Source organism: Hallerella succinigenes (genome assembly GCF_002797675.1).
Taxonomy (GTDB): domain Bacteria; phylum Fibrobacterota; class Fibrobacteria; order Fibrobacterales; family Fibrobacteraceae; genus Hallerella; species Hallerella succinigenes.
The window spans coordinates 2645863-2761205 of sequence record NZ_PGEX01000001.1; the positions used below are offsets into that span (position 1 = coordinate 2645863).

General features: G+C 50.0%; 97 protein-coding genes, 3 tRNA genes and 1 pseudogene (1 of these 101 running past the window's edge). 58 read left to right on the forward strand and 43 right to left on the reverse strand.

Going from position 1 to position 115343, the window contains the following annotated elements; translation table 11 throughout:
• On the forward strand, positions 1-1012 hold the 3' portion of the coding sequence (locus tag BGX16_RS12290) for an IS4 family transposase (RefSeq protein ID WP_100426307.1). The gene continues 200 nt to the left of window position 1, outside the view; only the last 1012 of its 1212 coding nucleotides appear in the window; its start codon lies beyond the left edge, outside the window; the stop codon is at positions 1010-1012.
• 567 nt (positions 1013-1579) lie between these two features.
• Here the strand turns inward: BGX16_RS12290 and BGX16_RS12305 are convergent.
• The 6 genes from BGX16_RS12305 to BGX16_RS12330 form a co-directional block, all read right to left on the reverse strand.
• A complete protein-coding gene (locus BGX16_RS12305; RefSeq protein WP_157798041.1) occupies positions 1580-2359 on the reverse strand; it encodes a class I SAM-dependent methyltransferase in 780 nt (259 codons plus the stop codon).
• Entirely contained in the window at positions 2356-3489 is a 1134-nt protein-coding gene (locus tag BGX16_RS12310) for an IS4 family transposase (RefSeq protein ID WP_100426311.1), read from the reverse strand. Before BGX16_RS12310 ends, BGX16_RS12305 begins: the two co-directional genes overlap by 4 nt.
• A 693-nt stretch (positions 3490-4182) precedes the next feature.
• Positions 4183-4662 carry a GNAT family N-acetyltransferase gene (locus BGX16_RS12315; protein WP_100426312.1) on the reverse strand — a complete coding sequence of 160 codons (480 nt, stop codon included), beginning with the start codon at positions 4660-4662 and terminating at the stop codon, positions 4183-4185.
• 36 nt (positions 4663-4698) lie between these two features.
• On the reverse strand, positions 4699-7041 hold the full coding sequence (locus tag BGX16_RS12320; protein WP_100426313.1) for an excinuclease ABC subunit UvrA: 2343 nt from the start codon (positions 7039-7041) through the stop codon (positions 4699-4701).
• 8 nt (positions 7042-7049) lie between these two features.
• Positions 7050-7643 carry a hypothetical protein gene (locus tag BGX16_RS12325; RefSeq protein ID WP_100426314.1) on the reverse strand — a complete coding sequence of 198 codons (594 nt, stop codon included), beginning with the start codon at positions 7641-7643 and terminating at the stop codon, positions 7050-7052.
• Positions 7640-8575 (reverse strand): YhjD/YihY/BrkB family envelope integrity protein, encoded by a 936-nt coding sequence (locus BGX16_RS12330; protein WP_100426315.1) that lies wholly within the window; start codon positions 8573-8575, stop codon positions 7640-7642. Before BGX16_RS12330 ends, BGX16_RS12325 begins: the two co-directional genes overlap by 4 nt.
• Before the next feature lie 62 nt (positions 8576-8637).
• Here BGX16_RS12330 and BGX16_RS12335 point away from each other — a divergent pair, with 62 nt between their 5' ends.
• The 10 genes from BGX16_RS12335 (at position 8638) to BGX16_RS12380 (ending at position 22585) form a co-directional block, all read left to right on the forward strand.
• Positions 8638-9534: a hypothetical protein gene (locus tag BGX16_RS12335; protein ID WP_157798042.1), complete on the forward strand. Its 897-nt coding sequence runs from the start codon at positions 8638-8640 to the stop codon at positions 9532-9534.
• 17 nt (positions 9535-9551) lie between these two features.
• The gene (locus BGX16_RS12340) at positions 9552-10538 is read left to right on the forward strand and encodes a diacylglycerol/lipid kinase family protein (protein ID WP_100426317.1); all 987 of its coding nucleotides are present in this window, start codon (positions 9552-9554) and stop codon (positions 10536-10538) included.
• A 2-nt stretch (positions 10539-10540) separates the two neighbouring features.
• Positions 10541-11497: a UDP-3-O-(3-hydroxymyristoyl)glucosamine N-acyltransferase gene (locus BGX16_RS12345; RefSeq protein ID WP_100426318.1), complete on the forward strand. Its 957-nt coding sequence runs from the start codon at positions 10541-10543 to the stop codon at positions 11495-11497.
• A gap of 223 nt (positions 11498-11720) precedes the next feature.
• Positions 11721-11793, forward strand: a tRNA-Arg gene (locus tag BGX16_RS12350).
• An 18-nt stretch (positions 11794-11811) separates the two neighbouring features.
• Positions 11812-13293 (forward strand): alginate O-acetyltransferase AlgX-related protein, encoded by a 1482-nt coding sequence (locus BGX16_RS12355; RefSeq protein ID WP_100426319.1) that lies wholly within the window; start codon positions 11812-11814, stop codon positions 13291-13293.
• Entirely contained in the window at positions 13293-14570 is a 1278-nt protein-coding gene (gene hemL / locus BGX16_RS12360) for a glutamate-1-semialdehyde 2,1-aminomutase (RefSeq protein ID WP_100426320.1), read from the forward strand. Before BGX16_RS12355 ends, hemL begins: the two co-directional genes overlap by 1 nt.
• Positions 14570-15898, forward strand: coding sequence for a TldD/PmbA family protein (locus BGX16_RS12365; protein ID WP_100426321.1), 1329 nt, complete (start codon positions 14570-14572; stop codon positions 15896-15898). The genes hemL and BGX16_RS12365 overlap by 1 nt, the downstream gene beginning before the upstream one ends.
• 100 nt (positions 15899-15998) lie before the next feature.
• Positions 15999-17090, forward strand: coding sequence for an efflux RND transporter periplasmic adaptor subunit (locus tag BGX16_RS12370; RefSeq protein ID WP_100426322.1), 1092 nt, complete (start codon positions 15999-16001; stop codon positions 17088-17090).
• Complete coding sequence (locus BGX16_RS12375) at positions 17087-21493, forward strand: efflux RND transporter permease subunit (RefSeq protein ID WP_100426323.1); 4407 nt, start codon at positions 17087-17089, stop codon at positions 21491-21493. The genes BGX16_RS12370 and BGX16_RS12375 overlap by 4 nt, the downstream gene beginning before the upstream one ends.
• A gap of 96 nt (positions 21494-21589) precedes the next feature.
• Positions 21590-22585 (forward strand): hypothetical protein, encoded by a 996-nt coding sequence (locus BGX16_RS12380; protein WP_241899588.1) that lies wholly within the window; start codon positions 21590-21592, stop codon positions 22583-22585.
• Positions 22586-22640: 55 nt separating this feature from the next.
• Here BGX16_RS12380 and typA read toward each other — a convergent pair whose 3' ends face one another.
• Complete coding sequence (typA, locus tag BGX16_RS12385; protein WP_100426325.1) at positions 22641-24497, reverse strand: translational GTPase TypA; 1857 nt, start codon at positions 24495-24497, stop codon at positions 22641-22643.
• 92 nt (positions 24498-24589) lie between these two features.
• Between typA and ruvX the strand changes: the two genes are divergently transcribed.
• Complete coding sequence (gene ruvX, locus BGX16_RS12390; RefSeq protein WP_157798043.1) at positions 24590-25000, forward strand: Holliday junction resolvase RuvX; 411 nt, start codon at positions 24590-24592, stop codon at positions 24998-25000.
• Between the two features lies 1 nt (position 25001).
• Here the strand turns inward: ruvX and BGX16_RS12395 are convergent, their stop codons facing one another.
• The 4 genes from BGX16_RS12395 to BGX16_RS12410 form a co-directional block, all read right to left on the reverse strand.
• Positions 25002-26021, reverse strand: a complete 1020-nt coding sequence (locus BGX16_RS12395) for a fibrobacter succinogenes major paralogous domain-containing protein (protein WP_100426327.1) — start codon at positions 26019-26021, stop codon at positions 25002-25004.
• Between the two features lie 154 nt (positions 26022-26175).
• Positions 26176-26259: transfer RNA gene (locus BGX16_RS12400), tRNA-Leu, on the reverse strand.
• A 122-nt stretch (positions 26260-26381) separates the two neighbouring features.
• The gene (locus tag BGX16_RS12405; RefSeq protein ID WP_100426328.1) at positions 26382-27659 is read right to left on the reverse strand and encodes an ammonium transporter; all 1278 of its coding nucleotides are present in this window, start codon (positions 27657-27659) and stop codon (positions 26382-26384) included.
• A 12-nt stretch (positions 27660-27671) separates the two neighbouring features.
• Positions 27672-28013 carry a P-II family nitrogen regulator gene (locus tag BGX16_RS12410; protein ID WP_100426329.1) on the reverse strand — a complete coding sequence of 114 codons (342 nt, stop codon included), beginning with the start codon at positions 28011-28013 and terminating at the stop codon, positions 27672-27674.
• Positions 28014-28263: 250 nt separating this feature from the next.
• Between BGX16_RS12410 and BGX16_RS12415 the strand changes: the two genes are divergently transcribed.
• Complete coding sequence (locus tag BGX16_RS12415) at positions 28264-28851, forward strand: hypothetical protein (RefSeq protein WP_100426330.1); 588 nt, start codon at positions 28264-28266, stop codon at positions 28849-28851.
• 111 nt (positions 28852-28962) lie between these two features.
• Here BGX16_RS12415 and BGX16_RS12420 read toward each other — a convergent pair whose 3' ends face one another.
• The 9 genes from BGX16_RS12420 to BGX16_RS12460 all read right to left on the reverse strand — a co-directional run bounded on the left by BGX16_RS12420 (position 28963) and on the right by BGX16_RS12460 (position 37839).
• Positions 28963-30648 carry a glycoside hydrolase family 9 protein gene (locus tag BGX16_RS12420; protein ID WP_100426331.1) on the reverse strand — a complete coding sequence of 562 codons (1686 nt, stop codon included), beginning with the start codon at positions 30646-30648 and terminating at the stop codon, positions 28963-28965.
• Between the two features lie 109 nt (positions 30649-30757).
• The gene (locus tag BGX16_RS12425) at positions 30758-31159 is read right to left on the reverse strand and encodes a hypothetical protein (protein ID WP_100426332.1); all 402 of its coding nucleotides are present in this window, start codon (positions 31157-31159) and stop codon (positions 30758-30760) included.
• 565 nt (positions 31160-31724) lie between these two features.
• Positions 31725-31798, reverse strand: a tRNA-Pro gene (locus tag BGX16_RS12430).
• 63 nt (positions 31799-31861) lie between these two features.
• The gene (locus BGX16_RS12435; protein ID WP_100426333.1) at positions 31862-32332 is read right to left on the reverse strand and encodes a Smr/MutS family protein; all 471 of its coding nucleotides are present in this window, start codon (positions 32330-32332) and stop codon (positions 31862-31864) included.
• Positions 32329-33117, reverse strand: coding sequence for a lysophospholipid acyltransferase family protein (locus BGX16_RS12440; RefSeq protein WP_157798044.1), 789 nt, complete (start codon positions 33115-33117; stop codon positions 32329-32331). Before BGX16_RS12440 ends, BGX16_RS12435 begins: the two co-directional genes overlap by 4 nt.
• Before the next feature lie 54 nt (positions 33118-33171).
• Complete coding sequence (locus BGX16_RS12445) at positions 33172-34413, reverse strand: UTP--glucose-1-phosphate uridylyltransferase (protein ID WP_100426335.1); 1242 nt, start codon at positions 34411-34413, stop codon at positions 33172-33174.
• Complete coding sequence (locus BGX16_RS12450; RefSeq protein WP_100426336.1) at positions 34413-35561, reverse strand: MraY family glycosyltransferase; 1149 nt, start codon at positions 35559-35561, stop codon at positions 34413-34415. Before BGX16_RS12450 ends, BGX16_RS12445 begins: the two co-directional genes overlap by 1 nt.
• An 18-nt stretch (positions 35562-35579) precedes the next feature.
• Positions 35580-37016, reverse strand: coding sequence for a Fe-S cluster assembly protein SufB (gene sufB / locus BGX16_RS12455; protein WP_100426337.1), 1437 nt, complete (start codon positions 37014-37016; stop codon positions 35580-35582).
• Position 37017: 1 nt separating this feature from the next.
• Positions 37018-37839, reverse strand: coding sequence for a NifU family protein (locus BGX16_RS12460; protein ID WP_100426338.1), 822 nt, complete (start codon positions 37837-37839; stop codon positions 37018-37020).
• A 54-nt stretch (positions 37840-37893) separates the two neighbouring features.
• Between BGX16_RS12460 and BGX16_RS12465 the strand changes: the two genes are divergently transcribed.
• Positions 37894-38763: a patatin-like phospholipase family protein gene (locus BGX16_RS12465; RefSeq protein ID WP_100426339.1), complete on the forward strand. Its 870-nt coding sequence runs from the start codon at positions 37894-37896 to the stop codon at positions 38761-38763.
• A gap of 48 nt (positions 38764-38811) precedes the next feature.
• On the opposite strand, the gene BGX16_RS12470 is transcribed toward BGX16_RS12465, so the two are convergent.
• The 3 genes from BGX16_RS12470 to ruvA form a co-directional block, all read right to left on the reverse strand.
• A complete protein-coding gene (locus BGX16_RS12470; RefSeq protein WP_100426340.1) occupies positions 38812-41070 on the reverse strand; it encodes an aconitate hydratase in 2259 nt (752 codons plus the stop codon).
• An 85-nt stretch (positions 41071-41155) separates the two neighbouring features.
• Positions 41156-42181: a Holliday junction branch migration DNA helicase RuvB gene (gene ruvB, locus BGX16_RS12475; protein ID WP_100426341.1), complete on the reverse strand. Its 1026-nt coding sequence runs from the start codon at positions 42179-42181 to the stop codon at positions 41156-41158.
• Between the two features lie 17 nt (positions 42182-42198).
• On the reverse strand, positions 42199-42789 hold the full coding sequence (gene ruvA / locus BGX16_RS12480; protein WP_157798045.1) for a Holliday junction branch migration protein RuvA: 591 nt from the start codon (positions 42787-42789) through the stop codon (positions 42199-42201).
• A 67-nt stretch (positions 42790-42856) separates the two neighbouring features.
• Here ruvA and BGX16_RS12485 point away from each other — a divergent pair, with 67 nt between their 5' ends.
• A complete protein-coding gene (locus tag BGX16_RS12485; RefSeq protein ID WP_100426343.1) occupies positions 42857-43567 on the forward strand; it encodes an SDR family oxidoreductase in 711 nt (236 codons plus the stop codon).
• A gap of 3 nt (positions 43568-43570) precedes the next feature.
• Here the strand turns inward: BGX16_RS12485 and BGX16_RS12490 are convergent, their stop codons facing one another.
• Positions 43571-44857, reverse strand: a complete 1287-nt coding sequence (locus BGX16_RS12490; protein WP_241899558.1) for a sigma-54-dependent transcriptional regulator — start codon at positions 44855-44857, stop codon at positions 43571-43573.
• A gap of 304 nt (positions 44858-45161) precedes the next feature.
• Here BGX16_RS12490 and BGX16_RS12495 point away from each other — a divergent pair, with 304 nt between their 5' ends.
• The gene (locus tag BGX16_RS12495) at positions 45162-45434 is read left to right on the forward strand and encodes a cytoplasmic protein (protein ID WP_100426344.1); all 273 of its coding nucleotides are present in this window, start codon (positions 45162-45164) and stop codon (positions 45432-45434) included.
• A gap of 41 nt (positions 45435-45475) precedes the next feature.
• On the forward strand, positions 45476-45757 hold the full coding sequence (locus BGX16_RS12500) for a hypothetical protein (RefSeq protein ID WP_100426345.1): 282 nt from the start codon (positions 45476-45478) through the stop codon (positions 45755-45757).
• A 63-nt stretch (positions 45758-45820) separates the two neighbouring features.
• Here BGX16_RS12500 and BGX16_RS12505 read toward each other — a convergent pair whose 3' ends face one another.
• Positions 45821-46537: an NYN domain-containing protein gene (locus BGX16_RS12505; protein WP_100426346.1), complete on the reverse strand. Its 717-nt coding sequence runs from the start codon at positions 46535-46537 to the stop codon at positions 45821-45823.
• A gap of 343 nt (positions 46538-46880) precedes the next feature.
• Between BGX16_RS12505 and BGX16_RS12510 the strand changes: the two genes are divergently transcribed.
• The 9 genes from BGX16_RS12510 to BGX16_RS12550 all read left to right on the forward strand — a co-directional run bounded on the left by BGX16_RS12510 (position 46881) and on the right by BGX16_RS12550 (position 57250).
• The gene (locus tag BGX16_RS12510; RefSeq protein WP_100426347.1) at positions 46881-49097 is read left to right on the forward strand and encodes a glycosyltransferase; all 2217 of its coding nucleotides are present in this window, start codon (positions 46881-46883) and stop codon (positions 49095-49097) included.
• 2 nt (positions 49098-49099) lie between these two features.
• On the forward strand, positions 49100-49495 hold the full coding sequence (locus BGX16_RS12515; RefSeq protein ID WP_100426348.1) for an AAA family ATPase: 396 nt from the start codon (positions 49100-49102) through the stop codon (positions 49493-49495).
• Between the two features lie 124 nt (positions 49496-49619).
• Complete coding sequence (locus BGX16_RS12520; RefSeq protein WP_100426349.1) at positions 49620-51059, forward strand: tyrosine-protein phosphatase; 1440 nt, start codon at positions 49620-49622, stop codon at positions 51057-51059.
• Between the two features lie 11 nt (positions 51060-51070).
• Entirely contained in the window at positions 51071-51664 is a 594-nt protein-coding gene (locus tag BGX16_RS12525; protein WP_157798046.1) for a histidine phosphatase family protein, read from the forward strand.
• Positions 51665-51689: 25 nt separating this feature from the next.
• Positions 51690-53363 carry a carbamoyltransferase C-terminal domain-containing protein gene (locus BGX16_RS12530; protein ID WP_100426351.1) on the forward strand — a complete coding sequence of 558 codons (1674 nt, stop codon included), beginning with the start codon at positions 51690-51692 and terminating at the stop codon, positions 53361-53363.
• A 1-nt stretch (position 53364) separates the two neighbouring features.
• On the forward strand, positions 53365-54063 hold the full coding sequence (locus tag BGX16_RS12535; RefSeq protein ID WP_100426352.1) for a WG repeat-containing protein: 699 nt from the start codon (positions 53365-53367) through the stop codon (positions 54061-54063).
• Positions 54054-54989 carry an NAD-dependent epimerase/dehydratase family protein gene (locus BGX16_RS12540; protein WP_100426353.1) on the forward strand — a complete coding sequence of 312 codons (936 nt, stop codon included), beginning with the start codon at positions 54054-54056 and terminating at the stop codon, positions 54987-54989. Before BGX16_RS12535 ends, BGX16_RS12540 begins: the two co-directional genes overlap by 10 nt.
• Complete coding sequence (locus tag BGX16_RS12545) at positions 54958-55506, forward strand: hypothetical protein (protein ID WP_198514922.1); 549 nt, start codon at positions 54958-54960, stop codon at positions 55504-55506. The genes BGX16_RS12540 and BGX16_RS12545 overlap by 32 nt, the downstream gene beginning before the upstream one ends.
• A gap of 160 nt (positions 55507-55666) precedes the next feature.
• Positions 55667-57250, forward strand: a complete 1584-nt coding sequence (locus tag BGX16_RS12550; RefSeq protein WP_100426355.1) for an ATP-binding protein — start codon at positions 55667-55669, stop codon at positions 57248-57250.
• 236 nt (positions 57251-57486) lie between these two features.
• Here BGX16_RS12550 and BGX16_RS12560 read toward each other — a convergent pair whose 3' ends face one another.
• Positions 57487-58737, reverse strand: a complete 1251-nt coding sequence (locus BGX16_RS12560; RefSeq protein ID WP_100426356.1) for an outer membrane protein transport protein — start codon at positions 58735-58737, stop codon at positions 57487-57489.
• A gap of 11 nt (positions 58738-58748) precedes the next feature.
• Entirely contained in the window at positions 58749-59969 is a 1221-nt protein-coding gene (locus BGX16_RS12565) for a hypothetical protein (RefSeq protein WP_157798047.1), read from the reverse strand.
• A gap of 108 nt (positions 59970-60077) precedes the next feature.
• On the opposite strand from BGX16_RS12565, the gene BGX16_RS12570 reads away from it, so the two are divergent.
• From BGX16_RS12570 to BGX16_RS12585, 4 genes are read left to right on the forward strand one after another with little or no spacing between them, the layout of a single operon-like run.
• Positions 60078-60857, forward strand: coding sequence for a YkgJ family cysteine cluster protein (locus tag BGX16_RS12570; RefSeq protein ID WP_100426358.1), 780 nt, complete (start codon positions 60078-60080; stop codon positions 60855-60857).
• The gene (locus tag BGX16_RS12575; RefSeq protein ID WP_100426359.1) at positions 60850-61659 is read left to right on the forward strand and encodes a hypothetical protein; all 810 of its coding nucleotides are present in this window, start codon (positions 60850-60852) and stop codon (positions 61657-61659) included. The genes BGX16_RS12570 and BGX16_RS12575 overlap by 8 nt, the downstream gene beginning before the upstream one ends.
• Positions 61660-61666: 7 nt before the next feature.
• A complete protein-coding gene (fliB, locus tag BGX16_RS12580; RefSeq protein WP_100426360.1) occupies positions 61667-62692 on the forward strand; it encodes a flagellin lysine-N-methylase in 1026 nt (341 codons plus the stop codon).
• Positions 62689-63570: a DUF4421 family protein gene (locus BGX16_RS12585; RefSeq protein ID WP_100426361.1), complete on the forward strand. Its 882-nt coding sequence runs from the start codon at positions 62689-62691 to the stop codon at positions 63568-63570. The genes fliB and BGX16_RS12585 overlap by 4 nt, the downstream gene beginning before the upstream one ends.
• Here the strand turns inward: BGX16_RS12585 and BGX16_RS12590 are convergent.
• Positions 63548-64648, reverse strand: coding sequence for a DegT/DnrJ/EryC1/StrS family aminotransferase (locus tag BGX16_RS12590; protein ID WP_100426362.1), 1101 nt, complete (start codon positions 64646-64648; stop codon positions 63548-63550). The genes BGX16_RS12585 and BGX16_RS12590 overlap by 23 nt on opposite strands.
• Positions 64649-64680: 32 nt before the next feature.
• Between BGX16_RS12590 and BGX16_RS12595 the strand changes: the two genes are divergently transcribed.
• The 7 genes and pseudogenes from BGX16_RS12595 (at position 64681) to BGX16_RS12625 (ending at position 72116) form a co-directional block, all read left to right on the forward strand.
• Entirely contained in the window at positions 64681-65454 is a 774-nt protein-coding gene (locus BGX16_RS12595; RefSeq protein WP_100426363.1) for a 3'(2'),5'-bisphosphate nucleotidase CysQ family protein, read from the forward strand.
• Positions 65455-65554: 100 nt separating this feature from the next.
• Positions 65555-65824 carry a 30S ribosomal protein S20 gene (gene rpsT / locus BGX16_RS12600; RefSeq protein ID WP_100426364.1) on the forward strand — a complete coding sequence of 90 codons (270 nt, stop codon included), beginning with the start codon at positions 65555-65557 and terminating at the stop codon, positions 65822-65824.
• 121 nt (positions 65825-65945) lie between these two features.
• Positions 65946-66533, forward strand: a pseudogene (locus tag BGX16_RS15300) (GTP-binding protein); the annotation flags it as partial.
• Between the two features lie 414 nt (positions 66534-66947).
• Positions 66948-67367: a roadblock/LC7 domain-containing protein gene (locus tag BGX16_RS12610; RefSeq protein WP_100426366.1), complete on the forward strand. Its 420-nt coding sequence runs from the start codon at positions 66948-66950 to the stop codon at positions 67365-67367.
• 9 nt (positions 67368-67376) lie between these two features.
• The gene (locus BGX16_RS12615) at positions 67377-67847 is read left to right on the forward strand and encodes a hypothetical protein (protein WP_100426367.1); all 471 of its coding nucleotides are present in this window, start codon (positions 67377-67379) and stop codon (positions 67845-67847) included.
• 123 nt (positions 67848-67970) lie between these two features.
• Positions 67971-70748, forward strand: a complete 2778-nt coding sequence (locus BGX16_RS12620) for a hypothetical protein (RefSeq protein ID WP_157798048.1) — start codon at positions 67971-67973, stop codon at positions 70746-70748.
• 6 nt (positions 70749-70754) lie between these two features.
• Complete coding sequence (locus BGX16_RS12625; RefSeq protein ID WP_100426369.1) at positions 70755-72116, forward strand: BamA/TamA family outer membrane protein; 1362 nt, start codon at positions 70755-70757, stop codon at positions 72114-72116.
• A gap of 42 nt (positions 72117-72158) precedes the next feature.
• Here BGX16_RS12625 and BGX16_RS12630 read toward each other — a convergent pair whose 3' ends face one another.
• The gene (locus BGX16_RS12630) at positions 72159-73130 is read right to left on the reverse strand and encodes a KamA family radical SAM protein (protein ID WP_100426370.1); all 972 of its coding nucleotides are present in this window, start codon (positions 73128-73130) and stop codon (positions 72159-72161) included.
• A gap of 46 nt (positions 73131-73176) precedes the next feature.
• Between BGX16_RS12630 and efp the strand changes: the two genes are divergently transcribed.
• Positions 73177-73743, forward strand: a complete 567-nt coding sequence (efp, locus tag BGX16_RS12635) for an elongation factor P (RefSeq protein ID WP_100426371.1) — start codon at positions 73177-73179, stop codon at positions 73741-73743.
• A gap of 73 nt (positions 73744-73816) precedes the next feature.
• Here efp and BGX16_RS12640 read toward each other — a convergent pair whose 3' ends face one another.
• Positions 73817-74425, reverse strand: a complete 609-nt coding sequence (locus BGX16_RS12640) for a hypothetical protein (protein ID WP_100426372.1) — start codon at positions 74423-74425, stop codon at positions 73817-73819.
• Between the two features lie 190 nt (positions 74426-74615).
• Here BGX16_RS12640 and BGX16_RS12645 point away from each other — a divergent pair, with 190 nt between their 5' ends.
• The 5 genes from BGX16_RS12645 (at position 74616) to trmFO (ending at position 81435) form a co-directional block, all read left to right on the forward strand.
• Complete coding sequence (locus tag BGX16_RS12645; RefSeq protein WP_100426373.1) at positions 74616-77117, forward strand: fibro-slime domain-containing protein; 2502 nt, start codon at positions 74616-74618, stop codon at positions 77115-77117.
• A gap of 83 nt (positions 77118-77200) precedes the next feature.
• Positions 77201-78538, forward strand: coding sequence for a sodium:solute symporter family protein (locus tag BGX16_RS12650; protein WP_100426374.1), 1338 nt, complete (start codon positions 77201-77203; stop codon positions 78536-78538).
• 38 nt (positions 78539-78576) lie between these two features.
• Positions 78577-79629 carry an IMP cyclohydrolase gene (locus tag BGX16_RS12655; protein ID WP_100426375.1) on the forward strand — a complete coding sequence of 351 codons (1053 nt, stop codon included), beginning with the start codon at positions 78577-78579 and terminating at the stop codon, positions 79627-79629.
• A gap of 34 nt (positions 79630-79663) precedes the next feature.
• Positions 79664-80092 (forward strand): hypothetical protein, encoded by a 429-nt coding sequence (locus BGX16_RS12660; RefSeq protein ID WP_100426376.1) that lies wholly within the window; start codon positions 79664-79666, stop codon positions 80090-80092.
• On the forward strand, positions 80092-81435 hold the full coding sequence (trmFO, locus tag BGX16_RS12665; protein ID WP_100426377.1) for a methylenetetrahydrofolate--tRNA-(uracil(54)-C(5))-methyltransferase (FADH(2)-oxidizing) TrmFO: 1344 nt from the start codon (positions 80092-80094) through the stop codon (positions 81433-81435). Before BGX16_RS12660 ends, trmFO begins: the two co-directional genes overlap by 1 nt.
• A gap of 51 nt (positions 81436-81486) precedes the next feature.
• Here the strand turns inward: trmFO and tgt are convergent, their stop codons facing one another.
• From tgt to alr, 7 genes are all read right to left on the reverse strand, one after another.
• Positions 81487-82629, reverse strand: a complete 1143-nt coding sequence (gene tgt / locus BGX16_RS12670) for a tRNA guanosine(34) transglycosylase Tgt (protein WP_100426378.1) — start codon at positions 82627-82629, stop codon at positions 81487-81489.
• An 18-nt stretch (positions 82630-82647) separates the two neighbouring features.
• Positions 82648-83712, reverse strand: coding sequence for a polyamine ABC transporter substrate-binding protein (locus tag BGX16_RS12675; RefSeq protein WP_100426379.1), 1065 nt, complete (start codon positions 83710-83712; stop codon positions 82648-82650).
• 46 nt (positions 83713-83758) lie between these two features.
• Positions 83759-84580: an ABC transporter permease gene (locus tag BGX16_RS12680; RefSeq protein ID WP_198514924.1), complete on the reverse strand. Its 822-nt coding sequence runs from the start codon at positions 84578-84580 to the stop codon at positions 83759-83761.
• Positions 84573-85487: an ABC transporter permease gene (locus tag BGX16_RS12685; RefSeq protein ID WP_198514925.1), complete on the reverse strand. Its 915-nt coding sequence runs from the start codon at positions 85485-85487 to the stop codon at positions 84573-84575. The genes BGX16_RS12680 and BGX16_RS12685 overlap by 8 nt, the downstream gene beginning before the upstream one ends.
• Positions 85480-86565: an ABC transporter ATP-binding protein gene (locus BGX16_RS12690; protein WP_100426381.1), complete on the reverse strand. Its 1086-nt coding sequence runs from the start codon at positions 86563-86565 to the stop codon at positions 85480-85482. The genes BGX16_RS12685 and BGX16_RS12690 overlap by 8 nt, the downstream gene beginning before the upstream one ends.
• Positions 86566-86652: 87 nt before the next feature.
• Positions 86653-87075, reverse strand: a complete 423-nt coding sequence (locus BGX16_RS12695) for a type I restriction enzyme HsdR N-terminal domain-containing protein (protein ID WP_100426382.1) — start codon at positions 87073-87075, stop codon at positions 86653-86655.
• A gap of 5 nt (positions 87076-87080) precedes the next feature.
• Entirely contained in the window at positions 87081-88334 is a 1254-nt protein-coding gene (gene alr, locus BGX16_RS12700) for an alanine racemase (RefSeq protein WP_100426857.1), read from the reverse strand.
• Positions 88335-88527: 193 nt separating this feature from the next.
• Between alr and BGX16_RS12705 the strand changes: the two genes are divergently transcribed.
• Positions 88528-89643: an aminopeptidase gene (locus tag BGX16_RS12705; protein ID WP_100426858.1), complete on the forward strand. Its 1116-nt coding sequence runs from the start codon at positions 88528-88530 to the stop codon at positions 89641-89643.
• Between the two features lie 151 nt (positions 89644-89794).
• On the forward strand, positions 89795-91861 hold the full coding sequence (locus BGX16_RS12710; RefSeq protein WP_198514926.1) for a glutamine synthetase III family protein: 2067 nt from the start codon (positions 89795-89797) through the stop codon (positions 91859-91861).
• A gap of 123 nt (positions 91862-91984) precedes the next feature.
• Here the strand turns inward: BGX16_RS12710 and BGX16_RS12715 are convergent, their stop codons facing one another.
• The gene (locus BGX16_RS12715; RefSeq protein ID WP_100426383.1) at positions 91985-92323 is read right to left on the reverse strand and encodes a hypothetical protein; all 339 of its coding nucleotides are present in this window, start codon (positions 92321-92323) and stop codon (positions 91985-91987) included.
• 51 nt (positions 92324-92374) lie between these two features.
• Between BGX16_RS12715 and BGX16_RS12720 the strand changes: the two genes are divergently transcribed.
• The 9 genes from BGX16_RS12720 to hisD all read left to right on the forward strand — a co-directional run bounded on the left by BGX16_RS12720 (position 92375) and on the right by hisD (position 103431).
• Positions 92375-93283, forward strand: coding sequence for an AAA family ATPase (locus tag BGX16_RS12720; RefSeq protein ID WP_100426860.1), 909 nt, complete (start codon positions 92375-92377; stop codon positions 93281-93283).
• Positions 93284-93286: 3 nt separating this feature from the next.
• On the forward strand, positions 93287-94429 hold the full coding sequence (locus tag BGX16_RS12725) for a DUF58 domain-containing protein (RefSeq protein ID WP_100426384.1): 1143 nt from the start codon (positions 93287-93289) through the stop codon (positions 94427-94429).
• Positions 94426-96291 (forward strand): transglutaminase domain-containing protein, encoded by a 1866-nt coding sequence (locus BGX16_RS12730; protein ID WP_100426385.1) that lies wholly within the window; start codon positions 94426-94428, stop codon positions 96289-96291. The genes BGX16_RS12725 and BGX16_RS12730 overlap by 4 nt, the downstream gene beginning before the upstream one ends.
• 46 nt (positions 96292-96337) lie before the next feature.
• Positions 96338-97492, forward strand: coding sequence for a polysaccharide biosynthesis/export family protein (locus BGX16_RS12735; protein WP_100426386.1), 1155 nt, complete (start codon positions 96338-96340; stop codon positions 97490-97492).
• Between the two features lie 243 nt (positions 97493-97735).
• Positions 97736-97969 (forward strand): hypothetical protein, encoded by a 234-nt coding sequence (locus BGX16_RS12740; RefSeq protein WP_100426387.1) that lies wholly within the window; start codon positions 97736-97738, stop codon positions 97967-97969.
• A gap of 140 nt (positions 97970-98109) precedes the next feature.
• The gene (locus tag BGX16_RS12745; protein WP_198514927.1) at positions 98110-99900 is read left to right on the forward strand and encodes a lytic transglycosylase; all 1791 of its coding nucleotides are present in this window, start codon (positions 98110-98112) and stop codon (positions 99898-99900) included.
• 69 nt (positions 99901-99969) lie between these two features.
• Positions 99970-100527, forward strand: a complete 558-nt coding sequence (locus tag BGX16_RS12750) for a DJ-1 family glyoxalase III (RefSeq protein ID WP_100426389.1) — start codon at positions 99970-99972, stop codon at positions 100525-100527.
• A 42-nt stretch (positions 100528-100569) separates the two neighbouring features.
• A complete protein-coding gene (gene cimA, locus BGX16_RS12755) occupies positions 100570-102150 on the forward strand; it encodes a citramalate synthase (RefSeq protein ID WP_100426390.1) in 1581 nt (526 codons plus the stop codon).
• Positions 102151-102153: 3 nt separating this feature from the next.
• Complete coding sequence (gene hisD / locus BGX16_RS12760; protein WP_100426391.1) at positions 102154-103431, forward strand: histidinol dehydrogenase; 1278 nt, start codon at positions 102154-102156, stop codon at positions 103429-103431.
• A 79-nt stretch (positions 103432-103510) separates the two neighbouring features.
• On the opposite strand, the gene BGX16_RS12765 is transcribed toward hisD, so the two are convergent.
• The 3 genes from BGX16_RS12765 to BGX16_RS12775 all read right to left on the reverse strand — a co-directional run bounded on the left by BGX16_RS12765 (position 103511) and on the right by BGX16_RS12775 (position 107907).
• Positions 103511-104266, reverse strand: coding sequence for a TrmH family RNA methyltransferase (locus BGX16_RS12765; protein ID WP_100426392.1), 756 nt, complete (start codon positions 104264-104266; stop codon positions 103511-103513).
• Positions 104267-104271: 5 nt separating this feature from the next.
• The gene (gene metG, locus BGX16_RS12770; protein WP_100426393.1) at positions 104272-106347 is read right to left on the reverse strand and encodes a methionine--tRNA ligase; all 2076 of its coding nucleotides are present in this window, start codon (positions 106345-106347) and stop codon (positions 104272-104274) included.
• A 66-nt stretch (positions 106348-106413) separates the two neighbouring features.
• The gene (locus BGX16_RS12775; protein ID WP_157798049.1) at positions 106414-107907 is read right to left on the reverse strand and encodes a hypothetical protein; all 1494 of its coding nucleotides are present in this window, start codon (positions 107905-107907) and stop codon (positions 106414-106416) included.
• Between the two features lie 71 nt (positions 107908-107978).
• Here BGX16_RS12775 and BGX16_RS12780 point away from each other — a divergent pair, with 71 nt between their 5' ends.
• The 3 genes from BGX16_RS12780 (at position 107979) to BGX16_RS12790 (ending at position 110316) form a co-directional block, all read left to right on the forward strand.
• A complete protein-coding gene (locus tag BGX16_RS12780) occupies positions 107979-108413 on the forward strand; it encodes a type II toxin-antitoxin system VapC family toxin (RefSeq protein ID WP_100426395.1) in 435 nt (144 codons plus the stop codon).
• Positions 108414-108503: 90 nt separating this feature from the next.
• Positions 108504-109958: an Asp-tRNA(Asn)/Glu-tRNA(Gln) amidotransferase subunit GatB gene (gene gatB / locus BGX16_RS12785; protein WP_100426396.1), complete on the forward strand. Its 1455-nt coding sequence runs from the start codon at positions 108504-108506 to the stop codon at positions 109956-109958.
• A gap of 76 nt (positions 109959-110034) precedes the next feature.
• The gene (locus BGX16_RS12790; RefSeq protein ID WP_100426397.1) at positions 110035-110316 is read left to right on the forward strand and encodes a hypothetical protein; all 282 of its coding nucleotides are present in this window, start codon (positions 110035-110037) and stop codon (positions 110314-110316) included.
• A gap of 123 nt (positions 110317-110439) precedes the next feature.
• Here the strand turns inward: BGX16_RS12790 and BGX16_RS12795 are convergent, their stop codons facing one another.
• Positions 110440-112044 (reverse strand): ATP-binding protein, encoded by a 1605-nt coding sequence (locus BGX16_RS12795; RefSeq protein WP_100426398.1) that lies wholly within the window; start codon positions 112042-112044, stop codon positions 110440-110442.
• 220 nt (positions 112045-112264) lie between these two features.
• Between BGX16_RS12795 and BGX16_RS12805 the strand changes: the two genes are divergently transcribed.
• A complete protein-coding gene (locus BGX16_RS12805) occupies positions 112265-113398 on the forward strand; it encodes an FISUMP domain-containing protein (RefSeq protein WP_100426400.1) in 1134 nt (377 codons plus the stop codon).
• Positions 113399-113772: 374 nt separating this feature from the next.
• Here BGX16_RS12805 and BGX16_RS12810 read toward each other — a convergent pair whose 3' ends face one another.
• Positions 113773-115125, reverse strand: coding sequence for an IS5 family transposase (locus BGX16_RS12810; protein ID WP_198514878.1), 1353 nt, complete (start codon positions 115123-115125; stop codon positions 113773-113775).
• Between the last annotated feature and the right edge of the window lie 218 nt (positions 115126-115343).

Sequence of the window (115343 nt, forward strand, 5' to 3'; positions counted from 1 at the left end):
TGCGCTGACATTCGTGAGCAGAATGCCGCACCTGCAGATGGGCTGCGTGCCCAAGCGGAGTACGCTGGGGGACGCCAACGCGAAGAGAAGCGAGTCCATCTTCGGGGACACCTATTTCAGCCTGCTAAGGGCGCACAGAAGCCGACTTTTACCGGACAGCCGCCTCAACGGGCTGCCCGGATGGCTGGGACGGCTCAAAATCATCGATTCCACAACGGTGACGCTGTTCTCCAACCTGGTTTTCAGGGGTGTCGGCAGGGACCCGAAAATTGGAAAGAAGAAAGGCGGCATAAAGGTCCATACAGTCATCAGCGCGAACGAGGGGGTTCCCGGCGACATCAAGTTTACTTCCGCGGCCACCCACGACAGCTTCATGCTCAAGCCATGCGACTTTGACGACGGCGACGTGCTCGCCATGGACCGCGCCTACATCGACTATGAAAAGCTGGAGGATCTGACGCAGCATGGCGTTACCTACGTGACCAAGATGAAAAGAAACCTGACCTACGAGACGGTCTCGGAGAGCGTCCTGCTCGACGATGGCAGGTACCGGAACAGGTCGGTCAGGGACGTCGTGTTCCACAAGGGCGCTACAACGCATAGGGCCCGGATTATCTCGTACACCGAGACCAAGACTTCGAGGAGAGGGAGCAAGGAGCAGGAGGTCCAGCTGCTGACAAACAGCCACGATCTCGGCGTGGATGAAGTTATCGCCATCTATCAAAGGCGCTGGCAGATCGAATCGCTTTTCAAGCAACTTAAGCAGAACTTTCCCCTGCGCTACTTCTCTGGGGTGAGCGAGAACGCCATCAAGACCCAGATCTGGGTAACCCTCATCGCGAACCTTCTCCTGACCCTTGTGCAGCGCAGCCTTGAACGGCGCTGGAGCTTTTCCGGACTTGCGACAATGATGCGAATAATCCTGATGCTCTACATTGACATGTTTGACTTTTTTGAACATCCCACAAGGGACTGGGAACGCATGCTGCAGCATCCACCTTGCCCATCGTAGCGTCCAAATTTCTAGGGAGGGGGCTTGCAACGGCAAAGTCAAAGTCTAGACCGCGTAAATTCTGGGGTTTAGACGTTTTGAAAATTTTCTCCGGACACTAATAATTAGATATATATTCGATATTTCAGATAGAAAATCTGAAGTAATCGTCATATCGTAACCAAAAGCTATCTTATCCTCCCCTTGTATATCAATCCCCATGCTTTTTACTACTAATGTTATATTTCCCAATCCATCCACGGGAATTTCGTGTTTTCCAGCAAAATATGACATAATAATATTATTTATCGCAACTTCGCCAACACGAGTCTGAATTTTAATAGATGCAGATGTCAGCTACCCGTTTTTACATCCATTTTGTTCTGCTTCATATCAGCGACCCAACTTTTCGCACTAGTGTACCAAGTGCCAACCAAAGCTCCTAATAAAAGCCATAAAGTAATGGGCCAGTCCAAAGCCCTTCTTGTATAAATCGCGAGAACCAGCAGGGCAATAGATACAACTGCAATCATTATCGGGAAATTTTTACAAAGGGATCGAAAACATTTTCCATCGTCGGGCTCCGGATTACGCGCTTTCTTTTTCCGCACGGATGACGCCGAATTTCCCTTGGGAATAAACGCAGTCCACGATTTTAAAACCGCTCTCTTTCATCCAGTCGATTTCCTGACGAATGGAGCATTCCCTGTCCGCCTTTTTGCGTTCCATCCAACGGCAAAATTCCTTGTCGGACAATCCGGAGGACTTGACTTGCGTCACCCAGTATTCTTCCGTCTTTCTATTGATTTCGGCGTTTTCCGAAGAGAACTGGTCGTAATTGACAAAAACGCCTCCCCGGGAAAGGGATTCAAAAATCATTTTGAAAAGTGCCTTTTTTTGAGCGTGTTCCAAATGGTGAATGGATAGCGCCGAAACGACCAAGTTGGGCGAACCCGCCGGCAGTTTTTCCGAGTAATCCGCAATTTCGTATTTCACATTCGGCATTCCGGCAAAACGTCTTTTCGCTACATCCAGCATCTCTTCGGCAAAATCAACAAGGACAAACTCCGATGCAGGAAAATGCGGAAGCCAAAAAGAAGACAAAATTCCCGTTCCACTTCCCAAGTCAAAAATCAAGGCGGGCGCCCTGTCCAAGGATTTCGCCACGAAATCGGTCGACGCGATATAATAATCATCAAAACACGGGATGAATTTTCGGCGGTTCTCGTCGTATTCCTTGGCAACCAAGTTAAACTGTTCCCGGACGCCCATTCCAAATCCTCTCTCAAGAAAAACGTTTTTCCCAAACACTAGTGTCACTAAAAATTTAACATAAAAAGAGATTGTCAAAAAGGTCGAGGGATTCATCCTCGACTTTTTCTTTTTTCAGGATTTTTTACAGTCAGAAGTTCCTGAAGTGGGGCCTTGTCGGTCAGCGAAATTCCTAAAATCTGAAGAATTTCGTAAAGAGAACGATTCAATTTCATGTCGTGGTGAACAATCGCGACGAGGCAATAGGTGATGATGGCTACATGGATCTGAATCTTCACGACATTCTCCGACGTGCCCCAGATCTTCTTGATTGTCAGGTGCTGCTTCAGCCACTTGAAGAACAATTCCACCAGCCAACGATTCTTGTAGAGTTCGGCAACCCGGCTTGCAGATATCTTGTTCGAATTTGTAAGGTACGTGAACATCCTCTTGTCCTCCGCATCATAGCATTCCACTATGCGGAGCGGCTTGTCATAGAGTTTCTTCGTCTTGGGTCCCGTCAGGGTTATCTTGCAATCCTTCAGAATGTTGTCAGCAAGATTTTCCTTCGATTCCGCAAATTCGAATAGCATGTTTGTCTTGGCTCTGACAACAAAGAAACAGCCCATGGAATCAATCCGTGGAAGACGTTCGAAATCATTGTAGGCCCTGTCAAATACGTAATAGGAGCTTGTTTCGTAGGGGATGAAGTCCATGGCCTTCACGTCGTTCATCTTGGCTTCCGTAATCAACAGGAACGAGGGAACTTGAGTTTCGACATCAAGAAGCGTATGAATTTTGACGCCGCCCTTTGTCGAGCGAAACTTCGCCCATTCGAAAAACTCCAGACAGAGATCTATCGTCGTCGAGTCGAATGCATAGACATATCCCCTGAACCCGAAAATTTTCTTTGCCCGTTTTTTGCGGGCGAGTTCAATCATGTAATAGGCGAAATCCTCGAAGATGCGGAAACCCCTGTTTTCGTTAGCCTTTGCGAGATTGCTCCTGGTTACATGACGACCAGCACTGAGATGGTAACATTTTGAACGGTGCGCATCAAAAGCGACAATCAGGGCGCGCAGCTCATCGCAATTGGACAGTTGCCCGAACATCAGTGCCAACAGCTGGTTCCAGCAGGTAAAATGCTTGACATAGCGGTCACCGCTGTACTTTTGCACGATTCGGTTAAACTTACTTCTGTCTAGGAAGGAAACCAGCCGGGAGAAGACGAATAGATCATTAAACATGCCCTCATAGGTATGTTTTCTGCTAGAAAATTTCAAGTCCGTTCGGTTTCAAAAATCGTCTCTAGCCCTTTATTTATGCGGGTCCTAGGCGATTTGCTTCATTTTTTAGTGGACAGCAGTGAGAAGTTATATTTCCGTTGACATATTGAATTAGAGTAGTACTCTTGTTCCTATACCAGAAAATCTGGTAAATTTACCTGAGCTTCCAATATATAAGCCGAGCCACATCATGCCTTTTCTTTTTTTCTGAAAAAGTAGGGCCTGCTAAAAATGTCATTCTGGAGCCATAGGCGATAGAATCCATTTTTAAATAACTTGAAAGACTTGCAATAGCTGTTGGAGAAATCAAAAGTTGTACATGAAATTTACTCGCCTTTAAAAGTTCCTCAGAAACCTGGGGCGGAAGAATGTAATTACGAATATCAACCAGAAAACATTATTTTGGATGGTTTAACGAAACGTTTAATTTTCGGCGTGTTTCGTGGATGCTGTGTCGTTCCCGAGTAATTCAATTGTTGCTGCGATGCAGACAAATTCATCCTTTTCGCAGAATGACATTGCCGCAATTCAGTCGAACTTAATCACTTATCCTCATTGCGTTTGGAAACGGGTTTCAGACGAGTGGGGTAAGTAGACAACATTCAAAGGAGATTTTTTATGGGGCGAATTTAAGTCGCCAATGTTTTCCTAGCCTTACAATTCGTGGTAGTATGGGCAGATGTTTTCGTAATGGCCGTCTTTCATTCGAAACCCTTTAGGGATGGTGCCGAGCTGGACAAATCCGAGACGTTCGTACAGGTGGCGCGCATGAGTGTTGCTTTCGACAACGGCATTGAACTGCAAGACTCCAAATCCGTGCTTTTTAGCCTGTTCAAGGCAGTCCTTCACGAGCATTTCGCCGATATGCTTGCCTCTGGATTCTGAAGAAACCGCATAGCTTGCATTAGAAATGTGACCGCAACGGCCCACGTTGTTCGGGTGCAGAATGTACAGGCCGAAAACTTTGCCTTTTTCTTCGGCAACAGCGCAGTAGGTCTGTGCCGCAAAGAATTGCTTGCCTGTTTCGGGCGTGAGCGGCTCCTCTTGCGGAAAGGCGATGCCTTCTTCGACGATTTCGTTCCAGATGCGGATCATTGCCGCAAGGTCGGCTTCATTGTATTGTCTAATATGCATGACAGAAATTTAAAATATAATGCTTTCGGTTTTCGACTATTTCGATTTCCGCTCGAGTAGGCATGTGTATTCCGCAGCGCGAATGAAATCTTCTTGATGCTCGATTGCAATGACGGTATGACCGTTTTTGCAAAGCTCTTGGATGAGAGCGATCATGCGGTCGATGTCGTTCTTGTGCAGGCCGCGGGCCGGTTCGTCGAACAAAAAGAGCGTGTTCGGGAACTTCGCACGGGAAAGCGCGAGCGAAAGCTTCAACCGGGCCGCTTCACCGCCGGAAAGATGCGTTGTCGGCTGACCGAGCCGCAGGTAACCGAGGCCCGTGCGCACAAGAGGCTGTAAACGGTCCGAGAACTTGTGCGCAAATCCGAAAATCGCAGACGCCCGTTCCACGGTCAAGTCTAGCACGTCCGCATACGAGAGCGTTTTAAAACGGATTTCTAGAATTTCATCGCGAAAACGTTTGCCTTGGCAGACCGGGCATTCGGATTCTTCATATCCCGAAGGATCGCGCAGAATTCCTTCGCCCTTGCAGGTTTCGCAACGTCCGCCCGGAATTGTTGTGCTGAATTTGGATGCGGTAAAGCCTTTGACTTTGCTTTCGGGGAGTCCCGCAAACAGCTCGCGCAAGAGCGGTGCAATGCCTATGGCGCTCGCGATGGAACTGCGCCGGTTGCGGAAAAATCCACGGGTGCTGAGCAATGAAATATTTTGAATGCCGAGCTTTTTAAAATCGCCCTTAGCAAATCGCGGTTGGATATTTTCAAAGAGGACAGTGCTTTTTCCGCTGCCGCTTTCGCCCGAGATCACGCTAAAATGCCCGACGGGAAATTTGGCGCTCACCGGTTGCATATCGTACTTGGCGAATTTTTGCACGGTGATGTGTTCCGCATCGGGAATCGCGGGCTTCTTTTCGGCTTTCTTGGCTTTTAAGATGTCGCGGAGCCAAGCGCCTGTCGGCGAATCCTTTTTCGCCATCAGTTCTTGTGGGGTACCCTGGAAAAGAATTTCTCCGCCGAGTTCTCCTGCGCCAGGGCCCATTTCAATTACTTTGTCCGCTTTTTCAATCAGAATCGGATTGTGTTCAATCAAAACGAGCGTGTTTCCGCGGTCTCGGATTTCTTCAAAAATCTCCCAGAGCTTTTCGACATCGGTCTTGTAAAGGCCGCTCGCCGGTTCGTCGAGGCAAACGCACATTCCATCCAGATGTCCGGTCGCGAGGGGCGAAAGACGCAAACGTCCGAGTTCACCGCCCGAAAGGGTGCTGCCGATACGGCCCGCGCCGAGGTAGCCGAGCCCGACTTTGTTCACGGCGTGGATGCGGGCGTAAAGCATGTCGGCGGTGCTCTTTAAATGTTCGGGCAAGCGTCCGTTAAAGAGCTTGGGAAGGAGCGTGTCGAGAGTCGCAAAGGAGGATTCGAGAATGTCTTGCCAGGAAGTTTCGCCGACAGTCGAAGCAAGGATTTCTTTTTTGAGGCGCAGGCCGTGGCATTCGGGGCAAACGTCCGGGTCGCGATCTTCCGTTTCGCTGTAGATTTCTCCGTCGCCGTTGCAGCTCGGGCAGCGGAACTTGGGAGAATGTGGTGTAAAGTTGCCTGGTTCGAGCGGTGCGGCGGTCGTGTTGTGTTCTTCGCAGAACGGGATTGTGCTAAAGGTGGTGCGCGTTCCGCCGTTGTCTAATATGACTTTTGTATGCGAAAAACGGAGCGTCGCATCGACCGCTTCGGCGATGCGGGTACGGACGCCTTCGCGGATGATGACGCGGTCCAAAATGACGAACAGTTCCTTGGGCTTTGACTTGCGTTCTGCGGGGGTCAAGTCGCCGAGGGAAAGACTCTTGCCGTCCGCAAGGACGCGTGCATAGCCTTGGGAAAGGAGCGTTGCCGACAGCGCATCGAGCGTCAAATCTAGAACGTCGATCGGGGCGAGGAACTGCAGACGGCTTCCCTGGGGGAGGTTACAGATTTTGACGATGATGCTTTCACGGGAATCGCACTGCATCGGCTTTCCGCAGACAGGGCATGCGGGGCGGGCGAGAGCCGCCCATAAAATGCGCAGGGGAAATTCACATTCCGAAAGGGAAAGCGGACTCGATTTGGAAGGAGCGTCCCCACGGGAAGCGGCAATGGCGATGCTCGGGCGCAAGCCTTCTGCATTGTCCAAGGGAATGCTCGTTCTGCCGCCTAAAATTTTTAATGCGAAGGGGCTGAGCGTTTCCAGGTAACGCCTGCGGCTTTCTCCATGCAGAACGTCCATGACGAGCGTGGACTTTCCGCAGCCCGAAGGACCGCAGACGACAGTAATTTTCCCGAGTGGAAAATCCGCGTTCAGGTTGCGGAGGTTTCGAAGGTGTGCGCCGCGAAGGGAAATGTTCTGGTCCATTTCAGACCTCAGTTTTCGCCCCAGTTGATGAAGATAGCGCCGAACGGAGTGTTGAAATCACCGTTGTCAAAGCCGTCTTCGGAAATGCCGAGGAAGAGCCTGTAACCGCCGCCGATACCGAATTCGAGTGCCGGGGTGATCTGGTAATTAAAATGCAAAGCGGCGTCGGCGACAAAGAAGCCGTCTTTCGCCTTGGAATTTTCGGTTCCTTGAGTCTGGATGCTGCTAAAGCCTGCGCCAGCGGTCACCGGAATCGAAATGGAGAAATTGCCAAACGAAACGGGTTTGAGTTCAGCGAGAACGCCGAGCGAATTATAGTCCACTGCGATGTTTTTGCCGTTTTCCTTGGTGTTCACATCGTTTGCGACGGTCGCCGCATAAAGACCCAAACGAAAGTTCGGGTTTAAGACAACGCCCCCGTGGATTGAAAAGTACAGGGATCCGTCTTCGACGAGCAAAATGTTGTTCGCTTCAAAACCGACAAAAGCTTTGAGGGAATGGTCGGAAGCGACCGCGTCCGTATCGGTCAGAGTGCTGATTTCGGCAAGAGCCGGGGACGCAAAGCAGGCGAGTGTGATAAAAATCCAAAAAAGTTTTTTCATAATTTACCTTCTTGCCGTACCCAGTTCCATTTTTTGGCTCCGGATTTAGGCCAGCCATAAATAGTCCACACGATGCAGTTCCCGTAGAGCATGATCGCCCAGAATCCAAAGGCGAATAAAAGAACGAGCGGAATAAAGGCGAGGGAACCGTAAAAAAGCGACATGCGGCCGACGATGCCCTGCTGCAACATAATTAGAATGATCAGGTAAATGCAGGTGCAGACCCAGATGCCGATGCTCACGAGAAGCGATGGCAAAAAGAGCTTCTTATAAGAATAATGTCCCTTACGGTAGGGAAGGAGGAAAATGGCAAAAAAGATTAGCGCGATGAAAATCACATCGATCGCCACAATCCAGAATGCGCTCATGATTTGCGGAACGGTTTCGATGGTCAAAAAGCTCACATTGCTTGCGATTTCAAAAAGTCCGCCCTTGATATGGTTCACAAACATCGCAAAAAAGGCAAGACCGAGAGCCGCGAGAAGCAAAAGAGGCGTATAGGCGACAAACTGTTTTAAAAAAGGTCGGGAAGTTTGGTTTTCCCAGACCACGTTCATGTTGATTTCCAGGTTCCCAATCGCAAAAATGTAGGTGATGAAGAGGGAAATCGAACCGACAAGTCCTAAGGTTCTCAAATGGATATGTTCCGTATTCTCGAGGAGCGGCATAATGTCGTCGAGCGGAAGTCCGAGTGAGAAGAATTGGTCAAGGATCGGCAGGTACGTGTTGAAGAACGAGCCTAAACCGAGGGAAAGCGAAATCGCCGTTAAAAGGATAAAGAAGGGGATTACCGCAAGAAAGGACGTGTACGTCATGGCTGCCGCGCGGATCGTCCCGTGGTGGAACAGGAATGCTTTTGTCGAAATGATCAGCACACGAAGTGGGATAGGCCAGTTTCGGGTGAGGCGATCAATAAATTGTTCAAAATCCATTTCGACAAGTCCTGAATGCGTGTGTAAAAACTAAAAATAGTAAAGATTATTATACTTGTTATGTGAAAATTGGCGTTCTCGGCAGCGTTTTACTTTGTTTGTGCTTCATTTCCTGCGGCGGGGAATGGATTGCAGGGGATTCTTCGAAGGTTTCCTGCAATCTTTCTGAAGTGCCGTTCCGTTCTGCACAAAAAATTTCCCTTTCGTCGGACGGGGAAACCCTTTACATTTTGGACCGTTACAACGACGTGTATGCGTATACGCGGAACGATGCGCGGACATGCGCCTTTGAACTCTCGCGGACTTCGGAAAATCCCGATGGCGAAATTCCGGTGAATATGGCGCAGGACATTGCGAAGGTCGGTTCCTGGCTGTATTATTACGACGGGATTTCTGTTTTGCGCTATGACGATGAAGATTGGATGTGCGATGTTTCGCTGAATGCGATGGCGCTGACCGCTTCGTATATTTATTACGCGCCTTCTGCGGGACTTGCGCAGTTGAAAATGAATTCGACGGGTTGCGTCAAGACTGGAATTTCTTATTCGGCTACGCGTGTGATGGCGCTTGATGTGATGTCGGATTGGATTGTGGCAGTGGAAACTTCGGGAGCGCTTACAGACTCGCCAGAGCGTGTCTCGATTTATGATGCGGATGGCGGCGTCAGGACGCGTGCGGCTTTGTCGGCGAGCGATACAAATAATTCTTTACATTTCTGTTCGGCGACCCGTGTGCGCTTTGGGGCAACCTTTTTTGCCCTGTTGGATGCGGAATGTGGTTATCTCGGCGTGTTCAATTTGTCGGGAGGGTTGCAATATCGAATGGATTTGACGGAAATCGGGGTGCGGAATGCGGTCGATATCGACATAATCCAGGATGATCTTTACATTTTGACGTCTAGTACAGTCAATCCTTTGATTTATTTAGATCTGGCTTCTTACGCTTTTGGCGAAGAATAATTATAAATTGAGAGAGTATGTACAAGTTCAGCTTTTTAGTGAATCCGATAAGTGGAGGTGGCCAAGGTAAGGTCATCCTCAACTTTGTACCGGAAATCATGCAGTCCATGGGATTTGAAGATTCCGAATGGACGGCTGAACTGACCAGTGGAAAGCGTTTGCGGGAGCAGATCCGTGAAACGGCGGAAAAGACGGAAACCCTGATCGCGGTAGGCGGTGACGGGACGATGTCGACGATGCTCTCGGTGATGCTCGAATCGGGCTTTGCACAAAAAGTGCGCATAGGTCTGATTCCGCTTGGAACGGGTAACGATCTTGCCCGCGTATTGAACCTTTACGAAACCTTCGTGAACAAGGGCCTTCTCTTTTTGGTGCGCAGGCTTGTGCAGGCAAGGCATCGCCCGTTCGACATTTGGAAGGTAAACGGTCAATATGTGCTCGCGAATTATTTTTCGAGCGGCATCGACGCACGAATCGCACATGATTTTAATGCGGACCGAGCCTCGGGTAAAATTTCGAGTCATTCGGTTGTCGCAAACAAGATGCACTATGTGGATCGCTTTTTTGCGGACCGCAAGCATTGCCTTGGAAAGGCGCATCTCAAAGTTTTGGATCAGAAAGGAAGGTGGATTGAAGAAGATGTTTCCGGCTACCGCACCGTGATAGTCGGAAACATTCCGAGCTTTGCTTCGGGCGCAAATCCCTTTGACGGTAGCGATATGGCGGACGGCCTTTTGGAAGTCGTTCCCGTGCCGAATATGATGTCTTTCTTTGGCGCGCTTGCGCTTGGAAGCGTTCCTTTGGTGGGGAAGATTTACAAACGTTCATTCCTCAAAACGATCCATGCAAAAGAAGTCGTTCTCCAGACTTCGGAAGAGGAATTCCACCAGCTGGACGGTGACGATTTAACGCGTCGTGCTGGCTCGGAAATCCATATTGAATACGGCTGTCGAGTTCAAATGCTCACGCTTGAACAGGGCCTTTCTTTTCCAGAGACGAATTGAAAATGAAACAGACTTGTGTTGAAGATTTGGCCGTATTTTTGAACGGCTCCGTGGAATATATCCAGTCTAAAGATAATTTTAAAATTACGGGATTTGCCCCGGTGCTGCATGCGGCAAAATATCAGGTTTCTTTCTTTACAGGCAAGGCTTTGATGGGTGAACTTCGTGATTCGCATGCGGGCCTCGTTTTGGTGCCGCAGGAGTTTGCTGGTTCCCCAACGGTCGGCGCGCTTTTACGCGTCAAAAATCCGTATGCGGCGATGGTGAAGATTATCGAAAAATTCCATCATCCGGAATTTTCGGAAGGCTTTGTGGCGAGCTCTGCAAAGGTGCACCCTTCTGCGGTCGTGGAAGGCTCGCTCGGCGAAGATGCGGTCGTTGGCCCGAACTGTGTGGTGATGCGTGGCGCAGAAATCGGCGACGGTTGTGTACTGCAGGCAAATGTGACCGTTTATTCGAATGTGAAAGTGGGCAAGGATTGCCAGTTTCAGGCGGGCTCCGTGGTGGGTTCGCGCGGTTTTGGCTTTTATTTTGATGATGCCGGTGTACGCAAGATGGTGCCTCATGTGAGCGGCGTGCGTATCGGAAATCGTTGTGAATTTGGGGCGAATAGCGTGGTGGCGGCGGGATTTTTGGCCCCGACGACCATCGGAGATGATTGCCATTTTGATTCTTTTGTACAGATAGGTCATAATTGCACGGTCGGAAATCGCGTCTATATGGCTTCGCAGTCTGGACTCGGCGGAACGACCGTGGTGGAAGACGATTGTGAATTTGCTGGCGGTGCGCAGATCGCTGGGCATTTGTCGATCGGCAAGGGCGCGGTCATTGCGGCGAAGGCCGGGGTGACAAAGAGCGTTCCTGCCGGCGCTGTGTATGCGGGATTCCCTTCGGAACCGATCGAAAAATGGCGGAAAGGCGTTGTCGCTCTTCGCCGGCTTGCCGATGGCAAGCGCTAAAAAGAGGAGTACTTGCGTACTCCTCCCCGGATTGAATTTGTTTTGTCGTTTTCGGATGTTCAGGTGAATGATCATCTCCCCAAACTCAACCCATGCGCAAATTACTTATTGTCGAAAAGGCTTTCAACGATAGGGACGGATAGAAAAGTTTTTGCGTATTCTAACGGAATACGCAAAGTCACACCTTGAAAAGTCCAGAATTTTCTATATTTAAGCACAAGTTGCCCTCATAGCTCAAATGGATAGAGCACGCCCCTCCTAAGGGTGAGATCTACGTTCGATTCGCAGTGGGGGTACTTTTTTTTAAGGGGCCTATGAAACGCCTAACCGTTTTATTCACCGCGATATTCTTTGTGATGCTGCTTTTGCCGGTATCGTGGGAATTGGCTCACTCTTTTCGGAGCGGGGAAGCTTTTCTGCCGCTCGATATCTTCCGGGATGTGGCTAGCCCATTTGTGCGGGAAGCGGTTTTAAAGCGGGAAGCAGACTCGCTGAACGTGGGAATGAAACAGATTTTTGCCCTTGCGAAATCGGAAGATTCGACTTTAGCGGAAAAGATTTCGGATTTAGACGGGGTCGCACAGAACTTGAAGCGTACCCTGATGGACGTCAACGCTTACCTGCCTATAGATTCGACGGATTCCGCGGTGGATCAAATTTCCAAATTTCAGAAAATGCTGGCGGGTTTGGAATCCGATGTTTCGTTGAACGATAGCCTTTTGAAAATGGTGGCGGATATTCAGAACACCTATGCGTCTTTTTCGCTTTCCCGAGTGGCGAAGGCTTGGTGGAATCACGGCATTTTGAGCGGAAAGTATTTGCGAGCCTATGAAGACCGCATGGAAAAGGAAAATTCCTTTGTCAAAATGATGCGCCCCTTTTACCAGACTTTTGCATGGAAGGTGCTTAAGGATCCGGGAGAAAAGGCGGTTTATGCGGACTCGAACTTTTTGTACTACCGCCAGGATGTAGACTTTTTGGTGAAGCCCGCACCGTGGACTCTCGACAGCTTAGACAATCCGATTGAAGCCGTTCTGGATTTTAAGGCGGAACTGGAAAAGCGTGGTGTGGAACTGCTTGTGGTCGTCGTCCCGGGCAAGCCTTCGATTTACCCGGAATTTTTGAACCCGACGATGTTCTCCTTGTACGAAAAAAAATTTTCACTTGGACGTCGTTTTGTCGATACGCTTCAGACGCTTGGCGTGCAAATGGTGAACCTTTACCCGGTTCTAAAAAAAGCGAAGGAAAAAGATCGCGAAGGCGATTTCCTTTACCTGTATACGGATACGCATTGGACGCCGCGTGGAGCGCGAATCGCAGCAGAAGCGGTCGCGAAAAAGGTGAAGAAAATGCCCGTGGCGAAAACGTTTCCGAAACTTTCGCTCACGGATTCGCTCGTGACCGCCGTGCGCACGGGAGATATTGCGACGATGGCGGATCTCGAAAACGCTTATCCGAATCAGACGGTGGAAGCGCATCAGGTGAAGAATGCAAAAACAGGCGCACCTCTCCGCAGCGATTTTCGTAACTCCAAGATTTTGATCTTGGGCGACAGCTATTCGCGCATCTATGAAACGGACGCGCCGATGTCTGCCGGTTGGATTTCTCAATTCGCAAATGAAATGCAGACCCCGGTGGCAAGTATTATTTCGGATGGTGGCGCAAGTACGCTTGTCCGTGAAAAGCTTGCCCGTCGTTCGGGTGTTCTCAAAAACAAAAAACTTTTGATTTGGGAATTTGTGGAGCGTGATCTGCGCTTTGGTGCAGGAGGCTGGAAAAAAGTGAGGTTTGACTGATGTCTGAAAATTCTTGGTGGAATCGTGCTTTAAAAGTTTTGCCGGGTGGCGTGGATTCTCCGGTGCGCGCCTTTGGCGGCGTAGGAGGTCAACCCGTTTTTGTGAAGCGTGCGGACGGTCCATACCTGTTTGCTGACGACGGAACACAGTATGTGGACTTTATCGGCTCCTGGGGCCCGATGATTTTGGGACATAATCCGCCTGAAGTCACCGAAGCTTTACACGAACAGCTGAGCCGTGGCCTGAGCTTTGGCATGGGCACGGACATTGAAGTCGAACTCGCGGAACTCATTCTTTCGAAAATTCCGGGCATGGAAAAGCTGCGTCTGGTGAATTCCGGAACGGAAGCGACGATGAGCGCGATCCGTGTGGCGCGTGGCGCGACCGGTCGAAACAAGATTATCAAGTTCCGCGGCTGCTACCACGGTCATGGAGATTCTTTTTTGATTCAAGCGGGCTCTGGCGCTTTGACGCACGGCGCTCCGAGTTCCTTGGGCGTGACTCCGGGCGTTGCTCAGGATACCCTGATCGCGGATTACAATCATTTGGAACAGGTCGAGGCTTTGTTTGCAGCCCATGCAAATGAAATTGCGGCGGTGATTGTAGAACCGGTCGCCGGCAACATGGGATGCGTACCTCCGAAGGCCGGCTTCCTCGAAGGCTTGCGTGACATTTGCACCAAGAACGGTTCTGTGCTGATCTTTGATGAAGTGATGACGGGATTCCGTGTTTCGGATGGCGGTGCCGCTAAGCGTTTTGGCGTTCACCCAGATATGATTACCCTCGGCAAAATCGTCGGCGGTGGAATGCCTCTTGCCGCTTATTCGGGCAAGGAATCTTTGATGCAGAACGTGAGCCCGCTCGGCAAGGTTTACCAGGCGGGAACGCTTTCAGGTAACCCGATGGCAGTGACCGCAGGCCTTGCACAGCTCAAACTTCTGTACAAATTAAATCCTTGGGAAGACTTGGAACAGAAAGGAGTGAAACTCGAAACGGGTCTTCGCAAGGCTGCAGAAGATGTCGGCACCACGGTGCAGATCAACCGCGTCGGTTCGATGTTCACCGTATTCTTCTCGAAGGCTCCGGTCATCGATACGGAAACGGCTCTTGCCGCAGACACAAAGCGCTTTGCGACATTCTTCCACGAAATGCTCAACTTGGGAATTTTCTTTCCGCCGTCCCAATTCGAAACGACCTTCATTGGTGCCCGTCATTCCGACGAAATTTTAGACAAGACTCTCGCCGCAGCGAAAATTGCATTTGAAAAGGTAAAGTGATGAATATTTCTGAAGCCGTCCAGTTCCTCGCAGAAGAAGCGAAAAAGTCCGCCACTGCATTTGACATTATCGGTGGACATTCCAAATCCGAAGGCGTTTCCGTTTTTCAGGGAAGGCTTCAGAATACTGAAATTTCGGAATCGGTCGGCGTCGGTATTCGCGCTTTCCAAGGTGTAAAACCGGGATACGCTTACACGGAACGTTTGACGGAAGATGCTCTTCGCCAGACCGTGAAAGACGCCTTGTTGCACACGCAGTTCACCAAGGATCTTCCGATTGAATTGCCGCATCCGGAAAATCATCCGTTGCGTAAAATCGAATACAATCCGGATTTGAAAAATGTTTCGCTCGCTCAGATGGCGGAACTTTCAATCGACATTGAAAAACGTTGCTTTGCCCTTTCGAAAGATGTGAAGAACGTGCCGTATCTCGGTTGCCAAAAGAATGAATCCCTGACGGTCTTTGCGAATTCGAACGGCGTTTACTTTGAACGTCGCGATAATGGCATTGGAGCGGGCGCCGGGGTTGTCGCAGAACGCGGCGATTCGAAAAAGCTCGGCGGCTTCGATCAAGACAAGATGAAGTTCGAAGAGCTTTCTGCAGAAACGATTGCAAAGAAATCTGTGGAACGCGCTCTCGAACTTTTGGAGCCGAAGAAGATAGAGACCGGTAAGATGCCGGTGATTCTTTCGGAACGCGTCGCGGGCCAGATCCTTAGCATGTACGCTTCTTCCTTTGTGGCGGAAATGGTGCAAAAGGGACAATCCCGTTTGCAGGGTAAGCTCGGTCAAAAGATTGCCGGGGCGAACCTCACGATTCTTTGCGATCCGACCCGTGAAGACCTTCCGGGAGTCAAGACTTACGACTCCGAAGGGACTTATGCGGACAAGGTGACCGTGGTGAAGAACGGCGTTCTTTCGGAATTCCTGTACAATTTGGAAACAGCCCATGTCGAAGGCCGAAAGAGCAACGGCTGCGCTTTGCGTTCTTACGAAGGCAAGGTCGGTTCGGGATTCTCGAACCTGGTCGTTTTGCCGGGTGAGCATACGACGGCAGAGCTTTTGAAGCTATTCCCGAAGAGCCTGCTCGTGGTGCGCCTGGAAGGCAATTCCGGTTGCAGTGCAATCAGCGGAGAAATGAGTATCGGTGTGCAGGGCATGTATGCGGAAAATGGTCAGATTCTGCATCCGGTGGAAGGCGCGACCTTGAGTGCCAATTTCATCGATTTACTCGGTACTTTGGTCGCGGTCGGTAAAGATTATCCGGAATCCTATACGAGTCGTCAAGTTCCGGCGCTGGCTTTCCCGGAGATTGCGGTTTCCAACTAAAGTTTTGTCATGTTTTTGTAAAGAACGAAACTTTTTCTCCCTTTGCTGCAACCGAATGTTTGCTTTCATCATCTAAAGGGGGAGTAAACGGTAGGTAAATATGAAGATTTATTCCGCGCTTGCAGCAATTTTCCTCGGCTGTTTTTGGATTGCAGCCTGTTCTTCGGAATTCTCGAGTTCCGCTTCTCAGAAGAAAGCTTCTTCTGCAAATGGTAAAACGCGCATGTTGCGCGTTTCCGGCTACATCGCCGTTCCCGATTCGACGTCTGGAACTTATACGGCCAACGGTGAACTTGTCGCCAAGGCGCAGGTCGATTTGAAAGCGGAAGCGTCTGGAAAGCTCGTGAAGCTGTATGCGAAGGACGGGCAGAAGGTTTCCAAGGGAACGCTCCTTGCAAAACTCGATGACGCAGAACTCCAGGCGAATTTGAAAAGCGCAAAAACCGCTTTGGATCTCGCCGAGAAAAAAGCGGCCCGCACCAAGACCCTTTATGGAAAGGACGGTGCGACGGCAGAAGAGCTTGAATCCGCAGAAAGTGCGGTGGAATCGGCAAAGGCTTCGAAGGAGCTGATCGAAGCTCAGCTTCAAAAGACCGAGGTGCGCGCTCCGTTTGCAGGAACGCTCGGCGTTGTGGAAGTTTCGGAAGGCGCCTGGATGACTTCCGGGGCGCAGATTGCGACGCTCACGAATACGAGCGAACTCAAGGTAGAATTTGAACTGCCGCAGCGTTTTTCCCGCTATGCAAATATGGGAGATAAAGTCGTTTTGATCGACACGGAACAGGGAATTAAAGCCGATGCCAAGATCTGCTTTTTGGATGCGACGATGTCGAATACGAGCCGTACCCGTAAGGCACGTGCGCTCTTGAAGAATGCGAATGGCAAATTTTTGCCGGGAACCTATGTACGTGTGAAGCTCGACTTTGGCCAGGGCGAACTCGTGGGAATTCCTGTGCCTTCCGAAGCGGTGACGCTCGATGCGAATGGCGCTTACGTTTTTGTGGTTAAAGATGGCAAGGCGAAAAAGGTGGATGTCCAGACCGGTTTAAGAACCCCGATTACGGTCGATGTGGTACAGGGCCTTTCTGCGGGCGATACTGTGGTGGCTTCGGGCCTTATGAATGTGCGTGACGGCATGGGCATCGAAATCAAGGAATTTTCGAACAACATGAGCTACGGGGTGAATGAATGAGTTTTTCTACGCTTTCCATTCGTCGCCCGGTTCTGGTGACTGTGCTCTCTTTGGGCATTATCCTTATCGGTGCTTTTGGCGCTTCGAATCTCGGCATTCGAGAATACCCGAACGTGGATTCTCCGATTATCACGGTCCGTACCACTTATACGGGCGCAAATGCTGCGGTTGTGGAAACGGAAGTCACCGAAATCATCGAAGCGTCGGTGAACAGCGCTTCGGGCATTAAGTCGCTGACGTCGACGAGTTCCGATGGACGCTCTTCGATTCGTGCAGAATTTGAAGTGGGGACGGACCTTGAAGCGGCGGCGAACGATATCCGTGACCGCGTTTCACGTGTGCAGCGAAAGCTCCCGGACGGTGCCGATGCGCCTGTCGTTTATAAATCCGATTCGGATTCCGATCCGATCTTGATTGCGAGCCTTCTTTCGGATACCCGTGATGCGATGGAACTTTCGGAACTTGCGACGAACGTGGTGAAGGAACGTTTGCAAACGATTCCCGGCGTTTCGGAAGTGAACCTTTGGGGGGCGAAAACGCCGGTGGTGCGCCTTTGGCTTGATCCACTGCGCATGAAGGCGATGGGCGTAACCGCTTCGGATGTTTCATCCGCGCTTTCGGTGGAAAACGAAGAACTTCCGGCGGGCAAAATTGAAGGCCAGACGATGGATCTTTCGATTCGCACGCTTGGTCGTTTGAACAGCCCTTCGGATTTTAATTCGATTCCGGTGAAGATCGCTGCGGACGGTTCCATTGTGAAACTTTCCGATGTGGCGCAGGTCCATTACGAGCCGATGGATACACGAACCGGTTTTAAGCGTAACGGCAAGAACGTGATTTCGGTGGCGGTGATTGCACAGCCCGGTTCGAACCATGTGGCGATTGCCGATGAATTTTACAAGCGTGTGGAAGCGCTTCGCCGTGATTTGCCATCGGATATTCAGATTTTGAGCGGGCTTGATACTTCGGTGAATATTCGTTCTTCGATTCAAGAAGTGATCGAGACTATTTTCATTTCCTTTTTGCTCGTGATTGCGGTGATTTTTCTCTTTTTGCGAGAAGCGCGGACGACGCTCATTCCAATGGTCGTGATTCCCGTTTCGATTGTGGGAAGCTTCTTTGTGCTTTATCTGTTTGACTTTTCGATCAATGTGCTGACTCTTCTTGCGATGGTGCTTGCGATTGGCCTTGTGGTAGATGATGCGATTGTGATCGTGGAAAACATTTACCAGAAGATTGAACGCAATATGTCGCCGAAGGCGGCTGCGGTAGCGGGCATTCGGGAAATCTTTTTTGCGGTGATTGCGACGTCCGTGGTGTTGATGGCGGTGTTCGTGCCGATGCTTGCCTTGGGCGGAACGACAGGGCTTCTCTTTCGCGAATTCGTGGCGGTGATGATCGGGACAGTCGTGATTTCGACTTTCTGCGCATTGACGCTCACGCCGATGCTTTGCTCGAAGATTTTGCGTGTGCAGAATAAGGGTGTTCTCTACAATGCGACCGAGCCTTTCTTTGAATGGCTGAACGAAATTTACAATAAGCTGTTGAACGCATTCCTCCGCGTCCGTGGACTGATCTTTGTGATTATCGGAGCGTTGATGGTGGCAGCCTACTTCTGCTTCACGAACCTTTCTACCGAAATGGCTCCGCAGGAAGACAGCAACATGTTCATGGTGAACATCTCTGCGCCGGAAGGAACGGGCCTTGGTCAGACGAAAAAAATGTCCGAAGCTTTTGTCGAAGAAATGACGAGCCTTATGGATTCGACGGAATACGAAGAAATTCAGGCGGGCGCAAGGTCGGGCGGAAGCTCCATGATCCGTGTGACGTTAAACCGCGACAAATCCAAGCGTCGCTCGCAAAGCGAAATCGCAAGACAGGTTCAGATTTTGGGCGCGAACTATCCGGATTTGCGCGTGATGGTCTTTGAACCGCAGAGCATTAGCACGAGCCGCGGTGGCTTACCGGTGCAGTTTGTATTGCAGGCGGGTGAAATCGAAGTGCTTCGCGAACTGCTTCCGAAGTTCACAGCCGAAGCGGAAAAAAGTCCAGTATTTAGCGTGGTCAATGCGGATCTCAAATTCACCAAGCCGGAACTTCACGTGGAAATCAATCGCGACAAGGCGCATGACCAGGGCGTTTCCGTCGATGACATTGCATCTACAATCGCTCTCACAATGGGCGACCAGACCTATGGCGAATTTTACAAGGAAGGCCGTCAGTATGATATCATCGGAGCTGTGCCATATCAGTACCGCGCATCTCCGATGCATTTGGATGAACTCAGCGTTCGCAACGGTTCCGGTGAAATGGTTTCGGTTTCGAACTTTATCACTTATAAAGAAAAGTCCGCATCGCCTTCGCTACCGCGGTATAACCGCTTCAGTGCGGCGACGATTTCGGCGGGTCTAATGCCCGGGAAAACGGTGGGTGACGGCGTGGAAGAAATGCGCCGCATTGCGAAAACTGTGATTCCGGATTCGCTGAATATCCAGACGGAACTCACCGGGACTTCGAAGGAATATGAAGAAAGTTCTTCAGGACTTTACGTTGTCTTTTTGTTCGCGCTTGCCTGCATATTTCTTGTGCTTGCGGGACAGTTTGAAAGTTACCGCGCTCCGTTCGTCACCTTTTTTACGGTGCCGCTTGCGATTGCGGGGGCTGTCATTTCGCTGTACTTCTTTGGACAGACCTTGAACATTTTTAGTGAAATCGCTTTGATTCTGTTGCTTGGCCTCGTGACGAAAAACGGAATCTTGATCGTTGAATTTGCAAACCAGATCGCCGAGCGTACGGGCTGCTCTCGTCTTGCTGCGGCCAAGAAAGCGGCTCGTTTGCGCTTCCGTCCGATTCTCATGACGAGCCTTTCGACGGTTCTCGGCGCACTTCCGCTGATCTTGACGGGAACGCCAAGCCGCATTGCGATGGGCGTAACGATTGTGTGCGGCTTAACTTTTGCGACGTTCCTGACGCTCTTTGTGGTGCCTGCAGCGTATACCTTCTTTGCGAGCATACCTGAACGCAGTGCCAAAGTGGACCCGGATGCGAATGCGGACCCGAATACGGGCGTAAAGCTTGCTTCGATGCTCTTGCCGATGATTTTTGCAGGAGTCCTTCTCCTTCCGCAAACGTCAAATGCGGCGGTGCTTTCTCCCGAAGAAGCGGTGCAAACGGCAATTGAAAAGAATGCTTCCGCATTGATCTATGAAGAGAATGTAAAAAGTGCAGAAGCGAATGTAAAAAGTTCGCGCAAGGGACTTTTGCCGACCGTAGACCTTTCGCTTTCGCGTTATTACAGCTACGGCGATGCGTATTCCAAAACACAGGCGGGTGTGACGTCGGATATCGATGGCGATTTAGGTCATAGCGATGCTTTCCAGATAGCGGTCAATTATACGGTCTTTGACGGCTTTAACGATATTGCTTCGTACAAGGCAAGCAAGGCGCAGGTGGAAAGTTCCAAGGCGGCGTTACGTGCCGCGCGGGAATCCTTGGCGGCAAATGTGCTTACCGCATACTTTAGCGCGGTGAATGCGAAGTCGGCACTTGTCCTTGCGGATTCGAACCTTTCTGTTTCGAGAGAGCGCTGCGAACTCGCCAAGAACAAGTATGAAGCGGGCTCGATGACGCGTCTTGATTTTCTTTCTGCGCAAATGGACTTTTCAAGCGACAGCTCCAAGTACCTTTCGCTCGAATCAAGCCTTTCTTCTGCCATCCGAACCTTGGATGAATTCTTGGGAGGTGGCGTCATTCACAGCGGAAACGATCTGCCGGATTCGATCGCCGTCGAACGGAAACCTTTTTGGACGTCGGAAGAAGGCCTCGCCCGTGCCAAGGAACGTGCCTTGGAAAACAATGCGGACCTTGCGGCCGCCAAGGCGCAGATGAACTATGCGCAGGTGAACCGCCAAGGTTCGAATTCGAATCTTTATCCGAAGCTCAATTTGCACGGTTCTTGGAATGCGACTGCCAGCGAATCGGATAAGTCAAATCCAGAAAAAGCGAACAGCCAGTATTTTAAGGTCGGTGCCGCTTTGACGTGGAACCTGTTCAACGGTCTTGCGGACAATGCGGCATCGGAATCGGCGAAAATCGCGGAACGGTCTGCGGAACTGCAGGTCGAAAATGTACGCCTGAACGTAGAAACGCTAGTGTCGAATGCAGTCGAAGCTCATCTCCGTTCTTTAGACGCTCTGCAGGTTGCTGAAGGTAATGCGGAACTCGCCGCGGAAATGTTGAAGCTTGGCGAAGAACGCTTAAAGACGGGAAGCATCACGAACTTTGAATTCCGTGAAACGCAGAGCCAGTGGAGATCTGCACGTGAAGCGCTCCTTTCGGCCCGAATCGCCACCCGGACGGCGGAAATCCAGGTAAAGCTTTTGACGGGCGATATTCTGAAGTAGAATCCAGCAGTCTCTGGCTGATAATTTCAAGTTTTTTTTACATCCCACCGAGCAAGAATAATCTAATTCATAGATATGAATAAAATTCTGTGTTTGGTGGTATGTTTGACCGCTTTCCTTTTTGCCGAAGAAAAGCTCCCGATTTATAAAACGGATGACCCCTCTTCCAAAATTATAGGCTACCTGACCGTTTCGGATGAGGTGGAAGAACTTACGATTCCGCCGAAAAAGAAGAAGGTGGTGAAGTACGTGAAGCAGCGCAATTCTAAAAAGAAAAAACGCGTGGTGAAGTACGAGGAACTTCCACCGGGACCTCCGCCGGAGTATATTCCGGTGAAGACTCGCTTTGCCAAAAAAGGCTATGTACGCCGTGCGGATCTCGCCCGCATGAAGGAGCGTGCAACGGACTTGAGCGGAATCTATTCTTCGCCGACGGGAAGCGTTATTCTTTCCAAATCGCCAAATTCTCCGGGGCGGTTCAATATTGTCATTCAGAACGGACATGGAAGATTCCGTGCTGCGATTTCCATGGGGAACGTGCAGGCGATGAATCAGTTTGGGCATACACGCTTCAACTATGCGGAACCGGGCTGCGTCGTGGATGTGGACTTGTTTGAACGTAAAGTGCGCGTGGCGCAAAAGGGCTGCGAAGAATACAACAGTCCGCAGAATAAGCTTGAAGGCGCTTACAACGATTACAAGGAATACCGTCACCGCGCCGAGGTTTTTAACGATCCGGAGTTTTTCATGACCTTTCGCAAGTATGTTTGGTGTCCGGAAGGTCCGAGTTCTTGCGAAAAAATTCGCGATGAAGATGGCTGTGATGTACAAATTATTTGGAGCAAGGATTCCCGCGGTATGATCGAACGCCACTGCGGCGAACATGTTCACAAGTACCGCCCCATGGAAAGCATGATTCCGCACAAACAGGACTTTTACAAGGGCGAAAAACCGATCATGGTCAAGGCGAAACGCACCGACATGGCGAACGAATGGATGATCTGGTCTTACTATCCGGAAGCGAAGCGCTTTAAGATGGTGCGGTACGGAATGCGTCCAGATGCCGCGTACACGGAAATTTACGAGCCTTAGTTTATAAAAAAATCCCGCGGAACTCCGCGGGATTTTCTGTTCGAAATCAAAACGATTAATCTTCGTCTTCTTCGACCGGAGACTTCGATTCCTGCTTACGCTTGTGCGGATCGAGCGTGATCTTGCGAAGGCGGAGAGCCAGCGGGGTCACTTCGACGCATTCGTCATCATTGATGAACGTAACGCATTCTTCGAGGGTCATGCGGCGGTACGGCGTGAGCTGAATGTTATCATCGGAAGCCTTGGAACGCATGTTCGTCAAGTGCTTGCCCTTCGTCGCATTTACGATGATGTCGGTCGTTCGGTTGTGTTCGCCGATGATCATGCCCGGATAGACTTCCGTTGCTGGCGGAATGAAGAGCGCGCCGCGATCTTCGAGTTTTGCGAGAGCGTAGCTCGCTGCTGCACCCGGCTCCTTGGCGATGAGAACGCCATTCGTACGGGCTGGAATGTCGCCCTTGTAAGGTTCGAAACCGAGGAAGAGGGATTGGGAAATCGCGTAACCCTTGGAAAGGGAAAGGAGCTTTGCACGGACACCGAGAAGACCGCGGCTCGGAATCTTATATTCGAGGTTCACACGGTTGTTTTCGTCGGTTTGCATGTCGACCATTTCGCCCTTGCGACGACCGAGTTCTTCGATGATTGGGCCGCTGTATTCGGACGGAACTTCCACTTTGAAGGTTTCCATCGGTTCGAGAAGCTTGCCCGCTTCGTCCTTTTGGAAAATCACCTGCGGAGAACCGATGGTGAATTCGTAAAGCTCGCGGCGCATATTTTCGACGAGGATCGTCAAATGGAGAATGCCACGTCCAGAAACCTTGAACGTGGACGCACCGTCTGCCTTTTCGACGAGGAGAGCCGGGTCGGCCATGTGAGCGCGTTCGAGGCGTTCCGCGAGGTTGTTGCCTGTGAGGAACTTGCCACCGTCCTTGCCGGCGAGCGGGGAAGTGTTCACCGTGAAGAGCATGGAAATGGTCGGCGGATCGATGTGAATGCGCGGGAGGCTAACCGGCTTGTCTGTAGCAGAAAGCGTATCGCCGATATCGAAGGTTTCAAGGCCTGCGATCTGGATGATTTCGCCAGGGCCTGCTTCGTCGATCGGAGAAGACTGAATTCCATCGTAATGGAGAATCTTCTGGATGCGAATGTTCTTAACCTTCGGGGTATCGGAATCGTTATCGGTCATGAAGCTCTGGGCGACGGTCATGCCGGTTTTGAACGTTCCTTGCTGGACGCGGCCTACCGCCATACGACCGAGGAAGCTCGAATATTCGAGGGTGCTGATCTGAAGAAGCGGTGCTGCATTCGGGTCACCCTTCGGAGCCGGAATCTTGTCGATAACGAGATCCATCAAGATGCGAAGATCGCCATCCGGATCGTCAATTTCCTTGCGGCAGATGCCCTTACGGCCGCTGGCGTACACGCAAGAGAAGTCAAGCTGGGATTCGTTTGCGTCGAGTTCGCAGAAAAGGTCGAATACCTTGTCCAATGCACTGTGCGGATTGCAACCGTCGCGGTCGATCTTGTTGATGACGACGATCGGGGTAAGGCCGAGCTGAAGAGCCTTCTGTGTCACAAAGCGCGTTTGGGCCATCGGGCCTTCGAAAGCGTCCACCACGAGGAGCACGCCGTCAACGGTGCCGAGAACACGTTCCACCTGGCCGCCAAAGTCCGCGTGCCCCGGCGTATCGACGATGTTGATGTGGTACCCTTTATAGTTCACACTGGCGTTCTTCGAAAGAATGGTAATGCCGCGTTCGCGTTCGATAGCTCCAGAGTCCATCACGCGTTCGTTCACTTCTTCGCCTTCGTGGAACGTGCCGCATTGTTTAAGAATCTGGTCCACGAGTGTTGTCTTACCGTGGTCGACGTGTGCGATAATCGCAATGTTTCTGATTTTGTTCTGATCCATCTTGGATGTCCTATTTAAGGTGCTTCCGATTTATTTTGCGGCAAAATTTAGAAAAATTTCAAAGCCTTGGCTTTTGTTTTTATATTTGGGACGTGAATTATTTAGGCATTGACTACGGTGAACATCGCGTCGGGATTGCTTTTGCGGATTCCGAAATGAAGTGGGCGTTTGCCCGTGAAACAATCGATCAGAAGAAGACCGACCTGATGACGCGCCTTTCCGAACTCGTCAAATTGAATAAAATTGACATTTTTGTAGTCGGCATGCCGTACCGCCCCGACGGAAGAAAGGACGGCAAGAACGTGGTCGTCGAAGAATTTGTGCGTAAACTGGCGGAACGCTTTCCCGAAATTCCGATCAAGACGGAAGACGAAGCCTATACGTCGGTTGCCGCCTTGCAGGAAACGAGTTACCTGAAAAAGAAAAAGAAGCAGCAGGACAAGGGCCTTGTGGACCGCCTGGCCGCCCAGCACATTTTGCAATCTTACTTGGACAACTGCTGATTTAGTCCATTAAGCAACGAATAGAAAAGCCATTACGCCGATCGGGAGTCACTAAGGAGGCTTTTCTATCTCGATTGTTTAAATGTATGGCGTCCGAGTAGTAGAGAGTGCCTGCGGTCGTAGAAGTCCAGAAAGAAGTCGATTCCCTGACATACCCAAAATTACCGAGTTCGCCGCTGTAGTGTCCTGCTGGAAGAGCGGAAAAACCATAATCATCGGTGCCTTTTTGGGAAGCCCATGGAATCCAGTCATCGGTTGCCATGAGTAAGTTTCCCGTTGTAGATAGGATAATGCCCGAGTTAGAAATGCCGCCAATGGCGCTTAGCAATGTTTTCCATTCGGGCCATGAAGGAAGGTGATATCCGTGGGGGCAAATTCCAGGAACGGTATCCGGAAGGGCGCTACAGAGATAGTGATAACCGCAATTAATGCCGTTTGCATCATACAGGGCTACGGAATCGATGGCGGCCGCCCAGGAGTAAAGACGACCGTACTTTTTGCAATAAGAGGAGTCGTTCTCGTAACACCAACTTTTGCCCACAAGGCTTGGCGTGTTAACGCTGTCGGAGTAATTGAGGTTTTCCGCCATCCAGGTCTGTTCTCCGATCTTCACGGTCTTGTAAACCTTGCCGTCTCGTTTATCCGTAAAGGAACCCTTTACCACGGTAGAAGGATCGACGGCTACGATCGCGTTAGAAGAGGAACTTGTTGGGGAACTTGAAGAAAGAATTTCTGCTTCAGAAGAACTGCTGGAAATCGCGCTAGAAGAACTGCTTTGGACGGTACGCGAGGAGCTGCTGCGGATGCATCCGTCGGAACTGGTTGGAATAGATTCGCTGGAACTGCTTTGGGAGAAGCTAGAGACGCCGTTTGGGAGGGTGGATGAAGAACTGCTTTGGAGAATGCTCGAAGAAGAATCGGAAAAATCGCTGTGGCTAGGAGCACTTGAATTTTCGTCACAGGCGATCAAAAAAAGTAGCAGACCGATCCATAGCACAACCGATGTTTTTTCTAAAAGCATAGGACCTCCTATATTTTTGATGAATGATAGAAAAATGGTGAAAAAGGTCTATCGGAAACCACGAAGTGTTCGAAATGGAGGAAGGTCTCAGTGGATGGTAATGTATGATGTCAAAAAAACAAAAGCTCCGATTCGACAATGAATCAGAGCTTTATGCGGTCGGACAGACTTGAACTGTCAAGCGATTGCTCGCACTAGCACCTCAAGCTAGCGTGTCTACCAATTCCACCACGACCGCGTTTGAATTGGTTACGGGCGACAATATAGAATAAAATCTGAATTTTGTCAAAGGAAATCGTAAAAAAAGACGCTCGCTTTCGCGAGCGCCTTTGCGCTAGAACAACCTGACTTTTGGAGGTATCAGGTGTTACTGAAAATTTGGAATCCACCGTAAGATTCTTGTGCGTGTTCGCTCAAGTCGAGACCACGGAGTTCTTCCTTCTCGCTCACGCGGAGACCCATCGTCTTCTTGATCACGAGGAAGATGACGCAGGCAGCGAGGAAGCACGGAATCGCGTAAACGATCACTCCGATGCTCTGGGTGAGAACGCTGAAGCGTCCGGTGTAATCGAAGATGCCCACGGCGATCGTGCCCCAGATACCGTTCACGAGGTGAACCGAAAGAGCACCGACTGGGTCGTCCAAACGGAGCTTTTCAAAGAGGAAGACCGCAAGGACAACCAGCACGCCAGCAATGGCGCCGATGATCCAGGAGCTGAGCGGAGAAACCGTGTCAGCTCCGGCGGTAATCGCAACGAGGCCCGCCAAGCAACCGTTCAAAGCCATCGTGGCATCCGGCTTCTTCGAAATGATCCAGGAAGTAGCCGTAGCGGTGATGATGCCTGCAACAGCGGCGAGGTTTGTCGTCACCAAGATGAGTGTGACATCGAACGGATTTCCGCTCAGAGCAGAACCACCGTTGAATCCCCACCAGCCGAACCACAGGATGAACACGCCGATTGTGGCGAGCGGAATGTTGTGAGCCGGGATAGCGTGAGACTTGCCGTTTACATACTTGCCAAGACGCGGTCCAAGGATGATTACGCCGGCGAGAGCGCCCCACCCACCCACGGAGTGCACGAGTTCAGAACCGGCGAGGTCGTGGAACACGTGACCGAAATGCGTTGCAAGGAAGCCGTCTTCAGCGCCGAGCCAGCCGCCGCCCCATGTCCAGGAACCTACGATCGGGTAGACGAAGGCGACGTATACAAGCGTGAACACGAGGAAAGAACTCAGCTTGATACGTTCTGCGACAGCGCCCGAGACGATCGTCGCAGCGGTAGCGGCAAACATCGCCTGGAACAGCCAATCGGCAAAGAGTGTAAAGTGGCCGTTGTATTCCGGTGAGAAGGCTTTCGGGTTGTTAAACCATTCACCGATGCCGAAGCCTCCGAATCCGAGGAAACCGTTAAAGGATCCCGGATACATCAGCCCGAAACCGATGATACCGTAGACGGTAATGCCAATTGCCGGAACGGCGATGTTCTTAAAGCAGATGTTTGCACTGCTCTTGGCACGGCAAAGGCCGGATTCCACGCAGGCAAATCCAAGGCCCATAATGAACACGAGCATCGCACTGATGCAGATCCAGAGGTTTTCGCTCACAAAGAGAGCGTAGTCGGGAGTGACAGTTTCCATTTTTTATTCTCCTTAACCAATTGCTTCCGGGCCAGTTTCGCCAGTGCGGATGCGGACACATTGTTCAAGATTCTGGACGAAAATTTTTCCGTCGCCGATGTTGCCGGTTCGAGCACCTTTGATAATGGCGTCGATGCAGGGTTGCACATATTCGTCATTGAGGGCGATCTGCAGGCGGATCTTCTTCAAGAGCTGTACTTCGGTTTCTGTTCCGCGGTAGCTCGAGGTATAACCCTTCTGCTGACCGCAGCCAAGAACGTTAGTGACGCTCATCTTGAAAATGCCGGCTTCGTAAAGGGATTCCTTGACGCTGCCGAGCTTTTCGGGCTGAATGTATGCGGTAACGACTTTCATTTTCTTTCTCCAGTTTTTGTCGTTGTAAGACCGGTTTGATCTTTTCGCTTTCATACATTGCAAAAGTCGTGCCAATACGGAAAATGGCGAAATTTTCTAAATTTTAATGGTTGTAAATGCAAAAATTGACAAAAATGTGATATAAAATCAACAAAACTACAAAATTGGCAAAATTCAAAAATATTGATTTATTTGTAAAGTGGTCGCCCGGAATCTTACAGATTAACTACTCGCAGCTAGCCTGCTTTCCTTGAATTTGGTCGGTTGCGCTGCAGGTCACAAAAATGTTGATTCAAGCTGGACAGAAGCTCCGAAGACGATTTCTGTCCTTTTCACAGAGCCGATCGTGCAGAACAAGGATGACGTCGAAGACGATCTTCCGGAATACAAGGACAATTTCTCCGGCTGGTTCAGCGAACAGCTCAAGGCTGAATTTGCGGAACAGACGGGCATTACTCCGTCCATCGTGGAGCAGAAGAGCGATGACGCTTTCGATATGACTGTGACGAAGCTCGGCAAGAAGGAATACAAGGTTCCGAATCCGAAGTTTGACGCGATTGGCGTGGGTGAAGGTTTTGTCGTCTCGATCGCTTTCCTCGATATTTCGCGCCTTTCGGAAACCCGCATGATCGTCCCGGGCAGCTTCGAAACCAAGAGCTATTTGCAGTACCTCGGCCAGTATACGATTGCGGATGTGGATGGCAAGAAGGTCGTGACGAGCGGTATGTTCAAGGCTCGCGTGACCCTCGGCTTCGCTCTTCAGAAGGGTGACTGGGAAGAAAACGTAAAGAACCTTGTTGAAGAAATCATCAAGGATACACCGCTCGAAAAGAAGTAATTCTTTTTTCGGTTTTGTTTGGGGAGAGAAATCTCCAAAAAAGAGCCTCTTTCGTTCGAAAGAGGCTCTTTTTTATGGATTACTTTACTCCGTTCGCAATGACACGGAAGATTACTCCAGGTAAATCGCTTGCAGTGCGGCGGCGAGGTAAGCGAAAGGCGCGTTCCAGTTGATTGCCACTTCGTTAGTCGCGTAGCTGCAGTGGGCATCGAGATAAGCGAGGGCTGGCTTGTCTGCTTTGGCGTAATCTTCGCACTTCCAGGCTTCCTTGCCGATATCCTGCTTGCCGAGGTGCGGTCCGCCGACGAGCATTCCCGGCACCGGATCGTCCACGTTATCCGCTTCGCTTGGGCGGTGGTGCGGATGATGCGGATATCTGTCGCCAAAGCCCGTGACGTAAGAAATTTGCAGGGGATTCTTGCCGAGGAGATAATCCAAGGACTGCTGTGCCGCATTCAGATATTTGACGCTTCCCGTTGCCTTGTAAGCGTGCAACAAGATGATGCCGTTGTTTGCGACGGCGCTGTTAGAACCCCAGGTCCAGTTCCACGGATGCATGGCAAGATAATAACCGGCAGAATCGACCGCCTTGAGCAGGCTTTCGGCTTCGTTCAAGAGTATCTGCTTCGCTTTTTCGTGGAGTTCCTTGCCGTAGAGCTTGGCGTCTTTTGCCATTCTGTACACAGCGAGAAAGTTCATGTCGCCCCACCAAGGGCCGTTGCCGTTTACGGGGTTTGCCTTTAATTCGTCAAGATATTTTTTTGACTGAGTTGCACGGTAAAGCTCCGCGGCGGCAAAACGGAATTCATCCTTGCCGTTTTCGTCCGCTGGCTGGTAGCTGCCCGTGTTCACGTCGGCAGGCTGCGAATAAAGGTTTTTCGGATTCTTTTTAGCCCAGGCGTATGCGCGTTCGGCTGCCTTCAAAAGCCGATCTGCGTAGGCTGCATCGAACTTCTTGTAAATGACGGAAGCCTGAGCCAAGGTTCCCGCAAAGTCGAGCGCCGCGGCAATTCCTTTTCCGATGGCGTAGCGGTCCGCTTTGTCGCCTTCCGGCATGACCGTCGAGCTGAACCTTAACGTGGTGAGCTTGTGGAAAACGCTTCCGTCTTGATCCTGCATGTCGAGCATCCAGTCAAGGTTCCAACGGACTTCTTCCAAAATGAGCGGAAGGTTCGGCATTTCGCGTGGAATATCCCACACAAGCTGATCTGCATAGGCGGTATAGTTTTCATAAAAATCGAGCAATGTCGAAACGGTAATTCCCGAATTCACAATGTACTTTCCGTAGTCGCCGGCATCGTACCAGCCTTTGGGGGCGCTGATGGTACGCTTTTCGCCGTAGACCAAAACCTTCGTATCGGGGTGGCCCGCTGCGCGAGCCCATTTGCCTGCATACTTGGAATCGAGCGCGGTGCTCGAACGCTGGAAATAGAACCACTTGAGTGCGGCCTTCGCGACATCTTCGTAAGGACGTTCCGTGATTTGGATCGGGGCGCCGAGAATATCGCCGTTGCGCACGAGCTGATAGGTTCCCGGATTCTGAAGCCTCGAAAAATCGAACGCCTGGACTTCTTCGCCACTTGCGTTCCATTCGTAAACAAGCGGAGCTTCGACCGTCAGCACGCTTTTCCCTGAGCTCATTTCGCGGATTTCGAGCGGGTTCGCATCATTGCCAGGAATGACAGCGAGCTTTTGCGCCTTGGGGGTATAACCCAACTGGTTGACCGCAGGAAGTGCCGCTGCGCAAATGGAAACGCCGATAGCCGGCGAAAGAAAAAGTATGCGTAATCTGAGCATCCAAGACCTCATCCTAAATTTTCTCCGAAAATACACTTTTTGCTTAGAAGAGAGCGTTCTTGTAAAAGATTTATGTTTTCAGGCGAAAACAGCGAAATTTCGCAAAGATTTATGGAATCTGAATTTCGAAAGATCCTGTCCAGTCGCTGTAATCGTTGTCGGCATAGGGCCGTACCGCCGTGATGGTGTACGTGCAGGATGTTGCATCGCTTCCGACATAAAAACTCTCGCTATCTTGTTCGTTCGAAGACAGGGAGAAGTAGGTCGTCGCGTACTTCTTGTAACCGTTATTGCAGACAAGATTGTAGTCCACGTACAGTGTGGGGAGGGAAATGCTCCTGTTGTTCTTCACTACGACGGTGATGTAGGAAGAATAGTTAGACTGGGATTGTTCGAAATAAGCATCGACGATTGTAAAATCATCGCCCGGGATGATTTCGTTGCTTTCGACTTCGAGACATCCGGAAAGCAGTGTGGCGCAGAGCGCGGCGAGTAATAAATGGCGGAGCATGATCCAAACCTCCCTTTGAAGATAAATATAGCTTTTATTTCAGGTCAAAATATGTCAAAATTGCGTTCACCGGCTCCGAGTCGGACCCACTTCTTCGTGGCTCCTCATCCCGCACATTTTACGAGATAACAAAAAAGGCCGCCTAAACGGCGACCTATTTTGTTAGTCGGAATAGCGGGATAAGACGGTCGTTCACTTCGTTCTCTCCCGCCCTTCGGGTTCGCACAGGGTGCGAATCTCTCTTCGCCTTTGCGTTCACTTCGTTCACCGGCTCCGAGTCGGACCCACTTCTCCGTGGCTCCTCATCCCGTAAAGTTCTGAACATAAAAAGAAAAAGGCCACCCAATGGTGACCTTTTTCTTTTAGTCGGAATAGCGGGATAAGACAGTCGCTCACAGCGTTCGCTCCTGCCCTTCGGGTTCGCACAGGGTGCGAATCTCTCTTCGCCTTTGCGTTCACTTCGTTCATCGGCTCCGAGTCGGACCCACTTCTTCGTGGCTCCTCATCCCGCACTGTACAGGAAATAAAAAAGAAAGACCACCATTTGGTGATCTTTCTTTTTTAGTCGGAATAGCGGGATTCGGACCCACGACCTCTTGCTCCCGAAGCAAGCGCTCTACCAGACTGAGCTATATTCCGAGGACGCCCCTATTTTAGAATTTTTTTGGATTCTTTGCAAGGGGTGAATGCGAAAAAAGTGAATTATTTACGTCTTCTGTCACGCGGAATCACGTTGAAGGTATTGTTCTCACCGATTTTCATGATGCTTGAACCGGAATTGTTCGGCTCGGTTTTGTAAAAGACCACTTTATGACGCCAAACGGTAGCCACCTTCTTGTCGATGATGTGCTTCACATTGCCATATTCCGGGTTTCCGCCGCCGTGGATGATGCGCAAAACGGAAAGCCCGGCTCGTTTCATGCCTTCCATCAGGTTTTCGACGGCGGCTGCGGCTTCGTCTGCCACGTAGCCGTGCAGGTCGATTTCTTCTTCGGGTTCCGGGAAGTTCCATGCGGCCGGGTTCTTGCGCGGCTTCTTGAACTTTTTCACCTGGGCGCGCTGTCTTTCTTCTTCGGCCTTGGCGGCTTCAATCACGCCGTCCTTGTCGTGCATCGGGTTGTGATTCATCCATTCGAGTTGGAGCTTTTCGATTTCTGTCAGTTCGTCGCTCATGATGCGTTTCCTATGGTGAAGTTGCGGTGATAATTCCAGGTCCACTGTTCCGGATGTTCCGAAATCCAGAGAGAAATTTCCTCGGCGATTTTTTGCGTTGTGCATTCGGGGGCGGACTTGGGTGCGTAAAAATTTTCGAATCGGATCGTGTGGCCTTCTGCCGTACGGAACGTGCGGAAGGTGACGATTCCTGCTCCCATCGCCATCGCTTTGAGGGGGAGCCTTAAAAAAAGTTCGGTGGGCTGGCCTAAAACCTGGACTTCGTTTCCACGGCCTTCTGTCGCTTGGTCCACGAGCATCGCGAGCACGCCTTTATTCTTGAGAAATTCTCGGAGCGTGTTTGCGACCGAGCTCGTTTCGCGTTCTTCAAGGCCTGGCGTTTTTCGAATGTCGTGCAAGAGTTCGGTCAAAGCCATGTCTGTAAAGCTGTGCGTAAAAAGATAGACGTGGTCCGAGTAGCGGGTGAGTACGCGGTGCATCATTTCGAAGGCGCCCTGGTGAATGCCCATGGCGACGACGGGAATTCCATTTGCAAGAGGCGTGCGGATGACATCTTCGTTTTCAAAATGCACGCTTTGGAGTGCATGTGGTCGTCGGCAAAGGTACCGCAAGCCGTCGAGGTAATTCTTGTACAGCGCATAAAAGACTTGACGGGGTGAAGTCTTTTGAATCATTCCCGTGCTTTGCAAATGTTTTTGAACGCGGCCCCAGGCGCGCTTTGTGTGCAAGGCTTTGTAAATCGGGTAGATCAGCACAAATAAAAAATCCTCCACGAGCTTTGGCATATGCAACAGCAGTTGGAGAATTATTTTGTATGTAATCCGCATGGGCGTTAAAAGTTACGCGTCGAATTCAAAGATGCCGCGCCCGAGTTCACGATCAAAGACTTCCTGCGAAAGGTTCTCGCCGCCGTAAGTCAAGCGTGGAGAAATTTCGTAGAGCTTGCCCGGCTTCACGTTCACCTTCGCCTGTTCGAGCCAGTAGCGGTGGAGTGTTCCGAGCATCTTGCGGGCGGATTCCGGAGAATCGCTTCCGGTTGCATTCTTGACCGGGGCGAATTCATCTTCGCGTTCGACGCCGTATGGCAAAATTTTTCCGAGGAACGGGAATGCATCGAGCAGGAATTGTTCGAACTTCCAGCAGTTCTCGACGCCGTTTACGGTCTTGCGGGCGACGTGCCACGGAAGCTCCTGCGTGGAAATCTTGCGGAGAGCGTCCATGCGGAACGCATACATGCCGGTATTTCCTCCGTCGAATTCGAGCGAGCCGTCTTCGAGGGTTTTGTTGCGCAGTTCGTCCGAAATGTCCGAGTATTCAAGCACGGTCGGCTTCTTGTTCTTGTAAGCGAAGATGCCGACTTTTTCCTGGGCGTTCTTCTTGTGGACGACCTTGGCTGCACACGGGAGAAGGCCGTTGCTTGCGAGCGCACCGATGAACGTCGGATCGCACATCTTGACGAGAGCGTTATCGACGTTGCAAAGAAACACAAATCGCACGCCTTTTTCTACGAACCAGGCGAGAGTTCCGCTCATCGCGAGTGCGCGGAAGCAGCCACCGTTTCCGTCCGGAGCTTCCACATAATTGCCGTTTTCATCCTGCAACGGAGTTCCGTCCGGTTTCAAGGCGCAGAGCATCCCCTGGTCAAAGAATCGGATGTAATCACGGTTGTAACCGAAGAAGGAATGGTCTTCAAAATGATGAATGGTTTCCGCATGATTCAGCGGGGAAGTCATAATCGCCCAAGGGACTGGCTTTCCTGCCTTGGCGCCGAGGTTCATCAAGCGGCGTGCCTGCATCCGGAAAAGCGTCGCCTTGCTCGGAAGGCCAAAGTCATAAGCGCCTTTCGGACCGTCAAAGCCCAAGCGGGAACCCTGACCGCCGGCGAGCGTAAAAGCGGCGACAGCGCCCTGTTGCAACAAAAGATTGCCGGTTTCCGTCCACATTTCACGGCGCATATCTTCGTTCGCCATGTGGAACGGCATCGGCGTAATCACGTCTTCTGCTTTGGATTCCTTTGCCGGAGCAGAATTCGAAAATTGCTTGTAAAGATTTTGGACTAAATCAAAATCGATATTCGACATTAGCGGATCCCGAAGAAAATGACAAAGCTAACGATTAAAGCGAAGATACTCACCAGGTGCATTCTCCACACGATCTTTGAATTCATGAGCGGCTTCGATGCGAAAGAGCCTTCCCACTTCTTCTGGTAATGATGATGGAGCGGAGCGCAAAGGAAAACTCTCTTACCCGTACCGGTCATCTTCTTTGTCACCTTGAAGAAGGAAATCTGGAAAAGAACGGAGCACGCTTCTGCGATGATGATGATGCAGACGATCGGGAGGAAAAGTCCGGCCTGCACTTGAATGAACATGATACCGATTGCCGCACCAAAGCCCACGGAGCCTGCGTCACCCATGTAGATTTCGGCAGGAGGACTGTTGAACCACAGATAGGCGAGGAGAGAGCCGGCAATCGCTGTCGCAAGCGGGAACAGTTCGTCGCAGCCCGGCAGGAACGGCATGTTCAGATAATTACTGAAGATGAAGTTTCCGCAGACATAAGCCACGACGCCCACAAAGACCATGCTCGTGAGAATCGGCACGGAAACGAGGCTGTCGAGGCCGTCGGTAAAGTTTGTGCCGTTTGCGGTCGCCGCAATCACAAAGGTCATGAATCCGATGAACGCCCAGTTCGGCAAATGAATCTGGAACACATCCGCCGGGACAAAGGGAACGGTCAGGTGACCGCGCAAGTCCGGAATGAATTTGTAGCAGAAAATCGCAATCACGAGACTAAAGAGAAAATAAAGCCCCAAACGAACAGAACTCGAAATGCCATCCGCCTTTTCCATATAAGAAGCGGCGGTCGCCTTTCCCTGTGCGATCAAACGCTTGGTCTTGACTTTGGCAAGGTCATCGACAGCACCGACTGCACTGAACGCCGCCAGCACAAGGAGTGTCGAAACCGTGTAACCGTTCAGCTTGCAAGTGAGCAGTGAAACGAGAATCACCACGACAACAAGCAAAAGTCCACCCATGATAGGCGGGGCCTTGATCTTGCTGTTCTGATCGAAATCCGAAGTCGCATCCGACTTTTGCAAGAATCGAATGTACGACGGCATGGTCGAGAGAACGAGAATGATAGAAAGAAGGGCAGCCAAGCCTGCACGAAACAGACGGCTGTCAAAAAGGGCAATATCGGTGAGATGATAAATCCATTCGCAAAGCATGCGAAAAATCTAGCAAAATCAACCTACACTGTGCTCGAGCTTGAGCGTCAAAAGCTGCTTTGCTTCGGTAGCAAATTCGCCCGGCAGTTCCTTGAAAACGTCCTTGCAGAATCCGCCAACGAGAGCCTGGATCGCATCTTCCCTTCGAATGCCGCGGCTTTCAAAGTAGAACAGCTGATCTTCGCTGATGCGGCTTGTGGATGCTTCGTGCTCTGTCGAAGAACTTAAGTTGCGGACGCTGATGTAGGGGAACGTGTGCGCCGCGCTCTTTTGACCGACGAGCATGTTGTCGCATTCGGTGTAGTTGCGGGCGCCCGTGGCGCTCTTGCGAATGTCTACAAGGCCGCGGTAGCAGTTCACGCTGTTGTCGGCGCTGATGCCTTTGCTGATGATCGTGCTCTTCGTGTTCTTGCCTAAATGGATCATTTTTGTTCCGGTATCGGATTGCATGTGACCATTGGTCAGGGCTACGGAGTAGAATTCGCATGTGGAATTGTCGCCTTGCAGAATGCAGCTCGGATACTTCCACGTGATGGCGGAACCCGTTTCGACCTGGGTCCAGCTGATGTGGGAATTCTTGCCGGCGCACTTGCCACGCTTTGTCACAAAGTTATAGACGCCGCCCTTGCCGGTTTCCTTGTCGCCTGCATACCAGTTCTGCACGGTGCTGTACTTGATGTTTGCGTTTTCCAGCGCGATCAGTTCCACGACGGCGGAATGGAGCTGGTTGCTCGAAAATTCCGGAGCGGTGCAGCCTTCGAGATAGCTGACCGAAGAGTCCTCGTCTGCAATGATCAGGGTACGTTCGAATTGTCCTGCTTCTTTGTTGTTGATGCGAAAGTAGGTCGAAAGGTCCATCGGGCACTTGACTCCAGGCGGAATGTAGACAAAGCTTCCGTCGCCAAAGACCGCACTGTTCAAGGCCGCAAAGTAGTTGTCCCCACTCGGAACGACGCTTCCCATGTACTGTTCAATCAGTTCCGGGTATTCCTGGATCGCGTCCGAAATGGAGCAGAAGAGAATGCCCATTTCCATGAGCTTCTTCTTGTGGCTTGTGTAAATGCTCACGCTGTCAAAGACCGCGTCCACGGCGACGTTGGCGAGGCGTTTCTGTTCGTCGAGTGGAATGCCGAGCTTGTCAAAGGTTTCGAGCAGTTCCGGATCCACGTCTTCGATCGAGTCGTAAGCCTTTTTGGTCTTCGGGGCGGAATAGTAAACGATATCCTGCAAGTTGACCGGCGGGTACTTCGCTTCGCACCAGTGCGGCTCCTTCATCTTCTGGAGTTTTTCAAAGGCGTCCAAGCGGTATTTGAGCATGAATTCGGGCTCTTTTCGAATTTTAGAAGCTCGGCGGATAATGTCTTCGTTCAAACCTTTTTCGAAGGAGTCGTTTTCAATCGGGGTGACGAATCCATACTTATACGGTTCTCTGTAAGCTTCTTCTTCGGTGCCCATGCTAGTTCTCCGGAGTGGTCAGTGTTGCAGAGGAATGGACGGTGTCGTTGTAACTGTTGTAAGCAGCCGAGAATGCGTCTTCCGGGATTACACTTAAGTTGTAGTATACGTTGTCGCGAAGCTGGTCTTCGATGTAGTAAAGCGTTCCGCCGGTGGAGGCTGAACATCCATTGCAGGCTCCCTGGAAACGAATCTTCACATGGGTGTCGTCCATCATTTCGACGATTTCGAGGTCTCCTCCGTCGTTTTGGAGCGCTTGGCGTACGTTCAGGTGTAGACAGTCAGCAATGCGTTGCAGGCGTTCTTCCTTCGAAAGTGCAGCCCATTCCTTGTCGGCTTCGTTGCGACCTTCTACAGTCTGGGTGCGGTATCTGACCTTTTCCATTGTTTCTCGGGCGGCGAGTGCGACCGCCTTCTTTTCCGGGTAGGATTCGATGAGCTTTGCAATCAGCTTTTGAAGGCTAGCGAGTTCGGCCGATTTCGTCGAGAATGCCGGGGTTTCGGGATCGTCGCGCAGTTCCTTTTCGAGCTGGTTCACATCGGTCTTTCCGAGATATTCTACAGCCTTGCCCTGCAAACGTTCGCAAAGCGTGTCGGCGAGTGCGGTAAAGATCGGACCGCCATAGGTAAAGAAGCGGGTTTCAACAATCTGATCCTTTTCCGGATCTACGGTGATGTAGATCTTCAAGCTTTCTTCTTTGCCGTCGATCAAGGCGAGACCGCGTTCATCGGCTTCCACTTGGAAAATCGCTCCGCGGTATTTGGGAGCTCTGGCAATCGCTTTCACTTTTTCAGAAACATAGGATTCAGAAATTTCACTCATAGTGTCTCAAAATTAGTAATTTCAAGCCGAGAAAACTGGAAAAGGAGCTATAAGATGCAAATTCCTAGTAAAAAACTTGGTCTTGTCCTCGAAGGGGGCGGCATGCGCGGCGTCTATACGGCCGGCGTCATCGATTTTTTGCTGGAACAGAACTTCTTAGTCGACGGAGTTGTGGGGGTAAGCGCTGGGGCCGTGCAGGCGGTCAATTATGTGGCAAATCAGCCAAAACGCGGATTTCGTGTAATTGCGACCTATGCCAATGACAAGCGCTATATGAGTTTCCGCTCCTTGCTGTTGACGGGGGATCTGTTCAACAAAAAATTCTGCTACGAAACGATTCCAAATGAACTTGACCCGTTCGATTATGCGGCTTTTGAAGCTTCGCCGATCAAATGCTATGCGACGGTGACGAACGTGATGACGGGGGAAGCGGAAAACCTCCTGTTGAAGGATATGACGACGAGTGAAGGAATGGACAAGCTCCGCGCTTCGGGATCCTTACCGCTCGTTTCGAGACTGGTAAACATTGATGGAATTCCGCATTTGGACGGCGGCGTTGCGGACAGTATTCCATACAAGGCTTTTCAGCGGATGGGATACGAAAAGTGCATCGTTGTCTTGACCCGTGCAAAGGGTTACCGCAAAGATCCGAATGCGCTCATGCCGCTTATTCGCGTCAAGTACCGCAAATATCCAAAGTTCGTAGAGGCCTGTGCAAACCGTTATCGCGTTTACAATCAGACTCTCGAAGAATTGGAAGAAGCGGATGCCCGCGGGGAAGTCTTTGTGATTCGCCCGCAGAAGACCGTGAAAGTGGCTCGTCTTGAAAAGGATGTGAACAAATTAAACGTCCTTTACGAAGAAGGCTTCGAAGAGGCGAAGGCGATGTTCGATGACTTGAAAAAGTTCATCGCCAAAGAATAACGTCAAAAAGCTCGCCATAAATGGCGAGCTTTTTGAATTTCAAACGGCTTAGTTGCCCGAACGAATCTTGTTCAGAGCGCTGCCTGCCTTGAACCAGTCCCACTGCTGTTGGTTGTAGGTCTCGCTCAGCTCTGCGGTGTCTTCGGTTCCGTCCGCGTGATGGATCACGAGGGTGAAGTGGCAGCCCGGGGCGAAGTGCGTGAGACCGTTGATATCAAAATAGTCGCCTTCGCGGACTTTATCATAATCAGCCGGGTTCGTGAATGTCAGGGCGAGCATACCCTGCTTTTTCAGGTTTGTTTCGTGGATACGGGCGAAGCTCTTCACGATTACAGCCTTCACGCCGAGGTAACGCGGTTCCATAGCGGCGTGTTCGCGGCTAGAACCTTCTCCGTAGTTTTCGTCACCGATGACGATCGAACCCGTACCTGCATCGCGGTACTTGCGGGCGAGGGCCGGCACTTCGTAGAACTGGCCATCGTTTCCCTTCACCTGGTTCGTCTGGCCGTTAAAGGCGTTGACAGCACCGATGAGCATGTTGTTCGAAATGTTTTCCAAGTGACCACGGAACTTGAGCCATGGACCTGCCATGGAAATGTGGTCGGTCGTGCACTTGCCCTTGGCCTTGATGAGGAGCGGAGCGCCGGAAATGTTCTTGCCGTCCCAAGCCTTGAACGGAGTCAAGAGCTGCAAACGCTTGGAGTTCGGGTCCACGGAAATTTGAATTTTCGAACCGTCTTCGGCCGGAGCGACATAGCCCGGATCTTCGACAGCGAAACCCTTCACCGGGAGTTCATCCTTGGACGGCGGAACAAGCTTCACCTGTTCGCCCTTGTCGTTCACGAGGAAGTCCTTTTCCGGGTCGAACAAGAGAGAACCGGAAAGGGCTGCGACGACTGCCATGAGCGGGCTTGCGACGAACGCGTGTGTGTTCGGGTTGCCGTCCGCGCGCTTGGCGAAGTTACGGTTAAAGCTGTGGACAATCGAGTTCTTTTCCTTCTTTTCGGCACCGAGGCGAGCCCACATACCGATGCAAGGACCGCAAGCGTTCGTCATGATTGTTGCTCCGAACTGCTTGAAGAGGTCGATGAAACCGTCGCGTTCGGCGGTGTAACGGACTTGTTCGGAACCCGGGTTGATGATGAGCGGAGCCTTCGGAGTAAGACCCTTTTCCAAAGCCTGCTTAATGAGAGAGGCAACCTGGGAAAGATCTTCGTAGCTCGAGTTCGTGCAGCTACCGATGAGGGCTGCGCTTACGACGTGCGTCGAATCGAATTCCTTGAGGGATTCCTGCATTTCGCTGATCGGGAATCCGCGGTCCGGGCTGAACGGGCCGTTGTAATACGGCTTCAGCGTGGAAAGGTCGATTTCGATGACCTTGTCGAAGTACTTTTCCGGTTCGGCTTCGACTTCCGGGTCTGCGCGGAGGCAGTCCGCAATCTTGTTCGCTTCGTCTGCAACGGCTTCACGGCCCGTGGCGCGGAGATAGCGTTCCATCGTGGCGTCGTAGCTGAACGTGCTGCAGGTGGCGCCGACTTCGGCGCCCATGTTCGCAATGCTTGCCTTACCGGTTGCAGAGAGTTCGCGAGTACCTTCGCCGAAGTATTCGCAAATGGCGTTCGTGCCGCCCTTTACCGTGAGCAGGCGAGCGACCTTCAGAATGACATCCTTCGGGCTTGCAAAGCCGGTGAGCTTGCCCTTCAAATGGATACCGATGAGTTTCGGGTACTTGAGTTCCCACGGAAGACCTACCATCGCGTCCACAGCGTCGGCGCCGCCGACACCGATCGCGAGCATGCCGAGACCGCCTGCGTTCACCGTGTGGGAGTCCGTACCGATCATCATGCCGCCCGGGAAGGCGTAGTTTTCGAGAACGACCTGGTGAATAATGCCTGCACCCGGCTTCCAGAAGTCGATGCCGTACTTGGCGGCGACGGAGCTCAGGAATCCGTAAACTTCCTTGTTTTCTTCGAGAGCCTTCGGGAGGTCTTCTTCCTTACCGTTTTTCGCGGTAATCAAATGGTCACAGTGGACGGAAGAAGGGAGGGCAACCTTGGACTTGCCTGCGGTCGTGAACTGGAGCAAAGCCATCTGGGCCGTTGCATCCTGCATGGCGACGCGGTCCGGGTGGAATTCCGCAAAGGACTTTCCGCGTTCGTAAACCTGATTTTCAGCGCCATCAATCAGGTGAGAGTAAAGGATTTTTTCTGCCAGAGTCAGCGGGCGACCGAGCAGCTTACGCGCTTTTTCCACACGTTCTGGGATGCGAGCGTAACGTTCCTTGATCATGTCCAAGTTAAAAAGCATAAAAGTACCTCATAGACGTTCGCGTAGAATGTAGTAAATCAACGCCCATTTTTAGCCGTAGTAAGCGATGTAGAAACGGATTTGGCTACAAGTCGAGCTCTGCTTGGGTTCCTTTGGGGACAGGCAGGTGCAGCGCTTGGTAAGCTGTCGGTGTCAAAATGCGTCCGCGAGGGGTCCGGGACAGCAGACCTTGTTGAATCAGGTAAGGCTCGTAAACTTCTTCAAGAGTGTCCGGTTCTTCGCCGAGCGATGCTCCGATTGTCCCGAGACCTACAGGGCCTCCGGCGAAGTGCGTCGCAAGCGTCGAAAGGATCTTTCTGTCCATCGGATCGAGGCCGCGTTCGTCGATGCCGAGCATTTTCAAGGTGCGCTCGGCGACTTCCTTGTCGATGATACCTTCTCCGCGGACTTCTGCCACGTCGCGGGCGCGGCGCAGTACACGGTTAGCAATACGCGGCGTGCCTCTGCATTTGGAACTTAAAATCTTTGCCGCTTCATCGGTGATGCCGACATTCAAAATCTTTGCGCTGCGGACAAGAATCTTTTGCAGATCCTTTGCCGGGTAAAGGTCCAGGCGGTAGTGCAGACCGAAGCGGTCGCGGAGCGGGCCGGTAAGAAGGCCTGTACGTGTCGTGGCTCCGACGAGCGTAAAATGCTTCAGCGGAAGGTTCACCGTTCTTGCCGCAGGACCGGAGTCGAGCATAATGTCCAAACGGAAATCTTCCATTGCGGGGTAGAGATATTCTTCAATCACGCGTCCCAAACGGTGAATCTCATCAATGAAAAGGATGTCGTTTTCGCCAAGGCTTGTGAGAAGTCCGGCGAGATCGCTCGCCTTTTCTAAAACGGGCCCGCTTGTAATGTGAATGCCTACGCCCATTTCCTTTGCGATGATACCGGCAAGAGTCGTTTTTCCGAGGCCCGGAGGACCTGCAAAAAGGCAGTGGTCCAAGGCTTCGCCGCGGCGTTTGGCCGCTTCGATCGAAATCTGTAGGCTTTCCTTGATGTGGTCTTCGCCTGTAAAGTCCGCAAGGGATTCCGGACGCAGACTGCGATCCAGTTCCGCCTCTTCGAAATTTTCTTGCTCAGGAGAAATGATACGTTCCGACATGGAGTTCCTTTACAAGCTTAAACGTGTTTGAGCGCTTCGGGGATGAGCTTTGTGACGTCGACGTTCGTGCCGAGGATTTCGACCGCTTTTTCGACTGCCTTGGAGGCCGCAGGTTCCTTGACGCCGAGGGTGTGCAGGGCCTGGATCGCTTCGCTCTGGTTTGGGGCGAGGAGGGCAGTCTGTTCGCCGCCTTCCACGGCAGAAAGGGCCATCGCCTTGTCTTTCAAGGTCAACACGAACATTTCGGCAGTCTTTTTGCCGACGCCCTTGATTTTGCCGAGGGCCGCTTTATCGCCACGGGCGATGATCGAAAGGAAGTCACCCGGGGAAACGCTCGAAAGAATGCGCTGGGCGGTCTTCGGACCGACGCCGTTCACCGTAATCATGCTCAAGAAAAGCTCTTTTTCCTGCGCATCGGCAAAGCCGAAAAGTTCCATCGCGTCTTCGCGGACCACGAGATGCGTGAGCAGGGTAATTTCCGAACCTTCGGTGGGCAAACGTTCCCCTGTGCGGGCAGAGATTTGAACCCCGTAACCTACACCGCCGCATTCGACGACAGCTAAAGTTGGGTGGCGTTCCACAAGAATTCCATGCAATCTTTCAATCATACGCATTAAATATATATACTTTCGTGTACTTTTGTGCAGTGGTTTTGAAAGTTCTTATATTTTCTCCATGAAATCGTTCCAAAATAAAAATGTCGTTGTGACTGGTGGTGCTCATGGAATCGGAGCGACCATCGTAAATGAATTTGAAAAGGAAGGCGCGCAGATCGCGTACATTGACATTCGGGAAAATCCCTGTTTTGTCGGGGATCTTTCACAAAAAGAGGTTCTTGAAAAATTTGCTGATTTTGTCATTCAAAAGTTTGGACATGTTGATGTTTTGGTGAACAATGCGCTTCCGCTGATGAAGGGAATTGATGATTGCAGTTATGAAGATTTCAACTATGCGCTTGCGGTCGGCGTCACTGCACCGTTTTATTTGGCAAAGCTTTTTGCGCCTCGCTTTGCACCGGGAGCTTCGATTGTGAACATCTCTTCGAGCCGTGATCGGATGAGCCAACCGCAGACGGAGAGTTATACGGCCGCGAAAGGCGGAATTGCCGCTCTGACGCATGCTTTGGCGGTGAGCTTTGCGGGGAAGGTCCGGGTGAATTCCATATCGCCGGGATGGATTGATACGGATTTTAAGGTCTACGAAGGCGCCGATGCCACTCAGCAGCCTGCGGGCCGCGTCGGGAATCCGCTCGATATTTCCAACATGGTGCTTTTCCTTGCGAGCGAAAAAGCGGGATTCATCACTGGCGAAAATGTTTGCATTGACGGGGGAATGACCCGTCAGATGATCTATCACAACGATTGCGGTTGGACGTATCGGGGGTAATTGTCACTCTTCCTTTAGAGCGTTTTGCAAAGTCTTAGTGGTGCAATCCAAGGCGTCTGCCGCAGCGATTTGCGTTTTGTACTTGCTGCAGGCATTTTCCGCAAGATCCCGTTGAAAGCGCTTTGTTGCTTCTTTCCAAGAAAGATTTTCATAATCCGAAATTCGCGCTTTGTTTTCTGCGTCAGCTTTTTCTTCAAAAGAAAGATCTTGCAGAATTTCTGCGATGGATTTAGTCCCGTTCCAGGCGATGATCTGATACGCAAGAGATTGCAGATTACGAAAGTTTCCCGATAAGCTTGAAGTCTGCAAAAAATCTTTCAAAGCAGGATCCATGGGAACTTCTAAAGGGGAACTTTCCAAACGCGTTGTTTCCCAGGTTTTTGCCCAGTCATCCTGCAAATCTTCCCTGCATTCTCGGAGCGGCGGAAGCTCCACTGTATAAAAGCTGATGCGATCGTAAAAGTCGGGGTCCAACTTCTTCCGCAGTTCATCTTCGGACAAGTTGGAGGCGCATACAATTTCCACGTTTGCCGTTTCTTCTGTGTCGCTGCCCAGTGGACGGTAGCGGTGTTTTTTGTCTTGTAGAGTTCGCACCAGCTTTCGCTGGACTGATTTGGGTAAATCCTGAATTTCATCCAAAAAGAGAATCTTTCCGTCAGCTTCCTTCAACAGACCCTTTCTAGAATCGTTGGCACCGGTAAAGGCGCCTTTCTTGTGGCCGAACATCGTAGATTCCGCTAGAGAGGAGTCCAGAGAGCCACAGGCAAGTGTCACGACCTCCTTTTCTTTAATGGGGGCGATGAAGGATTCTACTAAGTGGCTCTTGCCGATTCCGCGTTCGCCGAGTAATAACAAGGGAACTCCTTGAACGCGGGAGTAAACCTTGACCTTCTCTAGGGCGTTTCGCCTTACCGTGGATTTGGCTTCTGGGTTATAGGAGCGTTCCTTCGGATTTTCTTTTTCGTATTTACGAAGTTCGCCGAGGTATGTGGAAATGGGGAAGTCGACATCGTCGCAAAAGGTCGCGCCTGTAATACGGTTCTTTTGGGAAGAAACCAAGCGTGTGCCGGTGGGAAAAGCTCCTGCTGCATACAGAATAAGCCAAACCGCGTGCATGGCTGGGGTTCCCGAAGAAACATTGATCACAAGATTTTTTGCGCCCTCGACTTTCGAAATAATCTGGTTTTTGATGATGTCGTAAATCTCTTTGTGCTGAGTCGGATTTTTGACGACGACTTCAATGGGCGTTAAAACAGGACTAAGGGGCTTGACCTTGTTCAGTATGCTCAAATGCTGATTTTGATAAAGATAAAGAATCTGGCTTATTTCATAAGTCTTTTCGAAATGCGATAGCAATGATTTTAAAACATCGGATCGTTGTTGACCGCCATCCAAGTGAGCAGCGTGACCTTTTCTTTCATAGGAATAAATATACGAAAAACTTTTCTTATGTACAGAATAAAATTTCGTATTTCGTTTTTTTTGAATTTAAAACCTCCAAAATATGCGAAAAAAACATTTTCTGCTTTTGGCATGACTTTTGCTTATTAGAAGAGTGAGATCGGATCCATCGAACCTCAACCAAGGAGAAAATATGGAAAAGAGAAAGATCCCTCAAAAATTATTGGACGCCCACCAGGCTTCAAGCCAGAACAAGGAACTGGTGAAAAAATCGAAGATGTGTGGCTGCTTCTTCTGCGGGAGCGTGTTTCCTGCGGCGGAAGTAGAAATGTGGGCTGTTGGTCAAAAGGATAAAACAGCCATCTATCCGTACTGCTTCGTAGATGCAGTGATTCCGGACGCCGCCGGCTTTGATCTGGATAAAGCATTTCTTACGGAAATGCACCAGTACTGGTTTGGCGTATAGTAAAAAACACTGCAGTAGCGGTACAACCAAAGAGGTAATATATGAACTCTTCTCTTCGCTCTCTCAAAATTCAGCAGCGCAACCTTGTTGTGCTCATGGAACGCTTGGAAAAGCGCCTTGAAAAGGCGTATGCCTTGAACATGGCGGAAGCTAGCGCAATTCGTGTGCGTATTCAGAAAGTTGCCTGCATGCTGGGCGATGTGAATGATTGCATTTTGGATATGGAACTGTATCGTCTCCGTGTTTCTTATCCGGTTTTCACCAAGTGCGGTAAGGCGCTTGCTGGTCGTAAGACTGTGCGTATTTACGCCCAGGCGGCATAGCGCCTTTGGCCGCGCGGCGGCCTTTGAATTCCAATTTCGCTAATGGGCCAACAAGGATGTGTACTATTTCTTCTTAATGCGGAAGACAGGTTGACCTTTGGAATTTTTCCCTTCTTCAAAATATTCTGTAGCGCGGATTAAAGAGGGCCATTTTGCATAGCCGTAGTTTTTGGGGCTCAACGGAATTTGACGATTGATTTGTTGCGATACCTTCGATGCGACAGCCCATCCGGATTCATCAGCCTCTTCGCTTATAGCTTTACGAATTGCATTCATGATTTTTGCGTTGCCTCGCAATTTGTTACGGTCTAAAGGCTCAATATCGTTGGTTGCTGCATCCGATTCGGTTGGCTTCTTGAATTTGTCGATGTAGATGAAAGAATTGCACGAATCGATGAACGGCTGTGGCGTTTTTTCTTCGCCGAACCCGATAACCTGTTTTGATTTGGCCCTGAGTTTCATGGCAAGCGGCGTGAAATCTGAATCGCTGCTCACGATGGCGAAAATGTCGATGCTTTCCGTGAACAGGAGTTCCATTACGTCGATAGTCATTGCGAGGTCGGTCGCATTTTTCCCCTTCGTGTAGGGAAACTGCTGTATCGGCTGAATCGCAAACGGATGCAAGACTTCTTCCCAGGGGTTGCTACCTTTCCAGTTGCCATATGCCCTTCGGATGCTTGTCTCCCCGAATTTGGAGAGTTCTTCCATAATGCCGTAAATGGCGTCCGCCTTGGCGTTGTCGCAGTCGATAATTAGGGCTATTTTCTTTTCCATTTCCATGTTAGGGAATATATGAAAAATTTGTGGGGTGGTGCTATGTGGTTGGAAAAAGGAGTTTTTACAGAAAATGTAAAACTTGATTTTTTTTTGAGGAAATGGCTTGATTGGCTAGATAATATTTGATACATTATCCAAAGCAATATACTTCTTCGGAGCAATCCGACAACTGGCTGAAAATTGTTTCTACGGTTGGAACCAAGCCTATACAGTTTTCTGTATTTGGTGCGGGTGAAGTGCAAGAATGAAACAAAGATAGAACTTTTTCCATCAAAATTCCGTCTTTGTAAACGATCTGCTCACTATGTGGGCCGATTATAGTTTAACGCTTTTCTAGAGGATTCTTATGAGAATTCTACTCGTTATCCATGGCTATCCTCCATACTACATGGCTGGTTCTGAGGTTTATACATACAACCTCGCACGGGAATTGGCGAAAACGAATGAAGTGTTCGTATTCCATCGCATTGAGGATAAAGATATCCCCTTGCACCAGTTCTTTGACTCCTTTGAAGAGGGCGTGCATATTCGTAAGATCAACAATTACGAACCGACACCCGCCACCTTCTATGACAAATATCTGAATCCCGTAATCGACGACGCATTCCGTGAGTATGTAAAAAGGGTCAATCCCGATGTCGTTCATATCGGCCATCTGTCGCATCTCTCCACGCAGATTCCTATCATCGCAAAAAGAGAATTCGGCCTCCCCGTTCTATTCACTATTCACGATTTCTGGATGTTCTGCCATCGCGGTCAACTCATTAATCCACAGAACTGGGAGATATGCCCCCTGCCCAATGTAGCGCAATGTACAAAGTGTGCCGCATTCCATTATCAAAAAGACGACTTTGAGTCTAGACTCATCGAGGAGCGCGATGAGCATATCCGCCAAACCCTAGACTGCATTGATGTGTTTTTCGCACCGTCACATACGCTGGAGAACTTCTTTATAAACATGGGCGTTAATCGCCGTAAAATCGTTTATGCCAAATATGGGTTCAATGTCTCGAAACTAGCCAAGCATTCCAAGGAGCTTCACCCCGAAATCACATTTGGTTTTACCGGCAGGATTATCCACACCAAGGGAGTCCACCTTCTTTGTGAAGCATTTAAAAAGGTCGAAGGAAACGCCAAGTTGCTCATTTATGGCGATTACGGAAGCGATTACGGCAATAGACTAAAGGAACACTATTCTAGTGACCGAATCCAGTTCAAGGGTTCATACCATAATAATGAGCTGCAAAGTGTCCTAGACTCCCTGGATATTCTAGTGTGCCCGTCCATTTGGCTTGAAAATGCTCCGCTTGTTATACAGGAGGCACAAAGCGTTGAGCTCCCCGTGTTGGTAAGCGATAGGGGCGGGATGGCCGAACTTGTCCATGATGGCATAGATGGATTCACGTTCAAGCTCGGTGATACTAAAGATCTTAGCAACAAGATACAGGACCTTGTCAATCATCCCGAAAAGATATTGAATCTTGTCAAGCCGATTGAGAAAGTCGTTTCGATAGAAGATGATGCGGCTCTATGCATGCAAAAGTACAACGAGATAAAGAAGCAGAACGTTGTGTACCCGCATAGTCCTTGCCCGCAGCGAATGACGTTCATCACGAATCCCGACAAGTGCAATCTCCACTGCAAAATGTGTGACACGTTCTCAGAAGCGAATAGACACAGGCTAAAAGAGTCTCGTCGTCCAGATTTAGACTTTAAAGTCGTCGAGGATACAATCGAAAGGCTTGTCCATCACGGCCTAAGAGAAATCATCCCCTCCACCATGGGAGAACCACTGCTGTACCCCCATTTCGAAGAACTCGTAGATTTGTGTAAGGTTCTCAATGTCAAGATGAACCTGACAACTAACGGGACGTTCCCTGTGAAAGATATTGAATACTGGGGTCCTAAACTAGTCAATATCATTTCGGATGTCAAGTTCAGCTTGAACGGGATAAACCCGGAAATCAATGAAAGTATCATGTGCGGAGCAGATACGCAAAAGCAACTCCATAATATCGAACGATTCATCCAGATGCGGAACGAAGCTGCTTCTAAGGCAACAGTTACGTTGCAATGCACGTTCATGAGGTCTAACCTAGATGAACTCAAGAATATGATTGCATGGGCTATCGAGCATGGAGTCGATCGTGTTAAAGGGCACCACCTCTGGAAAACGTCGGATGCTCTGGATTGCGAAATGCTCAGAACACCAGAAAATGCCGCCCTCTGGAATCAAACCTGTGAAGATTGCCACAAAATTGCCGACGGCAAGGTCAAGCTCGTGAATTTCGACCCTGTTGACTTGACAAAACCGGCCTTGAACAACGACAACACGTTCTGCCAATTCCTGGGAAAGGAACTATGGATAGAATACGATGGCTCGTACCAAATTTGCTGCTGTCCCTCAGAAGTCCGCAAGGAATTCGGCGATTTCGGGAATGTCAAGGAATTGTCGCCCTTGGCAATGTGGAACGAAAAGCTCTACTGCGATTTCATCAACAACTGGGGCAACAGTGAAAACTGCAAGAAATGCAACATGAGATGTGAACGCAAAGGAGAGTAATTATGAAGATTCTTGTTTTCGGCAACATCGGTTCTGGAAAATCCACATTGTCGCGAGTTATTTCAGAGAAGTTAAATGAATTTGAACTAGTCGAAATTGACGATTTTCGGAAACGCTATGGGGACGGAACTATGGAAGCCGAACAAGTCGCGAAACGGAATTTCTACAACGCCATCGTTCCAGAAAAAAATCAGATTATTGAGGTTATGGGTGCCGGGGATACAGGCGAAGCCCTGTTTGAAACAATGCAATCCATGCCGGAGCAGAAACTTGTCATAATATTAAAAACGCCCTTGGAAGAGTGCATTTTACGATTAAAGGAACGTCAATGGGTTGTTCCGTATCCGGCCCCGCCCGAAAAGGCTTTCTCACTTGCCGAAGAAACGGCCCCCCCCTGATCCATTCTGGAGCGATGCATGGGAAATGGTCCCAAATGAGCGCTTGCACAGTCGTTGACATGGATAACATCTCGGAAGAGTCTATCAAAGGGCTTCTCTTAATTATACAGGATATGGAGCAGTTATGAAGCAAGAAGATATTATTAAAACTATGACGGACGAGATGTTCCCCAAGAGCAAGGGGTTGAATGCAGCGCTTTTGATGGGTTCTTTTGCACGAGGAACATTTACGACAAGATCCGATATTGATTTTTCGCTATGGGTGGAAAAGGATGGCTTTGTTGTCGAAGATTTCATCTCGCAACTGAACCTATGCCTTCCGGGTGTCAAGGATATTCGGTTTATAGCCCTTCGTGAGAAGTTTGTCGTGTATTTCTCGGACTGCCCGAAAATGGAGTTGGCGATAACGATGCAAATGAGTGGCCTAGACAAGCATTTCCTTGGTTCAGAAATCGAGGCCAAGGAAAAGAGCATCGTTTTTGCAAATCCTGAGGTCGCCCCCGCTTTAAGGGAACATCTTGACGCGATTCTTTCAGAAAAGAAACAAGGGCTTGATACAAGCAAGAAACGCCTTGTGAAGGACTTGGTGGATAAATTTATATATGAATTTGAAAACGCTTCCGATATGCACAGGAGGAGCGATAGCTATCGATTTTACTTCGATTACAACATCGCTTTACACGTGGCAATCCAACTTTTGTACATTGCCCAGGGGCGAATAGACTTCTATTATTCACCCAGAAACATCACAAAGTTTTTTGACAAGCAGCATAAAGAGGAATTTTTAGAACTAGCTTGCTCTTTGGCTCTCCCGGAAGCGAACAAAAAGAAGCGACAGCTTCTTAATTTCTTCTACAACGCGATAGAATTGTGCGGTTGCCACTCCGAGAAAGAAATAGACGACATCAAGTCGTTTCTTGAATACATCTACCAGAGGGACTATATATGGAATTTCCGCGATCTTTCCATGCTGTGTAAAAAATGCCGGCCTAGGGTTATTTTTCGCTCTTCGAGCTTTAGCCGCTATCAAGATAGCGACGCCTTTAATGTCGCCGTTGAAAAAAATGGGATTACGACCATAGTCGATATACGAGACGAAAAAGAGAAACAGGATAAACCCTACGACAGGAAATTGCTTAACGATTACCATATAAGATACCTCCCGCTTCCAATGGATATCATGCGTTCGTTGGATTACGATTCAGAATTTCCTCACTACTCGGATATGGAAAAGGAATACCGTTGGTTCGCTTTGGGGAACAAGGAGTTTTTCCGTAAGTTTTTTACGGAGATTGACACTTCAAAAGAGGTGATAATGATTCACTGCCATGCAGGGAAAGACCGCACAGGATCGGTTTGCGCCCTCATTGGCTTACTTCTGGGGGAATCTGACGAGGTTCTTGAAAGCGAGTATCTCGAAAGCGAAATGGATGCTGATGTCCGGAATATTCGCTCTTTCATAGCGACAGTCAGGGAATGCGGGGGCGCAGAAGAATTTCTGCTTTCTTGTGGGGTCTCGACGCAGACAATAGAGCGATGGAAGGCCGATACCGCAGTGCGTTAAGGATGAGGCATATGACAACATTATTGGAAAAGTTGCAAAAGATTGAAGATATGGATTCCAGGCGGATTGGCGTATTACTTCGCCATGGCGAACGCGAAGCTATTCCAGCGGGAAGCTATGGAAACGATGTTCTGCTCACCCCAAATGGGGTCGCTGATTCAACCCACTTTGGAAAAACTCTGTCTTGTTTCAAGGTGAACCGCATTTATACAAGCCCTGTTCCACGGTGTGTCCAAACTGCCGAGTGCATAAAAAAGGGGCTTAGCTCTAGTGCCCCAGAAATCATTTACGATGATATGCTTGGAAATCCTGGCTTTCATATCGCCGATGCCGATATAGCAGGCAAGGCTTATCTAGAGTATGGCTGCATGGGCGTCTATGAACGCTTTTCTCGTGGCGAAATTGTAAATGGCCTTGCCTCGGCAGATTTTCTTCGGGTTCACCCCATACAATGGCTTAAGGCCAGAACTTCAGAAAAGGGCATGACACTCTTTGTGACACATGATGCGTCGATAGCTCATTTTGCTTTTGCCAACGGGATTCATGCTTATGATGCTGAGAATTGGATAAATTTTTTAGACGGTATAATTCTTGATTTCACATAAGAACTTCTAGAGGAGTGCAAATAGAATGTCTAAACCTACACTAGCCCTATATGGCATTAAAGACAGGAACAATACTCCCTATCCGTCCTTCGTACATGATCACAACCTGTGCTTAATGCAGGATGGAAAGATTGTTAAATATTTGCAATTGGAGCGATATACACGGAGAAAATACGACAATCGGTTAGACCTCTTCATTGAGGAACTGGTCGATGATGGAACGATTCCATTACCTGACGATTTTGACCTCGTGTGTGTCAATGATTTCACGGGTAACGCATTCATTTCGCATAGCGGAAGGTTGCATTTTGAAGCGAACAGGCTTGAAATTCTCTCCCCAGCATTGACTCCTGCACGGGCATATCTAAACAACCGCGAAGGGTGGGGCGGAAAGGAACTTGCTGCATATTGCTGCTCTCATGAACTAGCCCACATTTCTACCACAATTCCTTTTTATGGAGCATTTAAGGAGAACAGTCTACTCATTTCGTTTGATGGGGCATCCAGTCTTGGCAATTATTCCGCTTTTTTATATCAAGATGGGATGCTCAAATTTGTTGAAAACAATTGGACAGATTTAGGCTTCGCATCAAAACTGTTCAACGACAACAAGCTTGCCTTTCGAACGCTTAATATTGCCCCCTATGCGCACTGCTCAGTTCCTGGAAAGCTGATGGGCTTTGCAAGCTGGGGAACATATCAGCCAGAAATCGAGAACTGGCTTAGGGACAATCATTTCTTTAATGGATGCGGCCGACATCACGGGGTGGACATACTGCGGTCTGCAAAGGAAAGGTTTGGCGATGTTTGTCCAGAATTCGATACCAAGAACCCCTTTTTGCAAGATTGTGCAGCGACATTCCAGTACATTTTTGAAACAGCAGTGTTGACAAAACTTAAATCTCTTCAGGAGAAGTTCCATACCGACTATCTTTACTATGGCGGTGGATGCGCATTGAACATCGTGACCAACTCAAAGATTGTTGAAAGCGGAATGTTTAAGGACATCTTTATCGCTCCATGCTGCAATGATAGCGGGCTAAGCATCGGCGCAGCTGCATTCCTCGAAATGCAAAAGGGGAATAAGATTGAAATTCACAGTCCATACCTTTGTAATGTTGGCTTGCCGCATAATGATTTTGATATTGATGAAAATGAAATTTCCCGTGTAGCGGAAGTTCTTATGAAAGGCGGTATTGTCGGAGTGTGTAATGGTCCGGCAGAAGCTGGTCCCCGGGCACTTGGGAATCGCAGTTTGATCGCACTTGCAAATAGCCAGGAACTCGCAAAAAAAATGAGTATGGAAATAAAACGGCGCGAATGGTATCGTCCAGTAGCCCCGATAATGCTAGAGAAAAACGCAAGGAGAGTTACGGATCAGAAGATTAACGGACTGGCTCGATTTATGCTTATGGACTTTACGATTAAGCCGGAATATAGGGCGCAGATGGCGGGTGTCGTTCACGCAAACGATACGGCAAGAATCCAGACTATTGCTAACGAAAGCGATAATCCCTTTATGTTCCGCCTACTTTCGTATTTGTACGAAAGGCATGGAATCCTCGCTCTTGTCAACACATCATTCAATGTGCAGGGAGAGCCCATTGTGCATACGCCAGAGCAGGCCCTAGAATCGACGAAGCGAATGAACTTGGACGGTCTTGTGTTAAACGGAAAATTTCAAAAAATGGAGAAGTAAGATGAATTGGCGAGATATTAAGGATTCACAAACGGAAAAGCGGTTCTATTACCATGGAGAACCTGTCTTTAAAGTTTTCAAGTCAATCTTGAAATTCCATGAGCCGGGGATCGCTCCCGTAGAGGACGAATCGGGATGGTACCATATCACCGTTGACGGATCCGAACTTTATTCGAGTCGCTATGAACGAACGTTTGGGTTCTATTGTGGTCTTGCAGCAGTAACATCAAAAGAGGGGTGTTGCCATATCGATGCTGCAGGCAAGCCTCTTTACAGCGAGCGCTATGCTTGGTGCGGGAATTTTCAGGAAAATATCTGTCCCGTTCGCAGCAAGGAGGGGGATTATTTCCACATCAATTCAAAAGGAAATCGCCTATACTCGCAAACATTTTTCTATGCAGGTGATTTTAGAGACGGAATAGCCTGCGTAAAGTGCGTCGATGGCATGTGGCGCCATATCAAGGCTGATGGACAGTTCCTAAATGGCAAGGGATTCCTGGATCTGGGCGTTTTTCACAAGAACATCGCTCCAGCCCGCGATGAAAAGGGCTGGTTTCATTCTGATATTAACGGGAACGAACTTTATCCTGAGCGCTATCTGAATATTGAACCGTTCTATAACGGTTTTGCACTCGTAACGAATTTCGACTGGACAAAGAAAATAATTGACGAAAACGGGAGCACAATTTTATGCATTTGAAAAACAAGAAAATTTTAGTAACCGGAGCACTCGGTTTTATTGGAAGGACGCTTTTGGAAACCCTTATTGAGCAGAATTGTGAAGCAGAGCTTTATGGCATAGATATAAAGCCCTTTCCATCAAACGCCAATGCGCTCAAACAGAACATTCGCTACGAGCAACTGGATATCCGTAATAAGGAGTTGGTGCAATCCTATGTCCGAAAGCACAAGTTCGACGGAATCGTTCATCTGGCAGCAGTGAGCCGTGTCGAAGATGCAGAAAACGACAAGAAAAACTGCATCGATACAAATTATAATGGAACCAAATACATCGCTACCGCAGCCGCCGAAAATAGGAGTTCCTGGTTTATTTTCGGAAGCAGTCGTGAAGTTTATGGTGAACAAAAAAATTTTCCTGTTTCTGAAAATGCTGATTTACTTCCGCTCAATATCTATGGCTTTTACAAGCTGGAAGGCGAACGCATCGTGAAAGCCTCATTTGAAAAATATTGCGTTTTGCGATTCTCAAATGTATATGGCAATGCATACGATATCCCCAAACGCGTCATTCCTAAATTCGTTCAAACTGCCTTGCAAGGCGGAGAATTGACACTTGAAGGTGGTGCTCAGATTATTGACTTCACATTCATTGACGATACCGTCAAGTCAATTATAAGATGCATGGAATTTCTAGACGCAGGTAAAATCAAAAAGGAAACTATTCATATCCTGCCAGGCAGAGAAAACAGGATTACAGATATAATTGACATTTTGCGGGAGAAACAAATGTATTTTTCTGTTCTGAAAAAAGATGCCCGCAGCTACGATGTTCAGCAATTCTTAGGGAACTCTAATCACATGCGCGATGTTTTAGAATTGGATCCGAGTCATTTCGTGACTTTAGAAGAAGGTATTGATAAATATTTATCAAGAATTGATTATTAAACCCCTCCCCGGCCCAGCGCTCGGGGAGTTTTTTGTTATATTTGTACATATTTGCTTAATTATGGTGCGCTTGTTTATGTGCAATATGCTTAAAATGATTCTTTTGCTTTCGTGCGCATTGTTTGCTCAGGAAATGCCTTCGCCAGTAGATTCTGTTTCGCAGAATGTTGACGAAGTAGAAGTTGTAAATCAGCGCCACTTGATATATTACGATTCTGGCTTATTTGGTTTTTGTAAAGAATATTACGTAGATGGAAAAGTCGTGGATTTGTCGGAGGTGACACAGCTCCTACTAGAGAACGAAAGTTCCAGACGCGATGCCAAAATCTCGAAGGTGCTTATGGGAATTGGGTACGTATTTGGGGGATTAAGTGGCTTTTTGCTTGGGTATGGATTTGTTCAGTCGCCGCCTTATAGTAAGTACATGTTTATTGGCTCAGCGATTTCTTTTTCTGTGGGCCTTGTCGGTGCGAGAGCATCTTCGCATTATCTAGATAAAGCGATTGACGAGTATTGAAAAAATTTGTTTAATAAGAAAAAAACTAGAAATACAGAGAGCTCCTCATAAAAGCGACATAAAACTTTTTATAAGGTAAGACCCAATGGTTTTAACCTTTTTCATCTAAAATGCTCTTCGGAATTTGCAAAGATTGTGGAGCATTGTGTATATTGTTGACATGGCAAGAAAGTTCCCCATAGGCATACAGACGTTTTCCGAAATCCGGAAAATGAACGCAATCTACGTTGATAAAACCGCGCTAGTCCACAAGTTGGCCGAGGACGGCAAGGTCTATTTCCTTGCACGTCCACGCCGTTTCGGAAAGTCTCTCCTCATCAGCACGCTAGATGACTACTTCAGCGGTCGCAAGGAACTCTTCACGGGGCTTGCCATGGAAAAGCTTGAAACCGAGTGGAAAAAACACCCGGTGCTGCGGTTCGATTTCAGCCGGAGCAAGTACACCAGCTTAAATGTATTGCAGACTCAACTGAATTCAATGCTTTCGGAATACGAGAGCATCTATGGGAAGAAGACCGACGATACGCTCCCGAGCGTTCGCCTGCAAAACGTCATTCTCGCCGCCGAGCAAAAATTCGGCGAAAAGGTCGTGTTCCTTGTGGACGAATACGACGCACCTCTCCTCGACACCCTTGTGGACAAGGAAACCTTCGAGGCGATGCGCCAGACTCTGCGCGACTTCTACAGCCCGCTCAAGAGCCTCGACCCGCATCTGCGATTCATTTTCATCACCGGCATCACCAAGTTCAGCCAACTCTCCATTTTCAGCGAACTCAACAACCTGAAAATCATCTCGATGCTCGACGAATATGCGACCCTCTGCGGCATCTCCGAAGAGGAACTGCACACGCAGATGAAGCCCGAAATCGAGGCGATGGCGCAGGCAATAAACAAAAACTTCGAGCAGGTGTGCGAGGCGCTCAAGAAAAAATACGACGGCTACCATTTCTCGAAAAAATCCCCCGACATCTACAATCCGTTCAGCGTGATGCAGGCGCTACAGGATAAAGACCTCACCAACTACTGGTTCGAAACCGGTACGCCGGCCTATCTGATTGAGCAGATTAGGAATTACAACATCGACCCCGAAACGTTCGCACGCGGCATCGAGGCGACCGTCGAGATGTTCAACGTGCCTGCGGAAAGCAATGCGAACCCGATTCCCGTGCTTTACCAGAGTGGCTACCTTACCATCAAGGACTACGACCCCGAACTGAACATATACACGCTGGCATACCCCAACGACGAAGTGACCGTCGGGTTCTCGAAATGCCTCATGCCGTATTACGCGCTGCCCACGATTGCGCAAAACGACTCCTTCCAGATTAGGCTCGTAAAGGCGCTGCATGCGGGCAACATTGAAGAGGCCCTGCTACAGATGCGGGCGTTCTTCAGTTCCATTCCTTACGATGCCGAGCATCAGGACGAGAACCACTACAAATTCGTATTCTGGCTGATTTTCCGCTTACTCACCGAATTCAACGTCAAGACGGAAGAACGTAGCGCAGCCGGTCGTTCCGATGCTGTTGTGGAAACTAAAAACTCGGTTTACTTATTCGAGTTTAAACTGGACAAGAACGGCTCTGCCGACGATGCTCTGAAACAGATTGATAACAAGGGCTACCTGATACCCTATACCGCGTCACTCGATGCGAACGGCAATCCGAAAAAGCTCTTCAAGATTGGCGTGAGTTTCGATGCCGAAAGGCGCACCCTCGGCGAATGGAAGGTCACGGAAACGTAGAACCGCCCTTGTCCCCCATTATGACCCTACAACAACTTAAATACGCCATCGCTAACAAGGGAGGCAAAGGCGGCAACACCATTTGCTCCGGCGTCATTAGCCACAAGCTCAACGGCCGGAACATTATCGCGAGGCACCTCGATGTTCACGACAAAATGACTGTCGGCTACGTAACGTGAAAAGGCGTTGCCCTTTCCCGTTATGCAGAGGCGTACATTGTCGCCTTAAAGCGACATTTAAAAACCTAAACTGATTTCTGCCATATAGATGCGGCTTTCGTCTTGGCCCGTGTAATAACCGCGTTCTTCACCCCAGGTGGCAATTTGCACCTCGATAAAGCGCAACGCTTCAAGTGCGATACCAGCCGAAGGATAGCCTCCGTGGAAACCTCCCGAAAGGCGAAGCTTCAAGGCGCGCAGGTTGTCGTTGTCGCCCGGAATCGCAAGAAGTACCTGTTCAATTTCCATACCGAAATTGATATGGCTAAGCGTCTTGTAATTGCGCGTCGTCGAAAAGGCGTTTTCGTAGTCGAAGGCAAAATTTACCTTGCGCGAAAATGCGGAATTCTTGTTCAGGAATCGGGGACTGTAAGCAAGGCCCATTGTAAAGTTCGGCACGATGCGTTCGCCTCCGAGTTCATTGAAGAAAATGTTATTGCAGGCGGCGCCCAAGCGAAGCTCTCGAGTTGCCTGGTAAAGAACGCCGAGGTCGATGCCGACACCGATGTCTTCAAATTCAAAGAAGTCCGATGTAGCGTCTTTCACGCGGTCGTTGAGCGTGTCGCCGATTGAGTTGAAGTTCGAAGCATCGACGCTAAAGGATTGGATGATCTGGCGCTTGGCAAGTTTAATGCCTGCGCCGACGGCAAATTTGTCTGTGATGCCGTAGGCACCGCCCATCTGGGCGACTGCATCGATGTAAAAAGTATCCATGCCGAAGTATGGAATAATTAGACCGCCGTCAAAATACGGAGCCATGTTGCCGTCTACCCAGAGGGCCGCTCCGAAGTTGTGGAACGCGAGTTCCGCATCCGCTTTGGCGATCATGTTAAAGAGCATGTGGTCGTACTTGTTGATCTTTTTGGTGAGCTCGGGATGCTTGGAAAGAGAGTCGGCTAACGCCTGGTCGATGCTTGCGCCTCCATTGCGGTCAACGTCATCCTTAGCGGATTCATAAAGATCCTGAATGTCGTTAAAGATTTCATAGATGTCTTGGGCATCATAAAAAGGCCCTGCACCGCCGATGTTCAAACGCATGTCGATGTCGTTGCTCGGGTAAAATCCGGTTTCTGGACGGATGTCGTAATGGCCGAGTCTTCCCATTTGGTTCAAACCGGCGTAGTTGTAGTAGATGGCTTCTTTACCGTCGACAATCGCGACGTGAGCATTACCCATGGCGTAAGCGCGCAGAGATTTATGACGCGGACCTTGGGCTGCGAAAGCGGATATGGCACAGGCGAGAATCAGAAGGCGTGTAATTATTTTCATGGGTGAGCCTCCTATCGATTCCTAAACCATTCTTTGAAGGTTTCTTGGGTGTAATTGTTCCAACATCTGCCGATGCGCAACTGTCGAGTTTTGAGCGGATATTGAATATGGGTAGAATCCGTGTCCAAGGAAATGGCGTGACGCAGATTTACCATGGAAGTGTCATCCAAATCCAGCTGTTCAAAATCCTTGGCAAAGTAGAAACGGTTGTTGGAAAGAAGAATCCGTTCGCCCTTGTCTTCCTTGAGACCGTTCATGTCGTGGTCCAAGCTGTCAACGCCTACGCCGACGATTGTTTCTGTATCGGTGACTTCTAGCGGAACGAGTCGTAAATCTTCATCCACGTAGCCGTCGCCGTCATTATCGTAGCCGTCCAAGATTTCTTCGTCTACGCAACCATCTCCATCGTTATCGATGCCGTCTCCAAGCTTGTAGAAGGAAACGGACTTTTCGACGGTTTCAGCGTCCGACTGCAAATCGTCTCCCAAAATTTGGGCTTTCCCGGTAGAATCGTCGATTTCAAAAAGGTCGGAATTGCTCAGACTGGAGGATGCTGCCGGAAGTACTGCGTCAAACAGCTGGGTCAAGTCTCCCTTAAGAGAATCCACGCTTGCGTTGAATTGGGCTAAAACGGCCGGATCCAGCAAGGCTTGGTCGTACAGAGACTGTAGGTCAAAGGAAAGGGATCGATCCTCGTTGATAGAAATCTTGATGAACGAAGAATTCGTGTAGCGGAAGCGCAGGATCGTGTAGGCGAATTCGAGAATCGCATGGCTTGCCGAGAAGTTCGAATAGGTGACGGATCGGTCGGAAAGCTTGAGGGAAGGATCCTGCTCGGTCAGCGTGTCGCGACGGATCAGTTCACGCAGCGGAATAAGGCTGCTGTTCACCGCCTTGAAGTATTTGGCGACTTCCGAGGAATCGAGATTCATCAGAGGAATGTCGGTGTCTGCATACAGCTCGTGGATGAGATTGTACGGGTTTCCAGCATATAAGTAGAGATTTGCCTTGGAAAGCCCAAGCCAGGCTTCGGACAAGGTCGAATCTTTTTGGATTGCCTGCTTAAAAAAGTTTGCTGCATTTGCATATTCGCTGTTGCGGAAACAGTTTTGACCTTCATAGGTCATCATGGATGCGTCGCTCGTGTCCACCGAAACATCGTCCGATGGATCAAAAAGATTACATCCAAACAAAAGTAATGCGGCCCCTAATCCTAAATATGCAAATTTCATCCTGAATCTCCCGAATCCGTCAAAAGCGACTGAATTCACATCAAAAAATAGTTTCATCTTTAAAAAAACCAAAAACAAAAAGGAATTTCAGTTCATATATTTGGCTTTGTGGATGCTAATTTGGAATATTTTCCGACCCTCGCCTATAAACGCTCGGTCCTTTGGATGCGCTCGGTTCTTTCGGGCGAAAAAGAGCGTTTGGACGCCATTGCCCAAAAAATAGGGCGGGAATGTGCTTTGAACGAAGATAATTTTGCCGAAGAATTGCCGAATATCATCCATTTTTGCGAGTCTTACCAGAATGCTTTTATGCGTTACTTGGCCGCAGTCTTGCCGCAGCACAAGTCGGGCATCCAGTGCAAAGCGGGCTGCGGAAACTGCTGCCATCATTTTCCGATGTCGGTAGAACCCTTTGAATTGATTGAATTTTACGCGGCCATTCGCAAAAGCCCGAATCTTCTCTCTTACTTTGAAGAATGCCTTTTTCGTACCAAGACGTATTACACTTTGCTCGAAAAAGGAACAGAGCTTGGCGAAGAAGATCCGGAAGACTATGCCCTTGTGAATTATTTTAACAAGGGCCTTGCATGTCCGTTCGTATTTCAATCGGGTAGTTGCGGCTTTTATCCGGCCCGTCCGGTGACGTGCCGCATGTATTTTAGCGAAACTCCGAGCGAATTCTGCGTGCCGGAACATTTGCTGACAGAACGGAACCATAGCTTCATCGTCTATTTGCCGGATGATGTAGAAGAGCAGATCGCCGATGTTTCGGCGCATTATGCGGAACTTTCCCTGCCGGAAGGCCTTTATGAAGGTATCCTTGCTTTGAACGTGTTTGAACCTTCCTTTGCCAAAATGGAAAGCGTGTTGGAGAATCGGAATGAGTGAAGGCGCTTTCCAAACGGATCTCTTTGGCGGTATTAAACGTTTTTTTTCGGGAGGAGAATCGGAAAAAGTCGAAGAAGCGCCACCGCAGATTTCTGGCGATGGAACCGTTCTTTTTCGCTATGCGGATCGCTTAAAGAAAAGCATTCGCTGCCGCAAAAAGAATTTTGAAAATCTTTACGAGCTCGAACTGCCCGGTTACATGAAAACGGAAGAGTTTTACCCGGTGCGCGAACTCGCTGCGGAATGGGCCCGCGTGACTTTTAAGCGGAAAACCGCTTCCAACAAGCAAAAATCGCGCGACTTGCTTGCTCGCATTTGGAAGGCGACGGATCAAATTCTCACCGACATAGGACAAAAACCGGTTATCGGGAATACCCGTTTTCCGCCGATCCGCCCCGTGGGAAACGTGCATGATTTGAACAAGGTCTTTGCGGCTATCAATGAAACCTATTTCCAAGGGGAATTACAGGCTCGCATTACGTGGAGCAACCGCGTCGGCGGTTTGAGTTTTCATTCGAAGCGCACGGATCCTTTGACCGGGGAAGAGGTAAATCTCATCAGCATCAGCCGCGGTTACGATTTTGAGAATTGTCCGTTGTATGCGGTTTTTGGCGTCGTTTACCATGAATGCTTGCACGTTGTGATTCCGCCGGTCATGGAGAATGGACGCCGTATCGTGCACGGCAAAAACTTCCGTCAGCGGGAACGACGCTACATTTATTATGAACAGTGGATCAAATGGCATAAGGAAGTGCTTCCGAAGAATATCCGGATGATGCGCCGGGCCAAAAACTTTTGGTGAGGGGACGGTGAAACTTCGCGTTCCTTCTTTTTACTCGGATTTTCATTGTATTGCAAGCGCTTGCCATGATACCTGCTGTGCTGGTTGGGAAGTCGATGTCGATGTGGATTCGCAAGCGCGTTATGCCAAGGTCTCTGGAACTTTTGGCGAAGAACTCCGCTCTAAAATCGTCGATGGACATTTTGTTTTGACGGCAAACGAACGCTGCCCGTTTTTAAATGCTCAGAATCTGTGCGAAATTTATTGCCATCTGGGCGAAAAGGCGCTTTGCGATATTTGCCGGGAACATCCACGTTTTGTCGATGTCTTTGGAGATGTCGTAGAGCAGGGCGTTGGACTTTGTTGCGAAGAGGCGGTGCGTCTGCTTTTGAATGCAAACGCTCCGCTTTCTTTCATAGAAAAAGAAATCGAAGCGGACGAAGAATTTTTGGACGCGGAATCCTTGGACGCTCGCAATTCCATGTTCGAAATTCGCACAGAAATTTTCACCCGTCTCGCAGACCGAAACCGTTCTCTCTCAAAACGACTCGCTGACATTCTGCAGTTCACGGCAAGCTTTTCCGCCGAAGAAAAGGTTTGCCCTGCCGCAGATTTACGCACCATTTGGAAGCATCAGACTGCCGTTCTCCTGCAGGGCGAAAGCCTTGGTGCGGAATGGGACTTTGCCAAATCCCAAATCGCACAAGCTTTAGAAGAAAGAGGCTTTGGAAAAGGTTCTATTCCGTGGACGGAGTCCGAGGGCGAAAAAATCGTCGCCTATCAGATTTTCCGCTACTTCGCCAAAAGCCTTTACGACGGTGACATGCTTTCAAAAGTCAAGTTCGCCGTTTACTTCTTTCTCGTTCTGCAAAACTTTGGAGGGGAGCTTTCTTCGGTGCAAAAGGAGCCTTCTTTGCAGATTTGCGCGGTCAAGCTTCTTTCAAAGCAACTGGAATATTCTGACGAAAACATGGATGCCCTGGCTGACGCGTTCTTTTCGAATTCTTATTTTTCGACAGGAGCCTTTTTACGGCTTTTGGATGAAAACGCATGATTCGATGCTTGGGAATTCTTTTATGGATTGTGGGACTTGCTTTTGCGGAAACGGAGTTCTCGCCTGATTCCGTCATTACGACATTCCCAGATAAAATTTCCATTCAATTCCTTGCACGTTACAATTATGCCGCTTTTAGCGGTGCCAGTACCGATGATGAACAAATGCAGACCAACTGTCCGATCGATCTCGGTTTGGGGGGCGGGTATGGCGATTTTACCTGGAGCACTTTGTTCACGTTTTCATTCGGCACCGATCAAAGCAAACCGCGTACGCAGGCGACGAATTTACAGTTCAATTATTTCGGCGACCGCATTTTTGGGGATCTTTTCTTGAAAATCAATGACGGGTTTTATTACCATAACGATTCCCTGGATGAATACGTTCCGTACAAATTACGCGTTATCGAAATCGGCTTGGACGTGAATTACCTTTGGAACAAGGAACATTCTTTGCGATCCGTGTATTCGCTCGACCGCAGACAGTGGAAGCACAACGGCAGCTTTGTTTGGGGCTTTGGCGTCTTTTACAACGGTATTGTTTCGCGGGATTCCGTCCTTTCCTTTTACGAAGATTACCAAGGTTTTTTGCATGCAGGTCCAGACATTGGCTATTCGCATAACTGGGCCTGGAAAAACGGCTTCTTCATGAATTTGATGATCGTCGGGTCGGTTTCCCTTGGCATGAATATGACACGCAAGGAATGGATGCAGTTCTACCAGGTTTTCCCGAAATTTGCCGCGGGTTACCACAGCGATACGTGGTCGGTAAACTTCCCGTTCTTTGTCTCCGTTTTGCACTTAAATGAAAACGACGGCGAAATCGACGATATCTTTATGGAGGCGTCGGGCGGTTTTATGGTAACAAAACGTTTTTGATTGTTTGCGCCAAGGCTTGGACGTCTGTAAAAGCGTCCACTGGCAAACAGAAAACTTCTTTTGACAGTCGATAGGCGTTTGTGTTTGAACGGGCGTCTTCTTTCGTTTTTTCAAAACGGGCAAAGCACGGCTCTGCCGACAGCGGACTGTTGTAATAAATGCGCGTCGGAACGTTTGCCTTGGAAAGCTTTGGAAGAACAGCCTCCCGATCTTTACAAGTCACCGCGTACTGCGCGTAAATGCTCGTATTGCCTTCCGAAATTTTTGGAATTTCAAAGCCCGGAATCGCGCTGAACAAGGCGCTGTACGTCGCCGCGTTCTTTTGACGTCTTAAAAGCTCTTCTGCAAAGTGCGCATGCTTTACATTTAAAATCGCGGCCTGGAGAGCGTCTAAACGGCTGTTCGTTCCAATCGTCTGGTAATGGTCTTCTGGATTTCGACCGTGAGAAGCATACATGCGGACTTGAGCAGCTAGAGCTTTGTCCGAAGTCAAAATGGCGCCTGCGTCCCCGTACGCACCAAAAGGCTTGGTCGGGTAAAAACTGGTTGCGGCGATTGTCGAAAGGCTTCCGGCGCCTTTCCCATTTTGCGTCGCCCCAATGCTTTGCGCCGCATCTTCCAAAATCCAAAGGCCGTGCTTTTGGGCAATCGCCTGTAATGCCTTGTAATTAGCGCACTGTCCAAAAAGATCAACCGCGATAATTCCGACTGTTTTAGAAGAAATACGCTCTTCAACAGAACTCGGTGAAATCAAAAAGTCGAGGCCGATATCTGCAAAGCGGGGGATTCCTCCAAGGAGCGCAACCGCATCCGCCGTGGCGACGAAAGTGAAATCCGGAACGATCACCTCGTCTCCCGGTTCAAGTCCTAAGGCGGCAAGCGCAAGGGTCAGCGCACTTGTTCCGCTTGCGCAAGAAATCGCTTCGCTTACTCCGGTGCTTTTGCAAAGAATATTTTCAAAATTTTGGACTTCAGGCCCGCCGATCAAAGTGCCGCTTTCCAATACGGAAAAAATGGCGGCATCGATTTCTTCTTTATAGGCTTTGTATTGGGCACTCAAGTTCACAAACGGAATCATGCCGTAAAGTTACAAAATCTATTTTACTAGGCATGCAAAATCCAATTCCTTATGGAGATCTCTTCCCTGCGGTACGTGAGGCGAGTGCCGCGGAACTCCGCTATTTTAGCGAAGGCTACGACGTCCAGATCAAAAAGGACCGTACTCCCGTCACCTCGGCCGATCTCGCGGCGAACAAAATCCTCGTGGACGCTTTGCAAAAGCTCTATCCCGAAATCCCGGTCGTCTCGGAAGAATTCGACAAGCCCAATCCGGAAACCTTGAAAAAGGCTTTTTTCTTGGTGGATCCGCTCGACGGTACAACCGACTTTATCTCGGGACGCAAGGAATTCACCGTGAACGTTGCCCTCGTGGAACAGGGAAAGGTCGTGCTTGGAATTGTCGCCGTTCCCGCTTTGAACGAACTGTATTACGGCTACCGTGGCGAGGCTTTCTTCGCTCCCTTAGATGACGCAGGTTTGCTGAACAAGCGCACTTTGCATGTCCAAGACCGATACCGCCCGTTCATGCCCGGGCGCAAACCTCGGGTGCTCGTCAGCGTGACTCATTCCGATTCTTGCACCTTGGACCACCTTCGAAAGATCGCGGGAGTCGAGCTCCCGGTTGGATCGAGCCTCAAGTTTTTGCGGATTGCAGACGGCTTTGCCAATTACTATCCCCGAAACTTTTCCCTGCATGAATGGGATATTGCAGCAGGGCATGGAGTACTGAAAGCCGCAGGGGGGAATGTTTACTGTTTTGGGACGGAAAATGAGGTCGGATATGGGCAAAAAGACTTCGTTTGTCCCCCTTTTGAAGCGTATTGACCCCCAAAAACGGCTCTTTTGAGCACTTCATCTTGACTAATTGCTCATTTTTTTTTAATATTGTCGCAACATTTTAAGGTTTTCACCCGGAGATATAAAGGTGCCAAATCATCAGTCTTGCAAAAAGCGTATTCGTCAGACCAAGAAGCTGACCGAAATCAACCGTTCTGTCCGTTCCGCTATCCGCACGAGTCTTAAGACCATCCGTACGGCTAGCGATAAGGACGCTGCCCTCAAGGAAATGCCGAACCTCTTCAGCATGCTCGATAAGGCTGCTGCAAAGCATCGTGCAGGTTTCAACGCTAACCGCGCTGCAAACTACAAGGCTAAGGTGGCTCAGGTGATTAACGGCTTGGCCGCTAAAGCCTAATTAAACGCTTGCTTTAATGTGAGACCGCTGACATTTTGTCTGCGGTCTTTGCTTTTTTTGCGGCTTTTCGCTTTTTTGATTATATTTTTGTTAGATTATTTGAAAACTTCAAGGAAGAAGAATGTCATCTATTAACTTCGCTACTCGTGAAATTAGCTGTAAGGTCGTTTACTACGGCCCTGGGTTGAGCGGCAAGACGACAAATCTTCAAGTGATCCATCAAAAGATGCCTCAGGACAAGAGAACCGATATGGTTTCCTTGGAAACTGAAGGTGACCGCACTTTGTTCTTCGATTTTCTCCCGCTGAATTTAGGCGATATCAAGGGCTTCAAGACAAAGTTCCAACTTTATACGGTTCCTGGTCAGGTTTACTACAACTCGACACGTAAGATTGTGTTGCGTGGTGTGGATGGTATTGTTTTCGTCGCGGATTCTCAGCGTTCTCGCGAAGCGGAAAATTTGGAAAGCTTGCAAAATTTGCGTCAGAACTTGGAAGATTACGGGGTAAATCTCGATGAAATTCCGCTGGTTTTGCAGTACAACAAGCGTGACATGGAAAATGTGTTCACTCTTGATGAAATGAACCAGATGCTGAATCCGAAGTCCATTCCGTTCTTTCCGGCTACGGCGCATAATGGTAAGGGTGTTGTGACGACGTTGAAAGCGATTGCGATGCTCGTGATCCAGCGCTTCAACTTGAAGCAGGGATTCCTCCGCAAGGCGGCAGACAGTGCCCATAATACCGGCGTTCATGACGTGACCGTGGGGAAGGAAGGTGTGTCTGTGGCTCCTGCAGTGGCTCCGGCTCCGAAGCCTGTAGAAGCTCCTGCAGCTCCGTTCCCGGCCGGTTCGATGCCGGACCTCGGCTCGTCGTTAGGTTCTTCTGCGGCGTCCCCGTTCCGCATGCCGAACTTTGTTTCTCGTGCGGCGGCGAACGAATCAGCCAATCGCGGAGGCTTGTTCCAAAAGAGCGCATCTCCGTTTGGACGTCCTGTTGCTCCGACCCCGAAGCCCAGTCCTTTCGGAAAGTCTGCACTCGATTCGGGTGACAAGGGCATATCCGATGATGACATTGAACTTCGCCCGTACATCCCTAAGAAGAAGTAATTGAGGAGCTATTGAATGAGCGATTTTACTGTATATACGGATGATGCGGACCGCGTTCGCCGCCTGATGCAGGCCTATTTGACGAATGTCAAGGCGGACTATATCATGCTCGTGCATCGCGACGGTTCCGTGATTTCGGAAGTCGGTTCCATTGGAATGGATACGACTCCTCTTGCTGTTTTGAGTACCGCTTCATTTGGCAGTGCCCGTCAGATCGGAGCCATGCTCGGCGAAGGGGAATTCAAGTCGGTTTCCTATACGGGTGAAAAACGCTCCATTTATATCGCCCCGGTCGAAGACACGCTGTTGCTTGTGCAGATTTTTTCTGGCAACAAGCTTCCGAATCGTATTGAGGATTACAACAAACTGTTGGTAGAGAAATTGGTGGAGGCTGTGCCCGCGTTCACGCAGAATACGAGCAAGATCCGCCGCTAGGAGTTCCTGGTGCAAGGCTTGCCTCCCATTCGCTACATTCGAAAGACGACCTTGTTTTTTTTGGTCGTCTTTTTGTGTTTTATCGCCCATCGCATTTTTGTTTCGGTGAATGATCTCGAAGCGAAAAAGGCGCATCAGACAGATAAAGATTCCAAGGCTCCTTACAGTGTGGTCTGCCGTAATATTGTCGGCGGTCTTCCGTTTGGCGTGGATTCTGTGTTTCAGGTCCATACGCGTTTGCACTATTATTCGGCGGTTCCAAAACTTTTGTGGGATGTTCCAGTGGAACGCAAGATCAAGCATATCTGGTTCAACGGGGCGGATACCGTCCAGCAGGTTTTTTGCGTGATGGCGGATACGACTTGCGAAAGTTCCATCGCCCCTGTTTTGCTTGCTCCTGGCGAATGGAGCGTCGATGCGGTAGAAGGGCGTCGTCTTTTGTCCAGCCGCCAGTTCAAGGTTGAGCCTGCAAGGGAATAATCCTTGCCACTGTTATTTCTTTTCATTTGTGTGTTGTGGATTCCGGGCCTTGTAGGGGCGGCGGATGGGGAGTACGCAAAGCTTTCCCTAGATTCCGTTCCGGTATTTCGAGGCGTTCCTTTTTTGAGGAATGATTCGGCGAAGGCTCTCTCTGTGAACGAAGAGGGAGAACGGGATTCCTTAAAACTTCGAACGACTGGTTCCAAGACAATCCAAGTGATTGTGGGCGATGGCGGTACAGAAGTCAATCAGGAATTGCATCTTTCTGTTCAAGGCGAGGCGACTCCGGGCGTTTTTATCGATGCCCTTCTTTCGGATGTGGGCCGTGAAGCCGGGGAAGAACGCACCGCGACATTACAAGAAGTCGATGAAGTGCATTTTCGTGTAGAAACGGAAAATCTCTTTTTGCATTTGGGCAATATGACCTGGCGTGAAAATACGCTTGGGCTTTCGGGACTCGAACGCACAACTTTAGGCGTGGCGGCGGGCGCAAAGATTGCACACTCCCAGGTGCGTGGTGCCTACGGTTTTGACGAGCTCCAACACGTGAATTCCACGTTCAACGGGGTTGACGGCCAGCAGAGAGGCTATCTGCTTTCGACGGGAACCGTGGAAACCTATGTCGCGGTTGTTCCGAATTCAGAAACGGTTTACTTGAACGGTGTGCTGCTGACACGCAATGAAGATTATGTGGTCAACTATGCGGGTGGCGTTTTGGATTTTAAGGGAACGCTTATTCCGGGTTCGCAAGATGAAATCCGAGTGGAATTCGATGCGTACAATTCTCGCGGATTGCAAATCTTAAAGGCTGCGGACGGGAATTACCGTGGCAAAAATCTGTGGCTTGATGTCGTCGGTTTTGAAGTCTCAAGCGATACGGCTCGTTTGCGCCGCAACACGTGGACTGAGAACGATATAAAACTGTTGAAGCAGGATGACGGTTCGACATTTGACCGTGCCGATTCTTTGGAAGAACTTCAGCGCCCTTGGATGCTGCGCCGTGTTGGAGCGAGGGCGCGTGGGCAGTTGTGGAATCATCTGTATGCGGACGGGGAAATCGGTTACAGCGAAACGGACACGAATACGCTTTCTTCTCATGTGGGTGGACCTTCTGGCCGAGCCTTTCGCTGGTTCATTTCGAGCGATAGCACGTGGAATCAACGTTATACGCCTGTGCGCTTGACCATTGCCGGGGATTATCTGCAAGAAGGTTTTCTTCTGCCGAGCTTCCAAGGAACGGAGCGAAACTGGGATTCTTACACGCTGCGGGAAAACTGGAATTTGGACAGTTCGACGATTTCGGGATCTCTCCGATCCGATGAGATTTCGCTTAGACTCCGCTTGCCGGCATCGTTCTTTTTAGGCTCGGAATGGGGCTACCGTCGAAGCCTTTCACCAGGGGAAAATTGGAATTCATCGCGGGCGAGAGCTTTCTTGCTGCATCATACAAACGATGTAACGGGTGAAATTTCCTTGATTCGGATTGTTTCCGAAAATGAGTATGGCGTGGAGCGTTACCAGGGTAGAATGCAGGCGGAAACGAAAACGGGATTTGTCCGCCCGTTCGGTTATGCTTCTTATGGAATTTGGCTCAAAGATTCCGATTTTGTGGAAAAGGATCGCTCCGAAAAGGCGGATGCAAAAAGCGGTTTGAAATTTGTCGGTGATGGTTGGAGTTCGCAAGGCTCTTTGTTTGGAACGCGTGCTCGCACGGGAACTTCGATGAAAACCCTTGAAGATTCTTTGAAGATGGCAGGCTTTGAGCACTCGGCAGAAATCAACAGCAGATACGTCTCTTTTTCGCATATGCTTCAGTACAAACGAATGGATTTGGATACCGCGGGAGCTTCGAACTCATGGATTTCAGAAGAATCCATGCACTGGGGCACTGGAAATTCTCCCTTTGTCGGTCAGGCTAGTTACCGCTTGGGACTTACGCGTGAAGTGCCTTATGTGCCGATTTACAAAGCGGTTGCGGCGGGAACGGGTGACGTGATGTACGACAGTCTCGCCGGGGTTTTTGTCGAAGGGGTTGATAACGGTAATTACGTTTACGAGGGTATGGGACGTAGTGATTCTGCGGATGCGGTGCGGGCGAGTTCTGCCGAAATGTCGTTGAATTGGACTTTTGTTCCGCGGTATCTTGGAATCTCGCACGGCATTCTGCGGGATTTGGAATTTTCGTTCGACGGCTCCAGTGAAGGACGGGATACAACGGGCAAGACGGTTTTCCTTCCGCCGTTTTGGCGAGGAACTCTTTGCGATTTGACGAGCGGTATTTTGACGGGAGAAGCTTCTGTGCTGTGGAACGAACCGCAGAACCGCGGATCCATTGAATACAAGATCGGGGCGGAAATCGAAAAGCGCAATACGTCGCAAGGTTACTTTGAAAACCGCACCTGGCATAAGCTCGACGGCATTTATGCGGGTCGCGCCAAAGAAACCTGGGAATTGATTCCCGCTTTGGAATTTGTGGAGCTTGAAACCGTGCAAGAAATGGATTGGAAAATCTATGAAGTCACCGCATCTTGGAAACGGGAACTGCCGCTTCATTTGTATGTAATTCCAAAGGGATGGCTGCGCAAGGGAATAGGCCATGAAGAAAGCGGTAAAATGGAAGCCTTTTTGCGCCAAGGTTCTTTGTCTTTAGGCTACGACGATACACGTTCCGTCCGCGTATCGAATGAATTTAGCGCTACGCATGTTTCGACGGAAAAAGAAACGCTCCCGTATCAGATGGTTTCGGGTTTCGGCAAGGGCGTTACATTCCGCAATGCGCTTACAGCATCGGTCGATGCAAATGAATATCTCTCGCTTGGACTTTCGTACATTATTCGCTTTGGCAGTGCAGAAAATGGAATTTTTCAAAAACTGTCGATGGAGGCCAGAGCCTATTTTTAGGCGCACATGAAACAGTTCTTTTGGACAATCCTCTTTTTTGTCACATGGGCTTCTGCAAGCTGCGTGGTAAAGAGCCTTGCTCTAGAAGGCTTTGCGCCCGAAGTCGAAAAGGATTGGGCGTCGATGGTCGGGGAAAGTTGCGAAGACTTGGAGTACCGGTTGCAGGAAATGGTCGATGAACTTTCGGAAAATGGATTCCCATTTGCTTCCGTTTCGCATCAGGTGGATTCTTTGGGGAATGCGACGGTGAAGCTTTCTCGTGGAAGCGCTTGGGTCTGGGCCGATGCCGAAAATGTGGAAGTTTCCAAAACTCAAAAGCAAACGTTTGCCCGACTTTCGGGACTTACATCGGGCGGGCCAGTGCGCCTTTCGGATTTGGAACGTGCAGAACGCAAATTGGTGAATTCGGGCTATTTCGAATCGACGGCAAAGCCTAAACTTTATCGGGACCCGGTGCGCAATCGAATTGTTCCGGCTTTTTCCATGCGCGATCTTTCGATCAACAGCTTTGAAGGCTTGCTTTCTTATGCAAGCGGTGAAGACGGCGGCTGGGCTGGAAACCTGAACCTTTCTCTGTACAATATGCGAGGCACGGGCCGCGACCTCCATGTTTCTGGAGAAACAGGCGAATGGGAACGCTCCATTGCGGCGTCTTACAAGGAGCCGTGGCTCTTTGGAACGGGCTGGAACGGCATCGTCCGCGGGTCGTTTGAAGAGGATTCCTCGTATCGATCGGCGCTTTTAGAAGCGGGCCTTTCTCGGAGTGTGGGCTTTTATTTTGAATTTGCCGTCCTCGGCGGAATCGGTGACGACCGTTGGACGTACACGCTCGAAACGAGCTTCAAGAACGAAGACAGGATCGTCCTTCCGCGTCACGGCATGTCCTTGAACGGAACCTTCCGCGTTATCAAGGACCGCACGGATTCTTCGCACGCCTTTACAACGGACCTCCATGCGAATGGACGTTTTTACACGCCGCTCACGGAAACCTTTGTTCTGCAATTCTCCTTCTTTGTGGGAACGCTTTTACCGACGGACCGCAATTTTGACAGGCAAGATCTTTTTACGCTCGGCGGCATGGAAAACCTGAAAGGCTACCGCCCAGGATTCTTCCGCACTCGCGCTTACGGCATCACAGAGCTCGATCTGCAGTGGCGAGTCATCGAAATGACGGCGTTCCATCTTTTCTTGGAACCGGCACTCTACCGTGCGCAGTCGCCGGAACACGGCTGGGCAGATACCTACAGCTACGGCATCGGCATTTCGCAGAACCGCGGCTATTGGAACTTTTCGCTGTATTACGCCCTGCATTCCGGAACGGATCCGCTGGACGGGCTCTTGCACTTTGGGGTGAAGGCGCTGTTCTAAATGCCCCTGCATGGGACAATGGTAGTGGTACGAAGACTTCTATTACGGATGCACGATTGGCGTCTTGGAGCCTTCGCCAGCGATTTCCCGGACAAGTCTTGGGACAAGATATCCCGGAACGCCGAGTCTTACTTCTTCGACAAGCTTTAACGCTTCCGCATCGGAAATCTCAAAATGTGCGACTCCTGTCGCATGGTCCAACTGGTGCAGGTAGTAGGGGAGAACGCCTTGGCTAAAAAGCTTAAAGGAAAGTTCGGTCAGCACAGCGCCGGAATCATTTATGCCTTTTAAGAGCGTCGATTGGTTGAGGAGCGTAGCGTTCAGCTTCTGCAGGTTCTGGAAAACCTTTGCCGATGCATCGTCCAGTTCATTCGGGTGATCCACGTGCACGACGACTACGAGTTTCTTCTTTTCGGCGACTTTCTGCAGTGTCGGGAAAATGGAGCCTTTGAATTCGGCGTCAAAAATCTGCGGATACGTCACCGGGGTCCGCGTGTGAATGCGAACGGTCTTTACTTGCTCCTTCGAAAGGATCATGTCAAAGAGTTCGTCGAGCTTCGGCTTCGGGAGCATCATCGGGTCGCCGCCCGAAAGGATTACTTCGTGAATGTCGACTGTCTTAGAAAGCCAAGCGTCTAGGCGGTTCGTAAAATTTTCAAGGCTCCGTTTAGGCTCGGCGCGTCTAAAGCAGAATCGGCAGTGCAGACTGCAGGTGAAGGTCGGCTCTATCAGAACGCGTCCCTTGTACTTTTGAAGGATGCCCGGTTCCTTTTCGCTTTTGCCGTCTCCTACAGGATCGTCGCAAAAACCTTCTACAATTCGATTTTCTTCTTCGGTCGGCAAAATCTCTCGCAGAAGGGGGTCATTGGGGTTGCCTTTTTCCATTTTTGAAGCAAAATGACGCGAAACGAAGAACGAAAAACGGGAATTGGCGACCTGAGTAGACGGCTCCGGAAGCTCCAAAAATGCGAAAAGATCCTTCAAACTAGTGAAAAAGGGAGTTGATTTAGCCATATTTTTTCTATCTTATGCAAAAATCTTTTTTAAGAGGCACATATCTATGGGTACAGTCAGCACTAACGAGTTCCGCAAAAAGTTAAAAATTATCGTCGATGGCCAGCCTTGGGAAATCGTCGAAAACCAGTTTGTGAAACCCGGTAAAGGCCAGGCCTTCAACCGCGTTCGCATCAAGAACCTTGTCACCGGCCGTACGCTTGAACGTACTTGGAAGAGCGGTGACACTGTTGAAGAAGCGGATGTGACCTACACCGAAATGACTTATCTCTACAATGACGGTGCAACCTGGTTCTTCATGGACAACACTTCCATGGAAACGATGGAAATTCCGAAGGAAGCATTGAACGGATCCGAAGTTTGGCTTCTCGACAATGCGACGGTTCAGGTGACTTGGTGGAACGGTAAGGCTATCGAAGTCATTCCGCCGACTTTCGTCGATTTGATGATCGTGGACGCTCCTCCGGCAGTTCAGGGCAACACCAGCGGCAACGTGATGCGTGAAGCGACTCTCGAAACCGGCGCAAAGGTGATGATCCCGCTCTTCATTGAAAACAACACGAAGATCCGCGTGGATACCCGTGACGGTTCCTATCTCGAACGCGCCAAGTAATTTTTAACAAATTCACTTGAAATGAAAAATCCCGAACCACCGGTTCGGGATTTTTCTGTTTCAGGTTCAAAAATTAAATGCAGAGCTTTTTGGCCCAAGAGTCTTTGGCTTTGGCGAGCTTTTCAATCGAAGCTTCGTCGGCACCGCTCGAATCCCTGAGTTCTTCTAGAGCCTTGTATTCATCGAGCATCGCCTGGGCATCGGGGTAGTCGGGGAGGAGCGCTTCGAGGGAGCCTTCGATTTTTTCGTCGGAGTAGTAGCGCAGGACTCCTTGCAGATAGGTCTGGACGAATTCTTCCTTTTTGCCTTCTTTTTTAAGCTTTAGAGCTTCGGCGAACTCAAACGGTTCAATTTTGTCCATCCAGGCTGCTTCACGGGCGTAAAGTTCATCGTCAAGGGCGATTGCGTTGTCTTCGCGGGAAATGCGCAGCTGTTCGGCGTACATCGGACGGTAAACCTCCATGTCGACTTCGATCCCTTCGCTTTTGAGGAAAGTTTCCAGGTTGCACAAAGCTTTTTCGGATGGGGTTTCCAGAACGCGTTCCTTGAGAATCGCGAGCTTGACTTCACGGGGAAGTCCGACGAATTTATCGTTATCCAGGTCGGTCGAACGCAGGTGCAAAACAAAAGCGCGGAACAAAATCAGGGCAATGATGAGTGTAAAAACGATGGCGACGGTCATATTCCGCTAATCTAAGAAAAACAGGACCGCTATCCAACTAAAAAATCGAACAAAAACGGAATGGCGAAGCTCACAAAAAATTGCAAATCGCGTCGTTTTCGTAAAAAAAGCATTGCACAACGGGGCTATTGAAACGAAAAGATTTATATTTAGGTGGAATTATTCTTACATCCTTGGTGGAGATGTGTAAATGAACTATAAAGCTTTGATGCTCGCTTCGGTGCTCTCGGCAGGATCCGCTCTGGCTGACAACCTGAATATTTCGCTTGACGTGATTGTTCGCGATTTCCAGCCGAGCCATTCCGACTTCGAAAACTTCTCGGAAGAATCGGTGAAATACCTGGACGCAATTTATGGTTATGGACTCCCTGGCTATGGCGCTGATTGGTATGGCCTTTCCGCATACCACAATTCTTGCGGTAACAAGGAATCCTATGCGAAGTATGGCGTTGGCGTCCCGCTCGGAAAAGATGGTCTTCCAATGTCGGTGAATGCCCTTTTGCCGAGCTATTTGCAACAGGTTTCCGCTTATGCAGCCCAGGGTAAAGGCGGTATTTTGACTTATGGTCAGTGCAAAAATTCTTCGATTGCAGGTGTGGTGAATCAGCGAGGCTTTGGCGAAAACACCGCGACCCAGTTTACGGGTGTCCAAAAGAATTCTTGCAAGGGTGGCATGTACTGGGAAAATGAGGTCGTTTATACTCCGGGCATGGTCAATCCGCACCTGACTTTCGATACGGACTCTTCGGGTTCTCCGCTTTATTTGGAAGGCGCTCATATTCACAAGCTCGGCGAACTTTGCGATAACGCAAACTTTGGCCAGTGGTTCGAAGATGTGAGTGGTGTTAACAAGCGTTCTAACTTAACGCTGGATATTCCGAACGCTGCGGATAATCCTAATTACAAGGAACTCGATTACAACTATAATAACGGTGGCTACTTCCCGCTCGATGTGATCGATCCCGCTTCTCAAATGTATACGGGTTCTGTGCCTGGTTCCGATCAGTGGGGCCCGCAGAGCTTCTCGATCTTCTGCCCGCCGTATGGTTATCAGTACGCAAGTACGCAGGTGGACTTTATGGACCATAACACCTACGGCCTCTGTTCTGCATGGAATGCTGCAGGTGGCGCTCGTTCTCTTGCTTCTGCGACAGCTCAGACGATTGCGAATAATTTTGGCACCCTTGGTTACCAGCACTTGCGTAACTATAACTTCACGATGATGGGGTATGCCAACTTCCGCTACTATAAGGATAACAATACAGACGAAACGAACCAGGAAATCTTTGAATTTGCTGGTGACGACGATATGTGGATCTTTGTGGACGGTGTGCTTGCGGTTGACCTCGGTGGTACCCACCTTGCCACTCCGGGTGTCGTGAACATTCGTACCTTGGCTCAGAACAACCACGGTTGCCATGACGGCGAACCTCTTGCTGCTGTTCAGCAGGGCAAGGGCGCTTGCGGTGCTGACGGACAGTGGGCTGATGGTTCTTGGCACCATTTGCACTTCTTCTATGCCGACCGTCAGTCGGATGGTTCTAACCTTTACATCCGTGCAAACCTCTCTGAAGTCGCTGCTTCTGCTTACGGTCAGCCGCGCATTCAGGAAGCGGAACTCGTAAAGAACGAAGAAGGCAACTTCGATACTTATATTTATCTGAACACTCAGCTTTCTCAGGAAACGATTGAAAAAATCAATTCTGCAAACGGTAACTACTTCCCGATTTTGGCTAAGCGTGGCTCTGATACCTTGGCTTACCAGGTGACTGGTTTCAAGTATGTGCAGAAGACTTCGAAGGGTTATTCTTACGAAATCAAGGGTAAGCTTTGCGAAGATGCAACTTGCGCTTCTTTGAAGAACCCGGCTTTCGGCGACTCTCTTGCTTTCAACTATATCCCGAGCCCGGATTTTCCGGATGCCTATAATAACCAGTTCCACACAGACTTTACGGTTTTCTCTGCTACCGGTAAACTGGTGGATCACTATAGCTGGGGTCCGGTGACGACGGTGACGATGTCTACTTCTACGACGATTGTTCCGGCTGATACGACGATTGTCCGTCCGCCGTTCGATGTGGATCAGTTGCCGGATGGCGAACTCTCGGATAGAGAAACGGGTGAAATTATAATTTCCAAGCTTCCGGAAAGCTATTCGAATTCGGAAGATCCGGCTGCTTGGATTGCAGACTCCCTAGTGTATTACACGACTGCAAGTCCGGATAACCCACATGCAACGGTGCTGAACTCCAAGACTTCGAATTCGCCGGGATCTATGTCTGAGGCACGTTGCTCGGCGACGAATGGCGTTGAAAATTGCGTGAGCTTTAACTTTGTGACCGATGAAGCTTTCCGCGTGAACATTCGCATTTTTGACCACTTGGGTCACTTTGTGAACCAGTACAACCAGGAAGTTTCTCAGGAAGAATTCAACAAGCTTACCGGTTCCTACACTCCGAATGAAATTTGCTCGGACAAGACCGGTACGGGTACGATCGCGGCTAGCGTCAAGATGTATCCGGTTTCGAAGGATGGTCGTAAGCTCGGTACCGGCGCTTACATCTACCAGATTTCTCTTGTTGAATATCCACAGCCGCACTGCGTGAACGTCGGTGGCGAACAGAGCTTTATGCCGGGCGAATATCGCCGTACGGAATACAAGCAGACTCGTGGCTTCCGTCGCGTGGAATAATTGGCTAGGCGCATTTTGAAATTTGAATCCCGGGCTTTGGCTCGGGATTTTTTGTTGCCGATTGAATTATTAGATTTAATGACATGTCCCTTTTACTGATTCTGTATCTTTTTGCGCTTGTTATCATTGCATTGAACAGCGCCTCCCAGGTGAAAAGTGTCTCGGACTTTTTTGTGGCGCATCGTGGCGGTTCCGTGCTGATGATTACAGGAAGTCTTCTCGCGACGATTTTCGGCGGTTCGGCGATTATCGGTGCGGTGGATGCTGGTCCTTCGATGGGCGGTGCAGCGACATGGTTTATGCTTTCAGGGGCAATCGGTTTACTCGCGTTGTTACCTTTTTTGCCGAAGATTATGCAGGTGCGCCGTTTTACGCTCCCGGATATGATCGAAGATTTTTACGGAAAAGGGGCAAAGACCGTTGCTTCGATCGTGATTCCTGTGGCGTGGACGGGCGTGGTTGCGGCACAGATCATTGCGGCGGCGAAGCTTTTGCAGAGTTTTGTCGGCATGAATTATTCGGTCGCTGCGGTGCTCTGCGCTGTTGTCTTTATCGGCTATACGGCTTTGGGTGGGCAGTTTTCCATTTTGCGAACCGATTTTTTGCAGGCGGGATTTATTTTGCTTGGGATTCTTGCGCTTGCCTTCTTTACGGGGCAGACTCCGATTTTACATCCGGGTGTGGAAGCTCCGCAGTTTCCGTTTAATGCAAACTTTTCGGGACTCGATCTTTTTTTGCTGCTTTTGACCTACGCGACGACATATACTTCTGGCCCGGATATGTTCTCTCGGCTGTTTTGTGCAAGGGACGAAAAGACCGCACAGAAGTCTGTGCTGATCGTCGCCTTTGTGATGGCGATTGTCGGCGCCTGCATTGGTTTTTTGGCGGAGTATGCGGCGATAATTCCTTCGGTGAATGGGGAAGGGGCGAAAATCATTGAAATCGGAAAAATGGTCTTGCCGGGATTCTGGATGCCGCTCCTCGGTCTTTGCCTGTTGAGCGTGGTGCTTTCTTCGGCAGATACGACGCTCTTGAGTTCTTCGATTATTTTAACCCGGTTGATTTCGAAGTCGAAGTTAGATGATCGTGCGGAAATCAATCGGACGCGCTGGGTCATTGTGCTCGACGGAGTTGTTGCACTTTTGATCGCTCTTCAGTTTACAAATATTATCGGGATGCTGCTCCTTGCGCTTGCGGTTTATGCGGGGGCATTTACGCTGCCGATTTTGTTTGGCCTTGTGGGGCTGCGTTCAAAGCCTCAGTTTGTTTCTGCGGCGATTGTCTGCGGTGGTGTTCTCGCTATTTTGGGGAAGCTTTTGCCGCAGACTTCCATTCCGCATTTGGGAGACTTCCTGTTAATTTTTGCTTTTGTCGTGAACGGTGGATTATTGCTGCTTGGGCGCATTCGAAAGGCTCCGTAATTTCTATCTTTAACACATCGTTTTAATCCGAGGTGATTATGTCTGAAGAACTGAATCTTAAATTTGTCGATCCGCAGCCGCTCCGCTACGGTGAAAACTCTCACCAGTCTGCTGTTTTCTACAAGGATCCGACTTGCACGGAAGCGAGCCTCGCTACGGCGAAGCAACTTTGGGGTAAGGAACTTTCTTACAACAACATCGTGGATGCGGATGCCGCTCTCGAAATGGCTCGTGAATTCAGCGATGGCAATGCTGTTGTGATCGTGAAGCACATGAACCCGTGCGGTCTTGCAACGGGCGAAACTCTTCGCGAAGCGATGGAAGCGGCTTGGGCAGGTGATCCGGTGTCGGCGTTCGGTTCCGTAATCGCTGTGACCCGCAAGGTCGATCTGCAGACGGCAGAATTCCTCAAGGGTAAGTTTGTGGAAATCCTTCTTGCTCCGGCATTCGATGACGACGCTCTCGAATTCCTCAAGAACAAGTCCAAGGATATCCGTCTTTTGGAAGTGGGCGAAATCAAGAAGGCTACCCACTGCAAGGTTTACAAGCACGTGATCGGCGGTATGCTCGTTCAGGACCGCGACGTGGACACCTACGAAAAGTTCGAAACGGTGACCAAGGCTCAGTTCCCGAAGAACAAGGAAGACCTCGCCCGCTTTACTTGGCTCGTGACCAAGCACACGAAGTCCAACGCAATCGTGATGGGTTACGAATACAAGCCGGGCTTCTTCCAGGTGATGGGTCTTGGTCCGGGTCAGCCGAACCGTATCGACTCGAACCTCCGTCTTTGCCAGCCGCGCGTGCGTGACAACGTCGCTCGTCTTCCGGAAGCCAAGGGCTTCTTCGATGCTGAAGGCAAGCTCGTGGACGAAGCCGGTCTTAAGGCTCTTGAAAAGAAGGTCTTCGGTGAAGTGGTGATGGGTTCCGACGCCTTCTTCCCGTTCCCGGATAACGTTGAAGCGGCTCACGATGCTGGCGTTCGCTATATCGTCCAACCGGGAGGTTCCAAGAAGGATGACCTCTCCATTGAAGTGGCTGACAAGTTCGGCATCGCAATGGTCTTCACCGGTATGCGTCACTTCCGCCACTAATCGGATTCCAATGACTTCGAAGAACGCACAGGATATGAATTCACGCGAGATCTATCTCACGGTTTTGAATTTTTTGAAGAACGCTTACAAGAAGGGTCCTGCTAAAGTCAATGCCAAGGAATGGAAATCGTTTCGGGACAAGTTAAAAGATTCGTCGCTTTCTGCGGAACAGGCGAAGGCGGTGAGCTTTTGGACCATGGAAAATCTGGCCTGCCACAAACCGTCCCGTGTTCAGCCTCGTGCGCTTCAGGAGTTTGAAGAACGCATTTTCCCAGGACCGGTTCACAGTGAATTTGTGGAAGCGGTTCAATTTGGCATGGTCAGCGAAATGCAGGGCGAAAAAATTCTGGATGAATTTTTGGAAACGTCTTCGCAGTCTGTGCTTCCTGACCGAATGCTCTCTTCGCTTTCCCGTATGTGGGCCCGAAATATTCAGGGCTATCAATCTGTTAAGGTTAGCTGATGCAGGTTCGTGTTATCGGCGGTGGACTCGCTGGCTGTGAAGCGGCTTTGCAACTTGCTTGCCGCGGTTTTGATGTAGAACTTTACGAGATGCGTCCAAATCAGATGACGCCGGCGCATCGTGATGGAAGCCTTGCTCAATTAGTTTGTTCGAATAGTTTCAAAGGCATGGAGCCGACTTCGGCGCATGGCCTTTTAAAACGTGAACTTCGCATGCTCGGAAGCTTCCTTTTGAAGTGTGCAGAGGAAGCTCGCGTTCCGGCAGGGGAATCCTTGACGGTGAACCGTGAACTGTTCAGCCAGTCCGTTGAAAAGGCGATTGCTTCGGCAAGCCGTATTCATTTGCACCGTGAAGAAGTCAAGACGATCGAAGGGAATCTTCCGACGATTGTCGCAGCAGGACCTTTGGCAAGTGATGCTCTCGCCGATGACATCTTTGCGCATCTCGGTGGCTCACGCTTGCATTTTTTTGATGCCATCGCTCCGGTCGTAGAAACGGATTCCATCGACTTCGATTACGCCTTTTACCGCAACCGTTGGGAAAAGGGTGAAACAGCTGACTTTATCAACTGCCCGCTCGACAAGGAAACGTACGATGAATTTGTGCGTCGCCTGCGTGAAGCGGAATCCATTGAACCGCGCCCGTTCGAAAAGAAGGAACTCTTTGAAGGTTGCCTTCCGGTAGAAGAAATGGCGCGTCGCGGCGAAGATACGCTGCGCTTTGGCCCGATGCGCCCTGTGGGACTTGGCCTAGGCAACAATGGAAAGAAATGGTACTCGGTGATTCAGCTGCGTGCCGAAAATAAAGAAAAGACTTTGTTCAACATGGTTGGATTCCAGACGCGTCTTCGCTACGGTACGCAGAAGGAAATCTTTACCTTGGTGCCGGCTTTGAAGAACGCGCGCTTTGCGCGTCTCGGTGCCATGCACCGCAACACGTTCATCGAAAGTCCAAAACTTCTCGACGAAACGCTCCGCTTAAAGCTCGAAGTCGAAAAGGCTTCGAATCTTCCGCCGACATGGTTTGCGGGCCAGATTACAGGCGCAGAGGGTTATACCGAAGCGGTCGCTACAGGTTGGTATTCCGCTTGGAATATGGCGAACACTCTCTTGCACGGCAAAACGCGTGAACTTCCGCCGGAAAGCTGCATCCGTTCGTTGCTGCATCAGCTCGTGACACCGAATGAAGACTTCCAGCCGATGAACTTTAACTTTGGCTTGCTTCCGCATAAGCAGGATTACAAAAAGAAGGATAAAAAGCGCCTTCTCGCCGAACAGGAAGAAATGGCTTTGCGAGAATGGATCGCTGCGACGCCGGAAATTCATTCGGACGAAACGGTTTAACGAAAAATTTCCAAACAAAAAAGGCTGGTTTCAAAACCAGCCTTTTTTGTTTTAATCGCAGACTCTTTGCAATTTGATGATCTGCTCGTGAGCCCAATCTTCAAAGGTGTCGTTTGCAATGTGTTCCTTCGCATCGCGCATGAGCTTTAAGTAGAAATGCACGTTGTGAATGGATGCAAGCGTCATTGCAAGGATTTCTCCTGAGTGGAACAGATGACGCAGATAGGCGCGGCTGAAGTTGCGGCAAGTGTAACAGTCGCAGTTCGGATCCGGTGCCTTGTCTAGGCATTTGGCGTAGCGGCCTGCCTTGTAATGCAGAACGCCTTCGCTGGTAAAGAGCATGCCGTTGCGGGCGTTGCGGGTTGGCATGACGCAGTCGCACATGTCGACGCCGCGCAAAATCAGTTCAAGCAGGTTCCACGGAGTTCCGACGCCCATCACGTAGCGCGGTTTTTCAACCGGCATGTAGTTCGTGCAGTAATCCGCAATCTGGTACATCAGTTCTGTAGGTTCACCGACAGAGAGTCCGCCGAGAGCGTATCCGTCCGGGTCCACCTTTTTGATTTCTTCAATCGCCTTGGCGCGTAAATCCAAGTGCATGCCGCCTTGGATAATGCCAAAGAAGCTCTGGTCATAGCCAAACAGGGGTGCGTTTTCTTCGAGCCAAACCTTGGCACGACGCGTCCAGTCTAGCGTAAAGTTCAAAGACTTGAGCGCTTCTTGCTGGGTGCTCGGGTACGGCGTGCATTCGTCGAGAGCCATGATGATATCTGCACCGATTTCGCGCTGGGCCTTCATCACGCTTTCCGGGGAGAAGAAATGCTTGGACCCGTCGAGATTGCTGCGAAACTCGATGCCGTCTTTTTTGATCTTGCGAAGATCCTTTAAGCTCCAGACCTGGAATCCGCCGCTGTCGGTGAGCATGGGGCCGTGCCAATGCATGAACTTGTGCAGGCCGCCGGCGTCTTTAATGAGCGCGGTACCTGGGCGCAAGTACAGATGGTACGTGTTGCCGAGGATGATTTCCGCTTTGGCTTCATCGAGGTCGCGGGGCGTTAAGCCTTTGACGGTCGCCTGTGTGCCGACCGGCATAAAGATCGGAGTCGTGATGACGCCGTGGCCTGTGTAAATCTTGCCGAGTCGAGCTTTCGACTTGGAAGAGGTTTTGAGAAGTTCAAAGCGGTTCTTTTCCATGCAGCAGTATCTATAGATTTAGCGGGTCTTGACGATGGTCCAAGCTTCGTCGAAAAGTCGGGCTGCGTCGCCCGGGTCCTTCAAGAAGACCATGCGTTTGATTTCTTCTTCGGTCGGGTTGATGACGCGGTTTTCGGTGAATTCCGTTTCAAGCACTTCGAGGGAAGCTTTGTTCGGCGTTGCGTAGTTGATGTACCTTGCAAGCTGTGCGCCGATCTGAGCGTCGAGAATGTAGTTCATAAAGGCGTATGCACCGTCGACGTTCGGAGCCTTGCTGCTGAGCGTCATTGCATCGACCCACATAAAGGAGCCTTCGATCGGAATGGCAAACTGGAGAGTCGAGTCTTCGTCGATGGCGGCCATGGCTTCGCCGTTGAAGACGATTGCGGCCCAGTCCATTTTCGAAAGCACCTTGTCCTTGCCGCCGACAGAACCGTCGAAGCCGAGGAAGTGCGGGTCCTTTTTGGCCTGGAGAATGTAATCCACAGCCTGGTTGATTTCCGTTTTGCTCGTGCTGTTCGCATCAAAGCCCTTTGCCTGGAGCGCCATGGAGAGCATGGAACGGCTTTCTTCGAGAAGGCTGAAGTTACCCTTCGTATTGTTGGCGTCGAAGAGGAGGCTGTAGCTGACGTTCATCGGATCAATGGACGGATCTCGGTAAAGGATACCGGTCGTTCCCCAGAGATACGGGAGCGTGTAATCGTTCGTCGGATCGTAGCTCGGATTTTTGAACTGACTTGCAACGTTAACACGGTTCGGAATCTTGTTCGTATCGATCTTTCCGATAAGTCCGAGGTGAATCATCTGCTGGATCACCACGTCACTAGCGATGACGACGTCGTACTGCGCGGTACCGACGGTCTGCAACTTGCTGATCATTTCTTCTTGGGCTTCATAGAGTTCGAGCTGGAGCTTGTAACCTGTTTTTGCTTCGAAATCCTGGAGCATGGCCGGGTCGATGTATTCACTGTAAATCATGACAGTGACTTTCGTCGGCTTGTCGGAAGATTTTTTTTCGCTTTTGCAGCCTACGAAGAGGCTAGCGATTGCCAAAAATGAAAGAGCAAAGAGAACCTTTTTCATTTTATCCTTTGGATGATTGTGACTTTTTCAAACTTAAATTTAGAAATCACTTGGACTTTGCCAGTTTGTGTTCCTTGCGAATGCCTTTCAAAACAAGCAGAAGCATGACAAACAGGGTCAGAGAGAAGATGATTGAGGAAAGGGCGTGAATCTGCGGAGAAATTCCGCGTTTGAGGGAACCATAAATGTATAGAGGCAGCGTTTGGGATTCCGGGCCACTGGTAAAGAAACTCAAAATGAAATCATCCAGGGAAAGCGTGAATGCAAGAAGCGCACCGGAAATGATCGCCGTTGAAAGCTGCGGCAAAATAACGCGGCACCAGGCCCCAGCCGTTGAAGCGTAAAGGTCTCTAGCGGCTTCGATCTGCTCCTTGCCAATACTTACGAGCCGGCTCTGTACAACAAGAACGACAAAGCTGATTTCAAGCGTTACATGGGCGATGATCATCGTGAGCATTCCCGGCTCAAAAAAAGACGTCCAGGAACGGAACAAGGCAAAGACGACCGCAAGGGCGATGGCCATCAAAATATCCGGCGTCACCACGGGAACGTTAATGGACATGTCGTAGAAGTATCGCATCTTTTTGCCCCAAGGCGTTCGATGAATACCGATTGCGAGAAGCGTGCCGAGAAGCGTTGCTATGAGCGTGCTCACGACCGCGAGTATCAGCGTGTTTACAGTCGTCGTCTGCACCATGGCATTGTCGAAGAGGCCCGTGTACCAGTCGAGTGTAAAACCGCCCCACGAAAGTCCGTGCTTGCTTGCGTTAAAGCTCTGCTGCACCACGAGGAACATCGGCAGATACAGAAGCAAAAAGCCGATGAAGGTAAGGACCGTTGCAAAAATCGGAAGTTTGCGCTTAGACAAAATTCTTACCTCCGACGCGTTGGAAAATGACAAGGCTGATGACGCTTGTTAAAATGAGCACGACGCCGAGCATGGCGCCAAATGGCCAGTCGCTTGCGGAACCGAACTGCTGCTGGATCAGGTTACCGATCAGCATGTACTTGCTTCCGCCCAAAAGGTCACTGATCACATACATACCAAAGCTCGGCACGAGCGTTAAGATGACGCTTGCAATAATGCCTTGCATCATCTGCGAAAGGATTCCGTGGTAGAACGTGCGAACAGGTCCTGCGTAAAGGTCGCGGGCCGCTTCGACGATTCCCCAGTCCAAGCGTTCCACGCTGGTGTAGAGCGGTAAAACGGCAAAGGGGAGCATGGAACTGACCATGCCGACGTAAACGGCAAAGCTTCCCGGGTAAAGGGATTCTCCTTCGGCGATCAGTCCGAGGAAGCGGGCGATGCTCGCGGGGAACATGTCCGGTCCAAGTAAGATCATCCAGGCTGCAGTACGGATGACGAGGTTCGTGCAGCTTGGCACCATGATGAGGGCAAATAAAAACGCCCGCATGCTCTTGCCGTGATTGGCAATCCAGAACGCCATCGGGAGTCCAAAGAGAATGCAGAGAACCGTGGTGAACGTTGCGATTTTGACGCTGCGCCAAAGGATGAGCAAATTGTCGGGGGACCAGCCGAACGAGCTGAACCCGAGAAGACGCTCCAAATTCAGAAGCGAAAAATTCCAATCGATGCTGCCGTAGGAACCGCGCTGTGCAAACGCAAGAACTATCAGGAATACGGTCGGAATCAACAGAAAAACGAGAAGCCACAGAATGCCGGGGCCTGTGAGAAGAACCCCGAATTTACGCATGCGGCTGCGCGTGGTGAGCTTGCCTTCAAAAACTTCGGTCTGCTGCATAGGCTTAATCACTCAACACTTGCAAGTATTGCGGCTCGATGTAAAGATTCACCTGGTCGCCCGGATTGTAGATTTCGTCCGGGTCCGTCATGACGCGGAGCTTTAAGCTTTCGCATGCATCGACGCCCGGAAGCTCCGCGATCAGTTCCCAATAATCTCCGCGGAAAATACGTTCGAGAATCTTTGCCGGGAAAACGTTTTCTGCAAACGATTCGTTCGGCGTGCAAACGTGAATGTCTTCCATGCGAATGGCGATGCCGCCCTTTTCCCAGGTTGGATCTTTTTCGAGAACGAGATTTCCGAAGTTTGTCTTGGCGAGCTTTTCAGAGACACGTTCGCATTCGAGAATGTTCGCTTCACCGATGAACGTGGCGACGAAACGGTTGACCGGATGTTCGTAAATGTCTTCCGGGGAACCGTCCTGGATGATTTGACCCTTGTACATCACAAGGATGCGGTCGCTGACGGCAATCGCTTCGTCTTGGTCGTGCGTCACGAGGATGAATGTCGTGTCGGTCTTGCGTTGCAGTTCGCGCAGTTCTACCTGGAGCTTTTTGCGCAGGTTTGCGTCCAAGGCGGAAAGCGGTTCGTCGAGTAGCAAGATGTCCGGCTCGTTCACCAGGGCGCGGGCGAGTGCGACGCGCTGTTTTTGCCCGCCGGAAAGTGTTGCAGGCATTTCCTTGGCGAGATCCGTGATGTTCACGATTTCCATCATTTTGTTCACACGGCGTTCGATTTCGTCTTTCGGAATTTTATGGCTCTTGAGTCCGAATGCGATGTTGTTGAAAATGTTCAGATGCGGAAAGAGTGCGTAACTCTGGAAAACCGTGTTGATGGGGCGTTTGGATGGGGATCGGTTCGAGATGACTTTTCCGCTTAGAACGACTTCGCCCTCGTCTGCCTTTTCAAAGCCTGCAATGATGCGGAGAAGGGTCGTTTTGCCGCAGCCCGAAGGACCGAGCAGCGTGACAAATTCTCCATCTTTGATGAACACGTTGATGCCGTTGAGAACGACTTTTTTGCCGAAACTCTTATGCACGTTGCGGATGTCCAAATCAAAATTTTGACTTGGCGAAGGCAATGGATCCATGGCGAATCTCCGAGAAAAGACACGGTTAAATATTTCGCCCTAAAAATAGCAAGTTTGTTTGAAACGCTAAATGCCCGACCCGAAAATTCAGGGATTTACCGGAGGATACTTGGGGAGAGAGGAAAGGCGCGTGTAGTTTTTTTTCGCAGAATCGAGCCCGAGGAAAATGGCGGAGTCGCCGAGGGAAAGCATAATGAATTTAGGCTTGAGAATGCGCAGGTATTTGTTGACTTGGACCTGAAGCGCGGCAGGGGATTCGACGCCCGGCCTTTTACATTCGACAAGAAGCCAAGGTTCGTTGGCTTTTGCCCCTTCCCGAAAATCGTGGACGATGATATCCACACGGTCAGCGTTTTTTGAATCAAAGGTGCGCAGAGCGAATTCCGTTTCGACCAGATGACCGGGAACCTTTACCACATCCTTGAGCCAAGAAACCACGTTTTGGCGCACGGCTTCTTCTGGAGTCGCCGCGACAAACTTCTTTCGGGAAGAGTCAAAGTAGGAATCCATCTAGATTATTTGCCCTTGCGGAGTGGATACGGCGTGAATGGAGGAACGTGGAATTCTTCCTTCAGGTCGTCCCAACGGATCAGACGGTTCTTCCAAATATACTTGCGATAAAGGCGACGGGCCACGCGGCTCGTGATTTCGTAAGGAATCGTATGATGCGCTTCCGCAACGGATTCCATGGAAATGCGGGCGTCGGCCGTACCGTTTACGACTTCGACCGTTTCACCGATTTGCACATCCGGAATACGGCTCACGTCCACCATCGTCGCATCCATGCAGACGCGTCCGAGAATCGGGCAGAGCTGATCGCGAATTAAAACATAACCGTTGTTGTATTCACCGCGGAGGTAACCGTCACCGTAACCGATCGCGATGGTCGCCACCTTGGTCGGCTGCTGGGCAACCCAGTACTGGCCATAGGAAACGCCTTCGCCCGTCGGCACTTCGTGAATCGTGCGGATAGTGGACTTGATCGTCATCACCGGTTTCAATTCCGGATATTCAAAGCCTTCCGGCGGTGTGGCTCCCATCGGATTGTAGCCGTAAAGGACAAGGCCCGGGCGGACCATGTCGAAGTGACTTTCCGGATGGCGCAGCGTGCCTGCGGAACTCGAGCAGTGGCAAATCTGCGGACGGACGCCTTCGTTTGTCAAAAGTTCGACGAGGTTCGAGAAGCGGTCAATCTGGCGTTGCGTGCTCACGTTCGAAGTCTTGTCGAGCATGTCGGCGGTGGCGAGATGGGTGAACATTCCTTCGACTTCCAGATGCTTCAGGGTGAGGATCCGGCGGATCGTATCGAAGTCGTCAAAGCGTACACCGTAGCGGTGCATCCCCGTGTTGATCGCAAGGTGAGCCTTGCAGTGCAAATTGTTTTCTTCGAGGTACTTGTCGAAGGCGACGGCGGTCTTCAAGTCGGAAAGAGCCGAGGTCAATTGAAATTCGACAAGGTAAGGGAAGTCAGCCGGAATGCAAGGTCCGAGAATCAGAATCGGAAGGTCCATTCCGTACTGGCGAAGGAGCATACCTTCGGAAAGATGGGCGACACCCAAAAAATCCGCTCCGCTGTTCTTTGCCGCATAAGCGCAGGCGAGGGAGCCGTGGCCGTAGCTGTCCGCTTTCACGGGAAGGAGAATTTTCGTCTTCTTCGGAATGGACTTTCGGACAAATTGAATGTTGCTCGCGAGAGCGTCCAAGTTGATTTCGATCCAATTCGGGCGCGTGATACTGTTCAAATCAGGAGGAAGCTGTGCCAAATTCATAGTATTCAAAATATAGATTAGAAAGCGCGTCTTGGATTCAAAAATCGTGAGTTTTTGCAATGTTTTGGGTGTGTAAGTCCTTGTCTTTCAATAAGATACGGTGATTGAAATCGTTTGGGGCGAAATTCGTCTTTTTGGATCATTTTCGGCGCAAAACATTAGTATTTTTTCGTCGAAACAAAAGAGGCTCAACATGGATCCTAGAATTACTCAGCTCGCGGAAATGCTTGTTCGCGATGCGATCGCCTTGAAAAAAGACGAAAATATTTTGATCGAAACGACCGATACCCCGGCGGATCTTTCGGTTGCCCTGATTCGCGCCGTATCGAAGGCGGGCGGAAGACCGTTCTTAACACATCATCGCAGTGCTGTCAACCGCGTTCTGTTGCAAAACGCGTCCGATGCGCAGTTGAAAATTGCCGCGGAACATGATCTCGCCTTTATGAAGAATATGCAGGCGTATCTCTCGATTCGCGGAAGTGACAATTTTGTAGAACTTTCCGATGTTCCTGAAGATCGCACTTTTGCGAACCGCACGATTCGCCATCCGGTGCTCGACTGGCGTGTGAATAAGACGCGCTGGTGTGTTTTGCGCTGGCCGACTCCTTCGATGGCTCAGGGGGCAGGCATGAGCACGGAAGCTTTTGAAGACTTCTATTTTAAGGCTTGCCTTGCAGACTACCCGGCGATGCAGAAGGCGGCGAAAGCGCTTGTCGATCTGATGAACAAGACGAACAAGGTGCGCCTTGTCGCTCCGGATACGGATCTTTCCTTTAGCATTCAGAACATTCCGGCAGTCCCGTGCTGTGGCACGATGAACATTCCGGATGGCGAAGTCTATACGGCTCCGGTCCGCGAAAGCGTGAACGGTGTAATCCATTACAATACGCCGACTTTGTACGAAGGCAAAAAATTCGAAAATACTCGCCTCGTTTTCAAGGATGGAAAAATTGTCGAAGCGACGTCCTCGAATACGGAAGCGATGAACGCCATCTTCGATACCGACAAGGGGGCGCGCTACATCGGCGAATTCGCGATTGGCTTCAATCCGTTCGTCCTGCATCCGATGTGCGACATCCTCTTTGACGAAAAGATCGCGGGAAGCATTCATTTTACTCCGGGTCGTTGCTACGAAGATGCTTACAACGGAAACCAGTCGGCTATCCACTGGGACTTGGTTCTGATCATGCGTCCGGAATACGGGGGCGGTGAAATCTATTTCGACGACCGTCTGATTCGCAAGGATGGAATCTTTGTGATTCCGGAATTGGATGCTTTGAATCCCGACAAACTTGGCGCGGCAAAATAACAAAACGACATTTTTGCTATCTTTTGCTACCGAAAGCGACAAAACGGTAACTTTCTTTGGCTGGACTTATGTTAAAATCGGTGAAAAACGCCAAAAATCTTCTTGGCACGGTTTTTGCAAAAAGTAGGGCACAAACCATAAGGAGTACACTGTGAGTATTCAGGAAGAATTTGGAAGTCTCGTCTTCAATACCAAGACGATGAGCAAGTATCTCTCGCATAAGACCTATGAAAGCCTTCTTGCGACGATGGAAAACGGCACCGCTCTCGACGCAACGATCGCTGATGAAGTTGCTTCGGGCATGAAGACGTGGGCAATGGAACATGGAGCGACGCACTTCACTCACTGGTTCCAGCCGTTGAATGGAACGACTGCAGAAAAGCACGACGCTTTCTACAATCCGGACTTCAAGGGTGGCATCGTTGCCTCCTTCAGTGGTAAGGAACTCATCCAGGGCGAACCGGATGCTTCGAGCTTCCCGTCTGGCGGTCTCCGTGCAACGTTCGAAGCCCGCGGTTACACCGCTTGGGATCCGACGAGCCCGGCATTCATCAAGGTGAACAACGACGGCGTTGCCGTTCTTTGCATCCCGACCATGTTCTATGGTTACCATGGCGAAGCCCTCGATAAGAAAATCCCGCTTCTTCGCGCGCAGGTCGCCCTCGCAAAACAGATTAACCGCGTTGCTAAGCTTTTCGGCGTCCCGGGCGACAAGCGTCCGTTCGCAACCCTCGGTCCTGAGCAGGAATATTTCCTCGTCGATGCTGAAGTCTACCGTCAGCGTCCGGACTTGGTGCAGACTGGTCGTACCCTCTTCGGTGTTCGTCCGGCTCGTCATCAGCAGCTTGAAGACCACTACTTCGGCAAGATTAAGAACCGCGTTCTCTCCTTCATGGCAGAAGTCGACAAGGAACTCTGGAAACTCGGCGTTCCGGCTAAGACTCGCCACAACGAAGTGAGCCCGGCCCAGTTCGAACTCGCTCCGGTCTTCGAAGAACAGAACCTTTCCTCTGACCACAACATGCTCACGATGGAAGTCCTCCAGACCGTTGCAGAACGTTATGGTCTCGTTTGCCTGCTCCACGAAAAGCCGTTCGACGGCGTGAACGGTTCCGGCAAGCACAACAACTGGTCTATCACCGGTCCAGATGGCAAGAACTGGCTCTCTCCAGGTAAGACTCCGCACGAAAATGCACAGTTCCTCACGGTCCTTGTTTCCATCATCAAGGGTGTCGACACCTACGCTCCGCTTCTCCGTGCAACGGTCGCAAGCGCTGGTAACGATCACCGTCTCGGTGCAAACGAAGCTCCTCCGGCAATCATCTCGATCTTCCTCGGCGAACAGCTCACCGATATCATCAACCAGCTCGAAAAGGGCAAGCCGACTTCGACGAAGAGCGGCTCCACGATGGAAATCGGTGTATCCATGCTTCCGCCGCTCCCGAAGGATGCAACGGACCGTAACCGTACAAGCCCGTTCGCCTTCACCGGCAACAAGTTCGAATTCCGCGCTGTCGGTAGCGAACAGAACTGCGCAACGACCAACACCGCTTTGAACACCATCGTGGCTTGGGCTCTCGACGATGTTCTGAATCAGATCGAAGCTTTGACTTCGAAGGGCACGGACTTCAATTCTGCTGTGCAGAGCGTTCTCCAGAAGGAAATCAAGGATCACAAGCGTGTGCTCTTTGACGGAAACGGATACAGCGGCGATTGGGAAGCAGAAGCTGCCAAGCGCGGTCTCCCGAACCTCAAGACGACGCCGGAAGCTATCGAAGCTTACCGCGATCCGAAGGTCATTGAACTTTACAAGAAGTACAGCGTCCTTTCCGAAGTGGAACTCGAAAGCCGCTACGTGATTGAAAAGGAAAAGTACGAGACGATGATCGCTCTCGAAGCGAACTGCGCTCTCATGATGGCAAAGACCATGTACCTTCCGGAATGCATTTCCTACGCTGCAGAACTCGCAGACTCTTGCGCCTCTCTCACGGATTACGTGCACACGGGCGTTTCCGCTCTTGCAAAGTCCGCAGCAGAAAACGTGGAAAAGCTCACGCAGGAAATCGACAAGCTTGAAAAGGCTATCGATTCTGGCGATTCGGCCGCAGAACTCGCTGGCATGAAGGATGTCCGCTCCGTGGTGGATGCTCTCGAACGCATCGTTCCGGATTCTCAGTGGCCGGTTCCGGGCTACGGCGAAATGTTCTTCGTCGGCTAAGCTCGAATCCTTTTTAGAAAAATGGAACAGAAGCCTCCGCGTTAGCGGGGGCTTCTGTTTTGTTTTGCGATTTCATTGCGATAACCACGCCTTCGGCTCGTTATGACACAGCGGAACAATCGCCTAGGCGAAAATCGCGAGAATCCAGAAGGCGACCGCTGTAATAACCCAAAGGCTTGCCAGTTTTTTACGGTGAGGCTTTCCGACCGCGGCAATGGAAATCGCCGAAGTAAAAGTCAGATACAACGCAAAGAAGTAACAGAGGATCGTGACGATTTCGTGCGGAATAAAGTAAGGGAGAATTCTTCCGCGTATAAGGGCTAGGCTTGCCGCAAAAAGTTGGATGAGTCCAGGGATGACAAAAGCCCTGCGCTTTTCGGGGGCGGTATTCCAAATGGAGTGGATGAGCAGAAAAATCAAGGCGATTGCGGCAAGAGTGCTAAAAATGGAGTATGCGGTCATGGAATGGAATATATTTTTATTTTGAATTTAGGTGGTGAAAAGGGAAGTCAAATGATTCAAAAATTGATTCAGGCGCTGAACTCGGTTCTGCTCGGAAAAGAAGATTCGGTGGAATTGCTCGTGGCGGCGATTCTTGCGAATGGACATGTGTTGATTGAAGATGTTCCGGGAACCGGAAAAACGACGCTTGCGAGAGCGCTTTCGAAAGCGGTTTCTGCGGACTATGCAAGAATTCAGTTTACACCGGATTTGCTTCCGGCGGATGTGACCGGTGGAGCCATTTTTAGACCGGGAACTGCCGAATTTGAAATCAAGAAAGGACCTGTTTTTACGCAGGTACTTTTGGCGGATGAAATCAACCGTGCAAGTCCGCGTACGCAGAGCGCCCTTTTGGAAGCGATGGAAGAACGTTCGGTTTCGCTCGAAGGCAAGACCTATGCACTCTCGAACTTTTTTGTTGTCCTTGCGACGGAAAACCCGGTGGAATTCCGCGGCGTTTATCCGCTGCCCGAGGCGCAGATGGACCGTTTCATGGTGCGCCTTTCCCTAGGCTATCCTTCCGAGGAAACGGAACTCGGCATTATCCGCGGTCACCGTTTTGAAGTTCCTGTGGAAAAACTCAAACCAGTGATGACTCCGGCAGATGTTTTGCGGATCCGTGAAGAAGTGAAGAAGATACATGTGGACGAATCGCTTGAACTTTATGCGGTAAAACTTGTGCAGGCGACGCGCCATCGCTCGGATTTGCGGCTTGGAGCGAGTCCGCGTGCTGGCATGGCTCTGGTGGCGATATCGCAAGCCTTTGCCTATATGGACAATCGAAATTATGTGACACCGGACGATTTGCAACGGTCGATTTTACCGGTGCTTGCGCACCGCATCTTTGCGAAAGATTCTGCTTTTGATGCGACAAAGAAAATTCTCGAAGATATTCGCAAAAACGTTTCCGTTCCCAGGTAGCTTTTGAAAAAAATTTGGGAAGAAATCGTTTGGCTGTGGAAAGCTTATCCGCGAGCTCCGGAAAAGCCCGGTCTTTTGATGCGCCTGTATTACTTTTGGGATGAAGTCATCACGCCTGCGGGGCATGTGTTCTCTGCCTTGTTGCTCTTTTGTTCCATGTTCCTTTTTTTGCCGGGTTTTCAGTGGGTCAAAGTTTTTGAGTTTTCCGTTTTCTGTTTGATGGTCTTTTCGATCATCGTGCGCCGTAAACCGGATAATCGGATTTTACATGTGGAAGTCCCGATGGCGACGGAAGGCGAACCTGTGCAACTCGTGGCGACGTTCGAAAAACCTTTGTCGGAAGGCGCGTATTTGGATTCTTTTCGCATGGATCCGAGCGTCGTCCGTTTGGAAAACGGACTTTTGCTGCCCAAGCGTCGTGGCGCTTTTCCGCTTTCGAAAATCGCCCTGGTGGAAACACGTCTTCTTGGACTTTCGCAGAGCTTTCAAAAGTATGACGGCCAGGCGGAACTCTTGGTATTGCCTAAAATCCAGAACATTTCCCAGTTTCGCTTTTTGACTCTCGGCATCAGCGGGGCCAAGTTCGAACGCTTGCTTCGCCCCGAAAATTCCCGCAGCATGGAATTTATCGGAGTCCGCGAATACCGCGAAGGGGACAGCCTTCGCGATTTGCACCACAAAGCCTTTGCTCGCTACGGCAGGCCTTTTACCAAGGAATTTGCTACAGAAGTCGAAGGCGGCGTTACGCTCCTCTTAGATGTTTCCGCAAGGCATTTTCGTGAAAAAATGTGCGTAGAATATGCGATTCGTTTGTTCGGAAGCATCGCCTTTTGGCTATTGGAACGGAACCTTTTAGGGCGGGTTTTTATCGGTAATGAAGAAGTGCGCTTGGATAATGCGAAAAACGCTCAGGAGAAAATCCTCGCTGTTCTTGCGCGAGTTCCGTATGCGGACCTGCATACAACGTATAACTTGGACAAGTGGCATGTAAGACCGGATAATGAAATTCCGGTGCTCGCCGTGGCGGTCCATGAAGTGAATTGGCCTGCGGTCGATAAGCAAATCGTAGTGGTGAATCGAGAAGGGAATCGTCAGGAATCGGATGCACTCAAGTTTGTTTTGCGCGGATCGGAGGCTTCGCTATGAAGAAGAACGGTTCGAACGAAGCGGCTTTGGTAATCCTTGTCGCTGCGATTTTTGCGTTGTGGAGCGCTTCTCAGACCATGCAGCTTGCCGTTCTCTCGTTGCTTTTTTGCCTTTGGACGTATCGGCGTTTAAGGCTCGGGAAAGCGGTGAAGTTGCGTCGCATTTGGCTTTATCTGGGAATGATTCCGTTTGCGATTTGGTTTGCCGCATTTCGCAGTACGCCGGGCGGTTTTTCTCCGCTCTTCTTTTACATTCCGGCGTGGTATTTTTTGTATTTGGCGCTTGTGGAGTGGCTGTGCGTGGGGCGTGGCGGTCGCATGGTCTTTGTCTGGTTCGATGCCTTTGTGGTTTTTACTCTCAGCTCCTTTGAGGCAAGTGCGGCAATTGGCGTTGCGTTTGGCGTGGCGACGCTTGCACTCCTTTGGGACGTGCGTTCCAAAAAGAATTTTGCGCTTTGGCTCCTCTTTTGGATCGGATTCTTTTTGCTTCTGCTAGCGGCAAAAAACTTGAATTTGGATAAACGCTCGGATTATGCAACCCGGGCGGCTCGTTATGAAAATGATTACCACAAGCGCACTTTGATGGGATTTTCAAGTGTCGGCGCATTAACCGCTTTCTCAAAAAACTATTCGGGAGAATTTGAAGACGATGTTGTCTTTCGCGTTTATTCCAAACGAATGCCACTCTTTTTGAAAGGGATTGCTTACGAGCGTTACCTGCCCAAGGTAGGACTTTGGAAACAGTCAAAGCAGCACCGCTTTCTGCAGACAGGGCGTTTTGTCGGCGACTATGGAGGCTTTGAAGTCCGCGAACCGTTCGATTCGACTGCGGTTTGGGTTCAGTCGAACCTTTTCGTCGAAAAGGCGCTGTTTGCTCCTCCCGGAGCCGCTGGAGTCGCGCTGAAGAATATAGACTCCCTTCCGCACTTCGCAGGAGACTTTTTCCAGACTCCGGAAAGATCTCCGCGGAACTGGTACTACTGGGACGGCATTCGGACTCGGGATACGCTGACCCAGAACGATTCCGCATGGCTTCAGGTTCCGAATTCGCTTTTACCGTTGCTCGATTCCGCTGTTCTTCAAATGGAACTTTCCCTGTCGAAGGATTCGCTGAAAAGCAACTTGAAAAAGATCCGCACCTATTTTGATGAAAATTTCAAATACCAGCTTTCCTTTGAACGCTCCGAGGAAGATCCGTTGGAAGACTTTTACCGCAAACGGAGAGGCTTCTGCTCGTATTTCGCCTCGTTCAGCACACTTTTACTGCGTCATCTAGGAATTCCTGCTCGGTATGCAAGTGGTTTTGCGTACCCGGAAATCGGGGAAGGCTATTGGATTTTCCGCCGCAGGACTGCGCACGGTTGGGTGGAATTTTTGGACGCAGACGGGTATTGGAACACCTTTGACCCGACACCGGTCTCTGCTCGGTTGCAAAACGGCGAACATTCTCGGTTTGAACGTTTGAGCGAACGCCTGCGCAGCATGCTTTCCCTTGCCTGGCACGAACTGACGGAAGGGCGTTGGCGCACTTCGCTCGATTCTTTTACCAATTGGATGTCAAATGTCTTTGAATCCTTGACGTTTAAACTGTTTTTAGGAGTGTTGCTCATCGGATCCTTGGCTTGGTGGGTTGTTAGGTGTATTCGAATTCGTCAAAAAGAACGGGAGAATGTTTCCAAGCGGATTCTAGAATTGCGTCAAATGCTCGAAAAAGCGGAATCCAAACTTTCGGGCATGGGTTACGTTCGAAATCAGGGCGAAACCGCCTGGAGTTTTTTGCAAAGGATTCCTTCGACGCCTAAAACGGAGCCTTTCCGCCAAATGCTAGTGTCCTATTGTCTGAATCGTTGGAGATCTTTGTGATTTTCTTATATTTTACTCATCTTTTGTTAATCAGAGGAATTTTTATATGAGAAGTTGGATCTTGGGAATCCTTTCGACCGCCGCTCTTGTTCTTTCGGGATGCTTCGCTTCCCCGGGTATGGTGTTGAACGAATCGTCCAACGAAGATGGCTCCATTGATACGTTGGCTGATTTTCAGGGTGCAAAGGTGCATTTGCAGAGCATTAGTCCGCTTACGCTTTCCAAACTTTCGGGTGTTTCTTCGGATTCGGCCACACCGGCAACCTTCGCTGCGCTTCCAGAAGAACTTTTGACTTATACGCCGGAAGCTTACAAACTCGGACCTTTTGACATTGTCCAGGTCGTCATTTGGGAACATCCGGAACTCACGAGCCCGCTCGGTTCTTACCGTAGTGATAATGCGACAGGTCAGCTTGTTAGCGAATCCGGTGTGATGTTCTACCCGTATGTCGGTGAAATTAACGTGGTGGGCAAGACCATTGCGGAATTGCGTGCAGAAATCGTGTCGAACCTTTCCAAGGTTTTGAACAATCCTCAGATTGACGTCCGTCTGCTCCAGAGCCAGCGTCACAAGGTTTATGTCCAGGGTTCCATCAAGAATCCGGGCGTTGTGACCTTGAACGATGTGCCGGTGACTTTCCTAGAAGCGATCAACCGCTGCGGAGGTGCAACTGCTGATGCAGATCTTTCGACGGTGGAATTTACGCGTGATGGTAAGACCTACGTTTTGAATATGCTGGCGCCTTATGCGGCCGGTAAGGGTCCAAGCGATGTCGTGCTGAAGGATAACGATGTAATCCGTGTTCCGGATTCCGAAGAATCCAAGGTTTACATGATGGGTGAAGTGCGTAACCAGCAGGCTCTCTCGTTCAAGAACGGCAAGCTTTCCTTGGCCCAGGCTCTTGCTGAAGCGGGCGGTCTTCGCTTGGAATCGGCAAAGGCAGAAAATATCTATGTGTTCCGCGCTTCTGCAGCGGATGCGATTGATGTTTATCATTTGAATGCCCGCAACCCGATGGCTCTTGTCTTCGGCGACCAGTTCGCGTTGAAACCGGGTGATATCGTCTATGTCGATGCGACGAATCTCTCGCGTTGGAACCGTGTCGTTCAGCTCGTCTATCCGACGGCTCAGTTGATCTACTACGGTTCCCAGACGGTGAATACGACGCATAATGCGTATAAGGCTATCCAAAACTGGTAAGCTTGTCAAAATATTTAGAAACCTACTTGTTTTTTCTAACACTGTGAGTATATTTTCGCTATGAGTGCTAAAAACGCGAATCAGTCGGAAAGACCTTTTTGGAGTCGAAAGAACCAAAAGGCTTACCGGATTAGTCGAGCGCTCATCTACGCTACGATGATCTTGTCGTTAATTGCGGCAGGGCTTATCTGGTTCGGCGTGAATAACGCTCTGGGAAAATAAAATAGAGAGGTGTATTCTTATATGAATATTAAGAATATGGGAATGAGCAATCCGCAGCCGATGCATTGCGGTCGTCGTCCTAAGAACGACAACATCGAACCTTCCGTGCCGCTGGCAAACGAAGAAGAACAGGAAGAGCTCGAAGAGGAAGAAGAAGAGGAAAGCCTCGATGAAGAGGTGAACTTCGACAAACCGACATTCAAGCGCGACCAGATCTGGAACGACTACGCGGAAGATTTGGACTACGACCAGTGACCAGATCCCTGGAGAGGGGCGTTTTTTTCATAATCGCCTCGGCTTTCGTTTGTATATTCACTTCCTGTGCAGGAAGCAGACAGGAAGTCTATACTCCCGAAGCTGAGGAATCTTTTGTATCCCGCGCGATGAGCGATTGGGTGTCTCCCGAAGAAGAGTTGCGGGAGTCTTGGCAACAGTATCAGTTTGCCTTGCAGGCGATGGAAGATGAGGACTGGCTTGTCGCTCGACATCATCTGGATTTAGCCTTAAAAAAATTAGTGGAAGAAAACTACGACCCCGTCTATTCGATTCAGGCGCGGCCGCAGGATTCTTTGTACCGTCGGGATATGCCGCATAAGTTGATCGCGGCGTTGGACGAGGTTTACCCCCAGATCCTGGCCATGGGCGAGGACGCCTCTGTCTATGTGCGCTATGAGTTTGATGATGCGGGTCTTGAAAATTTGGACGAACCGCCTCTCGACAGTGCGGAACGCGAAGAAATCGAAAGTTTCCTCGATACGTTGAACCGTGCCGAGTTTACGCTCCCGATTGAATTCAACGAACGCGTGATGCAGGAAATTCAGTACATGTCGACGCGTGCACATGATTTTACGGAAGCTTCTCTTTCTCGAAAGACCGCATTTGAAGAAATGATTTACGCAAAGATCGATTCCATGGGAATGCCGCGCGATTTGATTTTCCTTTCGCTTGTGGAATCCGGTTACAAGATCAAGGCTTATAGCCGTGCCAAGGCGGCGGGGCTTTGGCAGTTTATACCGTCTACGGGAAAGCGTTACGGACTGTATCAAGATTTTTGGATGGACATGCGCCGTAATCCGGAACTTTCGACGGTTGCCGCCATGCGTTATTTAAAACGTTTGCATGATGAATTTGGTGACTGGCTAATGGCGATGGCCGCTTACAACTGCGGCGAAGGTTGCGTGCGTCGTCGGATCCGCGAACTCAAAGAAGATACGCTTTGGGATTCGACGAAGACGATCACCTATTGGGACTTGAATCTTCCGAAAGAAACGATGCACTACGTGCCGCGGATTCTTGCCGCGATGACGATCGGACATTATCCAGAACATTACGGTATGGATGTGGAAAAGCGTGAACCCGTTGCATTCGATACGGTGACTGTCGTGGAATTTATGCCGCTTGATCAGGTGGCGAAAGCGGCTGGAGTCGATACCAAGACGATTCAGGAACTAAACTTGGAACTGAATCGTTGGTGCACGCCACCGAAGGAAAGCGGCTACGTGATGCGCATCCCGGAAGGGACGCGGGATTCCTTCCTTGTCGCTTACGAAAAAATGGATAAAAAGTCCTGGTCGCGCTGGCAGTATCACAAGGTGATGTCTGGCGAAAATTTGGGCAAGATCAGCCGAAAGTATGGTGTTTCTGTGAAGGATATCCAGTCTGCGAATCATTTGAAGAATACGCGCATCCGCTGCGGTCAAACGCTCATGATTCCGCTGCCGTCCAGCGCCTATAATTCGAATTCCTCCAAGAATTCCACACAAACAAACTCGTCGCAATCTTCAAAAAAATCCTCGGTGCGCACGTATAAGGTAAAGTCGGGCGATAACCTCGGCTCGATCGCTCGCAAGTTCGGCGTTTCCGTTTCGCAACTTCAAAAGTGGAACGGCGTCGATGGTTCCGCCATTCGTGCGGGTCAGGTCCTTTACGTCGAAAAGCCTGTGGAAAAGCCTGTCGAAAAGCCTGTGGAAAAGCCTGTCGAAAAGCCTGTGGAAAAGGCGATAGCAAAGCCTGTGGAAAAGAAGTCCGAAGGGAATTTCATTAAACATACGGTCCAATCGGGAGAATCCCTGTGGGATATTTCCCGTACATACGGCGTGACCATTGAACAGATTGTCGAGTGGAATAAGAAAAAGTCCACGAAAGTCAAAGCGGGCGAAGTTTTAAGAATCCAACCAAATCGTTGAAATTCTTCTTATATCGCAAAAAATCTCTCTAATTTGGTTATATTCTAAAGGTAACCTAAGGAGATTTTTATGTCGAATCATATCTTATTTCTGTTGGCAGATGGTTTTGAAGAAACGGAATGCGTGGCTCCGTATGATATTTTGATTCGCGGAGGGGTAAAGGTTTCCCTTGCGAGCATTCACACCGATCCATTTGTGGAAGGCGCTCATGGTTTGACGATCAGGGCGGACGCCCTTCTTTCGGAACTTGACCCATCCCTTTATTCGGGAATCTTTTTGCCGGGCGGCGGCCGTGGCGTGGAAAATCTGCGAAACTCCCAGGCGGTGCAGGAAACGGTTCGAAGCTTTATGGGCGCAGGCAAGTGGGTGACGGCAATTTGTGCGGCTCCGATTGTTCTTGCCGCGGCGGGTGTTTTGCACGACAAACGTGTGACGAGTTATCCTTCGACGGAACCGGATATCCGTTCCTATTGCAAGAGCTATTCTCAGGACCGCGTCGTGGTGGACGGTAAACTGGTGACAAGCCGCGGTCCGGGTTCTGCAGAAGAGTTCGGATTGCAACTGCTTGCGCTTCTCGAAGGCAAGGATAAGTCAGAAGATGTCCGTAAGGGCATGGTTGCTCGCTAAACCCTAAAAGCGGGCTGGATGTTTTATTAAATTTGGACCATTATGGCAGACGTTTTTCTCTATGATACCACTTTGCGCGATGGCAATCAGGACCGCAAGATTTCCCTTTCCTTAGGAGACAAGTTGCAGGCAGCCAAGCTGCTAGACTCTTTCGGCTTTGACTACATTGAAGGGGGCTGGCCCAATCCCAGCAATCCCATCGATGTGGAGTTCTTCAAGCATATTGGAGAAATGCATCTGACCCATGCGAAGGTTACCGCTTTCGGTAGCACGCGGCGTCCGAATATTCTTCCGGAAGACGATCCGCTGTTAAAGGCTTTGGTCGCAAGCCAAGCGCCTGTCAAAACGATTTTTGGCAAGAGCTGGGATTTGCATGTGACCGATGTCATTCGCACGACCCTTGAAGAAAATCTCGACATGATCGAGTCCTCGGTTCGCTATCTCAAGGAAAATTCAGAATCCGTCATTTATGATGCGGAACATTTCTTTGACGGTTACAAGGCGAATCCGCAATATGCGCTCGATACATTAAAGTCGGCGGAACTCGGCGGTGCTGATTTCATTGTGCTTTGCGATACGAACGGCGGAACGATGCCGTGGGAACTTGCACAAATCATCCAGGCGGTAAAGGAAAAGGTTTCGACTCCGCTCGGCATTCATGCGCATAACGACAGCGGAATGGCGGTGGCGAATTCTCTCATCGCGGTTCAGAACGGCATCACGATGGTGCAGGGTGTTTTGAACGGCTACGGCGAACGCTGCGGTAATGCGAACTTGACGACGATCTGCGCGGATCTTGTCCTGAAGCTGAAAAAGGATCCGTTCTGCGCAAAGAACTTGCAGGATCTGCGCAAGGTGAGCCTTGCTTATGATCAGATTGTAAACATCCCGAGCAATGTCAACGCTCCGTACGTCGGGGATGCCGCTTTTGCACATAAGGGCGGCGCTCACATCGATGGCGTGATGAAGGTCTCCCGCAGCTTTGAGCACGTGGACCCGCAGCTCGTGGGCAACAAGCGTGTGTTCGTTGCAAGCGATCAGGCGGGTGGCTCTCTGGTCGTGGAAAAGGTCAAGGAACTGCTCCATGTGGACGTGGACAAGAAAGACCCGAAGATCCGTGAACTTTTGCTTTTGATCAAAAAACGTGAAAACGACGGTTGGCATTTTGACAGTGCGGAAGCGAGCTTTGAGATGCTCGTGTACAGAACCCTAGGTCACTTTACGACGCCGTTCTCGCTTGAAAATTACCGTTTGATTGAAGACCGTACCATGCAGGGCGTGAGCGTTTCCCAAGCGACGGTCAAGCTTCATATCAACGATGAAATCAGTCTACAGGTAGCAGAAGGCGATGGCCCGGTGAACGCTCTTGATGCGGCACTGCGCAAGGCCTTGACCCCGTACTTCCCGTATATGAAGAACGTTCGTTTGGACGACTTCAAGGTGCGCGTTCTTGGATCGAATGTCGGTTCCGATGCGCACGTGCGAGTGTGGTCTACCTTCGGCGACGAAACGGATACCTGGCATGTGGCAGGCGTTTCTTCGAACATCATCGAGGCGTCTTGGTTCGCCTTGATAGACGGTCTCACCTACAAGATTTATAAAGAACAAAAAAACGGACACTAGATTATGAAAATCATTAAAGTCAAGCAGAAGTCGAAGGAAGTCGAACGCATCTGCGCACGCGGTGTCGCACCGACGGAAGAAATTCACCAAAAGGTCAAGCAGATTCTGGAAGACGTTCGCAAGGGCGGTCTTTCGAAGGCGGTCGAATACGCTCAGAAGTTCGACGGTCTCAAGGGCAAATCTCTCGCGGTGAGCGAAAAGACGATCGAAAAGCTTGCGGACAAGGTTCCGGAAACTCTCGCCAAGGGTCTTCGCCAGGCGATTAAGAATGCGATGGAATTCCACAAGCATGAACTCAAGGACCTGAACGGATTCTCTTTCAAGGGCAAGGACGGTGAAGTCCTCGGCCAGCGTATTCGTCCGATGCACCGCGTGGGTCTTTATGTGCCGGGTGGTGCTGCCGTGTATCCGAGTACGGTCATTATGAATGCGGTGCCGGCTCTGGTGGCGGGTGTTGATGAAGTCGTGGTGACGACTCCGGCGAAGGACGGTATCCATCCGTCTGTCGCATTCGTTCTGCGCGAACTCGGCATTACGGAAGTTTATCACATCGGCGGCGCTCAGGCTGTGGCGCTCCTCGCTTACGGCGCAAAGGGGATTGAACCGGTCGACAAGATTGTGGGCCCGGGTAACGTCTTTGCCGCCATCGCAAAGAAGGAAGTCTTCGGTACAGTGGATATCGACATGATCGCCGGTCCGTCTGAAATTCTCGTGATGGCAGACAAGACGGCGGATCCGGACTTTGTGGCTGCAGACTTGATGAGCCAGGCTGAACACGGTTCAGGCTTTGAAGCTGCTATCTGCATTACCGACAACATGGATATGGCGAAGATGATTTCTGCTTGCGTCGATGAACAGGTGGAAAATTCTCCGAAGCGCGAACTCCTGGAAAAGGTTCTTGATCACTTTGGTCGTATTCTTGTAGTGGACAACTGGTTCGACGGTGTTGCGATTGCAAACCGCATCGCTCCGGAACACTTGGAAATCATGACATGCGAAGCGGAAGAACTTTCGAAGAGCATTCTGAACGCGGGCGCTGTGTTCATTGGCCCGTGGTCGAGCGAACCGGTCGGTGATTACTTCGCAGGTCCGGACCACGTGCTTCCGACGAACGGGACGGCTCGCTTCTCGAGCCCGCTCGGCGTCTATGATTTTGTGAAGCGCATGAGCGTCATCCACTATTCGCAGAAGGCGATTCAGAAGCACGGAAAGGCGATTGCCGAAATGGCGACGACGGAAGGTTTCTATCACCACGCTCAGGCTGTGTTGAAGCGCCTCTAAGCTTTTCTTTCAAACGGAATGTTTGTAAAAAAGTTCCTCGCAAAGCGGGGAACTTTTTGATTTTAAAACTATAAAAAAGTTAAAACTTGTACCCGGTGCGGATCGCGTAAGAGAGAACGGCGAAGGCGCCTGCTACGTTCATGCTCGCCTTTCGACCCGCCATCGGAATTTCCACTTTGAGGGAACATTTTTCAAGCAAATCCGGGGCGATACCGAGTTCTTCGTTGCCGAGAATGATCAGGCCTTTTTTCGGCCATTCCACGGTAGAAATGGGAACGGATCCCTCGCCGGTTTCAAGCGCGATAATGCTGTAGCCGTTTGCTAAATGCGCCTGGATGCAGTCGAACGGAGTTTCCCAGCGTTTGTGCGGAATCCAGCGTTCTGTGCCACGGGCTGCGCTCTTGAGCATCGCATGGTCAATGTCTGGCGTGTAACCGGAAAGGTGTACCGCTTCAAGACCAAAACAGTCCGAGGTGCGGAAGACCGATCCGATGTTAAATCCGCTGCGTAGATTGTGCGCAAGCACGGCGTAGGGGAGCGTCTGCATGACCGCTTCAGAACGGTCGCCTGGTTCGTTTTCTAGGTAGACATCGCGTTCAAAGCCGAGACCCGCCTCGGTGCGGAAGTCTTTATAAAGATCAATTAGCTCGGCTTGATTTTTTCCGTTCAAGCGTTTGGAAGCGGGGAAGTTTTCCCATTCGGCATAATGCTCATATTCGTTACGAATCTGGGCCATGTCGTTGCCGAGCTGAAGAATGAGAATTCGCAAAAGTTCTGCGAAGCGCTTGGCTTTTGTCTTTGGCGCTAGCGCGGAAAATTTTTGAATCGAGTACATGGGCTTTAGTGAACCTTCTTGCCGTCGAGAACGTCACAGGTCACCGGCTTGTCGCCGATTTCGAGAGCGTTTTCGCCACAGAATACAACTTTGCCGCGTACTTCGAGAGAAATCTTTTCGAAGTCCTTTACTTTGAGAATACGACCGTCGGTTGCCGGAGCGATTCCGTGGAAGGTGGCGCGGTCACCCGGCTTTGCATCTTCTGGCGGAGCGATGAGCACGCAGACGTGCTCTTCGTCGGTGTCGCCGGCAAAGAGCATACCGTTGCTCATGATGCCGCGGAGCGGAGCCGGTTTCAGGTTTGCAAAGAGGACGATCATGCGGTCCTTGAGTTCTTCTGCCTTGTAACTTGCACGAAGGCCCGAGCAAATGGTGCGCGGTTCGCCTTCGCCGGCATCGACCTGAAGAACGTAGAGGGAATCTGCGTCCGGATGGTTCTGCACGTCGATGATTTTGGCTGCGCGAATGTCCATTTCAGCAGGCACCTCTTCTGCGGTGAGAGGCTTGTTCTGCTTCGGCTTCTGTACCGGCTTTGCCTGTTCCTGCTTCTTTTCTTCTTCGATACGCGGGAAGAGAGGCTTGCCTTCGCCGAAGGTTTCGCCGCTCTGGAGAACGCCCCAGGAAAGATCTTCTGCGCTCTGGAACTTGGAACCGAGCATGGCAAGACCTTCTTCTGCCTTGGACGGAATGACCGGCCAGAGGAGGCAAAGAGAAAGACGCACGGCTTCTGCGGAAATGTAAAGAACCGTGGCGAGTTCGTCCTTTTTGGATTCGTCCTTCGCGAGCTTCCATGGAGCCTTGACTTCGAGATAACGGTTGATGCTGCGCACGAGCTGCATAATGGTTTCGATCGACTGCGAAAGTCGAGCCTTTGGAAGGCCTTCCTTGATTTCGGCAATCACCTTACCGGCGAGATCGATGACTTCCTTTTCGGCTTCGCCGATCTGCGCTGCCTTCGGGAGCTTGCCTTCGAAGTTATTGAGCACCAGGCGGTGCACGCGGTTCAGCACGTTGCCGAGGTCGTTGGCGAGGTCGCTGTTGATGCGACGGACAAAGCCTTCGTGCGTGAAGTTTGCATCCTGTCCTACGACCATTTCACGGGCGAGGAAGTAGCGGAACGCGTCGATACCGTATTTTTCCATGTAATCCATCGGATTCACGACGTTGCCTGCGGACTTGCTCATCTTTTCGCCGCCGTTCACGAGCCACCAACCGTGGGCAAGAACGTGTTCCGGAAGCGGAATGTCAAGTGCCATGAGCATTGTCGGCCAATAGACGCAGTGGGTCGTCAAAATGTCCTTGCCGATTAGGTGGTAAGTGGCCGGCCAAATCGGAGTGCCGTCCGCATAAGTCTTGTGGAAGGCGGTCGAAGCGCTTACATAGTTTAACAAGGCGTCGAACCAGACATAGGTCACATAGTCTGTATCGAACGGAAGTGGAATGCCCCAGCTGAGGCGAGCCTTTGGACGGCTAATGCAAAGATCGTTCAGAGGCTGTTTCAAGAAGCCGCGGATTTCGTTCCAGCGGTAATCTGGAACGATCCAATCTTTGTGGCTTTCGAGGAAGTCAATCAGCTTCTGCTGATAGGAACCCATCTTAAAGAAGTAGTTCTTTTCCTTGAGCCATTCCACCGGGCGGTGGCTGATCGGGTCGCACTTGTTTTCGTCAAGTTCGTCTTCGGTAAAGAAACGTTCTTCGCCGACGGAGTACCAGCCTTCGTATTCCTTGGAATAAATTTCGCCCTTGTCCCAGAGCTTCTGGAGGCATTCTTGCACGTAAGCTTTGTGTTCCGGCATGGTCGTGCGGATAAAGAAGTCGTTGCCGATATCCATCTTTTTCCACAGGTCTTCAAAACGGTGGTAGTATTCGTCCACGTGTTCCTGCGGGGTGACGCCACGCTTTTCGGCGGCACGCTGTACTTTTTGACCGTGTTCATCGGTACCGGTCAAGAAGTAGGTCTGATATCCCAGAATCTTGTGAAATCGGGTGAGAATGTCTGCAAGAACGGTTGTATAGGAGTGACCGATATGCGGCGCGTCGTTAACGTAGTAAATCGGGGTAGTAACGTAAAAGTTCTTCATATGCGCAAAGATAACAAAAAAGCGCCTCCGAATGGAGGCGCTTCAATTCGAACTGTCGAAAAAGGATTAGTTGATTCGCCCGATCAAGTTGCCACTGAACTGATAGTCACGGGAAGAACCGTAGCTATGAGCACCGAAGGAAAGGGTGAAGCGCTTGGTGAGCGGCTTTTCGATGTAGAATGCACCGAGAACATCCTTCACATGCTTCTTGTCCGTATCCGCGTATTTGGTTTCTGCGCGGTCGTGAATGTATTCTGCTTCGAGAATGATGCGGTAGTCACCCGGAGTGAAGAGAAGACCGCCGGTAATCGGAGCGACCATGTCGATTGTGCGGGTGCGTTTCTTGCCGAAACGGTCGGTATAGGTTTCTTCTGCATCGAGACCCATCAAAGCGCCTTCGAGGAAGAAGTAAGCGATGTTATCGACAATCGGGGTCTTGCCCTGGAGAGCGATTGTGTGACGGACGTCAACGTCATTGTCATGGATGAGGTCGAAGACATTTGTACGGTAGCCGAGGTCGAGGTTCAGAAATTCAATGCCGCTGAGGTCATGGAAGTTGAACATCAAACGAAGGTCACCCGTGTTGAGGTTCGGAGTCGTGCTGATGAAAGCGACGCTCATCGTCATTGTTTCCGTTGGGGTGAGCGTGAACTGCAAAGCGTTTTCGCTCGAAGCTCCAGACTTGAAGCCGTTGTAGTAGCCATCGACGTAGTTACCGAAGTAGTCACCGTTCTTCTGCGTGAATTCCCAACGACCGAGCTTGATAGAGGCGTATTTGGTGTGCTGTTCAGCCCATGCTTCGTGGATTTCAAAGAGATCGCGGTATTCATAAGAATCCGAAGTATCGCCGTCAGCGGTGTGATGGGCGTGATACTGGTTGTCTATCAAGTCGCCCGGATACATATAGAGCAAGATACGACCGTTGAAGTCATCGGAATGGGTTTCCATGCCGAGGTTGGCGCGGCCCCACCATTCTTCGAAGTTATCGCCGTTGTCGTCGTCTTCGCTTGTCCAGAGAACCTTGCTTGCCTGGATTTCAAAGCTTGCGTCGATATCAAAGACAAATTCGCCAGCCTTGAAAAGCGGTTTTTTCTGGGCTTTTTTCGGAGCTGAAATAGACTTGGGAGAAGCCATGGACATGTCCAGAGCAGGAGCCGCATTGGCTGTATCAGCGGGTGCAGCAACCGGAGCTTCTGCGACCTTGGCTGTATCGGCGGGTACAGCGGCCGGGGCTTCTGCGACCTTGGCTGTATCGGCGGGTGCAGCGGCCGGGGCTTCTGCGACCTTGGCTGTATCGGCGGGTGCAGCGGCCGGGGCTTCTGCGGCCTTGGCTGTATCGGCGGGTGCAGCGGCCGGGGCTTCTGCGACCTTGGCTGTATCGGTGGGTGCAGCGGCCGGGGCTTCTGCGACCTTGGCTGTATCGGCGGGTGCAGCGGCCGGAGCTTCTGCGACCTTGGCTGTATCGGTGGGTGCAGCGGCCTGGGCTACCTTTGCAGAATCGGCAGGCTGTGCGAACAGGGCAGTTGCCATTGCAATTGATGCAAATAGAACTTTGTTCATGATCATCTCCTTATCCAATAGTTTTCATTAAAATTATAACAAAAAAAATAGAGAATTGTTAAATTTTGTTTATGATTCGAATAGAAAATTCCAGAGTCCTTTTTTTGGGCGAATTACCGATTCGGCGCTTGCTCGAATTCCGTTCTGAATTTTATCCGATCATGCTCCGCATATTAGACATAGTGTACGAGCGAAAAATTCAGATGGTCGCTTCGCCGATTACTCTTGCGAACATCTCGTTTAAGGCACACGAAAAGGCGCAGCCGGTTTTGGCTCGGGAATTCAAGGAATTCTTTACCAAGAGTTCTCAGTTCATGCTGCGGGAAATCGATGCGGAAATCGCCGCGGTTTCTGCAGAGTTCCGTTCCAAGTACAAGCTTTCCCTGGAAGATTCTTTGCAACTCGCGACCGCTTACGTCTGTGGGGCGGATCTTGTACTTACGGAAAACGAAGAGTGGAAAGAGATTTCCGACATGAATGTCGTGACACTTTCCGAATTCGCTTAAAATATTCCTTCAAATTTTTTCAAACTTGTTTTGCCGAGCTTCGGATTTAATTAAATTTTATGCGAAAACAAAGTTTTTGGAGTTTTTGCTATGTCCAAGTATTATCCAGTGATCGGTCTTGAAATCCACTGCCAGCTTGCTACCAAAACGAAGATGTTCTGCGGTTGCGAAGTCGAAGTGAATACAAGCCCGAATAAGCATGTTTGCCCTGTTTGCCTTGGTTTCCCGGGTGCAATGCCTGTGCCGAACAAGAAGGCTGTGGAATACGCCATCCGTTTGGGTCTCGCTCTCCATTGCGAAATCGATCTGAACGCCATGTGGACTCGTAAGAACTACTTCTATCCGGACCTTCCGAAGGGGTATCAGATTACTCAGACCGGTGGACTTCCGATTTATGACCACCCGATTTGCCGTAACGGCTGGCTTGAAATTAAGCGTGCCGACGGCGTTGTCCGCCGAATCGGCATTACCCGTATTCACATGGAAGAAGATGCCGGTAAGCTTGTGCACGACATGAGCCCGACAGGCAGCCACTTTGACGCGAACCGTTGCGGTACTCCGCTTTGTGAAATCGTGACGGAACCGGATATTCGCAGTCCGGAAGAAGCCGTCCTCACCTTCAAGAAGATCAAGCAGATTCTCGAATACACGGGTGTTTCTCACGCCAACATGGAAAACGGTAACATCCGTTGCGATGGAAACATTTCTATTCGTCCGAGCGAAGATGCTCCGTATGGAACTCGCGCTGAAATCAAGAACTTGAACAGCTTCACGAACCTCGAAAAGGCTCTCACGGCGGAATATCTCCTTCAAACCGTGACCCTCGATGCCGGCAAGGAAGTTCAGCAGTGCACCAAGCGCTATGACCCGAACGCCGACAAGACGTCCGTCATTCGCTCCAAGGAAGACGCTCCGGACTACAAGTACTTCCCGGAACCGGATATGGTGCGCCTCGTGACCGATCCTGCATTCGTGGAAGAAATCCGTCGTACACTTCCGGAACTCCCGGATGCCCGTTACGCTCGATTCCTCAACGACTTTAAGCTCACCGAATACGATGCTCAGGTTTTGACCGATGACATCAAGGTTAGCAACTGGTTCGACGCAGCTGCAAAGACTTGCAAGAACCCGAAGATCCTTGCTAACTGGGTCATTACGGAACTTCTCCGCGAGGTGAAGGAACTCGAAGGCGGCTTTGACGCGATCAAGGTTGTGCCGGAACAGCTCTCCCGTTTGGTGAATTTGATCGAAGAAGGCACGATCAACGGTAAGATTGCAAAGCAGGTCTTTGCCGACATGTTCGAAACCGGTAAGGATCCGGACACGATTGTAAAGGAAAAGGGTCTTGTGCAGATTACCGATACGGCTGCAATCGAAAAGACGGTGATGGAAGTCGTCGAAAAGAATGCGGCTCAGTTTGCGGAATTCAAGGCGGGTAAGGTCGCTCTTAAGGGCTTCTTCGTCGGTCAGGTGATGAAGTGCTCGGGCGGCAAGGCCAACCCGAAAATCGTGAACCAGATTCTCGACAAGCTTGCACAGGGTTAATCTTTCCTTGAAACGCTTATGCAAAAGCCCTTTCCGAGGGCCCTCGTTCGGAGGGGCTTTTGTGGTTGTGTTCTGGATGCTTCTAGCGTCGAGTTCTTCTTTTGCGGCGATGGATGCTTACGATTCGATGTATGTGAATACGTTGAATATGTCGGATGCGGAAGCGGCTGCCGTTTACGGTGTGGATTCTTCAAAGATTGAAGTCAAACCGACACGCCAGGAATTGCAGGAAGAAAAGGAGCCTGAGTACGTGATGCGCGATTACAATCACAGGGAACAGGTGATTGTCGGGGTGTCAGTGATGCTCTGTGTTGCGCTTGCGATGGTGATGATGAACAATTATAATCCCTCGCGCTGACAAAAACCCACATAAAACTCAAAAACGTCTAAATTGAGCGAACAAAACGGCAATTTTTATAAAATTGCCTCTTTCAATCACTCTTATTCAAACGCAACCCTACTCAATCCACATAGTTGTTGGTTACCCTTCCACAACTTTCCATTCGCCGATGGTACGCTTTTCTGCATCGAACGATACGCCAATCTTGAACAACTTTTTCGGCGAGCCGTCCTTGGCCATCGTGACGGAATATGGAATCAAATACCCCTTTTCATCGATTTGTTTCAGCGCGTCGTCTGCGGTGCCGTTCTTGTCCAACTTGAACTCGAACATATAGACTGCATCGGCGGTCTCGACAACGGCATCGCTTCGGCCCGCGGCACTGCATTCTTCGGTACGCACGACGTATGGCGTACACAGTTTGAATATCAGGAACAGCACCGTCTTGTAGTGGTTTTCGTCCTTGCGTTCCGCATTGTACGGGATGCCGCTCATGAACGCGCGGATGTGCGCCAGTGCCTTTTCAATCTCCTTTTCTTCCAAGGCATCGACAAAGCGCAATAGGAACGAATCGTTATCGACAACATCGTCCATGGCGTAGTAGGGCATCAGCGCCTTCAGGAATCCGAGGCGGACTTCGTCATTTGGAAAACCCAGCAGATAGCGGTTGCCGGCTTTTGTCGACTTGATGGTCAGGTAGCCGCTCTGGTAAAGCATCGGGATGGGGTTCTTGGCAGTCTCCGTCGGGGCGTCGAACATGTCAAGAGTTGCCTCGAACCCGGTATCGAAAGGCGTCGGGTCCACCTTGTACTTGCGCATGAGCCTGGTCAGAATCGTCGGCGTACCGGTCGCAAACCAATAGTTGGCAAGTTCTCCATCACTTAGCGAATTGATTAGGCTGAACGGATTGAAAACGTCCGGTGAGTTTTTACAGAAATGATAGCCGTCGTACTGACGCTTGAGCGCCTCGCATGCCCCGTCATAAGTCAAGCCGTTCTTGTCGGCGAGGGCCTGGATCTCGGGCTGCATCTGTGTCAGCACTTCTTCTTTCGTAATTCCGCAGATGGCCGCGTAGTCATCGTTCATCGTGATGACCTTCAAATTGTTGAGTTCGCTGAAAATCGAGAGCTGGCTGAACTTGCTGATGCCCGTGAGGAACACGAAGCGGAGGATGCCGCCCAAGGCCTTCAATGGACTGTACAAGTCTCGCATACGGGTTCGAATTTTTTTCAGAAGTTCCGTATCGCCCATGGCTTCCAGAACAGGCGCATCGTATTCATCGACAAGCACCACCACCGGTTCGCCAGTCTGTTCGTTCGCCGCATAAATTAAATTAGTAAGGCGAGCACCCCAGGCACGATTGTTGCGGTCGTGCTTTATTCCATATTTTTTTTCGACTACGCCCAGAATGCTATCCATGTTGGCGGCAAAGATTTCGTCATCCAAATCTTTGATTCGACTCATGTCAAGCCGGATGACCGGGTACTTTTTCCACTCGGTCTCCAGCTTTTCCATCGCGAGGCCCGTAAACAGGTCCTTGCGACCTTCAAAATAGCATTGCAGCGTGCTGACCAGCAGCGATTTTCCGAAGCGGCGCGGACGGGACAGAAAGTAATACAGGTCCGTATGGGTCAATTTATAGACAAGGTCAGTCTTGTCTACATAATACATGCCGTCTTCGCGAATTCGCGCGAAATCCTGCACGCCGATGGGGAATCTCTTTAACGCCATGGCAACAATATACATTTTTTCGGCAGGGCAGGCATTACTCCCCGATGGGGGTGCCGTAGGCAGGCTGGGAATGTGCTATATTTCGGGGATAGCGAGGTGCCTAAACCCACAGAAAAATTTTGAAATACAACAGTCCGCACCACTGAGCGCTGCGGATATTCAAGCCCTGCTCTCTATAGACCCGGACAACATGGGCGGCAAGGGCGAAACGAAAGTTTAATAATAGGAGTATGAAATGAAAACGATTAAGAAAATTGGCTTTGTGAGTGCGGTTGCATTTGCGATGCTTGCGTTCTCGGCTTGCGATGACTCTTCGTCGGTTAGTTCCGACGAAACCGGTACTTCCAGTTCATCGGTAGAAACTTCTGATTTGGATGAGTCGTCATCTTCTGTTGACAAGAAGTCGTCGGGAAATGAATCTACGGAAAAAGACAAGTCTTCCAGTAGTGTCAAGGGTTCCGAGCCCGCCGAAGTGTCCAGCAGTTCCGCAAAAGAAACAAAGAATTCATCTGATTCCAAGAGCTCCAGTTCCGTGAAGTCAGATGATTCTTCTAGCAGCAAGAAGGATACGTCCAGTTCGTCGGTGAGTTCGTCTTCAAGCAATAAGCAAAGTAGTAGTTCCGTAAAGTCTTCCAGTTCTTCCGTGAAACAATCTAGTTCTAGTTCAAATGTTACTCAATCGTCAAGCAGCATTGTAAAAGGGGAGTACTTTAATCCAAGTCTCTCATATAGTGAGTTTGAAGATGATAGAGACCATCGTGTTTACAAGTATTTGACTATTACAGGGAAAAATCAAAGCGGCGAAACTGCTTCGGTTACCGTTATGGCAGAAAACTTGAATGTCGGTGAAATGATTGAAGGAACGTTGAACCAGTCTAACGAATCTAAAATTGAAAAATACTGCTATAACAATGATACTGCGATTTGCTTGACTTATGGAGGGCTATATCAGTGGGCAGAGATGATGCAATTGCCGAGCCGTTGTAATACAGAAAGTTGTGCAGGCTCGATTCACGAAAACCATCAGGGAATTTGCCCGAAGGATTGGAGACTTTTAACATATGATGATATGTATATAATTGTTCATGCGGACAAAAATAAGAATGGGGTTTCTGATATAAGAGCAACATTCTTTGGTGGTTTGAATTATAGTGGCTATACATTGATTGGTGCGGGGTATCTTTGGAATTACAATTTTAAAAATTTAGATGAATCAACATATTGGTTCTATCCAGAAGAAGGATCTTTGGATAAACCATCTGCTTTGACAGGCTCCCAAAGTAGAAGCACGACGAGTGGCTTTGGAGGACATACACAGAGTGCGTATAAGACACATGGATTTTCAGTCAGGTGTGTAAAAGTAGACTAACGGTTCTGTTAAAAAGGGTGATATATGGCCAAGAAAAAATACGATCGCGGAATGAACAATTTCAAAATTGAGCAGCTCGAACCCCGCCAGATGTTTAGTGCCGATGTTGGTCTAAATGATATTGAACAACAGCTGGAAAACATCCCTGACATTGTTGAAAATACTTTGGAAAGTATTGATAACCTGCAAATGTCAAACCTTGGTCTAGATGCCACCCTTAACTCTGCGTCGGCTATTTTGCCGGATATCGCGACAGATATACAATCGCTGATTTCTTCGACTTTTGCAAATTATAAGAATTCTTTACCTCCAAATACGGAATCCATTTCACTAGATACCCTTGCCGCTGAATTAAATAGTCGTCCCTTAAAAAGTCAATTCACGAGTGCAGGACAAGAGCGTTCGCATTTTTTGTTCATTCCGTTCCACAGAAGGCAAAAACCGTACAGCCATTCCAACAGGACAAAAAAACGCCTCATGGCCCTCTTGAAGTTGAACGCCGCTGCTGCAAGCTTTGCATTGAGCATGTCGCCAAAGATTCCCTTGTAGAAGTTGCGACCCATGCGGTGGTCGCTCTTCAAGTGACCATTGATTGGTTCGATGCCAGCCCTCTTGCAAAAAAGCTTGTGAGCCTTTTCCTTCTGGTAGTAAGTCGCGTTTTTCTTCGGAACGTCCGGTATCACGATCTTTGTCGTTCCGGATTCCTTTTGTCCGCGGTAGCCTCGGTCGCATGCGGCCCGGCTCGGCCTGAATCCAAGCATTTGTTCAACATGGTCAAGCGTATCGTCTATCGTATGTCCGTCATACTCGTCCCGGAACGAGACCGCGCCGACAATGATGCCGCTGTAGCTCCGGGCGATTGACACCTTGTTGCCGAACTCGTATTTCTTGTGTTCCTTGCCCTTGCCGATGCATTTTACTTCGGGTTCGTGAAGCGAATAGACCTTGTCCTTGTCGCACCTCTTCTGCTCCAAAACTTTTTTGAAAAGCTCGATTTTTTCTTTGTACGTGTTCAACAAGTTCTTGCTGGCGAGATTTCGCTCTAATTCACGGACGAGCCGTCCCGCGATTGTCTTCTGCCTGCGATCCGCCTTGTGAGCCTTCTTGGCGTTTTTCGGGTGATTGCGGAAACGCTGGTCACGATGGACCTTCTTCAAGGTTCTCTTGTAGGACTGTCTCTGCGGAAGGCCGTGTTCTTCCACGATCCTCTGTACCTGTTCTATTATCTTGTTCGCAAGTTTGGCGTCTGTAGGGAACGTGATGTTCTTTTCCTGCACGGTCGTGTCGAGAAAGACCGTGCCGCTTCCTGTCGGTCCCTTTTTGTCATGGTCGGCATTGACACGGATACTTTCCTTGAGGATCATGTCCATGCCCGCTTCGCCAATCATGTGCCGGAAGTGGACAAGTTCGCTCGGGTCGCAGGGCTGCTCCGTCGAGAAGAACCGTTCTCCGCAAAAATACTGGTAATAGGCGTTTTCCTGAAACTGCTCCACGACGGACTCGTCCGATACGTTGCGGATGTGCTTCAGGATGATGAGCCCGGTCATGAGACGGATCGGCTTGTTTGGCGCACCCATCTTTTCGTCGAACAATTTGGAAAACTCGGTCTCGAACTTGTTCCAGTCAATCTTGTTCGCAAGAACGTAAAGGGGATGCTTGTGGTTCAACTGTTCCTCAAGGGAGCAGAAAAGGCTTGTCTGGGCGTGGGATTTTGGCGGTCTGTACATGGGAAAAATTGCAAGGTTTTCAGTCATACTTTAGAAAACCTTGCAATATTTTCACAGGGTAGAAATCAATTTTTCCTAATAGTTATGCAGGCTGGGCGGGATTTTAAGGGACGACTAAATAATAGAATCACGACTGATTTGCCACAGAGTTTTGTTAATCCTTCGTTCAGTGTGCAAAATGAAGATACACTTAAATTGAATCTAGGTTATCAATCTAA

What these genes read in the sequence shown, in the direction of transcription:
- BGX16_RS12305 (WP_157798041.1), bottom strand. Translation starts at nt 2,359, where the DNA reads ATGAATCCCTCGACCTTTTTGACAATCTCTTTTTATGTTAAATTTTTA.
- BGX16_RS12310 (WP_100426311.1), bottom strand. Translation starts at nt 3,489, where the DNA reads ATGTTTAATGATCTATTCGTCTTCTCCCGGCTGGTTTCCTTCCTAGAC.
- BGX16_RS12315 (WP_100426312.1), bottom strand. Translation starts at nt 4,662, where the DNA reads ATGCATATTAGACAATACAATGAAGCCGACCTTGCGGCAATGATCCGC.
- BGX16_RS12320 (WP_100426313.1), bottom strand. Translation starts at nt 7,041, where the DNA reads ATGGACCAGAACATTTCCCTTCGCGGCGCACACCTTCGAAACCTCCGC.
- BGX16_RS12325 (WP_100426314.1), bottom strand. Translation starts at nt 7,643, where the DNA reads ATGAAAAAACTTTTTTGGATTTTTATCACACTCGCCTGCTTTGCGTCC.
- BGX16_RS12330 (WP_100426315.1), bottom strand. Translation starts at nt 8,575, where the DNA reads ATGGATTTTGAACAATTTATTGATCGCCTCACCCGAAACTGGCCTATC.
- BGX16_RS12340 (WP_100426317.1), top strand. Translation starts at nt 9,552, where the DNA reads ATGTACAAGTTCAGCTTTTTAGTGAATCCGATAAGTGGAGGTGGCCAA.
- BGX16_RS12345 (WP_100426318.1), top strand. Translation starts at nt 10,541, where the DNA reads ATGAAACAGACTTGTGTTGAAGATTTGGCCGTATTTTTGAACGGCTCC.
- BGX16_RS12355 (WP_100426319.1), top strand. Translation starts at nt 11,812, where the DNA reads ATGAAACGCCTAACCGTTTTATTCACCGCGATATTCTTTGTGATGCTG.
- hemL (WP_100426320.1), top strand. Translation starts at nt 13,293, where the DNA reads ATGTCTGAAAATTCTTGGTGGAATCGTGCTTTAAAAGTTTTGCCGGGT.
- BGX16_RS12365 (WP_100426321.1), top strand. Translation starts at nt 14,570, where the DNA reads ATGAATATTTCTGAAGCCGTCCAGTTCCTCGCAGAAGAAGCGAAAAAG.
- BGX16_RS12370 (WP_100426322.1), top strand. Translation starts at nt 15,999, where the DNA reads ATGAAGATTTATTCCGCGCTTGCAGCAATTTTCCTCGGCTGTTTTTGG.
- BGX16_RS12375 (WP_100426323.1), top strand. Translation starts at nt 17,087, where the DNA reads ATGAGTTTTTCTACGCTTTCCATTCGTCGCCCGGTTCTGGTGACTGTG.
- typA (WP_100426325.1), bottom strand. Translation starts at nt 24,497, where the DNA reads ATGGATCAGAACAAAATCAGAAACATTGCGATTATCGCACACGTCGAC.
- BGX16_RS12395 (WP_100426327.1), bottom strand. Translation starts at nt 26,021, where the DNA reads ATGCTTTTAGAAAAAACATCGGTTGTGCTATGGATCGGTCTGCTACTT.
- BGX16_RS12405 (WP_100426328.1), bottom strand. Translation starts at nt 27,659, where the DNA reads ATGGAAACTGTCACTCCCGACTACGCTCTCTTTGTGAGCGAAAACCTC.
- BGX16_RS12410 (WP_100426329.1), bottom strand. Translation starts at nt 28,013, where the DNA reads ATGAAAGTCGTTACCGCATACATTCAGCCCGAAAAGCTCGGCAGCGTC.
- BGX16_RS12420 (WP_100426331.1), bottom strand. Translation starts at nt 30,648, where the DNA reads ATGCTCAGATTACGCATACTTTTTCTTTCGCCGGCTATCGGCGTTTCC.
- BGX16_RS12425 (WP_100426332.1), bottom strand. Translation starts at nt 31,159, where the DNA reads ATGCTCCGCCATTTATTACTCGCCGCGCTCTGCGCCACACTGCTTTCC.
- BGX16_RS12435 (WP_100426333.1), bottom strand. Translation starts at nt 32,332, where the DNA reads ATGAGCGACGAACTGACAGAAATCGAAAAGCTCCAACTCGAATGGATG.
- BGX16_RS12440 (WP_157798044.1), bottom strand. Translation starts at nt 33,117, where the DNA reads ATGCCAAAGCTCGTGGAGGATTTTTTATTTGTGCTGATCTACCCGATT.
- BGX16_RS12445 (WP_100426335.1), bottom strand. Translation starts at nt 34,413, where the DNA reads ATGTCGAATATCGATTTTGATTTAGTCCAAAATCTTTACAAGCAATTT.
- BGX16_RS12450 (WP_100426336.1), bottom strand. Translation starts at nt 35,561, where the DNA reads ATGCTTTGCGAATGGATTTATCATCTCACCGATATTGCCCTTTTTGAC.
- sufB (WP_100426337.1), bottom strand. Translation starts at nt 37,016, where the DNA reads ATGGGCACCGAAGAAGAAGCTTACAGAGAACCGTATAAGTATGGATTC.
- BGX16_RS12460 (WP_100426338.1), bottom strand. Translation starts at nt 37,839, where the DNA reads ATGAGTGAAATTTCTGAATCCTATGTTTCTGAAAAAGTGAAAGCGATT.
- BGX16_RS12465 (WP_100426339.1), top strand. Translation starts at nt 37,894, where the DNA reads ATGCAAATTCCTAGTAAAAAACTTGGTCTTGTCCTCGAAGGGGGCGGC.
- BGX16_RS12470 (WP_100426340.1), bottom strand. Translation starts at nt 41,070, where the DNA reads ATGCTTTTTAACTTGGACATGATCAAGGAACGTTACGCTCGCATCCCA.
- ruvB (WP_100426341.1), bottom strand. Translation starts at nt 42,181, where the DNA reads ATGTCGGAACGTATCATTTCTCCTGAGCAAGAAAATTTCGAAGAGGCG.
- ruvA (WP_157798045.1), bottom strand. Translation starts at nt 42,789, where the DNA reads ATGATTGAAAGATTGCATGGAATTCTTGTGGAACGCCACCCAACTTTA.
- BGX16_RS12485 (WP_100426343.1), top strand. Translation starts at nt 42,857, where the DNA reads ATGAAATCGTTCCAAAATAAAAATGTCGTTGTGACTGGTGGTGCTCAT.
- BGX16_RS12495 (WP_100426344.1), top strand. Translation starts at nt 45,162, where the DNA reads ATGGAAAAGAGAAAGATCCCTCAAAAATTATTGGACGCCCACCAGGCT.
- BGX16_RS12500 (WP_100426345.1), top strand. Translation starts at nt 45,476, where the DNA reads ATGAACTCTTCTCTTCGCTCTCTCAAAATTCAGCAGCGCAACCTTGTT.
- BGX16_RS12505 (WP_100426346.1), bottom strand. Translation starts at nt 46,537, where the DNA reads ATGGAAATGGAAAAGAAAATAGCCCTAATTATCGACTGCGACAACGCC.
- BGX16_RS12510 (WP_100426347.1), top strand. Translation starts at nt 46,881, where the DNA reads ATGAGAATTCTACTCGTTATCCATGGCTATCCTCCATACTACATGGCT.
- BGX16_RS12515 (WP_100426348.1), top strand. Translation starts at nt 49,100, where the DNA reads ATGAAGATTCTTGTTTTCGGCAACATCGGTTCTGGAAAATCCACATTG.
- BGX16_RS12520 (WP_100426349.1), top strand. Translation starts at nt 49,620, where the DNA reads ATGAAGCAAGAAGATATTATTAAAACTATGACGGACGAGATGTTCCCC.
- BGX16_RS12525 (WP_157798046.1), top strand. Translation starts at nt 51,071, where the DNA reads ATGACAACATTATTGGAAAAGTTGCAAAAGATTGAAGATATGGATTCC.
- BGX16_RS12530 (WP_100426351.1), top strand. Translation starts at nt 51,690, where the DNA reads ATGTCTAAACCTACACTAGCCCTATATGGCATTAAAGACAGGAACAAT.
- BGX16_RS12535 (WP_100426352.1), top strand. Translation starts at nt 53,365, where the DNA reads ATGAATTGGCGAGATATTAAGGATTCACAAACGGAAAAGCGGTTCTAT.
- BGX16_RS12540 (WP_100426353.1), top strand. Translation starts at nt 54,054, where the DNA reads ATGCATTTGAAAAACAAGAAAATTTTAGTAACCGGAGCACTCGGTTTT.
- BGX16_RS12550 (WP_100426355.1), top strand. Translation starts at nt 55,667, where the DNA reads ATGGCAAGAAAGTTCCCCATAGGCATACAGACGTTTTCCGAAATCCGG.
- BGX16_RS12560 (WP_100426356.1), bottom strand. Translation starts at nt 58,737, where the DNA reads ATGAAAATAATTACACGCCTTCTGATTCTCGCCTGTGCCATATCCGCT.
- BGX16_RS12565 (WP_157798047.1), bottom strand. Translation starts at nt 59,969, where the DNA reads ATGAAATTTGCATATTTAGGATTAGGGGCCGCATTACTTTTGTTTGGA.
- BGX16_RS12575 (WP_100426359.1), top strand. Translation starts at nt 60,850, where the DNA reads ATGAGTGAAGGCGCTTTCCAAACGGATCTCTTTGGCGGTATTAAACGT.
- BGX16_RS12585 (WP_100426361.1), top strand. Translation starts at nt 62,689, where the DNA reads ATGATTCGATGCTTGGGAATTCTTTTATGGATTGTGGGACTTGCTTTT.
- BGX16_RS12590 (WP_100426362.1), bottom strand. Translation starts at nt 64,648, where the DNA reads ATGATTCCGTTTGTGAACTTGAGTGCCCAATACAAAGCCTATAAAGAA.
- BGX16_RS12595 (WP_100426363.1), top strand. Translation starts at nt 64,681, where the DNA reads ATGCAAAATCCAATTCCTTATGGAGATCTCTTCCCTGCGGTACGTGAG.
- BGX16_RS12610 (WP_100426366.1), top strand. Translation starts at nt 66,948, where the DNA reads ATGAGCGATTTTACTGTATATACGGATGATGCGGACCGCGTTCGCCGC.
- BGX16_RS12625 (WP_100426369.1), top strand. Translation starts at nt 70,755, where the DNA reads ATGAAACAGTTCTTTTGGACAATCCTCTTTTTTGTCACATGGGCTTCT.
- BGX16_RS12630 (WP_100426370.1), bottom strand. Translation starts at nt 73,130, where the DNA reads ATGGCTAAATCAACTCCCTTTTTCACTAGTTTGAAGGATCTTTTCGCA.
- efp (WP_100426371.1), top strand. Translation starts at nt 73,177, where the DNA reads ATGGGTACAGTCAGCACTAACGAGTTCCGCAAAAAGTTAAAAATTATC.
- BGX16_RS12640 (WP_100426372.1), bottom strand. Translation starts at nt 74,425, where the DNA reads ATGACCGTCGCCATCGTTTTTACACTCATCATTGCCCTGATTTTGTTC.
- BGX16_RS12645 (WP_100426373.1), top strand. Translation starts at nt 74,616, where the DNA reads ATGAACTATAAAGCTTTGATGCTCGCTTCGGTGCTCTCGGCAGGATCC.
- BGX16_RS12650 (WP_100426374.1), top strand. Translation starts at nt 77,201, where the DNA reads ATGTCCCTTTTACTGATTCTGTATCTTTTTGCGCTTGTTATCATTGCA.
- BGX16_RS12655 (WP_100426375.1), top strand. Translation starts at nt 78,577, where the DNA reads ATGTCTGAAGAACTGAATCTTAAATTTGTCGATCCGCAGCCGCTCCGC.
- BGX16_RS12660 (WP_100426376.1), top strand. Translation starts at nt 79,664, where the DNA reads ATGAATTCACGCGAGATCTATCTCACGGTTTTGAATTTTTTGAAGAAC.
- trmFO (WP_100426377.1), top strand. Translation starts at nt 80,092, where the DNA reads ATGCAGGTTCGTGTTATCGGCGGTGGACTCGCTGGCTGTGAAGCGGCT.
- tgt (WP_100426378.1), bottom strand. Translation starts at nt 82,629, where the DNA reads ATGGAAAAGAACCGCTTTGAACTTCTCAAAACCTCTTCCAAGTCGAAA.
- BGX16_RS12675 (WP_100426379.1), bottom strand. Translation starts at nt 83,712, where the DNA reads ATGAAAAAGGTTCTCTTTGCTCTTTCATTTTTGGCAATCGCTAGCCTC.
- BGX16_RS12690 (WP_100426381.1), bottom strand. Translation starts at nt 86,565, where the DNA reads ATGGATCCATTGCCTTCGCCAAGTCAAAATTTTGATTTGGACATCCGC.
- BGX16_RS12695 (WP_100426382.1), bottom strand. Translation starts at nt 87,075, where the DNA reads ATGGATTCCTACTTTGACTCTTCCCGAAAGAAGTTTGTCGCGGCGACT.
- alr (WP_100426857.1), bottom strand. Translation starts at nt 88,334, where the DNA reads ATGAATTTGGCACAGCTTCCTCCTGATTTGAACAGTATCACGCGCCCG.
- BGX16_RS12705 (WP_100426858.1), top strand. Translation starts at nt 88,528, where the DNA reads ATGGATCCTAGAATTACTCAGCTCGCGGAAATGCTTGTTCGCGATGCG.
- BGX16_RS12715 (WP_100426383.1), bottom strand. Translation starts at nt 92,323, where the DNA reads ATGACCGCATACTCCATTTTTAGCACTCTTGCCGCAATCGCCTTGATT.
- BGX16_RS12720 (WP_100426860.1), top strand. Translation starts at nt 92,375, where the DNA reads ATGATTCAAAAATTGATTCAGGCGCTGAACTCGGTTCTGCTCGGAAAA.
- BGX16_RS12730 (WP_100426385.1), top strand. Translation starts at nt 94,426, where the DNA reads ATGAAGAAGAACGGTTCGAACGAAGCGGCTTTGGTAATCCTTGTCGCT.
- BGX16_RS12735 (WP_100426386.1), top strand. Translation starts at nt 96,338, where the DNA reads ATGAGAAGTTGGATCTTGGGAATCCTTTCGACCGCCGCTCTTGTTCTT.
- BGX16_RS12740 (WP_100426387.1), top strand. Translation starts at nt 97,736, where the DNA reads ATGAATATTAAGAATATGGGAATGAGCAATCCGCAGCCGATGCATTGC.
- BGX16_RS12750 (WP_100426389.1), top strand. Translation starts at nt 99,970, where the DNA reads ATGTCGAATCATATCTTATTTCTGTTGGCAGATGGTTTTGAAGAAACG.
- cimA (WP_100426390.1), top strand. Translation starts at nt 100,570, where the DNA reads ATGGCAGACGTTTTTCTCTATGATACCACTTTGCGCGATGGCAATCAG.
- hisD (WP_100426391.1), top strand. Translation starts at nt 102,154, where the DNA reads ATGAAAATCATTAAAGTCAAGCAGAAGTCGAAGGAAGTCGAACGCATC.
- BGX16_RS12765 (WP_100426392.1), bottom strand. Translation starts at nt 104,266, where the DNA reads ATGTACTCGATTCAAAAATTTTCCGCGCTAGCGCCAAAGACAAAAGCC.
- metG (WP_100426393.1), bottom strand. Translation starts at nt 106,347, where the DNA reads ATGAAGAACTTTTACGTTACTACCCCGATTTACTACGTTAACGACGCG.
- BGX16_RS12775 (WP_157798049.1), bottom strand. Translation starts at nt 107,907, where the DNA reads ATGAACAAAGTTCTATTTGCATCAATTGCAATGGCAACTGCCCTGTTC.
- BGX16_RS12780 (WP_100426395.1), top strand. Translation starts at nt 107,979, where the DNA reads ATGATTCGAATAGAAAATTCCAGAGTCCTTTTTTTGGGCGAATTACCG.
- gatB (WP_100426396.1), top strand. Translation starts at nt 108,504, where the DNA reads ATGTCCAAGTATTATCCAGTGATCGGTCTTGAAATCCACTGCCAGCTT.
- BGX16_RS12790 (WP_100426397.1), top strand. Translation starts at nt 110,035, where the DNA reads ATGCTTCTAGCGTCGAGTTCTTCTTTTGCGGCGATGGATGCTTACGAT.
- BGX16_RS12795 (WP_100426398.1), bottom strand. Translation starts at nt 112,044, where the DNA reads ATGTATATTGTTGCCATGGCGTTAAAGAGATTCCCCATCGGCGTGCAG.
- BGX16_RS12805 (WP_100426400.1), top strand. Translation starts at nt 112,265, where the DNA reads ATGAAAACGATTAAGAAAATTGGCTTTGTGAGTGCGGTTGCATTTGCG.
- BGX16_RS12810 (WP_198514878.1), bottom strand. Translation starts at nt 115,125, where the DNA reads ATGTACAGACCGCCAAAATCCCACGCCCAGACAAGCCTTTTCTGCTCC.